The organism is Massilia scottii (assembly GCF_030846495.1).
GTDB classification, from domain to species: Bacteria; Pseudomonadota; Gammaproteobacteria; order Burkholderiales; family Burkholderiaceae_D; genus Telluria_A; species Telluria_A violaceinigra.
In genome coordinates this window covers 173015-287986 of sequence record NZ_JAVCWM010000005.1, presented here as the reverse complement: position 1 = coordinate 287986, position 114972 = coordinate 173015, and the positions used below count along the sequence as shown (strand labels likewise).

Genomic DNA, 114972 nt, shown 5'->3' with positions numbered 1-114972 from the left:
CGGCAAGGAACAGTCCGGTCCCACCGAACAGCTGCGCCAGCGTCAGGTGCTGCAGCAGCCAGCCCGTCTGCGCCGCAGACAGCGGGGCCACGCCCATGAAGATGAACATGACTTGCGCCGATGATTTGAATGCAGTTTGCTATAAGTCAAACTTCGCTGATATTTTCACCCGCGAAATATGCCTTCGATCAAGTTGTCTATTCAGCTATGGATTAGCGTAATGCGCTACGCCAATGAAGGCCGGCGATGGTGTCGCCGCGCGGATGATACTCGCAGCCGACCCAGCCGTCGTACCCGAGTTCGTCGAGCAGGGCGAACAGGTAGCGGTAATTGATTTCGCCCGTGCCCGGTTCGTGGCGGCCGGGATTGTCGGCTACCTGCATGTGGCGGATCAGCGGCAGGTGGGCGCGGATGGTATTGGCCAGCTCGCCTTCCATGCGCTGCATGTGATAAATGTCGTACTGCATGAACAGATTCGGCGCGCCGCATTCGGCGATCACGGCGGCGGCCTGGGCGCTGCCGGTGAGGAAGTAGCCGGGGATATCGTAGCTGTTGATCGGCTCGATCAACAGCTCGATGCCGTGCTTCGCCGCTGCTGCGGCGGCGAAGCGCAGGTTGGCGACGTAGGTCTTGTGGGCGTGTTCGGGCGCGACGCCGGGCGGCAGCTTGCCGGCCAGGCAGTGCAGGCGGCCCACGCCGAGCGCGACGGCGTAGTCGAGGGCCAGCGCCACGCTGTCCTGGAACTGGGTGACGCGCTGCGGATCGCACGCGAAGCCGCGCTCGCCCGCGCTCCAGTCGCCCGCGGGCAGGTTGTGCAGCACCAGCTGCAGGTCATGGCGTGCCAGCCGCTCGCCGATCTGGTCGGCCTCGAACGCGTACGGAAACAGGAATTCGACAGCGTCGAAGCCATTGGCGCGGGCGGCGGCGAAACGGTCGAGGAAGCTCACTTCAGTGAACATCAGGCTGAGGTTGGCGCAGAATCTGGGCATTGCGGGACCGGCGAGTTAGCAAGGCCTTATGCTAACCCGCTTTGCCCGGCTGCGCCCTCAGAATACCTGTTCATGCAAGACGTGCAACAAATAGCGGCCGTAGGCATTGTCCTTGATCGGCCGGGCCAGCGCCGCGAGCGCATCGGCATCGATATATCCCTTGCGATAGGCCACTTCTTCCGGCACGGCGACCTTCAGGCCCTGGCGTTTTTCGATGGTGGCGATGAATTGCGACGCTTCCAGCAAGGATTCATGGGTACCCGTGTCGAGCCATGCCATGCCGCGCCCCATCACTTCCACGCGCAACTGGCCCGCCGCCAGGTAGGCGCGGTTGACGTCGGTGATTTCCAGCTCGCCGCGCGCCGATGGCGTGATCGCGGCGGCAATGTCGCACACCTGCTTGTCGTAAAAATACAGGCCGGTGACGGCGTAATGCGATTTCGGCCGCGCTGGCTTTTCCTCGATCGACAGCGCGTTCTGGTCCGGGCCGAATTCGACCACGCCATAGCGTTCCGGGTCGAGCACGTGATACGCGAACACGGTGGCGCCGTCGCCGTGGGCATGCGCCTTGCCCAGTTTGGCATCGAGTTCGTGGCCATAATAGATATTGTCGCCCAGGATCAGCGCCGACGGGTGTTGCCCGACAAACGCGCGCCCGATGAGGAAGGCTTGCGCCAGGCCATCCGGCGACGGCTGCACCGCGTAGCGCAGATTGATGCCCCATTTACTGCCATCGCCCAGCAGGTCGTGAAAACGCGGCGTGTCCTGCGGGGTCGAGATCAACAGGATATCGCGGATCCCCGCCAGCATCAGGGTGGTGAGCGGATAATAGATCATCGGCTTGTCGTACACCGGCAGCAGCTGCTTGGAGGTGCTGGTGGTGACCGGATACAGGCGCGAGCCGGAGCCGCCCGCCAGGATGATTCCCTTGCGCGCCGGCGCGGCCATCATGCGGCACCGCCGCTGGGCCAGCGGGCCTCGCGGTAGGCGCCCGAGGCGATCTCGTCGGCCCAGGCGCCCTGCGCCAGATACCAGTGCACGGTGCGCGCGATGCCGCTGGCGAAATGCTCGGCCGGCGTCCAGCCCAGTTCGCGCCGCAGCTTGCCGGCGTCGACCGCGTAGCGGCGGTCGTGGCCGGCGCGGTCGGCCACATGGGTGATCTGCTGGCGATAGCTGGCGCGCGCCGGCGCCGCCGCGTCGAGCAAGTCGCACAGGGTGCGCACCACGTCGATATTGGTCATTTCGTTTTCTCCTCCCACGTTATACACCTCTCCAGGATGGCCTGCCGCCAGTATGCACCGCAGCGCCGCGCAATGGTCGCCCACGTACAGCCAGTCGCGCACCTGCATGCCGTCGCCGTACACCGGCAGCGCGCGCCCCGCCAGCGCCGTGGCGATCATCAGCGGGATGAGCTTTTCGGGGAATTGGTAGGGGCCGTAATTGTTCGAGCAATTGCTGGTCAGGGTCGGCAAGCCATAGGTGTGAAAGCTGGCCCGCACCAGATGGTCGGAAGCGGCCTTGGAGGCGGCATACGGGCTGTTCGGCGCATACGCCGAACGCTCGGTGAATGCCGGTTCGTCCGCGCCGAGCGAGCCATACACTTCATCGGTGGACACATGCAGGAAGCGGAAAGCGGCGCGCTCCGGCTCCGGCAGGCACTGCCACCAGGCGCGCGCCGCTTCCAGCAGAGCGAAGGTGCCGCCGATATTGGTGGCGATGAACTGGCCCGGCGCCGCGATCGAGCGGTCGACATGGCTTTCGGCGGCAAAATGGACCAGCGCGCGCGGGCGGTGCCGGGCCAGCAAGGCCGCCACCAGGGACTGGTCGCCGATATCGCCGCGCACGAACAGGTGGCGCGCATCGCCCCTGAGCGCGGCCAGGTTGTTCAGGTTGCCCGCATACGTGAGCTGGTCGAGATTGACGATGCCCTCGTCGCTGTGCGCCAGCCAGTCGAGAATGAAATTCGATCCGATGAATCCGGCCCCACCGGTGACTAGAATCATTGCGTGTCCGTTGCGCGTGGAAGTGGCATCACGATGTGATGGGAGAGCCGCCCGTACCGCAAGCCGGTGTTCAGAGATGCTCCAGGAAGCACAGCTCGCAGCCGATCGAGGTGATCGACAGATCGGTCGGCGAGACTTGCTGGCGCGCCTGGATCTGCGCCATCAGCGGCGCCAGCTTGGGCAGATACGGATCGCTGCGCACATGAAATTGCAGCACCAGGGCGCCGACATCGCGCAGCGCCTGCAGGAAATCGACCGCCGTCATGCGGTTCAGGTTATTCATGTAGGCGTGCCAGCGCTCGGGGAACCGTTCCTTGATGGCCTGGGGCGTCATCCACAAATGCTCCCAGTTGTATTTGCCCAGATGCCCGCCGATCGCCGAGAACCACAGCCCGTCGGCATAGATGGCGATCCGCCCGCCCGGGCGCAGCAGGGCGCGCATGGCGTTGAGCACGCCCTTGAGGTCCGATACATGTTCGAACACGCCGTTCGAGACGATCAGGTCGTAGCGGCCCGGATGGTCGAGCGCCAGGTCGTGCACATTGCACTCATGGACGGCGTAAGGAAATTCGGCGTACCCCTCGTCGGCCATGACGGCGTTGAGCGCTTCCTGCCGGGGAGTGCCGAGATCGATGCCCAGCGCCGAGCGCGCCTGGCGCCGCGCGCACCACAGGATTTCGTTGCCCAGGCCGCAGCCGAATACCAGCACGTCCTTGCCGGCCGGGTCGCCCAGCGGCAGCAGGGCCTGGTCCAGGCCCTTGGTCCGCCGCAGGATGTAGTCTTTGGTGGTGGCCAGTTGTTCCGGTGTCAGCATGGGGGTGGCGCTTTCGGGGACGTGGCGGCGGCAAACAGGTGTACCGGCAGCACCGCGCCGGTGCCGGGATCGGCGACTTCGTGCATGGTCACGCCGAGTTTTTCCGGCTCGCAGCGAAAGTGCTGGGCCAGATCGCGCCCGTACCAGCGGCGCGCGCTGCCGGCTGGGCCCACATGCAGGCTGGTCCACGGGCGCACGCGCGGATCGACGAAGCACACCAGCAGCAGGCCGCTGGGCGAGAGCAGGCGCCGCAGCTGGTCGAAGCCGGCGCGGTCGTCGTCGAGGTATTCCAGCACATGCACCAGCACGATCAGGTCGTAGCTGGCGTCGGCATGATCGGCCAGGGCCGCCGGCAGCACCCCGGGCGCGCTCGCCTGCACCGCATCGCAGTGGCGGAACCAGCGCGCGTCGGCGCCCCGTTCCGCCCCCACCAGCAGGGCGCGGCGTCCGGCCAGCTGCTCGCGGCCCAGTTCCAGCAGCACCTGCGCGGCGACCCGCTGCCGCTCCAGCGAACCGCAGGCCAGGCAGTGCGGGCCAAGCTGGTCCTTGCCGAGCCGCCCGCCCGGCCCCGGCCCGAACGCCTCGCCGCCGCACAGATTGCATAGCGGCGCGAGCAAGGGCGCCGCGGGCGCCAGCTTGAGCGCATCTTCGTCGCAATCGACCGCCACCAGCTGCGCCATCTGTTCCAGGTCGCCGGCCGCGGCCGCCACGCCCGGGGCCACGGCGGTGCCGGCGCTGCCGATGAAATGGCGGAAAAACACCCGCATGACATGGCTGACCCCGGCTTCAGTCACGCTGCGCAGATCGTCCGCGAAATAGGCGCCGCGCGCATGCGCACCGGTGATCAGTTCGTACGACGGCATGTAGGCGACCTGCTCGCGCAGGGCCACGATGTCGGCGCACGCGAGCCGCAAGACCGATTTCGACCAGGTGTTGGCAGTTAGCACGTGCTCGCCCGCGGCGGCGCCGGCCGCCAGCGGCACCGGCGACACCGTCAGGATCAGGCGCGCGGCGGGATTGACGGCGCGCAGCAGGTCGATCAAGGCCAGCATGTCGTCGGTCACCTCGGCCACGCTGAAATTGCGGGCCCGGTGGCGCAGCGCATCGAAGCTGCCGCCCGCCACGCCGGGGCAGAGCGGGAACACGGCGCCGTCGTCGAGCGCTTCCCACGCCTGGGTCAGGCCGAGGGTGAAAATGAGCACGTCGAGCTGCGCGAAGGCGCTGCGCACGGCGCCAAAGTGCTGGCGCTGGTCCGCCTCGAATTCCTCGCGCGTGGCGAAGCCGTCGGGCTGGATGCGCGGGCGGAACGGATCGATGCAGCGCGCGCCTTGCTCCCACAGCCGCTCGGCGGGCTGGAACTGTCCATGGGCGCGCTGGAATAGTTGCAGCAACTGGCGCGCGGTGTAGATATTGCCGTAGCGCGCGCTGTAGATGCCGTAGCCATAGCTGGCCGCCTCGCTGTCGTGCAGCCAGTCGTGGGCCGGTTCGGTTTGCAGGACCGACAGGCCGGCGGCGCGCAGGTGGCGTCCGATGTGTTGCGCGAAACAGCTGCCGGCGGTGACGATGCGCTCGCCCGGCGCGATCATGAACGGCGCCGTCACCAGCGCATCGACCTGCTCGCGCGCCACGCCGGCCACGGCGCGTTGCCAGAAGCAGTGTTCGGGCAGTGCCTGGTAGGGCGTGTTTTTCATGGGGATGGCGCGCCTTGGCGCAGGCTGAGGATTTGATCGAGCAGCAGGGCGCCATACGCGCTGTTCGCATGGGTGGGGTCTTGGCGCAGGTAAGGCGCGGCCAGGCAGCCGTCGGCGTCCTGGGTGCCCGCTGGCCGCGCGACGAAAGCGATCCCCAGCGCGGCGCAATGGTCGCGCAGGATGGCCGAATGCAGGAGCCAGAACTTGTGGCGAAAGGCGACCGGGGCCACGCCGCGTTCGCGCACCCGCTCGGCGAATCCGGACGGATGCCGCGCGATATACGCGCTTGGCAGCGGCGGCGGCGACTCGATGTGCAGCTGGCGGCGGCCCTTGAACACGGCGCCCAGCTGGCTCAGATAGTCGAGGTCGTGCTTGAGGTGGCGCGTCAGGAGGAGGCGTACCAGGTCCACCGGCAGCAGGCGCGCCGCCGGGTTCATCGGCAGATCGGTGTGTTCGGGAAGATAGAAATCGAAGGGTTCGGACGGATTGAGCATGCCCAGGGTGATATGAACCTTGCCACCCATCATGAACACAAGCGTGTCGGCCGGGCCCGCCGCCAGGGCCGCGAACTCGGCCGGATCGCGCTGCTGGTAGGCGCCCCCGGCTTCGGTGAAGGGCATGAAGTCGCAGGCCTGCTGCGCCTCCGGCACGGCGCGCAGGGCATTCATGTGGCTGTGGCCGATCACGAGGATGGCTTTCATGCGCAGGCCTGCGTTGAATCGTGCTGGCGCGGCGGCGCGCCGGCCAGCGCCGCCAGCAGCGAACTGACCAGGGGCGCTTGCGCGGCCATCACCACCAGCACTTGCCAGCCGGGCCCGAGCTGGCTCAGGATGGTCGCCGGCAGGGCCGGATAAAACTGCGGATCGGCACTGGTGGCGAGCTGGAACAGGCCCTCGGCGCCGGCGTCGTGGAAGCGCACGTTGCGCCAGTCCTGGCCCGCGTGCGCGGCCGCGTCCCAGGTCCACATCAGCGCATCGGCCGGATTGCGCAGCTCGATGGCTTCGATCCGCACCGCCACGACGGCGTCGGCCATGTCGAAGCGCAGGCGCTCGATGGGCCCGGCGCCGGGCGGCAAGGTGAAGTGCAGCGCCTGCACGCTGCCGTCGGCGGGCAGGGGCAGGGTGAGCGCGTCGGCCTCCGCGAAATCGGCACCCGGCTTGCGCCAGAACAACTGGCATTCCAGGCCGGCCGGCGGCGCCGGCCTGGGCTGGAAGCGCAGCGGCGCCGGCGCCGGCGGCTGGGCGAACAGGGTGGCGATATCGCCGCGCTCGCTTCGTTCCAGGAATTGCTGGTAACTGATCAAGCCGTTGTAGGCTTCGCGCCGCGCCGCGAACTGGGCGTAGGTGATATCGGCGCCGATCGGATAATCGAGCACCAGGTCCTTGTTCCACACCAGGCCGACGCCGTAATCCTCGGACACGGTCACCGTGCTGGCGCGGTTGTACTGGCGCAGCAGGGCGAAGGCCTTGTAGGTTTCGCCGACCCAGGCGCCGGGGCGGCGCTTGACCACGGTCAGTTCCTCGCGTTCCGGATTGCAGTCGTGCACCACCAGCACGCCGCCGGGATTGAGCAGCGCCGCCAGCGCGCGCAGCGCCAGGTCGACGTCGGGCCGTTCGTGGGTCGGATCGAGGAAGATGATGTCGAAGCGCTGGCCGGCATGGCGCTCCAGCAGCGCTGGCAGTGGCAGCAGCTGGCCCAGGTCGACCCCGGCCGTAACCCGCAGCAAATGGCGCGCGCGCGCCGCATCGACGTGCAGGTTTTCCGGCTGGTACGCGATGCTCTTGCTGTCGCACACGATGTCGCCGTAAAAGCTGCTGCCGTCGAACTTGTTGTACTCCAAAAAGGTCTTGAAGCCGAACTGGCGGATCAGGCGGTTGATGATGTCGGCCTTGGACAGGCGCACCACGGCGCCGCTCTGGTACGGCTCCGGCCCGGGCAGGGCCAGCGGCGCCAGGCCGAAGTGCTGGCGCCGTTCGCGCACCAGGCGCTCGAAATAGAGCCAGCTGTGCTCGGGCGTGATGTGCTGCTCGGGTGCGAGCTGCCAGTCGTCGGCGTAGCCCAGCGCCGCCATCATCGGCGCCAGCAGCGGCCTGAGCAGCACCACGTCGGCGCCGCTGAACCAGTGGCGCCAGTCGCCCGCGCCCTTGGTGCGCGCCACCCGCTGGTACTGCGGGTCGACCTCGGCGCCGGCCTGCACGGCCAGCCCCAGGTAGGCCGCGAGGGCGTCGAGGCGGCCCGCCACCAGGTCTTCGTAGCGCAGGATATGCCAGCCGGGGCCGGCGTCGGCGGCGAACGCGGCCAGGGCCTGGATGTGGGCGCAGGACGAGGCCAGGAAGTCCGAGGGCTTGCCCATGGGGGGCAATTGCTGCAGCGATACCGAGCCCGGCACCTGCTGCTTGCGCTGCAAGAGCTTGTGGAACACGCGCAGGCAGGCGGGGTCGCCCAGCATGGCCGGATTGTTGGCCACCATGTACAGCAGCCGGCTGACCAGGTTGTCGCGCGGATCGCGCACCAGCAGGATGCGCTTGTCGAAGCCGGCGCCGAAGGCGGCGATGGCGGCGCCGCTTTCGTGCTCGAAGATCAGTTTGACGGCCGTGTGTTCGGGCAAGACCTGCAGCTCGCCGATGCGGTCTTCCATGTGCACCACGGGGTCGCCGCCCATCGCCTGGGCCACCGCGTACAGCAGCGCCGTGGTGCCGGTCTTGGCCGTGCCGACGATCAGGCAGCGCATGGCGCTCCTTCTTTGGCCGGCGCGGCGGCGAACACGGCGCGCGGGTGCAGCCAGCGCACGCAGGGAAATTCGGCCGTCAGCGCGAGCAGCTGCTCCAGGAAGCGCCAGGTGCCGCCGGCCATCACGCGGTGGTGGGTGAGGATGCCGAGCGGCTCGTCGAGCTGGCCGGCGCGGCGCAATCGCAGGATCGATACCAGGCGCTCGACCAGCATCCCGGGGTCGCGCACGCCGGCGCCGGCGCTCCAGTCGACGATGTCGAGATGGGTGTCGACCCGCACCAGGCCGTCGAGCGCGGCGCCGCGCGGCTGGAACAGATACTGCGACAAGCCATGCAGGCCGAGCGCCGGCAGGCGCGCCGCCAGCGCCGGCGCCAGCGTGTTCCAGGGCGGCACCATGACCGGCAGGAAGCGCTCGCCGAACAGGGCGCGCAGGCGCTGCGCTCCCCGCTCCAGGTCGGCCTCGGCCGCCTGCGGATCGCGCCCGGGGCCAAATTCGCTGCTGGGCTGGCCGGGCGCTTCATGGTTGACATGGTCCCAGCCGTGCTGGCAATAGGCCAGGGTCGGCATGCCATCGGCCGTCGCCTGCGCCAGCGCGGCATCGGCCTGCGCCGGGATCACCGCCATCAGCACTGGCGCCTGGTGGCGCTGCGACAGCGCGGCCAGGCGGCGCAGCGCGGCGCTGTCTTCGACCAGGTCGTCGTCGCGCCACCAGAAGGCACACTCGGAGCGCGCGGCCTGCCAGTATGCGAGCTCTTCCCGCAGCGGTGCGAAGCGGTCCGGCACCGGCCCGGCCGCCGTCGGCGCGGCCCCGGGCCAGGCCGCCAGGTGGTGGCGCCAGCGTTCGGCCTGCGCCGCGTCGCGCAGCAGCAGCCAGGCGGGCAGGCGCGCGCCGCTGCCGGGGTCGGCGGCGTCGATGGCGATCACCGCGCACGGCAAGCCCTGGTTGGCCAGCAGCGCCGTCATCGATGCCAGCATGTCCTGGGCGCTGCCGCTCGCGCCCTGCGCGGCGCCGCTCACATACAGCACGCCGCGCGCCGTCAGGCGCCCCAGCGCCGCGGCGATGGACTCGCCCTGCGCGTCGAGCTCGACGGCCATGAAGTCGGCCATGGCATCGTCCGCCGCCGGCGCGCCGAACCAGGCCGGATCGACCCCGTGCCGGCCCGCTTCCAGCGCGTGCCTGCGCCACGCCAGCAAGCCGGCCGGCAGCGCCTGGAACACCTGCCGCATCACGCGCTGGGGCGCGCTGCTGGCGCAGGCGGGGCAGGCCGGCGGCGCCACGCCGGCGCCGGCGTCGGCCGGCTCGGGCATGGCGGCGCCGCACAGATTGCACTGCGCGCCGTGCTCGCGGCACACCGGCGTGGCGTCGCGGTTCATGGCAGGGCCTGCTCCAGGATGGTCAGCGCGGGATCCCAGGCCAGCAGGAAGCCGCGCAGCAAGGCCACGTCGGGCGCATGGTTGACGAACAGCCAGGCCACGTCGTGCACGCCGGTGGCCGGATCGGTCCCTTGCACCGCCAGCATGCCCATGCCCTTGGCGGCGCAGCCGAAGCGCTGGTACACATCGCGCCCGTAGCGGTGCCGGTTGCCGTACTGGTCGATGTCGGCCTCGAAGTCCTCGCTCAGCGCCCGTCCCTGGGCGCCGCCGAAGCCGATATGCAGCAGGCCGCGCGGGGCCAGCACGCGCTGCAGCTCGTCGAACGCGGTCAGGTCGTCCGGAATGCATTCGAGCACGTGACTGAGCGTGATGAAGTCGTAGCTGTCGTCGGGCCGGTCGATGGCCTGGATGTCGAGGCTGCCGGAGCCGCCATACACCGACACTTCGTAGCTGCGGTACCAGGCCGTGTGCTGGGCCGGGTCGGGGCTGAACTGCAGGCCGCGGCGCCAGTCGAGATAGCCGATCGGCATGCCCAAAAAGATCTGGCGCACCACGCGATGGCGTTCCAGCGCCCCGCAGCGCGCGCAGCACGGGGCGGCGCCGCTGCCGGCCATGCGGCCGGACGGGCCGGGCACGAAGGCCTGGTTGCCGCAGATATTGCAGCTCGGTGGCGCCGCTGCGGGTTCCGGCCGCGGCGCCGCCACCGCCAGCGCCACCGGCGCGGCACGCTTGCGCAGCGCGAAGCGGTCCTGGAACTCGCCCTTGGCCGGGTCGCCCAGCCAGCTGCCGCCCTTGTGCGCCTCCAGCTCCCAGCCTTCCTGCGCGAACAGGGTGCGCAGGAACGCTTCCCGGTAGGCGATCACGTGCAGCGGTTCGGCCGGATCGTGGACGAAGGCGTGCTCGGACACCTGCTCCCTGAGGCGGTAGCGCATCTGCGGGTTTTGCGTGGCCAGCGAAAAGCCGTCGGGCAGCGAGAAAAAGGTGGCGATCCAGATCCCGTTCTCGCGCACCAGCGGACGAATGCGGCGCAGGTAGGTGCGCACGTCATCCTCGTCCATGTGGGTGAACACGGAAAACGCGGTCACGCAATCGAAGCTGTTCTCGGCGTAGGGCAGCGCGACGTCGGCCAGGGGCAGGCCGCCCGGATTGTAGCGGGCATTGTGGACGTTGATAAAGTCGAAGCCGAAGCGCGCGCCATCATCGGGCGCGGCGAAGTGTTCCTTGAGCCAGGCGATATGCTCGCGCAGGATGTCCAGGCCGCGGTAGCTGCCGCCAAAACCGGCCTGGCGCAGCCCGTATGCCAGGCGCCCGTAGCCGCAGCCGATGTCGAGCAGGTCGACATCGCGCCCGCCCACCTGTTCCAGCACGGTGGTGCTCAATTGCTCGGCCACCGGCATGAAGCTGGTGTCGCTCTCGCCCATGAAGCGCAAGCGGGGTGGGGGGATCTGGGAAAGGACTGCGCTCATGCCTGGACTCCGGTGGATGGATGGACCGCCGCGGCGGCGCCCGCCTGCGCGCCGGCCGCCATCTGTGGCGACAGGCGCGCGAGCACTTGCAGGATGGCGTCGACCCGGTGCTGGAAGGTATGATGGTTCACGATCAGTTCGCGCAAGCGCTGGTCCGGCCTGGACCTGGCGCGCCGCACTTTGGCTACTTCGCTGGCCAGGTTGTGCGGCGTGCTGTAGTAATGTAGCGCATCGCCGAACAGGGCGCGGCACGCTTGCATCTCGTCGGTGACGATGGTGGCGCCGCAGGCGCCGGCATCGAACAGGCGGTTCGATAAAAAGCCCTGGCTGCGCATGTCGCCCCAGTGGTCGTTGAGCACCACCCTGGCCGCCGAATAATAATGCCGCAGGTGCGCGTTGGCGATATAGGTCCGGGGCACCTGGTGCGGCGGCAGGATGCCTTCCCACATGCCGCCATAGACCTTGAAGTCGACCCCGCCGGCCAGCGCGTACTGCACCACTTCACGCAACTGCCCGCGCGAATTGCCGACGAAAATCACTTCCGGCACGTCCAGTTCGGCATCGCGCTCCGGGTAGAACAGGGCCGGATCGGTGCACTGCAGCAGCGGGCTGACCTGGTCGCCCATGCGCTCGCCCAGCCAGGCCGCGAAGCTGTCCGAGGCCACGAACACGTGGTGATACTGCTGCAGCTCGGTCACCGTCACCTCGTCCGGATGGCTGATCAGCCAGGCCAGGTTGATCGTGGTCGGCTGCGGCTGGTACTGGGACAGGCCGCGCAGCACGATCACCACATCGTCGGACGCGCACAGGCCGCCGTACCAGTCGGGCAGGATATCGATGCGCGCCACGTGGCCGCGCCGTTCCAGGGCGCGCTTGATGCCGAGCGCGAAATGGTAGTCGCCCCATTGTTCGCGCTCCTGCATGGACGGCACCCCGATCTTGATGGCAAAGCGCAGCGACTGCTCGAGCAAGCCGCGCAGGCGCTGGCGGAAGGTGGCGGCGCGCTGGTCGTAGGTATGCTTGTCGAGCACTTCGCGCTGCAGCCTGGCGGCCAGCGCTTCGCGCTCGTCGTCGTGGTGCAGGAAGTGGCGCAGCAAGGCTTGCAATTGCTGGTCGGTCTCGAAACTGGGCAGCAGGTCCGGAAACAGTTCGGCCGCGCCGCCGCTGCAATTGGTCAGCACCAGCTTGCCGCTGGCGATGGCGTCGAACACGCGCGAATTGAGCGAGTTCCAGTCGCGCGTGACCGGATGCGAATCGTCGAGCACGATCTTGGCCGAGTTGTAGATCTGCGGCAGGGCGGCGTAGGGTACGGCGCCGCGCCAGTTCGCTTTCCAGTCGGGCCGGTCTTGCCAGCCGTGGCCGTAGATGGCGAAGCGGTAGGGCTCGCGCGCCAGGTCCTGCAAGCCGATCGCTTCGCGCTCGGCGCCCCAGTAGCTGCCGGTGAAGGTGACGTCGCTGGCGTGTTCGGCGGCGGGGGGCATGGGCCGGAAGCGCGCCGCGTTGGCGGCGATCGGCAGCAGGGTGGCGTCGATGCCGGTGGCGGCCTTGATGTGCTCGATCGCCTTGTGCGAGGAGGCGAAAATCAGCTGGTAAGCCTGCAATTGCGGCGCGTCCAGCCATTGGTCGACCCGGTTGCGCACCCAGGCCACCGTCACCAGGCCGGGATTGGCTTCGCTGATCCTGTCGATGGCGTAATCGTGGCGCATGGCGACGACCACGTCGGTGCCGGGCAGCTGGTGCACCTGGTTGTTGACGAACATCACCTCCCAGCCGTACAGGCGGTGCAGGGCTTCGCCCAATTCGAGCGCGGTGAAAAAGTCGCCGGCCGCGGTGCCGATGTCGGTGGCGGTGACGGCGATGGTCACGCGCAGCGGCGCCGGCCGCCACATGCTGTCGCCCTCGACCAGCGCGCGCAGGATGGTGCGCGTCAGGTCGCGCCCGTAGCGCTCGATATACAGCTTGCGGTTGTTGGCGTGCACCTTGGCCGAGTACACTTTCTGCTGGCTGCCGGCCAGGATCTTGGCGTCGCGCGTGGCGCTGCGGTTGTGCAGCGCCACCGCGGCGGTATCGCACAGGATCGTCTTGCCCAGCTTGAGGCGCAGCGCCAGGCACAGGTCCACGTCTTCCATGCCGTACACATAGCCTTCGTGGAAACCGCCGACGGCGCGGAAATCCTCGCTGCGGCACATCAGCAGTGCGCCGGTGGCCACCGGCAGGTCGTAGCAGCCGGCCAGGTCGGCGTGCGGCTGCTCGCCCACTTCCATCGGTGCGTAGTAGCGCCCGCCCTTGCCGGGCAGCTGGTCGGTCTTGAACTGCACGCCCTGGTGATGGGTGATGAAGCGCCACGCGTCGGCGCCGTTGGGGAGCGGTTCGAGCAGTTTCAGGCCGACCGCGCCGACCCGCTCGTCGTCGAGGTGGGCGCGCATGGGCGCGAAGCAGTCGTGCAGCATGACCAGGTCGTTGTTGGCGAACACCAGGTAGCGTCCGCGCGCCTGCGCCGCGGCATGGTTGTTGGATGCCGAAAATGAAAAATTCACGCCGCGCGCCAGCACCCGCAAGGGCAGGCGCGCGGCGTATTCGGCCGCCACCTCCAGGCTGGCGTCGCTCGAGCCATGGTCGACCAGCAGCAGTTCGTAGGAATGCAACCAGTCGATGCGCAGCATCGAGTCGAGGTAGTCGCGCAGGATGGTGGCGCCGTTCCAGTTCAGCACGATGATGGAGATCAGCGGCGTGGCCGATTCGGCGCCGACGGCCGGGGCGCGCGGGCGCCCGCCTTGCCACAGCCGGGGCGGCACGCTGTGGGTATAGTGGCCGTCCGGCAGGGGCCGGATCTGGCGTGCGCCATGGTCGACCAGGGGGAACAGCAAGGTGTCGTCCTTCTGCTTGATCTCGAGATTGCCTTCGACGATCACGGCGCGGATGCGGCGCTTGCTGCCATTCATCAGGCGCGTGGGGAACTTGAGCAGGAACACATGATGGCCGTGGCGGTTGTCGCCGCGCAGGCGGGCGTTGAAGCGGTTGGCCTGTACCACGTCCAGCAATTGGTCGTCCACATGGATCGCCACGTGCACCGGCAGCGCGGGGTTCTTGCGGTCCCAGGCCCAGCCCATGATGGCGCCGGTGGTGAGCTGCTCGACATAGCCCTGGTAGCGCTCGGCGGGCGCGATCTGGGCCAGTTCCTGCTCGCTGAGCAGCAGCGGCACGTCGTGTTCGATGCGGAAATTGAGCGGCACGCCGTTCACGCGCACCGCGATCCGGCGCGCCTGGCGGTCGTACAGGGCGGCCGGGAACAGCAGCTCGAAGCCATGCCGGCCTTCGCTCCTGAACAGCTCGTTGACATCGCTGCGTGGCATCTGGGTCGTGGCCTGGGCCAGTAATTGCTCGTCCTGGTACAGGCCGACTGTCAGGACCGCGCCGCTGTCGGCGGTGTCGAGCGCCCAGCCGCAGATGCCGTTGGCGTCGATCAGGTCGACCCGGCCGATCACGCTGTTGCACCAGGCCAGCGAGAGCGCGCCGCCCTGGGCGCACAGGCGGTAGCGCGTGCCTTGCAGGTTGATGGCGATTGCGTGGCGGGCGTCATTGTAGACGCTGAACGGCATCTCGAACTTGAAGCTGAAGGCGCCGTTGACCAGTGTCGCGGCGTCGACCGGCATCTTGCCCAGGCTGCGGGCGCCGTCGTCGACCCGCAGTTCGGCCGCGCCGCCGGGCAAGCGCTGCGGATCGATCCAGCCGTACAGGATGCCGTTGCGGATGTGCCAGCTGCCGCCCTGGTAGGCCTGGAACAGGCTTTGCGCCGGCGTCAGGGCCAGTTCGGCATCGAGCTCGGGCGCGCGCACCAGCAGCCGGTGCGGCTGGCCGTCGAACAGGATATCCGGCAGCGCCAGCACGAAGGCATGGGTGGGCGCGCTGGCCGTGCAGGTGGCCTCCAGCACCCCGTCGGCATGCAGTTCGAGCGTCAGCGCGCGCGCCGGATCGGCCCCGCGCAGCATCCCTGCGATGCCGCAGGACTCGACCCGTTCGATGACGATGGCGCCCGCCTGGCGCGCGCCGCGCGCCAGGCGGGCGCCGTGCGCTGGCGCGCGCTCGAGCCGCACCGGGGTTTCGAAGACCCAGGCTTCGAGCGTGTCGAGCGCCAGTTGCGGCAGGTGGCGCGGCAGCGGCCAGTGAAAGCCGATGCACCCCGGGTCGATACCCTCGGCGCCCAGGTCGTCGCGCCACGCGCCGCAGGTGGTAAACCCGACCGGCCTGCCGCCGGCGCGAAACTCGAGCGCCAGCTGCTCTTGCGGGCAATGGAGGTCCACGCACCAGCCGCTCACGCCGGAGGCGTCGACGCGCTCGATGCGCCCGCGAATCAGGCGCTCAGGAGCGTCGTCCTGTGCCTCGTCCGCGGCGTCGGCGTGGCCCTCAGGGGCATTGTCATGCAGGTCCATGCGTTCTCCAGGTGCGGTAAGAAAAACGGGGTTTCATGTCGCCAGCGCCGTTGCCAGCCACTGGCGCTGGCGCGCCAGGCAGGTCTCCAGCACCAGTTGCGGCAAGGGCGGCGGCGCCTGGCGCGGCTGCGCGCCGCCCGCGCAGCGCTCGGCGATGGCATCGGCCCAGGCGGCGGCATCGAAAAACGGCACGCAGCGCACGCCCAGGGCGGCGGCGAATTCGAGCACCGGCGCGGTGGCCGAGGCCAGCACCGGCACGCCGCTCAGGGCCGCCTCCAGGAACGACCAGGACAGCACGAAGGGCGCGCTCCAGTAGGCGTGCACGCGGCTGATGCTGAGCAGGTCGAGGTATTCGCGCGGGCTCAGCTGGCCGGCGAAATGCACGCGCGACAGGTCCAGCCGCGCGCCGACCTCGGCGAGCATGTGCTGTTTCCAGCTGCGCCCGCCCGGAGCGGGATAGCCGTAGCCGACCTCGTCCCCGCCGACCACGATCGCGTGCGCGTGCGGGCGGCGGCGCAGCACGTCCGGCAGCGCGCGCATGAACACATCGAAGCCGCGCATCGGTTCCAGGTTGCGCGCCACAAAGCTGATCACTTCATCGCCCGGCGCGAACGGTGCGGCCAGGCCCGGCAAGGCCAGGCGTGCCTGCGGGTTAAAGCGCAGCCGCTCGCTGTCGATGCCGTCATGGATGACGCTGATCTTGTCGCGCGCCCAGGCCGGATAGGTGTCGCGCTGCCAGCGGGTGGGCGCGATGGCGGCGTCGGCCAGTTGCATGCTCAGCAGATTGGTGCTGTTGCGCAGGCGCAGGCGCCAGCGTTCGGGCATGCTGAGCGGAGGCAGCCCGGGATCGAAGCCGACATCCTGGCCTTCGAGCGCGTAATAGTATTCGCAATAGAGCAGCAGTCTGGCGTCCGGGAACACATCCTTGATGAACAGCGCCTCGCCCCAGCCCGGATGGGCCAGCACGATGTCGGGCGCGAAGCCTTCGCGCTGCAGCTGCATGGCGGCGGCGGCGCAGGCTTCGGCGTGGCGCACCTGGCTTTCCTGCTCGGCCAGCAGCGGATGGATCTCGGGCATCGCCGGGCGCAGCAACTGGTAAGGGCGCAGCGCGACCCCGGGCGGCGCCGCACGCGCGTTGCGGCACAGCGCAACGACCTGATGCCCGCGCTGCGCCAGGTCGCCCGCCAGGTGCAGGAACTGGGCCGGGAAATTCTGATGGATGAACAGGATCTTCATTGCATCACCCGCGCCAGCTCGTCCCACACGGCGGCGCCGGTGGCGGGCATGCTGGCCACGGCCCACAGGTCCCAGTGCCGGCCTTCGTGCACGCGCACTTCGTGAAAGCCCGCCGCCAGCAGGCTGCGCCCCAGGGTCGTGGCGGTAAAGCCGCTGCGGTGCGCCATGTGCCGGTGGCCGGCGGCCAGCGCGGCCTGGTGGCCGAACAGCATGTCCAACGGCCTGATCGGACCGGCGGGCGACTGGTACAGCGGCGCGTCGAGCTGGTCGGCGGCAATGTGCAGGGCGATGGCGCGCAGGTCGGGCAGGGTGATCAGGGCGTAGCCGTCGGCGCGCAGCACGCGGTGGAATTCGGCCAGGGCGCGCGGCACCGCGAAGGCATCGAGGTGCTCCAGGTTGTGCGAGGAGAAAATGGCATCGATGCTGGCGTCGGCCACCATGTGCAGGTCGCCGATGCTGGCCACGATGTCCGGTTCGACGGCGGGGTCGATATCGAGCCGTATTTCGCGCCATGCGGGGCCGCGCAGGCAAGCCGGCAAGTCGCGCGTGCCGCGCGCGCCGCAGCCGACGTGCAGCAGCTGGCGCGGGCGCGCGGCGGCGCAGTCGTCGGACAGGGGGCGCGCTACTACGCCGCTGTCGCCCGGCTGCGCTATGATCGCGCCCCCGTGCTGCCCGGGTTGGCAAAATGAAGAGGCGCCAGGGCCGGGCGCGGGGCCACGTGGGCCCTGGCCAGCAAGGCCGAAAACCAGCTGCCGGCATCGAAGCCGGGGTCCAGGCGCACCGTGTCGATGGCGACGCGGGCCTGCGCCGGGTCGGCCGCGAGCAGCACGATGCAGCCGCTCAGGCCGATCAGGTCGCTGTCGCTGAGCAAGCTTGCCCCGCTGGCGGGCGCGACCACGTCGACCACGCCGGTGCGCCACAGCGTTTCGCTGACCTCGCCGATCACCAGCAGGCGCAGGGCCAGGTCGGTGCGCGCGGCGACCAGGCGCGCCAGCGCCAGCACGGCGGCCGCCAGCGCCCCCGCGGCGCAATGGGCGAGGACCGCGATCCGGGTGCACGAGGACGCCAGCGGCGCCGGCAGCGGCGCGGGCGGCGCAGCGCTGGCGGGCGCCGCGGGCGCCAGCGATGCGGCCAGGCAGGCACGCGCGGCGGCCAGCGGATCGTCTTGCAGGAAGCGCTGGTAGGCGCTGTAGTAGTGCGGATAGCGCGCCATCAGCACGGCGCGGTTCTGGCGTACCCGCAGGTGTTTTTCGTCGCCGAACGAGACCCCGCCGGCATGGGCCACATACACGCCGGTGGCGATCCGGTGGCGGTAGCCGGCGGCGGCCGCGCGCAGGCACCAGTCGACTTCCTCGCCATAGCCGCGCTCGATGGCGTTGCCGTCGAGCCCGCCGATCGCGGCGAGCGCGCCGGCGCGCATCAGCATGGCGAAGCCGCAGCAGGCCGGCACATCGACGTCGGCGCAGGCGCCGGCGCGGTGCAGGGCGCTGGCCTGCCCGTCGAGGCGGGCCAGGCCGGCCGCGTCCGGTGCCGGGGCGGCCCTGGCGATGCTGGGGAAACTGCTGATTTCGCCATTGTTCGACCACGGGGCCACGGCCGCGATATCGTCGGCCCGGTAGAGGGCGGCGCGCAGGCGGTCCAGCCAGTCGCCGTGGACCAGGGTGTCGGCATTGAGCAGGAGCACGTCGTGGCCCGGCAACTGGCGCAGGCCGCGGTTGACGCTTTCGACGAAGCCCAGGTTGTAGCGGTTGCGCAGCAGGCCGATCCGGCCGGCGCCGTGTTCGGCGTCAAGCCAGGCCGCCAGCGCCGGCTCGGGACTGGCGTCATCGATCACCAGTACGCCGCCGACCCCGTGGTTGGCGGGCAGGCTGGCCAGGACGCTGGCGATGCAGGCCTGCACGTGCGCCAGGCCGCTGTGGACCGGGATGAGTACGCTCAGCGGCGCGGGCGCGGGCGTGGGCGCGGGCGCGGTGCTGGACTGCGCGGCGGACAAGGCGCGCGGGACGGCAAAGACCAGGGGCGAGCCGGGCAGGGCGGCGGTGGCGCCGGCCAGGGCCAGCGACCAGACCCCGTCCGGATGCGGCGGCACGAAGGAAAAGCGCGCCCCGGCCGCGCCGGGCGGCAGGCGCACGTCATGGTTTTCCTGGGTCAGTTCGTCGCGCAGGCACAGCTGGACCGAGGCGCCCGCGTGGGCCTCGAACAGCATGCCTTCGATGGCGGCGCCGGCGCGCCAGCAAGCCCCGGCCGGCAGGCAGGCGGCTTTGCGCAAGCTGGGCAGCAAGCCGGCGTGGCTGGCGGCGCGGCAGCGGGCCGGCAACAGCGCCGGCGCCAGTGCGGCGATGCGGGCGCGCTCGCCGTGGGCGAGCCAATCGTTGATCAGCAAATCCTGGAGCCGTGCATCTTGCGGATCGCGGCGCCAGGCGTGGCACCACGCCGCACTACTGAAGTCGGAACGGGACGCTTGCAGGATGGTGGCGCGCAGCAGCGCCGGAATGGCGGCCTCCGCATGGCGGCGGCACGCCGCTTCGGCGGCCAGCAGGGCGTCGGCCGGCCAGCCTTCCTGGAGAGCGTCGACCGCCTGCGCGAGCAGGAAATCCTCGCGCAGGCGCGACGCGCTCCAGGCTGGCGCAGCTGGCGTGCCCTGGACGGCAGCGGTCGCGTTCAAACAATATTATGAACGATGGTCACCGAACCGACCACGACCGGCTCGATATAGTTGCCGGTGCCATCGAGGCTGTTACCGGCCACGGAAATGAAGCCGGCCAGCACCGAGGCGCGCGAGACGCCGCTGTCGAGCACATTGTTCCAGTAGGCCAGGCCCTCGGCATCGGGCGCGCGGTTGAAGGTGCGCAGGTACAGGCCGTCGAGGAATTGCTGATCGCTGAGCTGCGGCTTGGCCTTGTACTCGCTCGAATCGAGGAAGCCTTGCGCGATGCTTTCCAGGGAAACGCCGGAGCGCACCGCATCCATCCAGAATTCGAGGCCCTTGGCGTCGGGCGTGCGGCCCAGCGCGGCCGAGTACAGGGTACTCACGCTGGCTTCCTTGGCGTCGCTGGCGAATACCAGCGCCTGGCCGCCGTCGAGCTGGACGAACTGGAGCTTGCTGATGTCGGTGGTCTTGAGCGTGCCCAGGTTGGTGACGATGGCATGGCCATCCTGGACCGTGACCTTGTAGTCGGACGCATTGCCCTTCAGTTGCACGATCGCATTGCCGGAATTGCCGCCGACGATGGTGCTGTTGCCCAGACCGGCGACGATGGTATCGTAGCTGGTGCCGATGCTCGACACGACGCTGTTACCGCTGCCCAGGCTCAGCTGGGTGTTGCGGTCATCGGCGATGACGAACTTGTCGGTGCCGTTGGTGCCGACCACGATCCGTTCGGGAACCGTGTAGGGCAGGTCGGTCGGACGCGCATCTTCGAAGCGCGCATTGACCCCGCCCTTGCCCTGGAAAATCGTGACCGGCGCGCTGTCGCCGCCGACAATGGTGGTCTGGGCGGTGTCGGAAGTGGCCACCAGCAGCACCTCGCTGGTCGCGCTAACGGGAAGCTTGCCGCCCGCATTGGGCGTCACCGTATCGAAGGACACCAATTTGTCGACCGAGGCCGTCAATGCCAGGATGCGATCGATCGTTCCCTGCGTAAAGAGCGTCGAATTCAGATTCATCAGGGTCGTGGTGGTTGCACTGCTTGATAGTTGATACATCGATTATTCTCCTCTGGTCGTTAAGACGTGCCGCCGCGATCGTAAGTGGCTACGAGACGTGGTTCATGAAGCAAGCTCTTCAGCTCTGTCAGCCGATTGGACCTGCCCGGCTTGCGCGGCTGTTGCCTTGAATACTTTGGTGGTAGCCGATTCCAGCCATGGGTTGCGTTCGCTGGCGGCGGCCTGGCCGGGGCGCGCGTGCAGGGTGATCGCGGTCAGATGTTCGAGCCCCGAGGGGCCGCTGAGCGGCACGGCCGAGTGCACCGGCGCCTGGTAGCCACCGCTGAAGTACGCCGTTCCTTCCAGGTGCCACTGGCTGGCGGCCGGTCCGATCAGGGCGAAGCTCACTTCGATGATGCGTCTGGCCTCGTTGCGGGTGCCGCAGAATTTGCCGCTCTTGACCATTGGCAGCACGCCGCCGCCTTCCACCGCGATGCTGTACGCGAGGTCGACGCCGTGCGGACGGTCGGGCCACATGACCTGGAAGCCTTCCAGTCGCAGCAGGCTGTCCGGGTCGCCGAGCACGGCGCCGGGGGCGGCCATGACGTCGCCGTCGCGCTCGATGTGACCGATGAGGGTCATGCCCTGGGGGCTGATGGCGATCGCGGCGGCGCCCGGGTCGGCCGGCGTGGACAGGACGGCGCCGGGTGCCCGCCTGAGTGGCGGCACGCTCGCACGCTCGAGCGCGATCTGGTCGACACGCAGTGCCGGAACGGGGGAGTCTTTGTTTTCCAGAAAGGCGCTGACCAGCAAGGTGACGGGCGCTTCGCTGATGTGCAGCACGATGCAGTCGGCGCCGTCGCGCAGCACGCTGCCGTGGGTGCCCGCTGTGCTGAGTAATTCCATCTTCCCCTGCGTGGCGCCGTCGCCGGGGGCGCGCGCGATGCTCAGCGCGGCCTTGTTCCCGGTCGGATGGCGCAGGATATACATGCCAGGCTGGAGTGTGACGGTGGAGCCGGTAATTTCCATTGAGCAGGTACCAGACACAAAAATAATAAGACGGTTAAGTTTCGTGTCTGAAAACTATAACGCAAAGGCATGTATGCGCGATTGAGTCTGCCTCTTTTAATTCAGAGTGTTGTAAAAATGGAGGTCATGCTAAGGTCGCTTGCTTCAGGCTTGTGCCGGCGGTGACGGTTTGTCGGACACCGTGCTCATCGGTGTGAGCAGCCAGGCCAGCAGCGCCGTTCCCATCAGGAAGAGTCCCGCTCCACCAAACAATTGCGCCAGCGACATGTGTTGCAGCAGCCACCCCGTCAGCGCCGCCGACAGTGGCGCCACCCCCATGAAGATGAACATGAAGATGCTCATCGCCCGCCCCAGCATGGCGCGCGGCACGCGCTGCTGCAGCCAGCTGAACACGGCCACCTGCATGTAGCCCCCCAGCACGCCGATCACCAGCATCAGCCCGGCGGCCTGCCAGCTCGCCGCCACCAGACCCAGCGGAACAAGCAGCAGCCCGACCAGCACGTCGACCAGCAGCACGGTGGTGCCGAAATTGCGCACCCGGAACTTGCCCAGCACGCCGCTGAGCGCCATCCCGGCCAGGCTGCCGGCCCCGTGCACGCCCATGATCAGCCCCAGCGCCGAGGCCCCGTGCAGCACGTTGCCGGCCAGCACCGGCAGCGCCACCTGCATGGTGCCGCCCACCACGAAGGCACACAGGCCCCAGTACAGCATGCAGGTGCGCAGCGCCGTGTCGCTCCAGACCATGGCAATGCCGGCGCCGACCGCGCGCAGCACCGGTTCGGGCGACCCTGGCGGCGCGACATGCAAGGCGCGCACCTTCGACAAAGTCCAGGTCGCCACGAGGAAGCTGAGCGCATCCAGGGCGAACGCGGCCCCGATGCCGCCGGCCGCGCCCGGGGCGCGGGTGTTGGCGCTGCCATCGCCGAACAGCGCGAACAGCAGGCCCGCCAGCAGCGGCCCGGCCAGCATGGTCAGCTGGCGCACGCCCATCATGATGGCGTTGGCCATCGGCAGCTGGGCCGGCGCCACCACGGTGGGCAGCATCGAAGTGCCGGCCGGAATGCTGAAGGCCGAGGCGAAGCCGATCAGCACCCCCAGGGTGCACACCACCGGCAAGCTGATCCGGTTGGCGAAGACCATCGTTGCCAGCAGGGCCAGCAGGGCGGCGTTGACGAACCTGGTGATCATCAGCACCGACCTGGGTGAGTAGCGGTCCACCAGCGCGCCGCCCAGCAGGATGAAAATGGCGCGCGGTATGCTCATCATCGCGATCACCAGGCCCATCTTGAGCGGATCGCCGGTGCTCACCAGCACCAGCCAGGGCAGGGCGATCAGGGTGAACTGGTCGCCCAGCGAGGTGATGATGGCGCCGCCGATGGTCCAGCGGAAGTTCGGTTCGCGCAGCAGGGCGGCGCGGGCGCTTCGTTGATCGTTCATACAGGCTAGCTGTTGCTCAGGTTAATGCCGGCGATCTGGCCCAGGATGGCCGACATCGCTTCGAGCTGGTCCGGCGCGAACGGGCGCAGCGCTTCCCGGCTGATCAGGTCGACGACATCGCTGGCATGGAGCGCCAGTTCCTTGCCGCTGGCGGTGATGACGGCAAAGCCGACGCGGGCGTCGCGCGGATCGGCTTCGCGCGTGACCAGGCCGATTTTCTCCAGCGGCAGCAAGCTGCGCGTGATGCCGGATGCGGTCAGCCCGAGGCGCTCGGCCAGGTCGACCCGGCGCAGGCGTCCGCCCGGCGCCCGGCTCAGGTGGTTCAGAATCTGGAAATCGGAAAAGCTGATGCCGTGATGCCCGCCCAGCGAGTTGTCGAAACGGCGCAGCAGGGCCGCGTTGGCGCGTGCCATGCGCAGGCAGAGTTCGGCGTGGGAATTCAATTCGTTCATTGCGTCATCCTTTATGAATACGGTATAGATGTTTGAGTACGCAAGTATATCTGCTTTTAAAACGCGTGGCCACTTATTTCGCCCATCGTTGCGGATGGGCGAATCGGTGGCCACGCGCGCCGGCGCGCGCCGGGGGATTGCTTAGCGGCCGCGGCCGCCCGAGCGGTGCGGCGCGGCAGGACGCGGACCGCGCGCGCCGGCAGTGCCGCCGCCGCCGCCGCCGGCGCTGCGTGGCTTGGCCGGAGCACGGCCACCGCCGCCGCCGACCTTGACCACCTGGCCGCCGCCGGAGCGGCCACCGCGGCCGCCATGGCCTGGCGCACCGCTACGCAATTGCACAGGCTGTGCGCGTGCGGTCGGGTCCGGCTCGAAACCGGCGATGATCTGACGCGGCAGGGTCTGCTTGATCAGCTTCTCGATATCCTTGAGCATGTCGTGCTCGTCCACGCAGACCAGCGACACGGCTTCGCCGGTGGCGCCGGCGCGGCCGGTACGGCCGATGCGGTGCACATAGTCTTCAGGAATGTTCGGCAGGTCGTAATTGACCACGTGCGGCAACTGGTCGATATCGATACCGCGCGCGGCGATGTCGGTGGCAACGAGCACCTGCAGGGCGCCATCCTTGAATTCCGACAGCGCCTTGGTGCGCGCCGACTGGCTCTTGTTGCCGTGGATCGCCATCGCGCCGATGCCGTCGGCGCCGAGCTGTTCGACCAGCTTGTTGGCGCCGTGCTTGGTGCGGGTAAATACCAGCACCTGGGTCCATTTGTTCGACTTGATCAGGTGCGAGAGCATCGGATGCTTCTTGTCGCGGTCGACCGGGTGGATCTTCTGGGCGATCACTTCCACCGTCGAATTGCGGCGCGCCACTTCGATCATGGCCGGCTTGTTCAGCAAGCCATCGGCCAGGGCCTTGATCTCTTCCGAGAAGGTGGCCGAGAACAGCAGGTTCTGGCGCTTGGCCGGCAGGGCCGCCAGCACTTTCTTGATGTCGCGGATGAAACCCATGTCGAGCATGCGGTCGGCTTCGTCCAGGATCAGGATTTCGACCTTCGACAGGTCGACCGTGCGCTGTTCCATGTGGTCCAGCAGGCGGCCCGGGGTGGCCACCAGGATGTCGACGCCATGCTTGAGCTGCTTGATCTGCGGATTGATGCCGACGCCACCGAAGATGACGGCCGAATTGAGCTGGGTGTACTTGCCGTACACGCGCACGCTTTCCTCGACCTGGGCCGCCAGTTCGCGGGTCGGGGTCAGGATCAGCGCGCGCACCGAGCGGGTCGAGGTTTTGCTGCTCAAGGCCGCGCCGATGGCGTCGGTCGAGAGGCGGTTCAAAATCGGCAGGGTAAAACCGGCGGTCTTGCCGGTGCCCGTCTGTGCGCCCGCCAGCAGGTCGCCGCCGTTCAGCACGGCGGGAATCGCCTGGGTCTGGATCGGGGTCGGGACGGTGTAACCGTGTTCGGTTACGGCGCGAACGATAGCATCGGACAGGCCGAGTTTAGAAAATGACATGATAACTTTATGGTGGAGATCGGCCCGTCGCTCATTGCAGAAAGCGCCAGTCGCAGGCAATCAATATTAGAAAATCGTGGTGGCAAAGGCACTGGAAACGGAGCCACCCGACATTGCAGCATACACAGCGATGCTAAATTTAACAGAAATCAGTTTCGCTGTGGAAATTTCACGTGCGGCTTGTTAAGCCTGGCGGAGGGAAAGCGGAGGCCGGACAAGGCCTCCAGTACAGCGTACTACAGTATTTTACGCGAAAGGCGCCAACAGCGTGACCATCTGGCCGAACACCTTGGGGCTGGCGGCGATGATGTCGCCCTTGTGCAGGTAGGCCGATTCGCCGTTGAACTCGCCGACGATGCCGCCCGCTTCCGTCACCAGCAGCGAGCCGGCGGCGATATCCCAGGCTTTCAAGCCCTTTTCGTAGAAGCCGTCGCTGCGCCCGGCGGCCACGTTGGCCAGTTCCAGCGCGGCCGAACCGGCGCTGCGCACGGCCTGGCAGCGTTCGGCGACGACGCCGTACATCTTCATGTATTCAGCCAGGGCGCGCGGGCCGGCGCCGTGACCGGAGCACAGCAGGGTGTTGGCCAGGCGGTCGTGCTTGGTGACGCGGATACGCTTGTCGTTCAGGTAGGCGCCGGCGCCCTTGCTGGCGGTGTACAGGTCATTGCGGACCGGATCGTAGATGACGGCTTGCGTGACGATGCCGCGCTGGGCCAGCGCGATCGAGACGCAATAGTTGGGGTAGCCGTGCATGAAATTGGTGGTGCCATCGATCGGGTCGATGATCCAGGCGAATTCGCTCTCGTCGTTCAGGTTGGCGGATGCACCCGATTCCTCGGCCAGGATCGCATGGTCGGGATAGGCTTTGAGCAAGGTTTCGATGATCGCCTGTTCGGCCGCCTGGTCGACATCGGTGACGAAATCGTTGTGTTGTTTTTCAGTAACACTGATCCGGTCGATGTCGAACGACGCGCGCTGGATCACGGTGGCGGCGCGGCGAGCTGCCTTGATCGCCGTATTGAGCATTGGGTGCATGTAGAGCTTCCGTTAAAAGAACGCTAACGCCCACGGCGCCCCCTTGGGCGCAGCGAACGGTAGTGAACAAGAATGAATTAAAGAGCGGTGCGGCGGCGAACTGGTTAAAATCGCGGGCTGGTCAGCCCTGTTTTTAACGATCCGCTACTGCGCGATAGCGCTATTTTAAATGAACACGCCCGAAATCAACACGTCTGTTTTCAAACGCCTCCGATTTGTCCTGGTCGAGACCAGCCGCGCCGGCAATATCGGCGCGGTCGCGCGCGCCATCAAAACGATGGGCTTCGGCGACCTGGTACTGGTCAATCCGCGCTTTCCCGACGCCCTGCGGGACCCGGAAGCGGTGGCCTTTGCCAGCGGCGCCCAGGATGTCTTGGCCGGCGCGCGCATCGTCGGCAGCATCGGCGAGGCCCTGGAAGGCTGCAACTTTGCCGCCGCCGTCTCGGCCCGGCTGCGCGAATTTTCGCCGCCGGTGTGGACTCCGCGCGATGTTGCCGGCCATGTGGCGGGGCAGGGCGAGCTGTCGGCCGCGCTCATTTTCGGTAACGAGCGCTTCGGTTTGCCCAACCAGATCGTCGAGCAGTGCAATGTGCTGATCAATATCCCGGCCAATCCCGATTATTCCTCGCTCAACCTGGCCCAGGCGGCCCAGGTGCTGGCCTACGAATGCCGGGTGGCCGGCATGGCCAGCGAGAACGGGGAAGCGGCGCCGAGCGCGATCGGCTTTCATGGCGACGCGGCCAGCCTGGAACAGATCGAGGGCATGTATGCGCACCTGGAGCAGGCCCTGGTGGCGATCGAGTTTCTCGATGCAGACAATCCCAAAAAGCTCATGCCGCGCCTGAAACGCCTGTTTTCGCGCACCCAGCTGGAAACCGAGGAAGTGAACATCCTGCGCGGGATCGCGCGCCATATCCTCAAGGCGCGCACGTAAAGTGACACAGCACTAAGCTGCGCTGACGTACCGAAGGTTAGAATATTCGGGATACTTTACATCGAGGAGGATGTATGTCGCAGGCGTTGATGCCGGTCCCGATTTCCTTCACAGGTCAGGTCAAATTGATTGACTCGACGGGCATTTTTCCTATTGGAATGGACGGCATCGATGTCACGGAACGGCTATGGGAATTGGCAGGCGCTTTCGACGGCTCGACGATCGATGTAAAAATCAAGCCCCGCAACACAGCATGGGGGCAGATTGACGCGATTTTGCTTGTCGTGAAACATGACGTTCTGGAACGCCCAATGCGCAGAGAAATCTTGCTTGTGCCGGAAGGAAATGTCGTCATTCGCGTTATGCACAATGTAGAATTTTATTTAAGGAAAGCCTATCGCCAGCAGGGGATTGGAACGTTCGCGCTGGCAACGGAGGCGAGGGCGGCTTTCGAACTAGGTTTCACGAAAATTATCGCCAACGCCGCAAATCCTCCCGATGTCGGATGGCGGGTATGGCCGAAATTAGGGTACGACGCGCTTGTCGACGTGGATGTTTTGCAAAGAATGCAAAAGGACTTGGACGACATCGACTTTGATTATGTGCAAGGATGTCTTCGCATCTCTCATTTGTGGGATCATGGGCTTTATTCTCTATGGGAGCAACACGGCGCCGGGTGTATCATGGAGTTCGATGTGTCGAGTGTTGACAGTTGGTCGATGAGGCGCATTGCGGAAATCATTCAGGATATGGGTTCGTGATGGCAACGATAACTTATGGCAAGGGAAAAACCTTGCGGCCGACCCCGCTGGCGGCACTAAGAGAGACAATTAAACAGAATGCCCGCAACGGCAAGGTCGAGATGCCCGACGTCGCGACGAGCCGTGCAGAGGCGAAGCCGGACGCGGGGGATCGATTAGCGGGGCGCCATGCGCAAGCGCGGGCGCCTGAACCCGTGTCCGCGCACATACCGGAAGGAAGCGAGTCACCCCGCTTCAACAGCCAGGGCCAAACAAAGCGTATGGATCAGGCGGTTCAGAAAAACAAGGCGGTGCGGGTCCGCATTCACGCTCCCGATGTAGCCCGCTTCTTCGCGTCGAAAACGCACGACGACCTGACCGTCCTGACCGGCGAAGACTTGGGCGAATAGCGCATACCCGGGGCCCGGCAGTTTTTATTTACTTGGCGAGCGGCCCGAGTGCTTGGCTGCCCGCAAATGGTTGACGCCCGCCGGATTCATCGTCATCGTTCGCACTCGCGCCCCCGTAACGCTAGAACACATCGAACGGTTCCCTGCGCCCGCTGTAAATATGCCCCATGGCGCGCCGCTCGCGCCCGACGATGGTGTCGACGAACTGGGCCGGCTTTTTCATTTTCTTGAAGGTGCTGAAACCGCGTTCGAGGAACTGGTGCAGGTCGGTCACGCCGGCCAGCCTGGCCGGCCCGCGCATCACCGACAAGGTCAGCGAGAGCAGGGGAATGCGCACCAGCGCGCACAGCGAGTCGCCCAGCTGCTGCACCAGGTCGAGCTGGCGCGCGCGCTCCTCGGGCGCGGTGGCGCTGCGGTAGGTAAGCAGGTACGCGCCTTGGTCGAAGTCGGCCCCCAGCACCCGCGCCATGGCCGTATCGAGCTGTTCGGTCAGGGCGTCGAGCGCGATCGCGCCCGTGATCGTGTGCAGCGATTCGTACGGCAACAGCCGCTGCAGGCTGGGGACGATGCGTTCGAGGTCGGCCTCGCGCCGCTCCAGGTCGTGCGCGCCATAGATATCGTTGAGGAAAAAAGCGGCAGCCTCGCGCGTGTCGGGCGCGGCCAGCAGGTCGGGGTGGGTGGCGGCCAGGCGGGCTGACTGGTAGCGCTTGACGGCCGTGCGCGCCGCCTGCAGGGCCGGATCGCGCCGTGCCAGCGCGCGCCCGGCCGCCAGCTGGCGCAGGTGCTGTTCGAGTTCGGCGGCCAGTTTGTCTTTATTCATTCGCTTTGTACCAGAAACGTCTAGACGGTTCACTCTAGTTTGTTGGATTTTATGCCATGCCCTTTGGCGTACACTACCCCAAAAATAGCATGGAAAACAACGACATGGAGACCAAACGCAGAACCTTTCTCAAGGTTGGCGCGCTGGCCGCGCTGACCCTGGCGGCAGGCGGCGGCATTTATCGCTACACCCATCCCTCGCCGCTGGGCCGCTTTGCCCTCGACGGCGAAGCGAAGGCGGCCATCGACGCCATCGTGCCGGCCATGCTGGCCGGGGCCCTGCCGGCCGACCCGCTCGCGCGCCTGGCCGCCGTGACGGCTACCACCGCGCGCGTGCACCAGGCCATCCTGGGCCTGCCGCTGGCCGCGCAAAAGGAAGTCCAGGACCTGTTCGGACTGCTCTCGCTGGCGCCCGCGCGGCGCCTGCTGGCGGGCGTGTCGGGCGGCTGGGCCGGCGCCAGCGTCGAGCAGGTCGGCGTGTTCCTGCACGACTGGCGCTTTCACCGCCTCGGCATGCTGCAAAGCGCCTACCACGCGCTGCATGACCTGATCATCGGTTCCTGGTATGCCGATCCGTCCAGCTGGGCCGGCATCGGCTATCCCGGCCCGATGAAGGAACTGGCATGAGCAGCCCCATCCCCGATCCGATCGCGGCCGGCATCGCGGCCGGCTGGAACGTCATCGACGGCGCCAGCCTGGCCGCCGACCGCACCATCCTTGCCGACGTGGTCATCATCGGCAGCGGCGCCGGGGGCGGCGTGAGCGCCGAGATCCTGGCGCTGGCCGGGCTCAAGGTCGTCATCGTCGAGGAGGGCGCGCTCAAGTCCTCGAAGGACTTCAAGATGCGCGAAGCGGACGCCTATCCGGCGCTGTACCAGGAATCGGCCGCGCGCAAGACGCGCGACAAGGCCATCAACATCCTGCAGGGCCGTACCGTGGGCGGCTCGACCACCGTGAACTGGACGTCGAGCTTTCGCACCCCGAAGCCGACCCTGGACTACTGGCAGAAGAATTTCGGCCTGGCCAGCTACACGCCGGAGCTGCTGGCGCCCTGGTTCGACATGATGGAAGCGCGCCTCTCGGTGGGCGAGTGGCAGGCCCCGCCCAACGAAAACAACGACCTGCTCAAGCGCGGCGCCGCCCGCCTGGGCATCGCGACCGGCGCCATCCGGCGCAACGTCAAGGGTTGCTGGAACCTGGGCTACTGCGGCATGGGCTGCCCGACCAACGCCAAGCAGTCGATGCTGGTCACCACCATCCCGTCGGCGCTCAGCCACGGCGCCACCCTGGTCACCCATGCGCGCGCCCAGCGCCTGGTGTTCAAGGGCGACGCCGTCGACAGCCTGCTGTGCGAAGCGATGGACGCGAGCGGGCTGGCCGCGACCGGGCGCGTGCTCACGCTGCGGGCCAGGCACTTCATCGTGGCCGGCGGGGCGATCAATTCGCCAGCCTTGCTGCTGCGCTCGCGCGCGCCCAATCCCCACGGGCTGCTCGGCAGGCGCACCTTTTTGCATCCGACCGTGATCTCGGCCGGCATCTTCGCGCAGCGCGTGGACGGCTATGCCGGCGCGCCGCAGACCATCTATTCCGACCACTTCCTCGAGACCGGCCCGGTCGACGGGCCGATCGGCTACAAGCTCGAAGCGCCGCCCCTGCATCCGCTGCTGCTCTCGACCACCATGGCCGGCTACGGCCAGGCGCATACCGACACCATGCGCCAGTTCCCGCACGTGCATGGCTTGCTGGCGCTGCTGCGCGACGGTTTCCATGCCGACGCGCCGGGCGGCAGCGTGGGCCTGACGCGCGACGGCGCGGCGCTGCTCGACTATCCGATCAGCGATTTCCTGTGGGACGGCGTGCGGCGCGCCATGCTGTCGATGGCGGAAATCCAGTTCGCGGCCGGCGCCGCCAGCGTGCAGCCGGTGCACGAACTGGCCGCACGCTATACCAGCTGGGACGCCGCCAAAAAAGGCATCGCCGCGCTGCCGATGCGGGAGCACATCACGCGCATCGTCTCGGCCCACGTGATGGGCGGCTGCACCATGTCCGACGACGAACGGCGCGGGGTGGTGGGCGCGAATGGCCGCTACCACGGCGTGCGCAACCTGTCGGTGCACGACGGCTCGCTGTTCCCGACCGCGATCGGCGCCAATCCCCAATTATCGATCTATGCCGTCACGGCGCGCCTGGCGAGCGAGCTGGCGCGCGAACTGACCGGCAAGCCGGCCCCGCGGGTGGCATGAATGTGACGCTGAGCACGCGCGCCATGCTGCGCTGGCTGCTGCTGGCGCAGGCCGCGGCGGCGTGCGCCATCGCGCTGGCGGCGATGCGCTTCGGCGGCGTGGCCTCGCCCTGGCTGGCGCTGGCCTGCGGGCTGGGCGCCGTGCTGCTGGTGCGCCTGCTGATCACGGCCAACAATTTCGTGCTGACGGCGCGCTTTGCCAGCGCCACGCCGGCGCCGTTCCGGATCGGTCCCGGTGCCATGCTGCGCCTGTTCGCCGAAGAATTCATGGCGACCATGCTGCAATCGTCGTGGTTCATGGCGCATGCGGTGGCGCGCCAGCGCATTCATGCCGGCAGTACGGCGCCGCCGGTGCTGCTGCTGCACGGTTACGGCTGCAACAGCGGCTACTGGGCGCACCTGACCAGGCAGCTCGACGCGGCGCGCATCAGCCACGCCTCGCTCGACCTGGAGCCGGTCCTGGCCGGCATAGACGACTTCGTGCCGCTGGTCCATCGCGCCGCCGACGCGCTATGCGAAGCGAGCGGCGCGCCGCGCGTCATCATCGTGGCGCACAGCATGGGCGGGCTGGTGGCGCGCGCCTATCTGCGCGCCCACGGCAGCGCGCGCGTGGCCCATGTCTTCACGCTCGGCACGCCGCACCACGGCACCAGCCTGGCCAGCAAGGGCGTGGGCCTGAACGCCAGCCAGATGCGGCGCCAGGCCGGCGCCGAGGCGCCCGAAAGCGCCTGGCTGCGCGCGCTGGGCGCGAGCGAAAGCGCGGCCACGCGCGCCCTCATCACCTCCTTCTACACCCACCACGACAATATCGTGGCCCCGCAAACCTCCAGCGTGCTCGAAGGCGCGCGCAACATCGCCTTCGGCGGCGTCGGCCACGTGGCGCTGTGCCGCAACCGGCGCGTGCTGGCCCGCCTCATGGATGAAATTAGCAAGCTATCAACACCCTAGATAATCTTTAGCAACATCGGCAAAAGGCGTGATAGAGTCATTGTGAAATTGATTGTCATGGACAATCCGATTTCATGCTCGATAGTATTGGTGAGATTCTTGTTTTCATTGCATTACTGAACCGGATTTTGTCGCCGAATAGCGACTGCTTGCGTCGCTGTCCCGGTGATAAGCTTGCGCACAATTGCCTATCGGCGTGCGGATGTGTCAGGATGCAACAGACGAGCTCAAAATGCGATTCCACCAGTTGCACGAGTACCGGTTTTAACCCAGGAGCGCAACAGTGTCCGCACGCATCCTTATCATCGAAGACAATCCCACCAATATGGAATTGATGGTGTATTTGCTGAAGGCATTCGGCTATACCCCATTGACGGCGTACGACGGCGTGAGCGGCGTCGATACCGCGCGCGAGGCGATTCCCGATCTGATCATCTGCGATGTGCACCTGCCGCGTCTGGACGGCTACGGCGTGGTCGCCGCGCTCAAGGGCGACCCGGCGCTGGCCGCCATTCCCGTGCTGGCGGTCACCGCGCTGGCCATGGTGGGCGACCGCGAACGCTTGCTCGACGCCGGCTTCGACGGCTACATCGGCAAGCCGATCGAGCCGGACACTTTTGTCGCCCAGCTGGAAAGCTTTCTGCCGCTGCTGGCGCCGTCCGAACTGGTGAGCGCGCCCGAGGCCGCCCCCGCCGAGCCGGCCGGCGCGCCGGCCAGCAAGCCGCACGGCGCCGGGCAGGCCACGATCCTGATCGTCGACGACCATGTGCTCAACCGCGAATTCCTGATGACCCTGCTCGGCTACGGCGGCTACCGCCTGATCGAGGCCGCCGACGGGGTCGAGGGACTCAAGATGGTGTACGCCGAGCGCCCCGACCTGATCATCTCCGACATCCTCATGCCGAACATGGATGGCTACGAGTTTGTCATGCACCTGCGCAAAGACCCTGCCGTGGCCGGCCTGCCGGTGATCTTTTACACGGCCACCTACCGCGAGCGCGAAGCGAACAAGATGGCGCAAGCCTGCGGCGTGCGCTGGGTGCTGCCCAAGCCGTCGGACCCGGACGTGATCCTGCGCACCGTGCACGAGGCGCTCGGCATCACCGATCCGGTCCTGCTGCCCGCGTTTTCCGCGCCGGCCGCCGAGCCGAACCGCATGCTGCTGATCGATAACACGATGGCCGAGTATCTGGTCGAAGTCGAGTCGAGCAGCAGCCAGGTATTGTCGCGCATCGCCAGCCACGGCATGCCCGAGCCCTCGTACGACCTGTCGCAGATGACCGACCGGCTCTCCAGTTCCCTGTCGAGCCTGCAGGCGGTGAGCCTGCGCCTGACCGCCCTGATCGAGCTGGGGATCGAACTCGGGGCCGAGCGCGACCCGACCGCGCTGCTCGGCATCGGCTGCCGCGTGGCGCAAAACATCTGCGTGTCCAAATATGCCTGCATCGGGGTGCTCGACGAAGGCGCCGACGAACTGAGTTACTTTTCCTCGTGCGGCGAGAACCGCCTGGCGCGGGTGGTGGCGGCCACCCCGCGCGCCGGGGTGCTGGCCACCTTGCTCGACGAGTGCGTGCCGGTGCGGATGGAGGGCGTCGACGGCGATCCGCGCTCGATCGGCCTGCCGCAGGGACACCCGCCGGTGCACTCCTTCCTGGGCGTGCCGATCGCCGCGCGCGAGCGCGTGCACGGCTGGCTGTACCTGGTCGACAAACTCGGCGCCGACGGCTTTTCGGAAGTCGACGAACGCGTGGCGGTGACGGTCAGCGCGCAGATCGCGGTGGCTTACGAAAACCTGCTGCTGTACGAAGAAATCAAGCGCCACCATGCCCAGCTGACCGCCGACATGACGGCGCGCATCCGCCTCGATGAAGACTTGCGGCGCTTTCGCACCGCGATGGACGCCACCGCCGACGCGATTTTCCTGATCGACCGCTCCGGCATGGCTTTTGTGGACGTCAACGCCACCGCCTGCCGCATGCTCGGCTTCGAGCGTGAAGATTTCCTGGCGCTGTCGGCGCCGGCCCTGCCGGGCGAGGACGCGAACAACAAGCTGCGCCTGAAAGACCTGTACGAGCGCATGCTGTCGGGCGACCAGTCGGGCGCCATGACCGAAATGCTGGTGCAGCGCAAGGATGGCTCGACCCTGTCGGTCGAAGTGCAGCGCCGCACGCTGCGTTCCGGGTCGAGCTGGATCCTGGTGGCGGTGGCGCGCGACATCACCGAGCGCAAGGAATCCGAACTGCGCCTGCTGAAACTGGCCCACTTCGACACCCTGACCGGACTGCCGAACCGCAGCCAGTTCTACGCCTCGCTCACGCGCGCGCTGGAGCAGGCCGCGGAACACCGCTGGGCGGTGGGGGTGCTGTTTCTCGACATCGACCGCTTCAAGACCATCAACGACACGCTCGGCCACCCGATCGGAGACGAGCTGCTGCGCCAATTCGCCAGCCGCCTGGTCGATTCGCTGCGCGTGCGCGACACCATCGGGCGCTTCGGCGGCGACGAATTCGCCGCCATCCTGATGCTGCCCGAAGGCCCGCAGACCGCCATCGCGGTGGTCGACAAGATCCGCGAGAGCCTGCGCCGCCCGTTCGACCTGGAAGGACATGAAGCGACGGTCACGGCCAGCATCGGCATCACCGTGTATCCGGACGACGGCCTGGACGCCGACACCCTGATCAAATACGCCGACACGGCCATGTACCGCGCCAAGGAAGCCGGGCGCGATGCGTTCCGCTTCTTCACGGCGGAAATGAACGCGCAGTCGCTGGCGCGCCTGGACCTGGAAAACGCGCTGCGGCGCGCCATCGACAATGGCGAATTCGTGCTGTACTACCAGCCCAAGGTGCACATCGGGTCGGGCCGCATCAGCGGGGCCGAGGCGCTGATCCGCTGGAAGCGGCCGGGCCACGGCATGATTTCGCCCGCGCTGTTCATCCCGATCCTGGAAGAGACGGGCCTGATCGTGCGGGTCGGCACCTGGGTGCTCAACGAAGCGTGCCGCAAGATCAGCGAATGGGGCAAGACCAAGACCGGGCCGGTGCACCTGTCGGTGAACGTGTCGGGCATCCAGTTCTTCGTCGGCGGCCTGGAACAGGAAGTGCTCAATGCGATCAAGGTGCACGACATCGCACCCGAACTGCTCGAACTCGAGCTGACCGAAAGCTCGCTGATGTCGAACGCGGAAGACACCATCACGGTGCTGCGCAACCTCAAGGCGCTGGGGATCCAGATTTCGATCGACGATTTCGGCACCGGCTATTCGAGCCTGGCGTACCTGAAGCGCTTCCCGATCGACAAACTGAAGATCGATATCGCCTTCGTGCGCGAAGTGACCAGCAACCCGGACGACGCGGCCATCGTGCTGGCCATCATCAACATGGCGCACAGCCTGAAACTGCAGGTGATCGCCGAGGGCGTGGAAAAGGATGCGCAGCTGGCGTACCTGCGCCGCCACGGCTGCGACGAGATGCAGGGCTACTACTTCAGCCGTCCGCTGCCGGAAGACGAGTTCGAGCAGATGCTCAGCGACGGCAAGTACCTGATGCCGCCGCTCGACGAATCCCTGCTCAACCAGCAGACCCTGCTCATCGTCGACGACGACGCCTTCATGCTCGACGTGCTGTCGGACTTCCTGGCGCAGGACGGCTACCGCATCCTGACGGCGCAAACGGCGGCCGAAGGCTTCGACATCCTGGCGCGCCACAAGGTGCAGGTGATCCTGTGCGACCAGTGCATGCCGCTCATGAGCGGGACCGAATTCATGGAACGGGTCAAGAACCTGTGCCCGGATACCTTCCGCATCATGCTGTCGGCGTATTCGGACCTGACCCCGATCATGGCGGCGATCAACCATGGCGCGATCGACCGCTTCTACACCAAGCCGTGGAAGGGCGCGGTGCTGCGCGAGAATATCCGCGAAGGCTTCCGCCTGCACCACCAGATGCACGGGCGCCAGGCCGCGTGACAGGAGGCGGCACGCCAGCCTGCCTGAAAATCTCCCGCACCCGGAACGCATGATACGATTGCGGTCCGTTCAACGCGGTTTTCGCGCAAGAGAGATTGATGCAAACAGAGCTAGCTGCCGATATCGCCGCCATTGAGGCGATTTCATCAGTTCCCACGATCCTCGAAGCGGTCGCCGCGATCACGGGACTGCGCTTTGTCTGCATCGCGCGCGTGAGCGGGGATTCGTGGACCACCTGCGCCGTACTCGACCGGCTCGGCTTCGGCCTCAAGGTCGGCGACGGCCTCGACGTGGCCACCACCCTGTGCGAAGAGGTGCGCGACAGCGGCCGGCCCGTCATCATCGACAATGTCAGCCAGGATGCGCGCTACCGCAACCACCATACGCCGCGCATCTACGGCTTCCAGAGCTATATCTCGCTGCCGATCCAGCGTCCGGACGGCAGCTATTTCGGCACCTTGTGCGGGCTCGATCCGCTGCCGGCGAACCTGTCGAACACGGCCACCGTGTCGAGCATGAGCCTGTTCGCCCAGCTCATTTCCAAGCACCTCGAAACCGAACTGAAACTGACCGAATCGCAGTCCGCGCTGCTGAGCGAACGCGATACCTCGGAGCTGCGCGAGCAGTTCATTGCCGTGCTGGGACACGACCTGCGCACGCCGCTGTCGTCGATCCTGCTCGGCGTCGAACTGCTCAAGCGCGAGCCGCTCAGCGCGCAGGCAACGGGCGTGCTCGAACGCATGCGGCGCAGCGCGCAGCGCATCTCGACCCTGGTCAACGATGTCATGGATTTCACGCGCGGGCGCATGGGCGGCGGCATTGCGCTCAGTCTGCAAAACGAGGCCGGCCTGCAGCAGTCGCTCGAACAGGTGGTGGCCGAGCTGCGGGGCGCGTATCCGGAACACCGCATCCTGGCCGAGGTCGACCTGCCGGACGGCGTGGTGTGCGACGGTGGGCGCATCCAGCAATTGCTGTCGAACCTGCTCAAGAACGCGCTGGTGCACGGCGCGCGCGAGGAACCGGTGCTGGTGCGGGCCGGTGTGCATGCCGGCGAGCTGGAAATCTCCGTGCTCAACGGCGGGCCGGCCATCGCGCCGGCCACCATCGACCAGTTGTTCAAGCCGTTCTGGCGCGCCTCCGGCCACGCCGCCAGCGAGGGCCTGGGACTGGGCTTGTTCATCGTCGCCGAAATCGCCCGTTCGCACGGCGGCACGCTGGAAGTGAAGTCCGATCACGGCGCCACGCGCTTTACGTTCCGCATGCGCGCCGGCGAGCCGGCCGAGCGGCGCAGGGTCGCGCGCGCATGAGGGCGGCGCTGCTGACGATGCTGCTGGCCGCGGCAGGCGCCCAGGCGGCCACGGAGACGCGCGCGCTGGCCGAGGCCGAGCTCAAGTCCTTCCATGCCTACTACCAGAAGCGTTTTCCCGATAATCACAGTGCGCCGCCGGCGTTCGCGGTCACGCGCGCGAGCGTCACTGCGCCGTGGCAGGTGGCGGCCACGGTGCGCACGGCGCCCCGGCGCGGGCTCAAGCTGCTGTGCCGGATGCAGCGCATCGACTTTGCCTACGCGCCCGAGAAAGGCGAGTGGAGCGGCGGCGAACGCGCGCGCCAGTTCGTCTGGCTCGACCGCGCCAGCGGCTGCGCGGTGCCGGCCAGGCCGGTGGAGCTGTTGCAGCGCATGCCGGACACGGAACTGGTCGGCGTGCTGGCGCAGCAGGGCAAGCTGCTGGACAAGGCCCGCCTTCTGCTGGCCGGCAACACCGGCTGCGCGCGCCAGCGCTCGGCGCCGTTCGAGCTGCATGCGATCGATGTCGGCGCCACCGGCGAGGGCAGCGAAGACATGGTGGCGCTGGTGTACCGCAGCGCGCGCGACGGCGACGCCACCATCTGGGCGCGCCGCACCGGCGCCGATTACGACGCGTGGAACGCGAGCTGCCGCTGACAGGTCGGAGCAGCATCAGGTCTTGCCCGGCATCCGGCCAGCGCGGAGGCGAGCATGCACCATCCATCAAGTTCCTGTTCAATCGATCGTTTTTATGGCGGTCAACGCCTGTGAGGGCCGCGTTTCAAGGCCGGCTCACGGAAGGCAGGATACAATTAATGCAGATTGGAAATCTTGCCCGTGAGTCGAGCCGGTGCGGCCGGTCGTCTTATTCACAACAGGAAGTGTCGGAAATGACATTCACGCAGGCAATACGCAGTACGGCACTGATGGTGATGCTCGCCGTGTTTCCTCGCGCTGCAGCGGGGGGGCAAACCGCCGCGCAAGAGCCGTGCGCGAACGCCTTTACGAATATCACGCCGCAAGGTCTGGAGCAGCGTCTTCAAGGGGTGGCGACCGAACGTTCACATTGTTATGTAGATAAACTGGTGGAATGGGGTGAGAACGCAGTACCCTTGCTGATTCGCCTTCTGAATGACGAACGTCACTTTTCACGCTGTCTGGCCAGGACGGCGATTGCACGGCGCGAAGCGGCGCGAGATCGCAGCCATGCCGATGACCCGGACCCGGAAGTCTTTTTGGTCGGCGTTGGGTGCTATATGGCGGATCCGGACGATCCGGCGGAACTTGGGGCGCGCTATCTGTTGACAAGTTATCCCGATCCGGGCGCAAGGGGCGCGGTCAATCGCAAGAATTTCGATCTGTTCTGGAAATTCACTGAAGGACACGACAGCCAACGGATCGACGCGCTTCACGTGCTGCTGGCGCAGGAGAACCTGAGCCGGCATACGGTATCGGTCCTGGCGCCGTTCGTGGCCGCCATGGGCAGGCGGGCCGGCATTGCGCTGCCGCAGTTGCGGGCGGGCTTGCGCGTGCCGCATCTCGGCGCCGATCTGGTTGACCCGTTTCTCGCGGTACAAGGCAACGAGATCGGCATTGCCCACCTGTTGAAGGTGTATGGGGCCAGCAGCGATGCCGCCATGCACACGGCAATTGAGCTTGCCTTGAAAAAGCGGGCCTCGCCAGTGGAACTGGACCAGCATCTTTTCAATGCCGTGAACCTCCCGGTGCTGTTGCCTGCGGCATTGGACCTGATGCGAAAAGGCATCGCCTCGCCGCGCACCGCCGACTATCTTGCCGCCCGCCCGAACAATCCCCTTGCCATCGATGCCGCCGGGTCTGCGCCCGGCTGTACGGCGGACGTCTGTCCTGAAGTGGCATGCAGGTCGGCGAGCCTGGCGCCATTGGCGCCGTCCGACTTGCCCATGCTGAAGGTCGTGTATCGGGATGCCGCCCGTGCCGGTGCCACGGATTGCCTTGCGGCGGTGGCAGGAATGATCGCCGAGATCCGCAGCGGCCCTGCGCTTGACTTTCTTTACGAGCGTTTTTTAGACGGCGGCAACGAGGAACACACATACTTGCTGAGCCAGATCCTGATGCGCAACGTGGAGCAGCTTTTGCCGCGGATCGAAGCGGAGATAGGCGGCCTGCGCGATGGACCGCTTGCCGCCGTCGAGTCCCTGCTACTCGCGCCCGCCGCCAGGGATGCCCTGCAAAGGCAGCGCGCGCGCGTGCTGCCGGGCTTGCTGGCGCTGCCACTGCGCAAGGATGCCGACGACTTGCTGCCCGAGCCGATTTCCGGCTACGGCCTGGTGATCCGCAGCGGCCCCGGTATCCTGATCGGGCGCTATCCCGCGACCCGTGGCGCCCTGGCGGTGCGGCGCATCGGACAACTGGCGCCGATGACGCCCGAGGTAGTGAGCGCGCTGCTGCGCGTGGCGGCCGGCCCTTACGACGAGACGGGCTACCAGGCCGTTGCCGTGCTCGACAAGATCAAGAATGACGACCGCAGCCTGGGCGGCGCGCGTTTGAAGGAAATCCGGAAACTGCTCGCGAAGACGCCGCCCGGCTTTGCGCATACGCGCCTGGGAATGCTGGAGATGTATTACCGGTCTGTATTCGGCGACGATGCCAGCCCGGGGACCGAGATGGATTGACGCCCCGCGCTTTAGACAGCATGCTCTAACATAGCTCACTAGAATGGGCCGCAGCGAGCCCGATCCCCACCTCATCTACGGAGTTTCTAAATGGAAAAAAAGCTCAAGCCGCAAACGATTGACGATGACACCCAGCTGGCCGACACGGTGCGCGCCTCGGCGCACCAGGTCTGGCAGGCTGGCCTGGGCGCGTTTGCCAAGGCGCAGCAGGAGGGCAGCCGGGTCTTCAGCAAACTGGTCGAGGAAGGTAACGACCTGCAAAAACGCACCCGCTCGATGGCCGGGGAAAAGGCGGGCACCGTGGCGGAGGCCGCCGCCGGCGTGGCCGATGCCGCTGTCGGCATGGCCGACCTTGTGGGCCGCCAAGCGTCCGGCTCGTGGGACAAGATGGAGCAGGTGTTTGAAGACCGCGTCATGCGCGCACTGGTCACCATGGGCGTGCCGACCCAGAAGGAAGTCCAGGCGCTTGCCTTGAAGGTCGAGGAACTGAGCAAGCTGGTGGAAGAACTGCGCGCCAAAGGCGCCACGACGGCGCCCAAGAAGGCGGCCAAGCCAGCTGCCAAGGCGGCGGCGGCGCGGGCGCGCAAGCGCGCGGTCAAAAAAACGCCGGCGCCGGAGGGCGGGAAGGGCGCGTGACCGTACGCCGGGGTATCGTCATTGCCCCTGTGAATACATGCATGTTCGGTGTTATGCTTGCGTGAGAAAAAACACCGACCGCCCCCGCCATGCTACAGAAAGCTCCACGCCGCACCCGAGAACGCATCCTGGAATTGTCGTTGCGGCTGTTTAACGAGTTCGGCGAGCCGAATATCACGACCACGGTGATTGCCGAGGAGATGAATATCTCCCCGGGCAATCTCTACTACCACTTCCGCAACAAGGACGACATCGTCAACTCGATCTTCGTGCAGTTCGAAGCCGAGATCGAGCGCATCCTGACGGTGCCGGACGGGCGCCGCTCGAACATCGAGGACGTATGGATTTACCTGCACCTGATGTTCGAGCTGATCTGGCGCTACCGCTTCTTCTACCGCGACCTGAACGACCTGCTCTCGCGTAACCGCAAGCTCGAACTGCATTTCAAGCTGATCCTGGCGCACAAGATCAAGGTGGCCAAGGAATTGTGCGAAGACCTGCGCAGCGAAAAGTCGCTCGAAGCGTCGGACGCCGACATCAATGCCATGGCCACCAACATGGTGGTGGTGGCCACCTACTGGCTGTCGTACGAATACGTGCTCAATCCGCGCAAGTACTCGGAGCAGCAGGCCATGTCCGATGCGCTGGCGCGCGGCTGCTACCAGGTGCTCTCGCAAATCGGCCCTTACCTGCGCGGCGACACGCACCTGCTGTTCCAGAAGCTGTCCGAGGAATACCTCAAAAAACTCAAATAAGAAGCAGGAATCGATGAAGTCAATCGCAGTCTATTGCGGCGCCTCGTACGGCGCCTTGCCGCTGTACGCGGAAGCCGCGCGCGCCATGGGACGCGCGCTGGTGGGGCAGGGCATCGGCCTCGTTTACGGCGGCGGCAAGGTGGGCCTGATGGGCGTCATCGCCGACGAAGTGCTGCGCCTGGGCGGCGAGGCGGTCGGCGTGATTCCGCAGGCGCTGGTCGAACGCGAACTGGCCCATGGCGGCCTGACCAAGCTGTTCATCGTGCGCGACATGCATGAACGCAAAGCCATGATGGCCGAGCTGTCGGACGGCTTCATCGCCATGCCGGGCGGGATGGGCACGCTCGAAGAACTGTTCGAAATGCTGACCTGGTCGCAGCTCGGCATCCACCGCAAGCCGGTCGGCGTGCTCAATGCCGGCGGCTTTTACGACCTGCTGGCGGCCTTTGTCGCGCACCAGAATCGCGAAGCCTTCGTGCGCGACGAGCATGCGCGCCTGATGATGGTGGAATCCGAGCCCGAGGCGCTGCTGGCGCGCTTGCTGGCCCGCTAGCGGCCATCCCCGATCATGTCCGGCGCGACCGTGCTGGTGGTGCTGCTCGCGGCCGTGCTGCACGCGAGCTGGAATGCGCTGGTCAAGGCGGGCCCCGATAAACTTCTGAGCACGGTGCTGGTCGCCGCCGGCGCGGGCGCACTTGCCACGCTGGTGCTGCCGTTCGTGGCGCTGCCGGCGGCGGCCAGCTGGCCGTGGCTGGCCGGGTCGGTGTGCTGCCACGTGGCGTCCTATCGGCTCGTTGCCGCCGCTTATGCGCATGGCGACATGGGGCACGCCTATCCCCTGATGCGCGGCAGCGCGCCCCTGCTGGTGGCGCTGGCGGGCGTGACGCTGCACGGCGAGTCGCTCAGATGGCTGCAGTACGGCGCGATTGCGCTCATCTGCGGCGGCGTACTGGCGATGAGCCTTCAAGGGCGCGCCGCCGCCACCCCGGCCGCGCGCCGCGCCACCTCGTTCGCCTTGCTCAATGCCGTGCTGATCGCGTGTTACACCCTGATCGACGGCGCCGGCGTGCGCCTGTCCGGCGCTCCGGTCGCCTACACCTTGTGGCTGTTCGCGCTGACGGCAGGCCTGCTTTTGCTGGCGCTGGCGGGCAAGCGCCATGCGCTGCTTGCGTATGGGCGGCAGTATTGGAACACCGGCCTGCTGGGCGGCTTCGGCACCATGGCGTCGTATGGACTGGCCTTGTGGGCGATGACCATGGCACCGGTGGCCGTGGTGGCGGCGCTGCGCGAAACGTCGATCCTGTTCGCTGCGATCATCGCGCGCGTGTTCCTGCGCGAGCAGCTTGGCCCGCATCGCCTGTGCGCCGTCGGTTTGATTGCGGCAGGCGCGGTGACCATGCGCTTTGCGTGATGGCGCTGCGCCCGACCTCTGCCCAGTTGTCGCGCATCATCTCAGCAGCGCTATCAGGGACGTGAAACCCGCTGTAATTGTTGTAATCGCTGTAATCGCTGTTGTGGCGTAACGAAAAGAGGGCCGGAAATGCCTTGAGTATTTTCGATAGCATCAAGAACCTCCAACCAGGGAATGAACACGACGACGTTGATCGCTTCTGATTCGACCTGCGCGCATCGCATTTAGTTCAACCGGATGGCATCAGGCGGCATCGGCTTGCGGTGGGTACAGACTGCGCGCGGGGAGGGCACAACCGGCCTGCATGCGCGCCTGTTCGGCCAGCAGTGCGGCGATCTGGGCCGCCGGCACCGGGCGGCTGAACAGGTAACCCTGCATTTCGTCGCAGTCGTTATCGCGCAAAAAAGTGCACTGCTGCTCGGTTTCGACGCCTTCGGCGATCACGCGCAGCTTGAGCATGTGCCCGAGCGAGATCACCGCTTTGGCAATGGCCTGGTCGTCGGTATTGTCAGCCAGCTCGCGCACGAAGGATTTGTCGATTTTCAGGCTGCTGATGGGGAAGGACTTGAGCGCCGACAGGCTCGAATAACCGGTGCCGAAGTCGTCGATCGACAGCGACAGGCCCATTGCCTCCAGCTCGCGCATCTTGCCGACCGACTGCGCCAGGTCGCGCATGATCAGGCTTTCGGTCACTTCCAGTTCCAGCGCACCCGGTGCCAGGGCGCTCTCGCGCAGGGCCGCGGCGACCCGTTCGACCAGGCGCTTTTCCTCGAACTGGCGCGGCGAGACGTTGACCGACATCGTGATCGGCGCCAGGCCCGCATCCTGCCAGGCCTTGTTCTGGCGGCAGGCCGTGTGCAGCACCCAGTCGCCGATGGCGACAATCAGGCCGCTTTCCTCGGCCAGGCCGATGAAGCGCAGCGGCGACACCACCCCGTGCTCCGGATGCTCCCAGCGGATCAGCGCCTCGACGCCGAAAATGAGGCCGCTGCGCAGGTCCACCTTGGGCTGGTACAGCAGGTGGAACTGGCCGTCGTCGAGGGCGCCGCGCAAGCCTTCGAGCAGCACCAGTTTTTCTTCCACGCTGGCGTTCATCTCGCGCGCGTAGAACTGGAAGTTGTTGTTGCCCATCTCCTTGGCGCGGTACATGGCGGCGTCGGCGTTCATCATCAGCGTGTTCGGATCGGCGCCGTCGCGCGGGTACATCACCACGCCCATGCTGCAGCTGACCTGCACTTCCTGGCCCTCCAGCAGCACCGGCTCGGTGACCGCCTGGCGGATCTTTTCGAGGATGGGGGCGACCGCCATCGGATTGTCGGCCTGGTCGGGCAGGATGATGATGAATTCGTCGCCGCCGAAGCGGCCCAGGGTATCCTCGCGCCGCACGCAGGCGCTCATGCGCGCGCCGACCACCTTGAGCAGTTCGTCGCCGGCGTTGTGACCGAGCCCATCGTTGACCAGCTTGAAGCCATCGAGATCGATGAAGGCCACCGCCACGCAGCGCCCGCGCCGCTGCGCCTGCAGGATGGCCTGGTCGAGGCGGTCGCGGATCAGGCTGCGGTTGGGCAGGCCGGTCAGTTCGTCGTGGTGCGCCATGTGGCGGATGCGTTCCTCGGCCACCTTGCGCTCGGTGATGTCGCGCACGATCGCCACCACGCCGTCTTCGACCGCCACCACCTGGCGGTGCAGCCAGCAGGTGCGCCCGCCGCTCAATTCGGCCAGCCATTCGGCTTCGTGCACGCCGCCCACCAGGGTGACCTTGATCAGGTCCTCGAAGATGCCGTTGTCGCGGAAGGCCGGCAGCATGGCCGACAGGCGCAGGCCGCGCAGGCTCGGTTTGTCCATGCCGGCCAGCTTTTCGGCGCGCGTGTTGGTGGCCTCGATGACGAAGTCGGCGATCGTGCCGTCGTCGGCACTGATGCTGCGCATGACGAAAAAGGCGTCCAGGCTCGCTTCCGAGGCGGCGGCATAGGTCTCCTGGGCGCGGCGGATGCGGCGCCGCGTGCGCGTGAGCTGCCACGACCACCCGCACACCAGCGTGACGATGATGACCAGCAGCGCGCTGCCGCTGCCGGCCACCCACAGGTAGTTGCGGCGCTGCTGCTCGAAGGCGGCCATCGATTCTTGTTCCGACAGGCCGACCAGCGCGGTCAGCGAAAAGCCGTGCAGGCGGCGCACGCTGGTGTAGCGGCGCACGCCGTCCCAGTCGCTGGCGACGACCTGGCCGGCGCCGGCTTCGCGCGGCACTGGCGGCGCGCGCTGGCCCCATACCACCTTGTCGCCGATGCGCAGGGCGCGGAACACGCCGTCGGCGCCGTACAGCCCGAGCGCGCCCGACTCGCCCAGGCGCGAACGCTCGTAGCCGCTGGTGAAGTAGGCCGGGTCGACTTCGACGATGGCCACGCCGGCGAAGCGGCCATTCTTGTCGTTCAGGCGCCGCGTGAAATGCAGGTGCCAGTCGGGATTGGCGCTGTCGCGCAGGGTCTGGCTCACAAAAGGGGTGCCGGTGTCGCTGTCGCTGTCGCGGTGAAACCCGAAGTAGCTCTGGGACGAAACGTTGATCTCGCGCGCAGGCGGATTGCTGGCCACGACCATGCCGCCGCGGTCGGCGATGCTGACCACGAACACCAGGCCCGAAGGCAGCAAGCCTTGCTGGTTCAGGGCGGGCAGGGCGCCGGCCGTGCCTTTCAGCTCGACCGCGTACTTGAGCACCTTGAGGGTCTGGTCAATGCTGCCCAGGTTGCGCTGCATCTGCGCTTCGTAGGTGGCGATCAGTTCCTGGCTCGAATCGCGCGCGGCGCCGCGCGCGGCGTTGCGTTCGATGCCGATGAAGTGGTCGGTCGCCATCCAGATGATCACCAGCAGCAGCATGGCGAACAGCGGCAGCGAGATGTGGGTCTCCTGTCCCAGTCCGAGCAGGCGCGTGAAGCGGGCGCGCGGTCCGTTCATGCTCAGCGCACCACCAGCACGGCCTTGACGCTGTGATCGAGCGCCGCCTTGTCGATGTAGCCGATCAGCGCCGGGTTATCGGCCACCATGCGGCGCACGGTGGCGCTGTCGCCGGCTTCCTGCGGCGGCTGGCCGCGCCCCGTGAAGATCATCTTGGTCCAGTAAGCCTTCAGTAGTGCCGGGGTCTTGGCCGTGACGCGCGCATAGAACTCGTCGCGCAGGCCGGTGCCGATACGCTGGTCGAGCGCCACCGCTTCGGCGCCGTCGGGGAAGGTGCCGACCTGGCCGAGAAAGATGTCGGCCACCTGGTCGGCGCGCATGCTGGCGACCTGGCTTTTGGCCGAGACGATCACCACCAGGTCGGCGCCGGCCGCGTGCAGCGGCTGGAGCGCCAGGAGCGAGAGCGCGCAGGCGGCCAGCAGGCGGCGAAGAAAAGGGTTGTTCATGCCGGCGCCCTCAGAACACGAAGTCGAGCACCGCGCTCGCCAGGTTGACGCGCGGGCGCGCGCTAAAGCCCGGCTGCACGTTGAACAGGGTCCCGCGCGAGTGCTCGCCTGGCCGCACCCGGTCGTACTGGAGCTTGAGGGCGATATTGCGGCGCACGTCCCAGCGCACGCCGGCGCTGGCGGTGGTCTGGGCCGGCACGCTCATCAACAGGTAGTTCAACCCTTCATTGAGCTGCGCAGCCGACGCGGCCAGCGCGGGCGGCAAGCCGTCGAGCGGCAGGCCGGGGTCGCGCGTCGGGCTCCTGGCCTTGGCGCCGGCGAAGGCGATGTAGGGCGTGAACGCGCCGAAGCGGTAGCCGGCGCTGGAATACACGGTAATCGACTTGCCGAAAAAGGAGTGCGTGGTAAAGCGCCCGATTTCGGCCATCGCGAACCAGTTGCCCGGATCGTAGGTGGCGCCAAGGGTCAGGGCGTTGAAGCGCTTGCGTTCGACTTCATACCGATCCGCCAGCGACTCGCCGCGCGGGCCGAACTGGCGCAGGCCGTCGAACAGGTATTCGGCCAGGTCGATCGTCACCTCGCTGCTGAAGGCGCTGATACGCCCGCTCAGGGCGCCGCGTTCGGCGGTGGTCGATACGCCGGTCAGCTTGCGTGCCTTGACCTCGTTGTCATCCAGCAGATCGAGGGTGGTGCCGCCGGCGAATGCCTGGCTGACGAACTTGATGCCATTGGCGCGCCAGCGGTAGCTGACATCGATGCCGTCGCTGTTACTGATCGGGATGGCGCCATACACCTCGACCGGCGTGCGCGCCCATGGGTAGGCGTAGCCGATCTTGCGGTAGTCGGCCGCCAGGAACACCGGCAGCGCGATGCGCCCGAGGCGCACCGACAGGTCGGGCGTGGCCTGGTATTTCACGTTGGCCCATTCGACGATGGGGCGGTAGCTGCGGTCGAGCTGCTGTTCGGCAATCACCTGCACCACGCCCGACCACTGCTTGTTGACGGTGACGCCGAGCTGCGCGCCGAGACGGCTGTCCACATGCGGGCTCCAGGCATCGGTATGGCCGGCGCCGGTGGCCTTGAGCACGCTGGAGCTGAAGTCGGCCTGGCGGTTGTCGGAATGGCTCACCGCGGCCGTGCCGAAGCCGCCGAACGTCCACTTCACGGCATCGGTATCGGCCGCGCGCGCCTCGACGCTGGCCAGCAGCACGACGCCCAGGGCGCAGGCGCGGGTAGCGGCAACATGGGCAGGGCGTGGGTAAAGCTTGTGCATGAATAAAGTCCGGTGGTGCATGCCTTACGGCGGCGCAGCACGGTGGTGCGCGCGCAAGCGAGGAGGCCAGGTGCGGGAGTGGTCGGTTCGTCAGGCTGGCGGGAGCGGGGCCAGCGCGGAGTTCAGACTCGACTTTATAGAGCAGGGTGGCGCTTGTCGATGATTATCCTGCCGGACGTAATCGTCCTGATAACTTGTGGTGCGGAAATGCAACATTCGGTGAGAATTGACTTTGGCCGGGCTTGGGGGCGATACCGAAACGGTGATCGCACGCTGCTAAAAAGTCATTGGCCGGCGCGCGCCGCACGGCCTACCCTGCGTTGGCAGGACAACCACATAACAAGATCGGAGACCCATGTTAAAACCACTACTGACGGCGCTGTGCCTCGCCCTTGCCGCCGCCCCGGCGCTGGCCATCGAACTGGCTGGCGCCAAGGGCGCCCACGACCCTGGCACCATCACCAGGGACGGCGACACCTACTTCAACTTCACCACGAGCGACGAGGGCATCTGGCACTCGACCTCGAAGGACCTGGTGACCTGGTCGCCGCAGAGCAAACCGGTGTTTGCCACCTACCCGGCCTGGATCGCCAACAAGATCCCGGGTTTCAAGGGCTCGATCTGGGCGCCCGACGTGATCCACATGAACGGCTACTACTACCTGTATTACTCGGTGTCGCAATGGGGCTCGACCACGTCGGCGATCGGCGTGGCGCGTTCGGCGTCGCTGAAAAATCCGTCGTGGACCGACCTTGGCATCGTGGTCGAATCGTTCGGCGGGTTCACCGAAATCAACGCGATCGACCCGGCCCTGTTCCGCGACCATGACGGCAAGGTGTATATGTCGTACGGTTCGTTCTTCGGCGGGATCGGGGTGGCGCAGATCAACCAGGCCACCGGCAAGCTGGCCGGCAGCGTGACCAAGGTGCACGGCGGCGGGCATCAGGACATCGAGGCGCCGTACATCACGCGCAATGGCGGCTACTATTACCTGTTCGTCAACCGCGGCGTCTGCTGCAGGCTGGCCGACAGCACCTATTATGTGGAGGTACTGCGCGCGACCAGCATCACAGGGCCGTATTCGGGCGCGCGTACCATTCTTCCCGTCAGCGACGGCAAGTACCGGGGGCCGGGCCACGTGGCGGTGCTCAAGCAGGATGGCTGCAATTTCGTCTCCACGCATTATTACGACCTGACCGACGGAGGAAAAGCCAAGCTGGATATCCTCAAGATGACGTACAGCGGCGGCTGGCCGGGCATGACGCGCAATTTCAGCAGCTTTGCCGGCTGCGGCGGCATCAGCGACGGTGCCTATGCGATCAAGTCGCGCGCCAGCGGCAAGGTGCTGACGGTGGCCGGCGCCGCCACAGCCAACGGCGCGATGGTGCAGCAGGCTGCCGACAGCGGCGCGAAGCACCAGTCGTGGTATGTGATCGGGCAGGGCGATGGGCATTACAGCATCATCAACGCGGGCAGCCTGCGCAGCCTGGATAACTATGGCAACTCCACCACGGCCGGCACGCCTATCGCGCAGTGGGATTACTGGGCCGGCGGCGGGCAGAAATGGCGTTTCGCCAGTCCGGCGGCGGGCTGGCACACGGTGAGCAACCAGTTGAGCGGCATGGCGCTCGATGTCAAGGGCGGCAGCACGCAGGATAATGCGGCCATCATCCAGAACCCGCTCAACAACGCCGCCAGCGAGCAGTGGGCGCTGCAGCGGCGTTAGCGCGCTACCGGAGGCTGCGCGGACGGCGACGTCCGGCAGTCGTCCGGCATGGAACCGGGCCGTATATCGGGCAAGCACTCAGATAGCGCGCTTTTTTTGATATCCGAGTAACCATCTCAGGAAAATCCAGCCACCGAACAGCCCTGACTGGACCAGTACTTTGTCTCCAACATCACTGGGCGTTGAATTTCCCGCCGCCCAGATATACCCAAGATACGCGATGATCAACGTCGCAGTGACGGTTTTTCCGAGTTTATTGCATATCGGCGTGCCGCATAACGGACAGGAACGTTGCGCCCGCAGCGACAACTCCACCCTTGAAAATATTGCACCTCTGCATGAGGGACACTTTCCACATAGAGGCATGCGCATATCTCCCGATTAAGCGGCGCACCGGCTGCAGCTATTGGCCATGGTTTCTCCGGCTCTTCGGTTCATCGGCACCAACATCAATGGAGAAGGGCAGCTCTCAAGTAACCAAACCGTTGGCATTGGCATTGGCATTGGACAGCATCGCCGATTTCGGGTTTAGTTCAAATCCCAGTGCTGTGGCGCGCCGTTTCAGGGCGGCGATGCTGCGCTGGAGTTGTTGTTCTTCGTAGTTCTGCTGTCCTCGGTCCACAAATTCCTCGCCGCGCGTAAGCATGAAGTAGAACATGCGGGCGAGTTTGTGCGCGACGGCCGTGTTGGCGCGTGGCTTGTCCATGCGCGAACACAGCCGACGGTAATAGCCGCCCAGCGCCGAATCCGAATGCGACAGCGCCATGGCGGCCATCTTGAACGTTTGTCGCGCTCGATTGGCCGATCGTTTGGTGGCGCACGCCAGGACTTTGCCGCCGCTGATCTTGGTGCCCGGACTCAATCCGAGCCAGGAACAGAAATGCTTGACCGTTTCGAACCGGCGCAGGTCGGGCCCAATCTCGGACAGCAGTTTCATCACGGAAGTTACGCCCAGACCATTGATGCGCGTCAGGTCGACACCGGCCCAGTTGGCCATAGCCTGACGCACGCCGAACTCGGTGCGGGCCAGGGAGCCGGCGCGCGGTGGCTTGCCGATATCAATTTTTGCGCGGCCACGCTCGTCGAGAAGCGCGTCAAGTTTTGCGTCGCACTGGGCCAAGTGGCGCGCCAGATCGTCGTACATCGAAAGCGCCTGGCCCAGCACAAACAGATGCTCGTCGCGCCAGTTGCCGGTCAGCGCCTTAAGCACGTCTTCCTCGCTCGCCTTGACCCTGCGGTGACGCAGCTTGGCCAGCGCCTTGGGGGCACGTTCGCCGGCGACGATGGCCCGGATGATCGCTTGACCGGTCATGCCCATAATGTCGCTGAGTACTTCTGTGAGCTGGATATTCATCTCGATCAGTGTTTTTTGCATGCGCTGGACCCAGCTTGCCTGTTCAGCCAACAATACTTCGCGTTGTCGAGCGATGGCCCGTACCACACACACCTCGCCGGCGGGGCGCCAGGCGGCGCGCAACAAGCCAAAGCTCATCAACGTTTGCAACCACTGGCAGTCCTGCACGTCGCTTTTGCGCCCGGGCACATATTTCAATTGCCGCGCATCGACCAGCCATACCGTCAACCCGCGTTGTTCCAACACCTCGAATACCGGAATCCAGTACACGCCGGTCGATTCCAGCGCGACGACGTCGACGCCACACGACAACAGCCAGTCGGCCATCGCCTGCAGGTCGCCGGTCATGGCGCCGAACTCACGCACGGAATCGGTCGCCGCGTCCGCCGGCACCGCCACAAAATGACTGGAACCGCCGACATCGATGCCGGCGGCGTTGGGAAATACCACCTCGTTCCGTTTGCGCTTAACCATGATCTGCTCCACAATCGTTAATGAACGACAGCGCCGTGGGAAGCGTCGAATTCGACTCAATCTCTCAAACGGGATGCGGCTCGCGCCGCTCACCAATGTCACCGACGACTCCCGGACCATGCTCAGAACCGGGCTCGCTTTGCGGCGCTGCAGAACGCCGCGAGCTCGCACCAATGGCGGGTCGGTCATCTTGGCGCTGTCGTTCTCGTTGTAGTCCATTTCCGTTACTTTGGGAACACCGGGCATATGCATGGGCTTGGGATACTCAGAAGAATTGAAACACCCCCCAGCCAACGGCGACAATGTTGGTCACCCAAAAAAGGAGTTTTTCGTCATGGGCCAACCGGTGATAAATCGGCTTGCCGGACGATTCGTTGGCTCTGAGATCAGCAATTATCCCGGCCCAGACGACTGCGAGCAAGAGATTTCCGATCGGATTTTTAAGCCCGATCATCCATGGCGCCAGAAGCAGGATCAGCCCAAGCACCGGGGCGAACAGCCCCCGAAACCAGTTGCCGCCAGCTGTACTTTGCTTTAACAAGCGGTAGCCCCAGAAAATGCTGTAACAATAGACCAGCGGCGTCATATAGTGCATGGATAGAAACCGTATACAACCGACGACGTATTAATAACCCAGGTAATAATATCCACGATTAATATTCCCGATGCTTTTGCCATATGCGCAAGGGGACCGCCAACCATCCCGAAGACTGCGACGCCCACACAGGCATTCACTGCAAGTTCGAGCACCACGATGAGGAAAATGAGGTGGATAATCACAAACAAACCAACGGCGATTGCAATCCCGCCGCCAAAAGCAAAGAAAGCATACAGGGCAGCTGAGAGCCCGATCAGCCCGAAGCCGGCAAAGAGCAGTTCGCCGCCATTGGCGCCGCCGGCGATCTTGTACGCGCCCGCGCCAGTCAAGGGGTCGAGCACGACGTAGCCGCTACCGGTCCAGCCACCCACGCTCACGTCCGCCGCATGGACGGTGACTTCCTTCCCCGCAGAGAGCGCATCGCTGATTTCATGCTTCACATCCTGAGCGATCGCCAGACTCTGTAAAATCGACGCATGCAGCGTTCGATTGCCTTGGGTGAGCGTATAGATTTTTTGCCCTTGGGATGCAGCAAGCACTAACGCCTTGATGGCAGACACCCCCTGTGGCTGACGGCTATCGTTGCGTGGCAAATTCTGACTGGCGAACATCATTTCGGGTATGGAATGCTCCGCCGAGGATGCGAGCGAGCCGGCTTGCCGCATGAACCGCACCACCGACGCATTGTCGTCGTCGTTGGCCGCCACGTGATAGCGCAAATAGTCCACGTCCATGGTCACGCCAGGAAAACCAACGCTACGTACCATACCAAAGAAATAGTGGGGCTGGGCCGTTGTAAAGAAGCGGCCATAGCTTGGCAAGCGATAGGACTTGACCTCGCCAGCGCCCAGTGCGGCGAGCCGGTCGTTGCTGTCGACCAGGGCAAAATAGGCCAAAATGCCACTGTGCTGGATATCTCCCGCCAGGTCTTCCTTGGTTAAACCGCTGATTGGCGTCTTGTCGCCTGGGTTGAGCTGGTACTTGGCGCCGAGCGCCTTGGTTGCATCGAGTCTGGCCTGATGACTTTTCAACTGCGATTCACCGATCCCCTGTAAATCGAGACCAATGGCGTTGAATTCGCCGACCGTAATATCATTGTCGTCGCCGCCATCCCAGGAAGCGTTCGCCGGGTTGAAGTACTGATTCGACTGTCTTACCATGCTGCCCATGGTGAAGTTGCCGGCCGTTTGCGCCACAAGCTGGCCATCGATGCGGAATTCCGCTTTTAATTTAATCAGATAGGCAGGCAAAGTCGACGGCAGTTCGCTCATCTGAATGGGCGTGCCATCGGCGTGGGGTTTCGGCATGTAGCTGTTGATCAGCTCCTGATCCGCAGGGCTTGCGGGTGCAAAGCTCAGGGTGATCTTCTTCCCGGCAAGTCGAGCAGTGGTTTGATCGATTTCAATGATCGGGCTGCTGCTGTCGCTCAAATTATCGGCGGCATAGATGTTTGTCTTGAAGCGCCATCTCAGGTTGTCCGGCAAAGTCTGAAAGGTATTGGCGGTCAAGGTGGTTTTGTAGGCAAGCGTGCCCAGCAAGACGGTATTGTTTTCCGCCTTGATGGTTTGCATTCCCACGACATCGCCAACGGTGGCGCCGGACTTCTGGCTGCTGATATACGTCTTCAGCCGGGTCTGGTATGCGGCATACTGTGCCTGCGCGGCGCCCTGGTTCAGATTCTGAACGTATCCTTGCGCCTCGTCGACGGTCGCGCCTTGCAGGATTTGGGCGGTAAACTCCTCGCCGTTAACAGGCACATTGGCCTTGATATCCATACCTTTGGTAAACGTATACTGCTTGAAACTGGCGTCGACCGGGACCCACGTGTCGGGCGTCTTGTTGACCGCGCCGCGGCTGGGAATATAGTCGACATAGGCTTGCACCCAGACGTGCTCCATCCGGATCGCCTTGACCGTCCCGCCCGACACCAGGGCGACATTCGGGATGCCGCCCTGTCCCAACAGATTCTGCGCCGCTGCGGGCTTGCCGACGCCGCCAACCCAGTTCATGACCTGTGCTGCCGGAACCTCGATGGTGCCATAAGCATAGCGGGCCGGAATCCCGCTGGCCCGATACAGCGCGATCAGCAGCGACGCCGTATCGAACGCGTTGCCGCGTTTGTTCGCCAGGGTCATGTCACTACCCTGGATGCTTCCATACGATGGGATGAACGCGATATTGTTGCGCACCCAGTTGTAGATCGCGACGGGATTTTTGTTCAGCGCTGCCGCCTTATCGCGGATTGCCTGCGTCATCTGGATATCGTCCGTCTCGGCCAGATCGGCCGCATTCGGGAGCGCCGGGAGAACGGTCTGGACGAACTGCAAGTTGGCTGGAATAGCGCCGGCCAGCATCACATCGTCATGTTTGGGTGGAAACAGGCTGGCCTGGAATTGTTCCGTCGTCGTATGCGGGGCGCGTACCGTGTTGCCGGGCATTCCAAATGGCAGTTTTTTCGGATTCGTGTATTGGTGCGGCTGCTTGTTCGTTTGCCTGGACAGGTAGGCGCCGAGGTCGGCCATGGCCGTCAGTTGCTTGCTGCTATTGTCCGATTCCTTCTCCAGCGCCGTCATCAAGCGACTGAACTCCGCCTTGCGGCTTTGGTACTGTCCGAAGGCCGCAGCCTGGCGGTTCTGGATTTCCGCCGGCAGCTTCAGGGTCTTGAGACGCTGCGCGGTACTTGCGAAGCCATCGTCGATGCTCGCGTACAAGGTCTTCAATTGCGCATGCTTTGCGCGGATATTTGTCGCTTTCGCCGCAATGTCCCTGCCTGCGCCGGCTTGCATGGCGTGCTGCGCATTCGTGCCGAACGCCGTCTGCGGCGCTGCCGCTTTCAGGTCGTCGTGGATGTCCGACAGTAACTGGGCGAAACGTTCGTCAGGACCGCCCCCATCACGCTTCGGTTGCTGGCTCACTGCCGCCATGCCGGCAGCGGGCGCGAGCAGCCCTGCTTTTTCAGCGGCATCGTATGCATTTTGCGCCCGTGCCAGGGGAGCAAGCGTCAGGTTCGTCAGCGCGACCATGACGAACGTGGACGTGGCACGCTGAAAATTCAAGTTGCGGAACATCGGGACTTCCTTATTGATTAACGTAATTTGATTCTTTAACCGGTATAACGCGAAAGAGTGCGCGTCAAACCGGGGAGGCGCAGGGCTTCCCCGGTTCGACTTTGTCCACCGGGCACTCAGTTCTTTGCCGCCTGGCTCCAGCGCCACTGCGCTTCCCGCACAATCCGATGGAGACTGTCTTGTACCGGACGGGTGTTCACGGTGGGCAATCCGGACAGTTGATCGATAACGTCGAGCAACTGGGCAATGGCGTCGTCGTATCCTGCCGCCGTGTTCAGGTTGAAAGCGCTCATGGCAACAGTGACGTCGGCCGCCAGCTTGTCGCGCAGATTGCTGTCCTTGCGGGCCAGCGGCGCGTAGGCCATCAGGGCAGCCCTGGCCTGGGCCGCGCTCTTGGTGGCGTCGACCACGTTGAGCGTCAATACCAGCGGGTCGCCAAACGGCGCCGCGCTGCCCGAGGCAGGATCGACCAGGCTCACCACCGTGCGCAGCACGGCGGGACCAGCCGCCGGAGGCGCCCGGAAGCTCAGCAGGCCGTCCCAGCTTTGCTGCGCGTCCAGACTGACAAGCCAGGACAGGGCACCGGTGCCGGCATCGACGCTGGCGTCAGGGCTCGACCCCAGATACGCCGAGTTGAGCGGCAAGACACTGTTGATCGAGAACGCGGCGGCCGGCCCCCGATTGTTGAGCGCAAGCTTGACCGGCACCACGGCACCCGGGATGACGATGTCCGCCGGCGCCGTCTGCACGTGCTTCAGGCTCGTTTCGAGCACTGCCTGCCACTGCGCATATGCCCGCAGGCTGAACGGCAAGTCGAAGGTGTATTGCACGACCCGGCCGGCGCCGAACTGGTTGCCGATGATGGCGGCGCCATCGGCTCCGCGTCCCGCGTTGAAGGCGGCGTGCTGGGTCCCGCCGGCGAGCAGCACGCGGCCGCTGCGGCCAACCGTTGCCAGCTGTTGTACGCTGAAGACCGGCCCGGCGATATCGACATTCAAGTCTGGCGTGCCGTATTTGCCATTCCAGCGTATCCCCGCCATCGCATCGAGCCCGTTGCGCTGATCGTGCTCGCTATCGATCAGCGCGCTATCACCGCCGAACACCGCTTGCTTGAGTTCGTTGGCGAGCTGGCCATGCAATTTGCCTTGCTTACCCGACAGCCAGTACGTGTTGTACAGGCCGCTACGCAGTGCTTTCTTGAATGCCAGCTCGTCGCTGACGATGGTATGCGTGACCCTGGCCGCCTCCAGCGCCTGGGCGATGGTCTGGGCACGCGCGCTCAGGCAGGCAGCACCCGGCTTGGTATCGTCCTCGCCCTCGCGGCAGGAAACCAGGGCCAGCACCCGGTTGACCGGCTGGCGCGTCTGGGTGCTGTCGAGCGTGATGACGCGCAACGCCACCTGGGCCAGCGTAAGATCCTTGGCGCCGACGCGCGCGCTCAGTACCGCAACATAGTTGCCGCCGGTGCCGGCCAGCGCCACCCATTCAGACGTGCCTTCGTAGACACCACCGATCGCCAGGGTGCCCGCATACGGATAGCTTGCAACGACCTGCTGCAGGTCCGGATCGATAATGCTGACCGTCATCGGCAGGCCGACCAGGGCGGCATTGCCGTTATTGGTCGCGTTAAAGGCAAGCTTGATCGTTTGCCCGCTGGCGGCGGAGGCGGGAGCGGCAGTGATCGATCCGGTCAGTCCGGCACCGCTGTCGGCGCTGGAAGCTACCGAGAACGTCGTGAGCGCCTGTGCCAGCACGCTTCCATCGGCCCTGGTCACCGTGACCGTCGCCGTATAGCGGCCGATGGCAGCCCAACCGAGCGCAACGCTGTACGCATAGTCCTTGACCCCGCTTGGCGGCAATTGCGCCAGCACTTCGGTGCGCGTCATGCGCACGCTGTTGTCCGGATTGCGCACGACGGTCTGGATCCGCAGATCGTCGATACTGGCATTGACCAGCTGGTTGACCAACAGGTCGGACAGGCGCACCGTCTCGAACGGCTGGTAGACCTGTTTGTCGCTGACAATGGCCACCTTGGCATTCTGGCCGGCGGCGGCGCCGATGGCGAACGAACTGGTCCCGCTGGCGACGACCTTGCCGGCCGGGTCGAGCAGTTCCGCCAGAATCTTGTAATTGCCCACGTACGTCGTTCCGCTCGGGAACGATAGCGCGCCGAAGAGCTTGACGGCGCCAGCCTCCACGGTCTGCGCGGGCAGGGTGCCGACCATGGCGACGAAGGCGTTGCTGCTGTCTAAAATGGACAAGCGCACGGCGGTACTGCCGCTCGCGGCGCTCAGATTTTTTACCGCGCTGCTGATCAGCACCGGCTCGTTCGGCCCATACAGCGCTTTATCGCTGCTCGGCGTGACCTGGTAGACCGATGGATGGACGTTGACGAATTGCGCACCGAGTTCGGTGCGCACCGGATTGCCGTTGACATCCTTGTAGAGCAGTTCGAGTTTGGACACCACCTCGCGGCGCTCGCCGCCGACCGGGTTCTTGAAGACGATGTCGAAACTCAGGTCTTTCGTGATATCGGCTGGAAAGGCGGCAAAGCCCCACTCGATCACCGTGCGCCCATTGGCCGTGGTGACGCTTTGCGGCGGCGTGACGAACGAGGCGGGATCGACGGCAATATCGCTGGCATTGAGCGTCTGGATCAGGCGGACATCGACCAGGATCGGCGTGCGCACGGGAGTCGCATTGCCGCCCCTGACCTCGAAACGCCACACGCCCGGCACGCCCACATTGCTCGTTTCGACGAGCGTCAGGATGGCTGCCGTGCCGGAATCGGCATGGCGGAAAAAATTCTTGCCGTCACCGGCGTCATAGCCCATCTGGGCCGGGGTACCGCCCAAGCCGTCCGTGCCCCCGCTGGCGCCGCCCGTGGTCCATTCCAGCCGGCTGTAGCGGTATTCGATGTCGAAATCGCCCTCAGCAACGTCTTTCCGGTCGGTAAGGACCATCTGGAATGCATTGAGCTTGTTGACGCCATTGCTGTAGTAACCGACGTCATGCCAGGTGACGATGAATTTGCCGGCAAGCGCGGTGCTGTAATAGACATTGTTTCGCAATGGATCGCTTAGCGTGCCGCGCGTGTCGACATCGCCCCAATACGCAGCCAGCATTGGCAGATTGGTGACCGGAAACGGTACCGGGGTATACGGACCATGCCCGGCACTGAAGGTGATGTTGCCGTTGTTGTTGATATAGCCGGTCTTGTAGGTTCCGGAAAACAGCTTGAGACCGTGCGGGAAGCCGGCGCCAAATGCGATGCTGGCCGACGAGCCGTCGTCGTTGCGCCCCATGGCCAGGTTACCGAAACCGGAGTCGCCGCCCAGGCCTGTGATCAGCTCGGCCGCGCCGGCGTGACAGGGCGCGAGCATGCACGCCAGGCCGACGACCGCGAGCAGGGTGGCGCGGGTGACGGCCGCGCCCAGGCGGGCGATCAAGCCGAGGGCCGCGGCGCAGCGGAAGAAACCGGTGCGCGCCGATACAGTGTTGAAACGTTGTGCGGTCATCATTTTTGCTCCACTCCCTTCAATTCCAGGTGAATCCGTATCCGCTTGTCGCCATCCGGGGTCACGCTGGTCGGCGTGATCTTCTGGGTGACGCCGACCCGGATGCCGGGAGCGACCTGTACTTCACCATTGGCAAGCACCTGGGGCACCGGATCTCCCGTGGCCGACAGCACCACCGGGTACACCCCGGCCGCCGTGAAGCGGTGGGCGAAGGGACCGAGGGTGACCGATCCCAGCATGTCGTTGGGCTGCAGGGTGATGCTGCCTTCCTCTTCTTTCAGCACGGCGCCGCCCGGCGCCATGAAGGCATAGCGGAACGGGATGGTGACCGGCTGGTTCGACTGATGGATCGCCTCGACCTTGAATTGCATCTGCTCGGTGGCCTCGAAAACGCTGTACGCCGGCACCGGAACTATGCTCAAGCGCAAAACCTTGCGGCTTGCCGCGATCGTGAAGGAGGACGTGCGCTCGGCCAGTACGGTCTTGCCGCCGGTGCTGGCGTTGCTGGTGAAGATGCGTGCCTTGAATTGATACACGCCGGGCGCATGCGCCAGGGTCGACCATTTGACATCGACCGCGGTCGTGCTGTTGGGGGCGAGCATGAAATTTTCCTGCGCAACGCCGTCGGCGTCGATCCGGACCGCTTGCTGCATGCCGATAACCTGGCCTTGCGGATCGAAGATCGTGATGTCGATCACCGCATTCTCCACCGGTGTCGCGGCCGTATTGGCGATCTCCATTTTCAGGACGGCCGGCGCATGCGCTGGATAGGCAGGCTGGTCGCTGACAAGCATGCTGAAGCTTGGATTGCCGGCGCCGTCGAGCGCCAGCGTTTTATCGAAGCGGTATTCGCCGGCTGCCGGAAAACTGGCGGCCACGGTTTCGCTGGCATAGCCGGACGCGCTAAAGCGCAAGGTCGTGCCGCCAGGGGCCAGGCCGTCGATGCGATAGTCGCCATTGCTGTCGGTCTGGGTGGTGAGCGCGGCGCCGACCACCGTGACGGTGGCCTGCGCGATGGCCTTGCCGGACTGGATGTCGCTCAGACGGCCGGCCAGGGCGACCGTGGTCAGCGTCTTGCTAAAGCCAAGCACCTGGAAATCATTCGTGCTGCCGGGGGCGACCAGCACCGTGGCAAACAGTTTGCTCGTGTATCCCGGCTTGGAAAAACTGACGGCATAGGTTCCGGCGGCAACATTCACCATGCTGAATCTGCCGTCCTGGCCGCTCACTGCGGTTTTGCCGGTTGCGCCGACGCTGATCGTCACCCCCGGCAGTGGCGCCAGGGAAGTCTGATCGACCGCCTGCCCGATCAGGGTGCCTGCCGTGTCCGCCGGATCGCCGGGCAGGGACAGGGTCGGGCTGAACATCAGTGTCTCGCCGGCAACCACGGTGCCGCTGGCACTGACGCTCGCGAAACCGGGCTTGGCGGCGACAATCGTCACCGGGCCGGGGGCCAGGCCGGTGAGCGCATAGGAGCCGTCGGCCAGGGTATGGGTACTGGCATTCGCACTGCCCGCCACGCTGATCACGACGTCACGCAGCAAGCTGTTGCCCGCCTTGTCCCGGACGACGCCTTTGAGCACGCCGCTGGTCTGCGCCACGGTCAGGGCGATCGCGCCCAGGTCGGTCGTGGTTCCTGCGCGCAGGGCGAACGGCACGCTACGGGGCGCATAGCCGGCGCCGGTCAGGACACCGATATAATTTCCGGCGGGAACTTCAGAAAAGCTGAGCTGGCCGGTGGCGTCGCTGAGCGAGGGGGCGATTGCCGTCCCTTGCAACTGCGCCATGGCGCCTGCAACGGCCTGCCCGGTCGCGCCGTCAACGACACGCATGGCAACGCGTCCGGTGGTCACGACCGGCTGCGCCTTGGCCGCCAGGGCGCGCAGGGCCAGTGCCGTCGCGTACGGATCGGCGCCCCAGTCGCCATCGAGCGCTTGCTGTGATAACAGATAGGATTTCACGGTGGTTTGCAGCGCCGCGTCGCTGACGCTGCCGATCAAGGCCAGGTAGACGGCGGACGTTTCAGCAACGCTGCCCCAGCTTCCATCGGCACCCTGACGCGCCAGCAGCCATGCATTTACCCGGTTCAAGGCATTCAAGGCGGCGGTATGATTGCCGTTCGCTTGCAATGCCAGCGCCACGGTCGAGGTGATGTACGCATTCGGCGCGTCCGGCGCCATGCCGAATGCGCCGTCGGCTTGTTGTGTCGCGAGCAAGTAATTCACCGCGGCGCCAGGCATGGAAGGCGGGGTGTTCTTCGACTGGTTCAACGCCAGCAAGACCCAGGCGGTATCGAGAGGATTGCTGGCAAATCCGCGCGCGCCGCCGAACCCGCCGTCGGCATTTTGACGCGTCGTCAGTTCGATCAGCGATGCGGAAGCCGGCACCAGCGCCGTTGGGAGGCTGAGGACTTTTCGGGCCAGGTATTCGGTAACCTCGTCGGGCTCGCCGGCAATGATGCCGGCCAGCGCGGGCGACGCGAACGAACGCAATGTCAGGGTGGTATTGGCTTCACTACGGGCTTGCATCGGAGTGGCAACGGAGCTCGCTTCGCTCAGCAAGGCGCCGTTGGCACTGATTTGCGCCTGCAGCCAGGCCGCGCCGCGCGCGACAGCCGGATTTTCCTGCGCCGCTGCCGGGATAACGGCCATTGCCGCAAGCATGGCAAGGGGCCCGGCGATCCATGCGAGCGCGCGCGCAAGACTGCCTGCACGAGGGCGCGGCGGCGACGATTGCCGACCGGCGCGGCGGGACGATTGCGGTGTAACGCAGCCCCGTATTCTTGTAAGCATATCCATCGCTATCATCCCCATTTTTTGAGGGGGCAAGGTTAGCACATAAGCATCAAAATAATTGACAAACAACAATCTTTATTTCGTATTTGACATCCGCATGTCTTTACTGTTAGCAAATCTGCTTGATAATCCATAAACCAGGCTGGGGTAGGGAAACCAGCGGACGAACGCGGCAGGTTCAGGCGGGGTGCCGCGCACCGGCACGGCCATCAACAGCGCGTGCGGCTGTTTGCCACGGCGGCAGGTGACAGGCGTGCATTCGCAAGATGGCAGAAAGGATGCGGGCGCCGCTGTCCGGGCGGCGGGCAAGGCCGGGGCTAGCGCAGCAATGATGCAAGCGGGCAGCTGTTAGTGCTATTTATTCAATTCGTGGGAGGCAGGTCGACGACCCGTGCCATCCGATCGGGCACCCGATGATCGTCGGTGTGCAGGCAGGACGTTGGATCAAGTGGCGTTCCAGAGGCGCTTTCCCGAAATGTCGAGTTCGGTCAGATAGAGGCGCAAGTCGAACTCGTACTGGTGATAGTTCGGTTCCATGTAGCAGCACAGCTTGTAGAACGCCTTGTCGTGCTGCTTTTCCTTGACGTGCGCCAGTTCGTGCACGGCGATCATGCGCAGGAATTCGATGGGGGCATCCTTGAACACGGTGGCCACGCGGATTTCGTGCTTGGACTTGAGCTTGTTGCCCTGGACCCGCGAAATGGTGGTGTGCAGGCCGAGCGCGTGCTGGATCACGTGAAGCTTGCCGTCGAAGGCGACCTTGTTGATCGGGTCGGCATTGCGCAGGAATTCGGACTTGAGCTCTTGCACGTAGTCGTACAGGGCGCGGTCGGTGCGCACGTCGTGGGCGGCGGGGTAGCGCTGTTTGAGTACATCGCCGAGCTTGTTCTGTTCGATCAGCTGGGTCACTTGCGCCAGCGTCTGGTCGGAATAGGCGCCTAGGTATTTGAGGGGTTGCATGAGAGCACTTTACCATACCGGCTCGCCGCGTTGCCTGTGGAAATTCGGTATCGGGCCATCCGGGCGGTATGCAAAGCGGTCCGGCATGGGCGTTGCCGCCGATGCGTGTATTTGGGCTTGGGAAAGCCTGAGGACCGGTCCGGAGGCGGGCGCCCGGACCGAAATTGATGCGCATGCGGCCCGCTTATGGCATCATCAAACCATGAAAGCCCTGAAAAGTCCCCTTGCCACCGAGCTGCTAGCCGACCCGATCGCGCGCGAGCAGCTGCGCCGTTTCCTCGTGACCCGGCGAGCAGGTGCGGGTACCACCGGGCAAGGCGCCGATGCCCAGGTCGAGATTCGCCGTAGTAAGACGGGTGGCACGGTGAAAGCCGTGTTCGTGCCCAAGGCCAAAGACGCCTGACATCCGGGATGAATATTGCGCTCCCGGCGGTCATCATTTTCCTGTTTCTTCTACCCGGTTTCATCTTCCGCACCCGGTTGAAACGGGCCGAGCGGACTTCCCTCGATTTTTCACCGTTCGGGCAAGTGGTCGCCGAAGCCGTGCTGTGGTCTGTGCTTGCGCATTATCTTGCATTGTGGGCGGCCGAGAGCTGGTTCAGCCTGCGGATTGATCCCCTTGTGCTGATGAAACTGCTGTCAGCCGCGCCGCAGAGCCAGGCCGAGGCGACGGCCGCGGTGGCGGCCGATTTCCCGTGGCTTGCCCGCTACTTCGTCACCTTGTTCGTGGCATCGTTCGTGGTGCCGACATTGATACGCTTTGCCATTTCGCGCTATCGGCTCGACCGTTCAAGCGCGCCGTGGGGGACCTTGTTCCGGTTTCATGAAGCGCCATGGTATTACCTGCTGACGGGCGCGGATTTTTCAGAGCGTGAAGCGCCGGACTTCATCATCGTTTCCGCGATTGTCGAGGTGGCAAAAGAAGCGGTGCTGTATGTGGGCATGTTGAACGAATTTTATGTCAATGCCGAGGGGCAGCTCGATCGCCTTGTGCTCCAAAACGTTTCGCGCCGTCCCATCTCGAGGGATAAGGACGGCGCGCATGCCGACGGCAGCGACGGCGAACGTTTCTACCAGGTCGACGGCGATACGTTCGTTTTGCGCTACAGCGAAATCATCACGCTCAATATCGAGTACGTGAAGCTCACGCCCAGTTAATTCACGGCTTCTTGCGCGGCGCCCCGGCGGCCCCTTACAGCAGCAGGTTATCCTTGCTGGCCTGTTCAAAACTGGCGCGGGTGGCGTCTTCGTCGCGCAGGCCGAACGCGTAGTTCGCTTCCAGCCACATGACGTTGATGATGGCGGCCGACAGGGCGAGGCCGATCCCTAATATCCAGGCAAAATACCACATGGTCTGCTCCTAATAAGATTCGTGTTCGTTTTCGCGGATGTGCGCCGCGGTGACCTTGCCGCGCATGATCGAATACACCCAGCTGGTGTAGACCACCACGATCGGCAGCATCACCACAATCACCCAGAACATCACGCCCAGGCTCTTGTGGCTGGCCACCGCATCCCACGCGGTCAGGCCGCTGCCGGGCGCGAGCGACGACGGCATGATGAAGGGGAACATGGCCGCGCCAGCCGTCAGCAGGATCGACGCGACCGACACGCCGCTGGCCAGGAAGGCCAGCAGGCTGCGGCGCGCCGCGCACAAGCCCAGCGCCAGCGCCGCGCCGAGCAGGCCCAGTACCGGCAAGGCGATCGTGAGCGGCCAGCGCGTGTAGTTGTCCATCCACGCGCCGACGCCGCGTTCGACCACTTTGGCGGTCGGCATGAAGGCGCTGTCGACCGGCGGCATCGAGACGATGCGAAAGCCGTCCAGGCCTGTTGCGACCCACACGCCGCCCAGCGCGAACGCGGCGATGGTGACCGCGCCGGCGGCCATGGCGGCCTTGCGCGCGCGCTCGGCGATGACGTCATCGGTCTTTTGATACAGGTAGGTGGCGCCGTGCATGGCCAGCATCGATACCCCCAGCACCCCGGCCAGCAGGCCGAAAGGATTGAACAGGCCGAAGAAGCTGCCGGTGTACTCCATGCGCATGGTGTCGTCGTAGTGGAAGGGCACACCCTGCAGCAGGTTGCCGAAGGCGATGCCGAAGATCAGCGGCGGCACGAAGCCACCGGTGAACAGGCCCCAGTCCCAGGCATTGCGCCAGCGCGTATCGGCCAGTTTGCTGCGGTAGTCGAAGCCGACCGGCCGGAAAAACAGCGCAAAGAGCAGCAGCATCAGCGCCACATAGAAGCCCGAGAAGGCGGCCGCGTACACCAGCGGCCAGGCCGCGAACATGACGCCGCCGGCGGCGATGAACCAGGTCTGGTTGCCTTCCCAGGTCGGGCCGATCACGTTGATGATGACGCGCCGTTCCATGTCGTCCTTGCCCAGGAAGGGCAGCCACATGCCGACCCCGAAGTCGAAGCCGTTGGTCAGCGCGAAGCCGATCAGCAGGATGCCGACGAAGCCCCACCAGATGACTTTGAGCGTGTCGTAGTCGAAGATCATGCGGCCTCCAGCTTTTCCCAGTGATATTTACCCGTGTGCAGGGCGCTCGGCCCCAGGCGCGTGAACTTGATCATCAGCCCCATTTCGATCACCAGCAGCAGCGTGTAGAAGCCGATGAAGCCGGCCAGGCTGAAATACAGGTTCGATACCTGCAGGGTCGACGCCGACAGGTGGGTCGGCAGGATGCCGGCGATGGTCCACGGCTGGCGCCCGTATTCGGCCACCACCCAGCCCAGTTCCGCCGCCACCCATGGCAGCGGGATCGAGATCACGGCCAGTTTCAGCAGCCAGCGCTGCTGCGCCAGGCGCTTGCGGATCAGGAAGTAGAACGAGGCGCTGAAGATAAACAGGAACAGCAGCCCCAGGCCCACCATGATGCGGAAGGACCAGAACAGCGGCGCGACCTTCGGAACGGTGTCGTTCACGGCCATCCTGATCTGCGCTTCGGTGGCGTCGATCACGCGCGGCGTGTACTTTTTCAGCAGCAGGCCGTAGCCCAGGTCGTCCTTCAGGCGCAGGAACTCGGCGCGTGCTTCGGGCGACTTGTCGCCGCTTTTCAGGCGCGTGAGGGCGGCGTACGACAGCATGCCGTTGCGGATGCGCGTCTCGTGCAGCTTTTTCAGGTCCTTGATTCCGGTCACCTGCTTGTCGACGGAACGGGTGGCGATCAGGCCCAGGACATAGGGGATCTTGACCGCGTAATCGGTGCGTTCCTCGGCGTCGTTGGGCAGGCCGATGAGCGTGATGCCAGCGGGGGCGGGCTCGGTTTCCCATTCGGCTTCGATGGCGGCCAGCTTGACCTTGTTGACCTCACCGGCGGTGTAGCCCGATTCGTCGCCCAGCACGATGACGGACAGGGTCGAGGCCAGGCCGAAGCCGGCCGCAATCGCGAACGAGCGCAGTGCGAACGGCACGTCGCGTGCCTTGAGCAGGTAAAAGGCGGACACGCCCAGCACGAACATCGAGGCGGTCACGTAGCCGGCGGCGACGGTGTGCACGAACTTGACCTGGGCGACCGGATTGAAGATCACGTCCGTCATGCTGACCAGTTCCATGCGCATGGTCTCGAAATTGAACTCGGCGCCGACCGGGTTGTTCATCCAGCCGTTGGCGATCAGGATCCACAGGGCCGACAGGCTCGATCCGAGGGCGACCAGGAAGGTGACGCCGAGGTGCTGCACTTTCGACAAGCGCGACCAGCCGAAGAAGAACAGGCCCACGAAGGTCGATTCGAGGAAGAAGGCCATCATGCCTTCGATCGCCAGCGGGGTGCCGAAGATGTCGCCCACGTAGTGCGAGTAGTAAGCCCAGTTGGTCCCGAACTGGAATTCGAGGGTGATGCCGGTGGTGACGCCCATGGCGAAGTTAATGCCGAACAGCTTGCCCCAGAATTTGGTCATGTCGCGGTAGATTTCGCGGCCGGTCATCACGTAGACCGACTCCATGATCACCAGGATCCACGACAGGCCGAGCGTGAGCGGGACAAACAGGAAGTGATACATGGCGGTCGCGGCGAACTGCAGCCGCGACAGGCTGACAACATCATCGATGGGAATCATGGCGTGGCCTTGGCAGGAAGAGGTGGTTTTGGTTGGGGCGTATCGAGCAGGTGCTGTTCCACCTGCGCGGTCGGCATGCGCATTTTTTTCACTTGGGGCGTGGAGAAGAATGCCTTGTAGAGCATGAACAGGATGACGACCTTCAAAACCAGCACCAGCGTGATCGCCAGTGCGAACGGGAGGCGGTGGAGAAGGGCGCGCATCTTATTCGCCTTTGTCGCCGCTGTCGGCGGGTTCGGCGCCGGCCGGCTCGGGGGCGCGCTTTTTGCGGAAGGTGCCGCGCACGGTGTCGCCGACGTTGAGCAGGGTCTTTACCGTGGAGCCCATCTTCATCAGCGAGGTGAGGGTTTCGGGCGAGAGGCGCTGCACATCGTCGAACCAGGAACTCGACAGCTCGATCAGGTTGTACATCTCGCGCATGCGCTCCTGGGCGACGCGGTCGGCGTCGGTGGCGGGCGTTTCGAGCAGGGCGTCGCGCAGCATCGACAGGGTCGGCTCGACTTCGCGGCGGCGGCGCTCCTCGAGCAGGGCCTTGAAGATGTCCCAGATATCCTTGGGCGGCTCGAAGTACTCGCGGCGGTCGCCCGGCTGGTGCAGCAGCTTGACGAGGCGCCAGGACTGCAGTTCCTTCAGTCCCATCGACACGTTCGAGCGCGAAAACTGCAGATGTTCGGCGATTTCGTCGGCATTGAGCGGCTTGGCCAGCACGTACAGCAGGGCGTAAATCTGGCCCACAGTCCGGTTGATGCCCCATCGGCTGCCCATTTCGCCGAAGTGGAGGATGAATTTCTGGGCAAGTGGGCTGAGATTTGTCATGTCTATAGGTCTTTGGAAGTATTGCATTTTCAGGAATTACTGAAATTATAGAAGGTTTACGAATTACGTGCAGGCCATGCCCAAAAACGCCGCCAGCAGGTTTGTTGCCGCTCGCCAAGTGCCGGCACCGGCCTTCGTGCATGACGAACAGGCAAGCGCCGGCCGGCCCGCCCGGCCGGGGGCGTGCGCTGTGGAGGCAATAGCTGATGAGAACGTGTCCGGATGTCGAAGCCGACATCCGGCAGGAAGGCGAATGCGCGACGGTGTCGCGCGCGGCGGATTTATCCCTGCTGCTCGCGCAGCACGGCGTGGAACAGGGCGTTCAAGCCGGGCAGGGGCTGGACGCGTGGCGCCGGCAGCGGCTGGACCGACTCCAGGCGTGCCAGTTCCTGTTCGATGAAGTCATTCAGACTGGCAATCGGCTCGGACAGCCCCAGTTCGGGTGCGGCGCGTTTCTTTTCCAGCAGCGCGTCGATCTCGGCCAGCAAATCCGGACGGTGATCGAGCAAGTGCAGCAGTTTGTGGAATTCGATCGGCGCGGCCGTGCCGTAGCGCTCTATCCAGTGCACCGACAGCAGCGCGCGCAGCACATAAAAGTACTTTTTGAGCGGCACCTGGTCGCCGCTCAGATGATTGGCGTAATTCGTCTTCGCCATGCTGCGATAGTGGTAAATCCCGCGCTCGGCCGAATACAGGGCGGGCAGCAGATCGCGCGCGCCGGCGCCGAAGCCGCCGGTCTCGATATACGAAATCGGCGACTGAATCCACTCCACCATCGCCGGATTGGTTTTCCACAGCAGGCGCAGCGCCTTGCGCAGGTCCCAGCCATTGAGGTCGATATCGTCGACGATCGGGTACTCGATCACGTCGCGCCGCTCTTCCAGATCCACGGCCAGATACCAGTCCGCCTCGCGGGCGTAGATAAAGCGCACGTCGTAATCGCTGTTGGGCGAGGCAAAGCCCCAGGCGCGGCTGCCCGATTCGATCGCGAGCAGAATGCGCACGCCTTCTTCCTGCCCGGTACGCGCCAGCCGGCGCATTATCTCGGCCCTTACTTCAACTGGGATCATGCTCATTCCTTGTATGTCGCAGGCGGATCGGTCCGCCTGCCTGATGCCGCATTATGGCGTGATTTGCGCCAGCAGGTCGGTCACCGCCTTGGTGACCGCCTGCGGCTTGTCGGCCTGGATGACATGGCCCGCGCCCGGCACCACCCGGTGCGTGCTGCGCGTGGAAAGGGCTGCCATCTCCTGATGGATGGCCAGGTTTTCTTTCTCGGCCGCCTTGTTCAGCTCGCTTTGGGGTTTGCCCGGAATGGCATACGGCGACACGCCGCGTGTGAGCACCATCAGCGGCAGGTCGCCGAACGGACGGCGCGCGGCGCGCAACTGGGCATTGCTGGTCTCGAAAGCCTCTTCCTCGGCATTGCGCGCACGCCAGTAGGCTGGCGAGGTGAGCGAGGCGAGGTAGGCGGCGTTCAGGGCGCGGCCGAATTGCGGCTGAAAGCCGCCAGTGCAGTTGGTGAACAGCTCGCTGCCGGGAACGAAGCCTATCTTGGACTGCGCCTCGCAGGCTTTTCCGTACTCCGTCAGCATCGCACTCATTTCCTTTAGCTTGCCCTTGGAGACGACATTCATGCGGTCTGTTTCATCTTCATGCTGGGCTTCCACCAGCACCAGGCCCTTGACCTCGCTGGGGTAGCGGTAGGCGAACAACTGGATATTGCCGCCGCCAAAGGAATTGCCGACCAGGACATAAGGCGGCGCAATGCCGGCCTTGCCCAGCGCGGCATGCAAGTCCTCGACCACGTTTTGCGAGGTGTTCGGGCGTTCAGCCGGATCGCTGAAACCCAAGCCGGCACGGTCGAAGACGCAGGCGCGCGCGTGCTTTGCGACTTCCGGTTGCACCGCGTGCCAGACCCAGCCCCCCATGCCCGACGGCGAGTCGAAGATGACCGTGTTCGTTCCGGAGCCGCTGCAATACAGGTTCAGGCGCCGCCCGCCAATGTCGACCATCTGGTTGGCGTGGGAAAAAGCGAGCTGGGTATCGGGCGCGGCGGGCGCCTGGGCAAAACTGGAAGCGCTGCAAGCTGCGGCGATGGCGATGGCGAACACGGACATACGCAAGGCGAAACGTGGCATGGCAAACGTCTTTCTTGTTGGATTGGGGATGCCGCCAGCTGCGACTTCCGGAGTTGCATAATAGATCAAATTTTCTTGCGTGAGGAGGTATTGGAAGGGCTGTCTGTGACAGCGTGCCATACTGGCGTTGGCGCCGTTGCATATGCATGCCGTCGCGGCGCGCCGTGGCTTCGGCGCGGCCGGATGCATATATGCATGCAAATACAACGAGTGATGCGGAATGCGCCCCCTGCGGCTCGGAGGCGCAGCGGCCACGCACATGGAAGTGGCGCACCTGCGCCAATCTGCATATGCATGCGAACGCACGCACATGGTACGGACGGCGGACGATGGCGACGCCCGGTTTGGCGTGCGCCTGCATTGCGCCGCCCGACGCGGTGTCATCCGCGCAAACGGGGACATGATGCCTTCTCAAGGATGGAAATGAGTGCGCGGGCAACCCGACCCCGGATCACCAACAGCCAGGACGCCCGCTGGCACTGGCTGGCCCGTCACTCCGTCTTGTCCCTGTCCTTTTCCTTGGTCCCCTGGCGCGATCCCTTTGCGGCGGCGCCGGTGCCATTGCCGCCGGCAGCGGCTGCCGCCGCCGCCGCATTGCGGGCCGCCGATTGCCGGCTCTCGCCGCCCTTGCGCCCGATGTCGGCCATGTGCTCGCGGTTGCGACTGACCGCCTCGCCGCCTTTTTGCCCGGCCCGGCGCGCTTCTTCGGAATCGAATTCGTGCGCCGTTCCTTTCTGGTGGGCAGCCTGGCCCCCCTTGCTGGCAATTTCGCGCTGCTGATGCTGATCCATGGCTGCGAAGCCGCGCTTGGCGGGACCCTGGCTGCTGCCACTGCCGCTTTTTTGCGCGTTGCCGCTGGATGTGCTGTTCTTGTTGCCTCCACTTTCTTTACTTGTCGCCATGTCGTTCTCCTTGTTTGCTTCGGTATCGGAACCCCGTTCTCATGCGCTACTGACGCGTTATCGGGCTTGTGGGTTAGAGACGTGCTCACTTCAATAGTTCCGTCACCCGTCACTAGTCAGGTGGACGTGGGGTGCGGCGCGTGCCGCTGGGCGGCTCCATCGCATCGACCGGCGATGGCGGCGACGACAGGTCGTCGTCCAGTTCATCCTTGCGGGCCGACAGCCGTTCGCCCAGGTCGTCGAGGTCGATGCCGGAGCGGCGCGCGGCGACGAACAGGTCGCTCTCTTCCTTGTCGATGTGGTGCGCCATTTCCTCGCCCAGCACCGTCACCATGGCGTCGAAATGGTCATCGCCCGGATACATCACTTCGAGCTGGCTGATCAGGTCGCGCGCGCCGGCGTGCTCGACTTCGGCCTCGTCCAGCAACTGGTCGTCCTCGATCAGCGAGCGCAGTACCGGATAGAAAATTTCTTCCTCGATCATCGAGTGCACGGTCAGTTCGTAGCAAATGTCGTCGACCAGTTCGAACTTGCGTACGTCATCGTCTTCGTCGTTGTCACACAGACTTTCAAACTCGCGAAAAAGGCTTTTGACCTTTTCATGGTCGGCTTTCAGCAATTCGAGCGCGTCGATCGCCGCGCCGCTTTTTGGCTTACCGTGGGTAGACATAGGTGAACTCCGTGGTGGGCTGTTTGCCGGTTTTTACTCCGGCGTGTGGTTGGTTTCGTGCGGGATGTGGGCCGCGCTGGCCGCGCTGTCGCCGGCCGGGCGGGCAAGGCGTTGCGGCGCGCCGTTGCCGCCCCGGGCCATGCCGTCGAGTGTGGCCGCCGCGGCGCGGCTGATGTCGGGCAGGTGCGATCCGGCGCGGCGCGCCAGTTCGATTTGCGCGCCGGACAGCACCCCGGCGAGCTGCTGCTGGTAACTGCGCAGGTGCTCGATGAACGGCGCCGACTCGCCTGCGGCGGCCACGGGCAGCTGGAACGGGTAGCTGCAAGCGACCATGGCGCGCGCGGCATGCACGGCATCGTCATTGAGTTGCCGCGCCAGCAGCACATTGAGCTCGCTCAGCCTGCGCAGCGCGTCGATCCCGGTGCGGGCCAGTTCGCTGAAAAAATCGACCTGCGCGTCGAAGTGCGAGCGCATCGGTAGTCTGCTTGAGTAGGATGGCATGGCTGTCCTCGTCATAAAACATGGAAGGACGCTGTCGCTGTCGGGCGAACGCGCGTCGCATGGGCATGTGATAGACGTGAGGGGGCGCGTCAAAGTTCCACGAACTTCGTGCGCACGCGCGTTCGGTCAAGCGGGGAGGGAGGAAAAGGGCCGCCGCGAACGGGCGGCCCGGGTCATTCTGGTCAGTTCACCGGCGCGGTGGCGCGCCGGCGGGGGGCGGCGAGAGCCTTACGCATCCGCTACCTTGAGTACGAGCTTGCCGAAATTTTTGCCTTCGAACAGCATCAGCAGCGCTTCGGGGAAGTTTTCCAGGCCGTCGACCACATCTTCGCGGCTTTTGAAGGTGCCTTCCTGCATCCATTTGGCCATGGCGGCCACGCCCACGTGGTAGCGGTCGGCATAGTCGAACACGACGATCCCTTCCATGCGCGCGCGGTTCACCAGCAGCGACAGGTAGTTGGCCGGGCCTTTGACAGGCGTGGTGTTGTTGTACTGCGAGATGGCGCCGCAGATGACGATGCGGGCGCGCAGATTGATGCGGGTAAGCACGGTATCGAGGATCTCGCCGCCCACATTGTCGAAGAAGACGTCCACGCCGCCCGGGCAATGCTCTTTCAGGCCATCCTTGACCGAGCTGTTCTTGTAGTCGATGCAGGCGTCGAAGCCCAGTTCATTGACCACGAAATCGCATTTTTCCTTGCCGCCGGCGATGCCGACCACGCGGCAGCCGAGCTGCCTGGCGACCTGGCCGACGGTCATGCCGACCGCGCCCGCCGCGCCCGACACCACCACGGTCTCGCCGGCCTTGGGCTGGCCCGATTCGATCAGGCCGAAGTAACCGGTCATGCCGGGCATGCCCAGGGTATTGAGCCAGGTGGTCAGCGGCGCCATGGCCGGGGAAATCTTGTAGAAGTTGCTCGACTTGTCATCGGCCGCGCCGACCCAGTACTGCTGCACGCCGATGCCGCCGGAGACGGTATCGCCCACGGCGAACTTGTCGGACTTCGATGCCACGATCACGCCCACGCCGCCGGCGCGCATGGTTTCGCCGATGGCCACCGGGCGGATGTAGGACTTGCCTTCGTTCATCCAGCCGCGCATGGCGGGGTCGAGCGAGAGGTACAAGGCCTTGACCACGATTTCGCCATCGTTGATGTCGCGCACCGGCTCGGTGGTTTGCTCCCAGTCGCTGCGTTTCGGCATCCCGACAGGGCGGGCGGCGAGGCGGAACTGCTGGTTCATCAGTGCGGTAGTCGTCATGGCGAATCCTTGTATGAAGTAGTGATTTGTCTACTATACCGCAATTCTGCACGGGCGTGCTTTTTTGTAATGGGACGATTTTCCCTGACGCATGCGACAATACAAGGTTCGCAGTTTCCACGCCATCCACTACAAGACCATGACGCATCCAGAATACATCCTGACCCTGTCCTGCCTCGACCAGCGCGGCATTGTGCATCGTGTTTCGGGCTTCCTCGCCGAGCATGGTTGCAACATCATCGATTCGGCCCAGTTCGGCGATGCCGAATCGAAGCTGTTTTTCATGCGCGTCCATTTTGCGCTGGAAGAAGGCGCGGTCGGCGATGCGCCGCTGCGCGCCGACTTCGCCGCCCTGTGCACGCAGATGGGCATGAACGGCCAGCTGCACGACGCCGGCGCCAAGCCGCGCGTGATGCTGATGGTCTCGAAGATCGGGCATTGCCTGAACGATTTGCTGTTCCGCTACAAGAGCGGCCTGCTGCCGGTGGAAATTCCGGCCATCGTCTCGAATCACATGGATTTCTACCAGCTGGCGGCCAGCTACAACATTCCTTTCCACCACCTGCCGCTGGCCACCGGCGCGGATGCGGCGGCCAAGCAGGCGCAGGAAGCGCGCGTGCTGGACCTGATGCACACCCACAAGATCGACCTGGTGGTGCTGGCGCGCTACATGCAGATTTTGTCGCCGGGCTTGTGCGAAGCGATGCGCGGCAAGGCGATCAATATCCACCATTCCTTCTTGCCGAGTTTCAAGGGCGCCAAGCCGTACGCGCAGGCGCACCACCGCGGCGTGAAACTGATCGGCGCCACCGCGCACTTCGTCACGGGCGACCTGGATGAAGGCCCGATCATCGAGCAGGATGTCGAGCGGGTCGACCACGCGATGGATGCCGACACGCTCAGCGCCATCGGGCGCGATGTGGAGTGCGTGGTGCTGGCGCGCGCGGTGAAATGGTTTGTCGAGCACCGCATTTTGCAAAATGGCGACAAGACTGTCGTCTTCAAATAATTCAGAGAAGTTAAAGGCAGGCGTATCAATGGCACTTAAAGCGACGATTTACAAGGCAGAACTGCAGATTGCGGACATGGACCGCAATTACTACCAGGAGCACATCCTGACGCTGGCGCGGCATCCATCCGAGACCGACGAGCGGATGATGATCCGTTTGCTCGCCTTTGCGATTCACGCGAGCGAATCGCTGACCTTCACCAAGGGTTTGTTCGACACCGACGAACCGGATCTGTGGCAGAAAGATCTGACCGGCGCGATCGAGTTGTGGATCGAAGTCGGGCAGCCGGACGAAAAGCGTTTGATGAAAGCGTGCGGCCGCAGCGAGCGCGTGATCGTGTACAGCTACAGCGCGACCAGCCATATCTGGTACAAGCAGATCGCCAACAAGCTCGACCGGGCCAAGAACCTGACCGTGATTAACATCCCGGCCGACGCCAGCGCCCAGCTCGAAGCGCTGGCGCAGCGCAATATGCAGCTGCAGTGCACCATCCAGGATGGCCAGATCTACCTGACCGACAGCGTGAACACGGTGCTGATCGAGCGCGAGGATTTCAAGGCGCTGCGTTAAACCGCTCCCTTAATTCGTCGCCCGCGCGCAGGAAGGAACGCATGCGCTCCCTCCTGCGCGCTTCATCTCATCGATGTCATGGCATCACGCCGGCCCGCGCGGCCCGTTTGCGCCTGCGCGCCACCCCCGCCAGCAGCGCCAGTCCCGCCAGCGTCATCGCATAGGTGTGCGGTTCCGGAACCGCCTGGGTCCCGTTGGGCGATTGCCCCACGTGGATATCGCCGCGAAAGCCGCCGGACAGGGAGTAACCGGTCACCTTGTAGCCGCTGCGCGCGGTCAACTGGAACTGCCCTTCGTAGTCGTTGAAGTAATTGAACTGATTCGGAAAGCGCAGGTAGTCGACCGCGTTGACCAGGGAAAAAGTGGCAGCCCCGTTCACGTCGGACACCAGGGTCTCTGCCCGCTGAGACCAGGCGGTGTCGAACATGATGCCGCTGCTCTCGAGATGGATCCCGCCGGCGAATGCGAACTGGGGAGCGAGCAGGGCGGCAAACGCGATGGCGCTGGCGGCGAGGTGCCGGACGGGCGAGGGCATGGTCATTCCTTTTTCGTGGGTGTTTCAGATATTACGTCAAGCCGCATGAAAAGATTAACCATTTTGTAACTGTTGTTTTGATGGCGGAAGGCGATATCGCCGCGCGGCACCTAGTCCTTTTGCCGACCGCGGTAGTCCCCCCGGCGCCCGCATCCCTGCGATATAATTCTCCCCATGAAAATGAAGTCGACCAAGTGGCGCCTGCAAATCTGGATCGCGTGTCTCGCGATCCTGATGAACGTGCTCGCCCCATCGATTTCGCACGCGCTCGCCGCCGTCCGCGGTGATGCGCTCAGCGCCGACATCTGCTTTACCGACCCGAGCGCGCGCGCCACCCCCGGCGTCCAGGCCATCAGCCTGCTCGCCGGCCAGCTTGACCACAGCGGCGCCGGCATGATGGAAGACTGCGGCTACTGCCTTCCGCACGCCGGCAGCTATTCGCTGATGCCGAACGCAATCACGGGCCTGGCCATCCTCGGCGGCCACGAGCTGCGTCCCTTCCTGTTCTACCGCGCGCCGCAGCCCCTGCTCGCGCTCACCGCCGCCCCTCCGCGCGGCCCGCCCGCGATTCTCTGATAGCTCTCGCGGCGCATTGCGCGCCGCACCGTTGCGACGTTGCGCGCCTGTTCGGCAGGCCCACGTCACCAGACCCTATTACAGAGAATCACCATGAAAAAACATACTTATGCGTTGATCGCGTTGTACGCGCTCGCCTCGTCCGCCTTCGCCCAAGTCAAGGTCGACGCCCCGTGGGCGCGTGCCACCGTGCCGGTCCAGAAAACCAGCGGCGCCTTCATGCAGCTGCAGTCGGCGAAGGACGCGCGTCTCGTCGGCGCCAGTTCGCCGGTTGCCGGCACCGTCGAAATGCACAAGATGGAGATGCAGGGCGACCAGATGAAGATGCAGCAGGTCGACGCCATCGATCTGCCCGCCGGCAAGGCTGTCAAGCTGGCCTCGGGCGGCTACCACCTGATGCTGATCGACCTGAAACGCCAGCTCAAGGCGGGCGATTCGGTGCCGCTGACACTGACCGTCGAACACCCGAACAAGAAACGCGAATCGATGACCATCGAGGTTCCCGTCAAGCCGCTGAACTTTGTCAGCCCGCACGGTGCGCACGCCGCTGCCCACTGAACCTGACGCCGCAACCAACCCGGACATCATCATGAACATTCGCATTCTCTTCGCTTGCGTGGCCCTGGCCGCGCCGCTCGCGCACGCCCACGTGACGCTCGAACAAACCAGCGCCAACGCCGGCACCTACCAAAAGCTGACCTTCCGCGTCGGCCACGGTTGCAAGGGCAGCCCGACCCACACCCTGACCGTGACCCTGCCGCAAGGGATCGGCGGCGCCAAGCCGATGCCCAAGGCCGGCTGGACCAACTCCGGCACGGCCAGCCAGGTGACCTGGAAAGGCGGCCCGCTGCAGGACGCCCACTTCGACGAATTCGCCATGCAGGTCAAGCTGCCCGCCACCGTGGGCAAGCACTACTTCAAGGTCACGCAATTGTGCGATGAAGGCCGCCTGGACTGGGATGCCATTCCCGACGCCAGCGGCGCCAGGCTGGCGTCGCCCGCACCCGTGCTCGAGATTCTCCCCGCCGCCGCCGGCGCACCACACCACTAAGGCTCGCCATGAAAACATTGTTGACCAGCGCACCGGCGCTGGGGATCCTGCTCGCCTGTACATCCAACATGGCGCTGGCCACCCACACGCCAGTCAAGCTGCCTGCGGTAACCATCAACGGCGGGCGTCCCAGTTCGCTGCCGACCCAGATTCCGACCACCATCGAGTCGATCAGCGGCGCCCAGGTGGAGCAGCGCATCAACGCCACCGACAGCGAAGACGCGCTCAAATACTTCCCGAGCCTGAATGTGCGCAAGCGCTACATCGGCGACTACGACCACGCGGTGCTGGCCAGCCGCGCGTCCGGCACCGGCAACAGCGCGCGTTCGCTGGTGTACGCCGACGGCATCCTGCTCTCCAACCTGCTCGGCAACGGCGCCACCTTCACCCCGCGCTGGGGCATGGTCTCGCCCGAGGAAATCGAGCGCGTGGACGTGCTGTACGGCCCATTCTCGGCCGCCTATCCGGGCAATTCGGCTGGCGCCGTGGTCGATTTCCAGACCCGCATGCCGACCCGCCTGGAAGCGCACGTGAAGCTGTCGGCCTTCAGCCAGCGCTATCGCCAGTACGCGACCGACGACCGCTTCGGCGGCGGCCAGGGCAGCGCCTCGGTCGGCAACCGCCAGGGCGCTTGGTCGTGGTGGGTCGATGTGTCGCGTCTCGACAGCCGCGGCCAGCCGATCGGGTTCGCCAACAAGCTGGTATCGACGGGCGTGAACAGCGCGGCCGGCCTGCCGGTGACGGGCGCCGTGGCCGATAAAAATTCAGCCAACAAGGACTGGCTGATCATCGGCACCACCGGCCAGTCGCACACGGTGCAGGACCACGCCAAGATCAAGCTCGCCTACGATGTGACGCCGGTGCTGCGCGCCAGCTACACCCTGGGCTGGTGGGGCAACGACGCCCACCGCGCCGCCGAAACTTATCTGGTTGATGCCGCCGGCGCGCCGGTGTACCGGGGCGACGCGAATGGCTTCATCAACATGGGCGGCAAGCGCTATGAACTCAAGCCGTCGGACCTGGCGCCCGCCATCGGCAAGCTCGAACACCTGATGCACGGCTTCTCGCTCAAGCAGCACAGCAAGGGCGTGTGGGACTGGGAAATCGCGGCCAGCAAATACGACTATGCCAGGGACCAGGTGCGCACGCCGGTGGTGTCGGTGGCCAGCATCGGCCAGGCGGGCCGCGGCAACGTGACCGACATGGAAGGCAGCGGCTGGATCACGCTGGCGCTCAAGGGCATCTGGCGTCCGACGCCGGCACACATCGTCGACATGGGCGTGCAGAGCGACAGCGCGGCCCTGCGCACGCGCGTGTTCTCCGGTAGCGACTGGATTCGTGCGGGCGACGGCGCCACCGTCTCCACCTTCAACGGCAACACGCGCCTGCAAAGCGTGTACGCGCAAGACACGTGGCGCTTTGCGCCGCAGTGGAAGACCACGCTCGGCATGCGCCTGGAGCGCTGGAGCGCGTACGGCGGCGAAGTATCGAACGCCGCATCGGTGGCGCCGCTGCCGTTCGGCGAGCGCGTCGACACCAGCTGGTCGCCCAAAGCGGCGCTGGCCTGGCAGGCCACGCACGACTGGGCATTGAAGGGATCGGCCGGACGCGCGGTGCGCAACCCGACCGCGGCGGAACTGTTCCAGGGCTCCATCGTCGACCAGCAGATCGTCAACCGCGACCCGAACCTGCGCGCCGAGCGTTCATGGACAGGCGAACTGACCGCCGAACGCATGACCTCCGACAGCTCGCTGCGCGCCACCCTGTTCCATGAAACCACGCGCGACGCGCTGTATTCGCAGCCGCTGACCGGCCTTGTGAACACCGTGCAGAATGTCGACAAGATCCGCACCAACGGGCTCGAAATGGCATGGCAGGGTGACGACGTGATGGTGCACGGGCTGACCATCAACAGCAGCCTGGCCTACGCCGATTCGACCATCGTGCGAAACCGCGCCTTTGCCGCCAGCGTGGGCAAACGCCAGCCGCGCGTGCCGCAGTGGCGCGCCAACCTGCTGACGACCTACCATCTGGGTCAGGACTGGGTGGGCAGCGTGGGGGTGCGCTACAGCGGCAAGCAGTACGGCACGCTGGACAACACCGACCCGAACGGCGCCACCTACATGGGCGTGTCCGACTATCTGGTGGCGGACCTGCGCGTGCGCTACAAGATCAGCAAGCAGTGGAGCGCGGCGCTCGGGATCGATAACGTGAACAATGCGCGCTACTGGGCCTTCCACCCGTACACCCAGCGCACCGCGGTCGCGGAACTGCGCTTCGACCTGTAAGGGGTCAGCGCTGCGGCGCGTCGCCGAGGCGGCGCGTGGTGCCGGAGCCGGCCGTCGACTTGCTCACTGTCGGGTTGCCGTAGTATTTCACGTCGCCCGAACCGGCAATCGACGTGTTCAAGCTGTCGCTGGCCCACACAATGGCTTCGCCGGAGCCGGCCACGCTGATCTTGGCATTGCGCGCCTTGACCTTGCCGATGTTGACGTCGCCCGAGCCGCCGATCGCGATCGACACGTTATTCAGCGATCCGGGGCCGCTGGTCAGGCTGCCGCTGCCGCCGACGGCCATGATGACGTTGTCCGCTTCGATGCCCTTGAGGACGATGGAGCCCGATCCGCCGACGTTGATGCTGACCTTGTCGCCGCGCAGGGTGTCGGCATCGATGCTGCCCGAGCCGCCAATGGATATGTGTTCGAGGCTTTTGGCCTGCACCACGATCGTCATGTGGCGGGTCTTGAAGCTCAGGTTGCGCTTGTTGGGGCGCAGCCGGAGCGTGCCATCTTCGATCACGGTCTCGATCAGCGGCAGCAGGTTGTCGTCGGTTTCGATGCTGACGCTTTCGGTGTTGCCGATGCGCACTTCCACCTTGGCCGGAAGGCTCAGCGCAACGCCGGTAAAGTGGCCCAGCGCGCGCGTCTCGCGTTTGATGATGGTGCTGCCCTGGACCTTGTCGCCGCCGAACCAGTCGCCGCCGGCAGCGTGGCTGGCTGGCAGCGCGCAGGCAAGGGCGGCGGCCAGAACGAGGTGGTGCAGGGCGAAACGGGTAGTCGGTGCTCGGGTCATGACGGCGTCCTTTGAACGATGCGGTGGGATTGGATTCCTGACCAGCATACTAGGCAAGCGGCCATGGTGCGGCGCGCGGTTTGCGACAAACTGCAGCGCGCGCCGGACAGACTGCAGTTTAGCGCGATGGGCTGGCCAGCCGTGGCCGGCATATCAAGGAATCCGGCGCGCGCAGCTCACCACCACGAGACCATGGGCACATTGGCCGTTCTTGCTAATTCTTCTAATTATTGATTGGCCCGCTGACGCCCGATGTTACTGTCGCTGTACTCACTCATGTCCAGCAAGAGATGGTTGCTTGTTTCAAGAACCAGAACTGAAAGGCATAGCAGTTTATTGATGCGAGTATCGTCGGTAATTCCACATGCATTCTAATTTACGTCACGGTGAAAATATGCCTCTACCTACTGCTGCCCGAGTAATGTTCCAATATAAAGGGATTATTGGTTCGTCCATCATGATGGCGGCGGGGATTGCCTACCCGGAGAAGCTGGCAGCCCGGGACGTCGTCCTGGGAGTATTGAAATGCAACTCTGTTCCGCGCGAAAAACCTATATCAGGCGGACGTGGGCTTCTGGAAGCGCATCTGTCAGCCGCCGCTTCAACGCGTGAACTATCTCTCTATGAGAAAATGACCCGTAGTGTGAATGCGTACTTATATTCAAGCAAGTATCCTTTGGCCAACGATACGGCGAAGTCTCTGATCGATAACCTGGTCAAAAACGGGTCGAATGAGAACTATGCCAAAAGTCCCAGCATAACGCATGCTGGAGAGCTCCATACTTTTTTTGCGGATGGCGTTGAAAAAGGATTCAGAGAAGATAATTTGACCGGGGTGATTGCTCATCTGGCCATGACACTTGTCACCGCACCTCTGGATTCGGATCGGACCGCGCCGGATAATCCGTTTTTATAGGCCGCGAAAAGCATCAGAGGACTCACGCTCCTGGCGATTCCCCTGCTGTCACGGCCCGGCGCATGGATGGCGCTGCGGTCGTGCAGCGCCACGAACCGGATAGCGGCGCTCATATCGCCTGACGTCGAAGCGGCACATCAAGTCCGACCGGCTGCTGGCGCGATGAACCGGCCGGGGGAATCCGCCCATGCTGCTCAAGCCAGCTTAGCGCTCCTTCCCACAGCGGCTTGCAGTGCGCCTTGAAGTAGCCCATGTGGCCGATCGGTCCCAGGCCGGCCTGGCGCGGGTCGATGTCGGTCGCCTGCCAGCCGGCGTTGCGGTATGCCGACATGAAGGCGTTGCGCGACGGCGGGCGCGCCCACAGGTCGTCGAGCGCGTTGCAGGCCATGATCGGGCTGCGTACGCTCTCGTACGACGCGGCGATGTGCTTCATGTTCGGGTCCTGGAAAAAATAGCGCGGAAAGGTACACCAGCGTTTCCACTGGCGATACACATCGACAGGGAGGTCCTCGCCCATGCCCATCCAGTTCCACGCCAGGTAACCCTTCACGCGCACGATCAGGGGGCCGAGCACGCGCCACATCAGCAGCACGCGCAGGCGCTCCATCGGCGGCATCCAGCCGTGCCAGCCGGCGCCGGTGGCGAAGGTGTACAGGCCGTCGACCTTGTGGTGGTTGGGCAGCAGGCCGAAGGCATGGCCGCCGTACGAGTGGCCCACCATATACAAAGGCAGTCCGGGTTCGCTCATGGCCTCGACGGCGGCGGCCAGGTCCTGGCGGCCCCAGTCCAGGTAATCCATGCGGAAGCCCTTGAGCGTGGCCGGCTTGGACAAGCCGATGCCGCGGTAATCGAGCGTCATCACGTTGTAGCCGCAGCTGCTGGCGTACTGCGCGAAGCGCCGGTAGAAGCCCTGCGGCACGCCGGTGGCTCCGGCCACCACCAGGTGGCCGCGCGTGGGTCCGGTGGCCGGGTAGCGCAGTGCCGCGATCGGGTAGCCGTCGGCGGTTCTCAAGGTCAGGGATTGGGCATCGACGCTCTTACTCATGATCGGGCTCCTTGGGGCGCTGCAGCTTCAGATAGGTGAGCAGGGCGCTGCTGACGAGCGCCATCGGTTCGGGCGTGCCGGCCACGCGCGCCTGCAGCAAGCCACCCTCGTAGGCGGCCAGCAGCAGGGCCGCCGTGGCATGTGCGCTGGCCGCTTCGTAGCCGGCGTTGACCAGGCCCGTGGCGATGCGGTCGCGCACCGCGGCGAAGCCCTTGGCCAGCGCCGCGCGAATCTCCACGTCGTCGGCGGTCGTCTCCAGGGCGATGGTGGCCAGCGGGCAGCCGCGTTCATAGTGGCTGGCGTCGAGCCGTTTCTGGGCGCCGTTAATCCAGATCATCAGCGCGGCGCCCGGATCGCCGCTGGCGGCCATGCTCGCTTCCATGCTGTCGCACAGGCGCGCAATGGTCACCTCGATGGCAGCCACGGCCAGTTCGGTCTTGCCTCCTGGAAAATGATGGTAGAGCACGCCCTTGGGGGCGTCGGCGGCGGCCAGCAATTCGGTCAGGCCGCTGCCATGCAGGCCGCGGCGTTGCAGGGCTTCGATCATGGCGCCGATCAGGCGTTGTTTGGCATCGCTTGGTTTCATGTAATTCATCCTATAGACTGATCGGTCTAGGTGCAAGAAAAATCTTTGCGGGGTAGAGGATGGGTTCTAAATGGGTCGGCAGGCGGTATCATTCGGTATTGCAATGCATTTTCACTGGAACCACATGCTGATCATCACCATCAAACAGGGCAAGGAAAAAAGCCTGCTCGCCGGCGAGCCCTGGATTTACGCGTCCGCGATTGAAAAAGTCGACGGCAAGCCGAACGAAAAAATGAAGGCGGGAGGCACGGCGATCGTGCAGTCGTCGTCGACCAAATTCCTGGCGCGCGCCGCCTACAATTCCAAGTCGCAGATCCGCGCGCGGGTGTGGACCTTCGACGAAGGCGAGCCGGTCGACCATGCGCTGATCAAGCGCCGCGTCAAGGCGGCGCTGGCCAAGAGCGCGGCAGCGGCAAAAAAAGCCCGCCCCGATCAGGTGGTCAAGCTGGTCAACGCCGAAGCGGATAATTTGCCGGGTTTGCTGGTGGAGCAGTACGGCGGCAAAGAGGGGTATCTGATCTGCGAATTCCAGGCTGCCGGCGTGGACGCGTGGAAGGTGCCGATCGTGCAGACCCTGATCGCGGAAACGGGCTGCCGCAATGTGTACGAGCGCGCCGATGAGCTGGTGCGCAAGGGTGAAGGTCTGCCGTTCGTCGAAGGCGCGCTGGCCGGCGACGAGCCGCCGGATGAAGTGCCGGTCACCGAGAACGGTGTCAAGTTCGCGCTGGACTTGAAGACGGGCGAGCGGTACAAGTTTCGCTGAGGTATAGGGGCGCGCAGTTGACCGGCCAACAGTTCAATCGCGGCAGTTGCGTTTTGCATGCAGTATTTTGGCTTGACTTATCAGGCGCCGATGCAAGCGGACGTTGTCAATGGTGCCAAGGCCTCGGTCAAGGCAGTCGTTATCGGATAGGTTGTCAACGCGCGGAGCCGTGTCGGTCGGCGCCGCAGGTTTTGGAAACTAACTAACCTCGCAATTTTTTTAGGACACATTTGTGAAATATGTACGCTACACCTTCGCCGGACTTGGACTACTGTTTGTTCTGGTGTGGGCTGGACAATGGGTGTTTGCAAAAGAAAACCTTGGAAGTCCCCTTGCCATCGGGCTAGGGCCAATAATATGGGAGGCATTGGCAGCGGGCTTGCTCGCCACTACCTGGAAAATGCGGTTTGCTCTTGGTGCTGCAGGTGGACTCGGCGCATGGGCTTTATTGTACGGTGTTTATATTTACAATCTGAGAATGTTTCCGACACCGTGACATGACCTGTGTGACGCTCAGGTTCTGGATTTGATCGACGCCTCAGCACCAAACCGCAGGCGCGTAAAGTTAGCTGGGAAAATTTTGCTTGTGCTCGGACTGTTGATGCCTGTGGGGGAAGTTATCTTCGGAAGGCTGCCAATGTCCCTGCTGGCATTCCAAACAGGACGGGCCCTGTACGTATTGCCGAGCCTGACGGTGATAGCTACCTTCCTTCTGATAGTTTCTCAGCCGGAATCTGACATTGATTCAGACTCGAACACATGCTTCCAAAACGCACGAAATCTCAACTAGCGGGCGAACTTGGCCGATTTATTCAACAGTATGCTCGCAAGGCACACAAGCAGCGGGATCCGAACGACCGAAGGTATGACCGAAAGCTTGAGGAAAAAATGAAGCGACTTTCATCAGAGGATCTGTCGGAAATGTTGTCCGGGGAGGACGTTGAGCCAGTCGCGCCGCATTCGAAACCGCCAAAAGAAGACTGAAATGTTTCAGATCAGGTCGCGACCACTCCGGGTAAAGGTTGCCGTTCGCTTTAGCCGCCCAGCGTCGCTCCACCATCAATCCGCAAATCATGCATGGTGATGTGGCGCGCACTGTCCGACGCCAGATACAGCACCGCATCGGCAATATCGTCCGGTGTTGCGATTCGTTTTAACGGAATCCCCAGCCGGAACGTCTCCAGCGATCCACCGATGACGCCCTGCGATCCATCGGCGCCGTTCCACAACTGGCGCTGCATCTCGGTGTCGGTCGACCCAGGCGACACCACATTGCAGCGGATCCCGTACTGAGCCAATTCCAGCCCGAGGCAGCGCATGAACTGCGTGGACGCCGCCTTCGACGCCGCATACGCCCCCATCTGCATGCGCGGCACGGTCGACGCATTCGACGCCACCGTCACGATGGCGCCCCGCTTGCGCTCCACCATGCCGGTCGCCACCGCGCGGCACAGGCGGAAAACGCCGCCGGCATTCACCGCAAACGTCTGCTCCCAGTCCGCATCGCTATAGTTCAGAATGGACCCCATGCGCAGGATGCCCGCCACGTTCACCAGCACATCGATCTCGCCCAGCTCGTGCCGTACACGCGCCACGGCCTCGTTCACGGCTGCGCTGTCGGTCACATCGACCGCGATACCGATTGCCGAGACGCCGCCGGCGCGCAGCATTGCTGCCATGTCCTCGACCGCACCGGCTTTTACATCGAACACCGCCACCGCCGCACCTTCGCGCGCCAGCTTGCGCGCCACTGCCGCGCCAATGCCCTGCGCCGCGCCGGTGACCAGCGCGACCTTGCCTTCAAATTGATTTGTCATCTTGTTCCTTGTTCGATGAATGAAAACTAGTGAAAACGCCTGACCGGCACCACCACCGGCGCACCGTCGCCGGGCGCGGACAGCACGTCGACGTCAAGCTCATACAACTGGCGCACCAGTGCCGGCGTGACCACATCGCGCGGTGCGCCGGCGGCAACGATGCGGCCGTCGCGCATGGCCACCAGCGTGTCGGCATAACGCGCCGCCGCAGCCAGGTCGTGCAGCACGATGACAACCGAACGCCCGCCGTTCGCCAACGCGCGCACCCGGTCCAGTACATCGACCTGATGGCCCAGATCGAGCATGCTGGTAGGTTCGTCAAGCAGCAAGATTGGCGTCTCTTGCGCCAGGGTCATCGCCAGCCAGCAGCGCTGGCGCTGCCCGCCGGACAATTGATCGAGCCGGCGCTGGGCCAGCGCGCTCACGTCCGTGGACGACATGGCCGCATTCACCGCCAGTTCGTCCTCGCGCGACCACTGGCGGAACAAGCCCTGATGCGGATGACGGCCGAAGCGAACCAGCCCGCTGACCGTGATGCCTTCCGGCGCCTGCGGCGACTGCGGCAGCATCGCCAGGCTGCGCGAGGCTTGCTGCTGGCGCATCTGCCACAGGTCGTCCCCTCCGAGCTTTATGCTGCCTTGCTGCGGCCGGTGCAGCCGCGCCATGCAGCGCAGCAGCGTCGATTTGCCGCAGCCGTTCGGGCCGACGATGGCCGTGACCTTGCCGGGTTCGATCGCCAGGTCGATCCCGTGCAGCACGGGGCGGCCCGGATGGCCGGCGTGCAGGTCTTGCACAAGGAGTTGTGTCACTTGTTTATCCATTACTGCGTTTCTCCATTGCGCTCGTGAAGGAGCAGGTATAGCAAAAATGGTCCGCCGAGCAGGTTGCAGATCACGCCGACCGGCAGTTCGGCATCGCCCAGGACGACGCGCCCGAGCGTGTCGGCGGCGGCCACCAGCAAGGCGCCGGACAAGGCCGATGCCAGCAGCGCGCCACGCCCGTAGCCGACCAGGCGTTCGCCGATGAAGGGCGCGGCCAGCGCCACGAAGGCGATCGGCCCGCATACGCCGACCGCCATCCCGGCCAGCAGCACGGCGCACAGCAGCACCTGCCATTGAGTCGCGCGCACGGGCAGGCCAAGGCCGGTGGCGATGTCGGGATCGAAGCGCAGCAGCGCAAGGCGGCGGCTGGCCAGCAGCGCCGGCGGCAGCAGCAAAAGAAGAGCGCCGGCCAGCGGCAATGCGGAACCGTAGGTACGCCCGCTCAGGCTTCCGATGCTCCACGCGTACAGCGCGCTGGCGTGCATCAGCTCTTGCTGCGATAGCACCAGTTCGGCCGCAGCGCGCAGCAGGCTGGCAATCGCAATGCCGACCACCAGCAGACGGTGCCCACGGCTGTCGAGCGGGCCGCTGGCCAACAGCAGCAGCGCGACCGCGCCCAAGGCGCCCAAGGGCCCGACCCACCACGGTCCGAGCATGCCGGTGGTGCCGGCGATGAGCGCCATGAAGACGCCGAGCATGGCGCCGTCGGCCACGCCAAGCATGTCGGGCGAGGCGAGGCGGTTGCGCGTGAGGGTCTGGATCAGGCTTCCGGCGAGACCGAGCGAGGCGCCGGCCAGCACGCCGGTGAGTATGCGCGGCAGGCGAAACTCCAGCACCATCAGGCGCGTGCCGCCAGGGGCATCGCCCTTGATGACATCGAGAAGCTGGGATGGCGACAGCCATGCCGGACCGGCCGACAGGGCCACGGCGACAGCCAGTGCAAGGGCAAGCAGCAGGGCGAGTATTGTGTACAGCGAGCGTTTGGCGACCAGCACCGACAGCGCGCCGCCGCGCAGGACGACCAGGCCGGGTTCGGGCGCCATCATCGAACGCTCCCGCGCGCCAGCCATACCAGCAGCGGCGCGCCGAGTAGGGCGGTGAGGACGCTGATGGGCGTTTCGAACGGTTGCGCCACGAGGCGCGCGCCAAGGTCGGCGAACAGCAGCACGATGGCGCCCACCCAGGCCGATGCCGCCAGTTGGGCCGCCAGTCCTTGTGCCAGCGCGCGCGCGAGGAAGGGCGCCAGCAAGCCGAGAAAGGCGATCGGCCCGGTCAGGGCAACCGCGCTGCCGGTCAGCAGCGTGGCGGTGAAGGCGACGGCAGAGCGCAGCAGACGTGGCGAATGCCCCAGCGAGCGGGCGATGTCGTCGCCCAGCAGCATGGCCGACAGCGGCCGCGCCAGGAACAGCGCGGCCAGTAGTCCGAAGATAATGAAGGGCGCGGCCAGCATGATCATGCTGCCGCTGGAACCGGCCAGCGAGCCGAGAACCCAGAAGCGGTACTGGTCGTAACCGGATGGCTGGCTAAGCAGCATCGCTGAACTCAAGCCGTGAAAGGTCGCACCCAGCGCCACGCCAGCCAGCACGAGGCGCAGCGGGCTGCCCGATTGACGACCCGCGTTGGCCACACCGAGCACGCAGGCGTTGCCCAGCAGGGCGCCGGCGCCGGCCCACAGCAAATAAGCAAGGCCCGATTCGGCGCCGGCCAGGGTGATGCCAGTGACCACGCCGAGCGCCGCGCCGGCATTCACGCCGAGCAGGCCCGGTTCGGCCAGACGGTTGCGGGTCACGGTTTGCATCAGCATGCCGGCCACGCCGAGCGCGGCGCCGACCAGCAGCGCCGCCAAGGTACGCGGCGCGCGCACGTCGCGCACGATCATCTGCAGCGGCGAGTTGTCGCCACCGGCCAGCACGGCGCGCAGGTCGGCCATGCCGGCGTCGCCGGCCCCGGTCAGCATCGATGCCAGCAGCAGCGCGGGCAGGATGGGGACAAGCAGCGCAATGCGGCTGGAAGGACTCAAGGCGCGGCCAGTGCTTTGTCGATGTCGGCCAGGACCGCCAGCGCGGCCAGCGGACCACCGGGACTGGTCCAGAGCGAGCCATCCACCGCGCGCACCTGATTACGCTGGGACGCGCCGAGCTGGCGGAATGGCGGCGATTGGCGCGCCGCGGCCAGCGCGTCGTTGGCAGGGCCGCTGGCGCTCAGCGTGCCGACAAAGATCCAGTCGGCGTCGATGGCGGCCAGCGCCTCCAGGCTCAGTGGCCGCGAATGCGCCGCGCCGGGTTGCATCTGCGCGGCGGGACGGCGCATCTTGAGGTCGGCCAGCACCAGGCTGGCGAACGAGTCGCGCAGCATGTACGACGGGCCTTGCGGATTCCAGCGCACTACGCTCACCGTGGTGTTGGCGCGCTCGCCCAGGCGCTGGCGCAATGCGCCGGCCTTGGCGATGTAGTCTGCCAGGAAGGCGTCGGCATCGGGCGATTTGCCCATCATGGCGCCGATGCGGCGGAACGTGGCCTGCCAGTTCTCGCCGGGCTGGTAGGTGACGACGGTGGGGGCGATCTTGGCGAGCTGGGACAGCAGCTCCGGGTCGCTCATGCCGCCGGCAAGAATCAGGTCGGGCTGCATGCCGACCACCAGGTCGAGCACGGGCGCGGCGAAATTGCCGGCGCTGGGAATCGTGGCGGCAGTGGCGCCGAGGTAGCGTGGCATGGCCGTTTGCCCACGGCCCTTGGTGGCGCCGGCGGGCTTGATTTTCAGGGCCAGCAGCGCATCCAGATCGAGTTCGGACAGCGCCACCACGCGCTGGGCGCGTTCGGGCACGGTGACGGCGCGGTTGGCGGCGTCGACGATTTTGCGCTGGGCCAGCGCCGGCATGGCGCACAGCGCCATGAGCGCGAACAGCGCAACGCGGCGCAGGGGTGAGAATGTGTTCATGATGCGGCTTCTTCCAGTTCATCCATGATGCGGTGGCGTTCGGCGTGGTACGCCTCTTCGGTGTGTTCGTCTTTCCAGTACGGGACCGCGTACATGTCGGCGCGGGCCACGCCACGCTCCGACAGCAAAAAGTCGCGCACGGCCAGCAGCTGGTTGCTTTCGCCCGCCAGCGTGACCGACACGCGGCCCGGCGGCCACGCCATCGCTTTTACGGCGTCGAGCAGCAAGGTGCTGGCGCCGGGACGGGCGCCACGGCGCGACAGCCAGTGCACTGAAAAGCCGACGGGGTAGGGCAGCGCCTGGACTTCGGAGTGGTCGGGAACTTCGATCAGCACAGTGCCGCGCGCCTTGCGGGGCACGCCGCGCAGTGCGGCGGCAATCGCTGCCAGTGCGCTCGGGTCGCCGATCATCAGGTGGTAGTCGGCTGATGGCACGAAACGCGGCGGCCCGCCCGGACCGGCCACGCCGATGGCGTCCCCCGGCTGGGCGTGCACGGCCCAGCGCGAGGCCGGGCCGTCGTCGCCGTGCAGGACCAGGTCCACATCAAGCTCGCCCGCTTCGGCGTCATAGCGGGCTACCGTGTAGGTGCGGGCGATGGGGCGGATGTCGGCCGGCGGCCACACCGGACCGTCCGGGCCGAGCGTCGGCAGCACCGGTTCGCGCTGGCCTTCGCGCGCCAGCAGCAGCTTGATGTGGGCGCCGTCGCTATCGAGCGGAAAGCCGGCCAGCGCTTCGCCGGCCAGGGTGATGCGGCGCATTAATGGGGTCAGTTGCAGCGTGCGGCGCACGCGCAGCATGCGCGGCGGACTGCGTTTGGGCGTGGGAGTGGTCATCGTGGTTTGCCTTCCGGGTGAATACGTTGCGCCAGCACGCGGCCGATGTGCCCCAGGGGCGCCGGCTGGCTCATGGACGAATGGGTGCAATCGACGTCGATGCGTTCGAGCTGGCCGTCGACGTACGGCGTCCAGCCTTTCCAGTCCGGGGCGTCGGGGCCGCGCCGGCTGGCATGGAAGAACAGCACGTCGCCTTCAAAGCGCGGATGGCGCAGCTGGCGGTACAGGCGCATCGACAGCAGCGCGGTGGTGGTGATGCGTTCGAGGTGGGCGTCGTCGGCCGTGGCCAGCGAGCTGCCCGGCTGGCGGAACTGGGCCAGCAGCGCCTCGCGCGGGAGCGGCTGGCCGTCGGCGTCGACCGAGGGCGCGCCGATCACGTCGAGCATGGCGATCAGGGCGTCGCGTTCTTCGGCTTCCGGTTTGCCTTCCCAGATATCGCTCGGGTAGGAATCCATCATCGCCAGCAGCGACACCGTTTCGCCGGCGGCTTGCAGGCGCGCGGCCAGGGCGTGGGCAAGACCGCCGCCGGAGGACCAGCCGATCAGGCGGTACGGGCCATGCGGCTGGGCGCCGCGCACAAGGCCAAGGTAATCGTCGAGCTGCATGTCGATGTCGGCCGGCGGCGTGCCGCTCATGCCGCGCGCCTGCAGGCCGTAGATCGGCGTGTGCGGCAGGTAGGCGGCCAGGCCCAGATAGCACCACGACAAGCCTTCGGCCGGATGCACGCAGAACAGGGCAGGGCCGCTGCCACGCTGGATGGTCAGCAGCGGTGCGAATTCGCCACCTGCGGCGGCGCTTGGTGGCGCGTGGCCGACGGTGCCGAGCGAATGCGCCAGCGCGGCCACGGTACGGTGGCGGAACAGGGCCGATACCGCCACTTCGCGCTTGAGCGCCGCGCCGAGGCGGTTGGCGACCTGGATCGCTTGCAGCGATTTGCCGCCGAGTGCAAAGAAGTCATCCATTGGCGTCAGCGCCTCCACGCCGAGCACTTCGCGCCAGACGGACATCACCGACTGTTCGAGCGGAGTGGCGCCGAGCGCGGTTGGCGCGGCCTCCATCTCGCGCGCGCGCAGGGCGGAACGATCGATCTTGCCGTTGGCGTTGCGCGGCAGGCGCGCAAGGCTGGCGTAATTGGCCGGCACGGCCGTTGCGGGCAGGCGCTCGGCCAGGAAGGCGCGCAAGGCCGGGGCATTCAGTTTGCCGGCGGTGGCGACGAACGCGCGCAGGTGCTTGCCGCCGTCGGACTGGGACTGGCACACCACGGCCGCTTCGCGCACGCCGGGATACTGCAGCAGTGCGGCTTCGATCTCGGTCGGGTCGATCCGGTGGCCGCTGATCTTGACTTCGTCGTCCAGCCGGCCCAGGTAGCGCAGTTCTCCATCTTCGCCCAGCACGACGCGGTCGCCGGTGCGGTAGGCGCGGCGACCATCCGGCAAGGTGACAAAGCGCTGCGCGGTCAGCGCTTCGCGGTCGAAGTAGCCGCGCGCGAGGCCGCCACCGATCAGGAAAAGTTCTCCTTCCTCTCCGATGCCAACAGGGTGCGGGGCGCCGACGGCGATATCGACACCAGGCAGCGGGCGGCCGATCGGCACGGCGTCGCCGCTCCAGGCGATGGCGTCCGGGCCAGCCAGCTGCGCGGTGGTGCAGATGACGGTGGCTTCGGTCGGTCCATAGGTGTTGAGCAGCACCAGATGGGCTGGCGCGGCTGTGCGCCAGCGCGCCACGCGTTCGGCCAGCGCGGCTTCGCCGCCGATGATGACCAGGCGCAGGCAATCGGGCAGTGGGGCGCCGTGCTGGCCCACGTGGAAGGCGAGTTCGTGCCAGAACGCGGTCGGCAGATCGAGCACGCTGATGCGCAGGCGCGCGCAGGCATCGATGAAGCGCTCCAGCGATTCGAGCATGGCGTCGTCGCGCAGGATCAGGGTTGCACCGGCTCGCAGGGTGAGGAAAATCTCTTCGACACTGGCGTCGAAATGCAGCGGGGCGAATTGCAGTACGCGGTCGCTTGCGGTGACCTGGTAGCGCGCGGTGGCGCCGGCGCCGAAGTGGGCCAGCGCCGCGCGCTCGATCATGACGCCATTTGGCCGGCCGGTGGAACCGGAGGTGTAGATGATGTACGCCAGCGCGCTGTCGGCCACCGGCAGCGGGGCTGGCATCGGATCGGCCGGCGCGGGCTCGTCGATGCACAGCAGCGGCAGGGAGGCTGGCAGCAGCGGCGCATATTTGCGCAGGCTGAGGACCAGCGTCGGCTTCACGTCTTCCAGCACGGCGGCCACGCGCAGGGCAGGGCCGTCCGGGTCTAGCGGCACGTAGCCGCCGCCGGCCCACATGATGGCCAGCATCGCGATGATGGTATCAAGGCTGCGCGGCAGCAGCAGCACGACCCGGCTGTCTTCGGTAACGCCGGCGTCGCGCAGTCGCCCGGCCATGTTTTGGACGGCAGTTACCAGCTCCGCATAACTGAGTTCGGCGTCGCCGTGAATCAGCGCGGTCTTGTGCGCGTCGTGCGTGAGCAGGGCAGCGAGCACCGATGCCGGCGCGGTGGGCAGTTCGCCGCCGCTCAGCAGGGCTGGCGTGGCGTGCGGCGCTTGTCCGAGCACGTCGGAAAGCAGCGCGTCGGGCTGCTCAAGCAGGGCCGCCAGCGCGTTCAACAGCGACTGGTGCAGCGCATGCAGGGTGGCTTCGTCGTAGGCGTCCGGATTTGCTTCGATGTCGATGCGGCTGTTCGTGCCCGGGGCGATGGTGATCGACAGGTCTTCAACCGGACCGGCCGATACCGGGTGCGAGACCGCGTGCAGCGCACCGAATACCGGCGGGCGGTCGAACGGCATCAGGTTGACGACCGCGCCGAACAGGCGGCGCGTGCCGCCGCTCATGCCCAGGTCGTGTTTCAGGTGTTCGTAGCGATAGCGCTGGTGCGGACGGATTGCCTTCATCTCGGCGGCGACCGCGCGCGCCAGGTCGGCCAGCGACTGTCCGGACGCTGGCGCGAGGCGCAGGGGGACGATGTTCATCGCCATGCACGGAATGGTCAGCGCCACCGAGCCAAGGCGGCCCATGACGGGCAGGCCCAGGGTCAGGTCGCCCGCGCTGCTGTGGCGGCGCAGCCAGGCGCCGGTGGCAGCGACCAGCACGGCGGCCCAGTCCACACCGGCGGCGCTGGCCACCGTCTGGCAGCGTTCGATGGTGCTGTTGGCGATGCCGCCACGCACTCGGCGCACGCCGCGCGCGACGGTGGCCGGTGGCGCCAGCATCGCCGGCGCACCGGCACCGGCCATGCGCGCCATCCAGAAGTCGCGGTCGCGCGCATAGGCGGACGAGGCGAGGTAGGCGGCATCTTCGGCCACCACCGGATCGAGCTTGCCGGCGCGGGCGGGCGGCGCTTCGGTATTGCCGGTGCGGGCCGAATACAGGGCCGCCACGCGCTGCGCCAGCATGGCGTAGGCAAAGCCGTCGAGGGCGATGTGGTGGGCACGCAGGTACCACAGCGCCTTGTCCGGGCCCAGTTGCAGCAGCGCGCTGGCGAACAGCGGGCCGCGCGCCAGGTCGGCGCTCTGTTGCAGGTCGGCCTGCATCCACAGCCGGGCCTCGGCGTCGCTCATGTCGTGGCGCGCGAACGGCCAGTCCTCCTGCCGATCAAGCGTTTGCCAGACCGCTTCGCCGTCGCTGGCAAAGCGCATGTGCAGGGCATCGCATTCGTGCACGGCCTGGCGCAGCGCGGCTTCGAAGTGGGCGTGCTCCAGCGGGCCGCTTAGTTCGACCGCTTCCGCCGTCCAGTAGGCGGGGCTGGCGGCATCGAGCTGCTGCCCGAGCCAGATGCCGTATTGCGCGCTTGTCAGCGCCAGCCGTGCGCCGCTCACTTGCTCACCCGGCGCGCGTCGAGCAGTTCCCACCAGTCGGCCAGGGTAGGGCGCTCGGCCAGTTCGACGAAGGTGGTTTCGATGCCGGCGCGGCGCCAGCGTTCGATCAGGCTCATAAGACGGATCGAATCGAGACCGGCGAACAGCAGGTTGTCATCGGGGAGCAGGTCCGACGCCGGAACGGCCAGCAGTTCCGCCACTTCGGCCTGCAGGGCGGTGCGCGTGGCGTGCCAGGCGATTGCCGGCTTGAGCGCGCCGGCCACGGTCGCCGTGCTGGCGACCACGCCGCAACGCTGCGATACGTAGTCGAGGCCCATCTGATGCTGTTCGGCCGAGAAATCGGCCAGCGCGTCGCCCACCAGGAAGGGCTGGATGTCGCTCATGAAGGCGTCGGCTGCCGTCATCAGGCAACCGATGTGGGCGTACACGCCGCACACGATCAGCTGGTCGCGGCCCTGTTCGCGCATGCGCGCCAGCAGGTCGCTGCGCACGAAGGCGCTGTAGCGCCATTTGGTCAGCACGGTGTCCTGCGTGCGCGGCGCCAGGCTTGCCACGACCGGTGCGCGTTCGGGCCTGGCGGTCAGGCCGGGACCCCACCAGTCGGTGAGCAGGCCACGGTCCTGGGCCGATTGCTCGGCCGGCTGCGCGGTGTAGACCACCGGTACGCCGGCGGCGTCGGCTGCGTCGCGCAGCTGCCTGATGTGGGCGATCAGCTCGGGAATCGGCGCGGCGGCGGTGTCGTAGAAGTCGAGGAAGTATTCCTGCATGTCGTGAATCAGCAGCACGGCGCGCTTCGGTTCAGGCATCCAGGTGACGCGGTTGTCCGGCATGGCCGTGGGCATGGGGTAGGAAGCGATTTTCGGGATGGTCATGGTGCTTGCCGATCTTGTGATTGAGTGCCGATCAACTGGGCGATCTGTTCGCGCAGCTGGCGTTTGTTAACTTTGCCGACGCCCGTGGTGGGGAAACGTTCGACGAATTCGATGCGGTCGGGGATCTTGTACTGGGCCACGCCGCGTTCGCGCAGGAAGCGCGTCAGTTCAATCGCCCGTACCGGCGCGCCGCGCGTGACGATGAAGGCGCAACTGCGCTCTCCCAGGTAGGCGTCCGGCATCGACACCAGTGCGGCGTCGTGCACGCCGGGGTGGGCCAGCAGGTGGTTCTCGACTTCCTCGGCCGCGACCTTGTCGCCGCCGCGGTTGATCTGGTCCTTGGCGCGGCCTTCGACGACCAGGTGGCCGGACGGCAGGCGCATTACCAGGTCCCCGGTGCGATAGAAACCGTCGCTGGTGAAGGCGCGTGCGTTGTGTTCCTCGGCGCGGTAGTAGCCGCGGATGGTGTACGGGCCGCGCGTGAGCAGGTGGCCGATTTCGCCGTCCGGCAGGTCGCGGTCTTCATCGTCGACGATGCGGACTTCGTCGGCTGGCGAGATCGGGCGGCCCTGGGTATTGGCGGTCAGTTCGGGCGAGTCGTCGGGACGGGTGTAGTTGACCAGGCCTTCGGCCATGCCGAATACCTGCTGCAGGGCGCACCCGAGCACCGGCCCGACGCGGCATGCCGCTTCGGCGGAGAGGCGCGCACCGCCGACTTGCAGCAGTTTCAGGCTACCCAGCTTGTGGCGGGTGGCGCCAGCGGCGTCCAGCCACACCATGGCCAGCGGCGGCACCAGCGCGGTGATGGTCACGCCTTCGGCTTCGATCAGCGGGAAGGCGTCGTCTGGCGTCGGCCGGCGCGCCAGTACCACGCAGCCGCCCGCGTGGAATACGCCGAAGCTGCCCGGGGAACTCATTGGGAAGTTGTGCGCGACCGGCAGCGCGCATAAATACACGCTACTACGGTCAAGTTCGCAGATGTCGGCGCTGGCGCGCACGCTGTACAGATAATCGTCGTGGGTGCGCGGGATCAGCTTGGGCAGGCCGGTGGTGCCGCCGGAGAGCTGCAGGAAGGCCACGTCGCCCGGCTGCGGGCCGGCCATCGGCGTTGCGTCTTCATACAGCGAGTCGAAAGAGATGAATTCGGCGGCGTCGCCCAGCACGATCACACGCGTCAGCGCTGGCACTTCGGCCATCACTTCGCGCGCCAGGGTGCGGTAGTCGAAGCCGGCGTCGCTGTCGGCGATGAGGTAGGCGGCGGCGTCGGTAAACGCGCACAGATGACCGATTTCATGGCGGCGGTGCGCGGGCAGGGCAAACACGGGCAGTGCGCCGATGCGGAACAGGGCGAAGCAGGCGACAAAGAATTCGGCCACGTTGGGCAGTTGCACGACCACGCGGTCGCGCGGGGCGATGCCCAGGCGGATCAAGCCAGCGGCAAAGCGGTCGGCGCGCCGATCGAGTTCGGCATAGCTCCAGCGGCGCGTGCCGCAGACCAGGGCGATGCTGTCGGGATGAACAAGCGCGCGGGTGCGCAGGAGAGAGCCAAAGGTTTCACCGGTCCAGTAGCCGGCTTCGCGATAGCGCGCCGCAAAGTCGTCGGGATACGGGGTGAAACCGGGCAGATAGTCACTGGTCATGCTGCTTCCTCCAGCACCGCTTCGAGGCCCATCGCGCGCAGCATGGTGCGCAGCTTGCCGGACGTTTCGAGGAATTCGAGTTCGGGGTCCGATCCGGCCACGATGCCGGCGCCGGCGTACAGGGTGGCGCTGTGGGCGCCCACTTCGGCGCAGCGCAGGGTGACTGCCCATTCGCCGTCGCCGTTGGCGTCCATCCAGCCCACCAGACCGGCGAAGAAACCACGGTCGAAGCCTTCCGCCTCGTTGATGAACGTGCGCGCCAAGGCGGCGGGGTGGCCGCAAACGGCTGGCGTTGGGTGCAGCGCCATTGCCAGTGCGAGCGAACTCATACCGGGCTCGTTCAGTTGCGCCGTCACTTCGCTGCCCAGGTGCCACATGGTGGGCGTGGCGATCAGCGACGGCACGGCCGGCACGCTCACCGAGTGGCAGTACGGACGCAGCGAATCGGCCACCATGTCGGCCACCAGCGCGTGTTCGTGCAGGTCCTTCTGCGACGCCAGCAAGCCTTGCGCGCGGCGCTGGTCTTCATGCGGGTCGGCGCTGCGCGGGATCGAGCCGGCCAGCGGATGGCAGCGCACACGGGTGCCATGGCGCGAGAGCAGCAGCTCGGGACTGGCGCCGATCAGGGTGCGGCGCCCGTCCGCATCTGGCGCGAGGTCGATGGCGAAGGTGTAGCCGTGCGCGTTGCGCGCGTCAAGGCGTGCCAGCAGGCCGGCCACGTCGATTTCGGTTTCGAGGGTCAGTGAGCGCGACAACACCACCTTTTCAAGCTGGCCGGCGCGGATGCGTTCGACCGCCCGGGCCACGGCGCGCTGGTACTGGACTTGCGTGGGAATGGATTCGATGGTGCGCGGGAAGCGGGCGCGCGCCGGTGGTGCTTGCGGGGTTGCGGCAGGCAGATTGGCCGGGCCGGTCGCCATGATCACGTGCTCGGGAATGAACAGGTGCGCCGGGGCGTCGGCCAGGAATGGCACGGCGCCGATCATCACCGGGGTCGCGCTACCGTCGCGGCGCGCGGAGCGCAGCAGGGCCGCAGCGGCGCCGGCCAGCGTGGATCCGGACTGCGGCGGCAGGATGCTGCGCTTGCCGCTGGCCAGCAGCGTGTGGCCGGGCGACGAGAACAGGGTGGCGCCGGCTTCGTAATGCGCGCATAGATCGGCCGCGCTGGTACGGCTCAGATAGTGGCCGTGCAGTCTGTCATTCATAGTGAATATTCCTTGCGTTAGGAGAGCAGTCGGAGCGATTCGCCGGGTAGGCGGGGCCGAACTATAGATCATAATGATTATCATTTACAATCTAAATATTAATGCAAATGAGATTGATTCGCATTTATCTAGTATGGTATGCTCAAGTTTCACGCCTGTCAACGATGACGAATGTTCATCACACCTGAGAAGACCTATCATGCTCGTACCGCACCTCGTCGCCCGCCAACCGGGCTTGCCACCGCATGTCGCGGCGGCCCTTGCCGTTCACGCCAATACCCTTGGCGAGCACGCATGAAGCGCGACCTGTCTCCGCTGTCGCACGACACGCCCGGCCCCTTGCCGTCGCCCGCCGAATTGCGCGCGCAGTTGCCGCTGCCGGATAGCACCGCGCTGCTGATCGGCGCTGCGCGCCAGAGCGTGCGCGATGTTCTCGACCGGCGCGACCCGCGCCTGATGGTGGTGGTCGGCCCCTGTTCGATCCACGACCTGCATGCGGGGCTCGATTACGCGCGCCGGCTCAAGGCGCTGGCCGATGAAGTGGCCGACACGCTGTTCGTCGTCATGCGCGTGTACTTCGAAAAGCCGCGCACGCGCATCGGCTGGAAAGGGCTGATCAACGATCCGCGCATGGATGGATCGTTCCGCATCGCCGAGGGCCTGGCACTGGCGCGGCGCTTCCTGATCGATGTGGCCCAACTGGGTTTGCCGGCGGCGACCGAGACGCTCGACCCGGTGTCGCCGCAGTACGTGGGTGAGCTGATCAGCTGGGCGGCGATTGGCGCGCGCACCACGGAATCGCAGACGCACCGCGAAATGGCGTCCGGCCTGGGCGTGCCGGTCGGCTTCAAGAACGGCACCGACGGCAAGGTCGACACCGCGGTGAACGCGATCGCATCGAGCTCGCATCCGCATGCTTTTCTGGGCATCGATGCCGATGGCCGCGCGGCGGTGATCCGCACGCCGGGCAATCCGTATGGCCACCTGGTGCTGCGCGGCGGCGGCGGGCGTCCGAATTACGATGCGGCCAGCGTGGCGCTGGCCGGGCAGGCGCTGGAGAAGGGCGGCCTGCCGCCGAATATCGTGATCGACTGCGCGCACGATAACTCGAACAAGAACCACACCTTGCAGGCGCGCGTGCTGGACGATGTGGTGCGCCAGCGCCTGGCCGGCAACCGCAGCGTGGCCGGCGTGATGATCGAAAGTTTCATCGAGGCCGGCAACCAGGCCATCCCGGCCGAACTGTCCACCCTGCGCTATGGCTGCTCGGTGACCGACCCGTGCGTCGACTGGGCCGAGACGGCCGCCATGCTGCGCGCCGCGCGCGAGGCCCTGCGCCAGAGCGTGGCGGCGCTGCGGGAGGGCCGCGATGTCTAAGCCGTCCCGCGCGATTTTGCTGGTGGCGGCGCTGCAGTTCGTGTACCTGGTCGACTTCATGATGGTGCTGCCGCTCGGGCCGGACCTGGCGCGCGAACATGGCTTTGCGCTCGACCGACTGGGCTGGCTGGCGGCGGCCTACACGCTGGCGTCGGCGGTGTCCGGGCTGGTCACGTTCCGCCTGCTCGACCGCTTCGACCGCAAGCCCGCGCTGCTGCTCACCTTCGGCCTGCTGGCGCTGGCGACGCTGGCGACCACCTTTTGCCACGGCTTGCCGGCGCTGATGGTGGCGCGCGCGCTGACCGGCGCCTTTGGCGGGCCGGCGGTGGCAATCGGCATGGCCATCGTGATCGACCTGACCCCGCCCGAACAGCGCGGCAAGGCCATGGCCAAGGTGATGCTGGGCTTTTCGCTGGCGGCGATTGCCGGCGTGCCGCTCGGGCTGGAAGTGGCGCGCGCCGGTGGCTGGCAGGCGCCGTTCTATATGGTGGCGGCGCTGGCGGCGCTGGTGCTGGTGGCGATGGCCTGCCTGCTGCCGGCGTTGGAAGGGCACCTGAACGCGCGCGAGAAGGTCTCGGCGCGCATCCTGCTGGCGCGGCCGGCGGTGCGCCTGGCGATCCTGCTGCAGGCCGGCAGCGCGTTCTCGGCGTTCCTGGTGATCCCGCATTTTTCGGCCTACTTTTTGCTCAACATGGGCTTTCCGCGCGCGCAGCTGGGCATGCTGTACTTTGCCGGCGGCGTGGTCGCGCTCTTGACGGTGCAGCTGCTCGGCCGCCTGGCCGACCGCACCGGCCCGGTGCTGGCGGCGGGGCTGGCCACCACCGCCTTCTGCGTGGGCCTGGCGCCGTTTTTCGGGCTGGGCGCGGCGCTGCCGATCCTGTTCTTCGTGCTGTTCATGGCCGGGAACGCGGGGCGCAACGTGACCATGGCGGCCACCGTCAGCCAGGTGCCGTCGCCGCACGAACGGGCCGGCTTCATGTCGCTGCAAAGCCTGGTGCAGGATGTGGCCATCGGCGCGGCCGCGCTGGTGACCAGCTGGCAGCTGGGCGAGGCGGCCGACGGCAGGCTCACCGGCATGGCGCCGGTGGCGGCGCTGGCGGCTGTTGTCGCCGTGGCGGTGGCTTGCGGGCTGGCGCGGCTGGCCTGGGCGCGCCGCGCTGTTGCGCTGGAGTGACACCGAACGGGGCGCAATGGCATCGTCCTGAAAAATTATCTTTCAATGATGCAATTTTTTGCGGGGACTGGTCTTATAATTATCGGCACTATTGACCACGCCAAGAGCCAGATGGAAAACCACCAGTCCTCGCAAATCCGTACCCTGACCTATGTGGAGAATGAAGACCATCCGGTGTTCGGCACCCTGGTCGAGCAGATTCTCCACCTGCTCAATTCCAAGCTGATTTTCAGCGACATCATCATTCATCAGAATAGTCCGCTGATGCTGCGCCAGCCGAAAGGGCTGGTGGCGGTGACCGATTCGCCGATCACCAAGGAAGAGCTGGAAGAGTTCTTCGAAGTGATCGAGCCCGATTGGGCCGAGCGCATTTCCGACCGCGCCTTCGACCGCTCGATCGACCTGCACACGGCGCGCATCCGCGCCAACTGCTTCACGTTCCAGGGCAAGAAGCGGCTCGGCTGCGTGGTGCGGCGCTTTCCGCGCGAACCGCTGCCGCTCAATCAACTGGGCCTGCGCGCGGCCGAGCAGGATTTCGCGCTGCTCACCAGCGGGCTGGTACTGATCATCGGCGACACCTGCCAGGGCAAGTCGACCACGATCGCCTCGATGATCGACCAGATCAACAAGACGCGCTCGGGCCACATCATCACCATCGAAGACCCGGTCGAAACGCTGATCCCTCAGCGTAAGTGCATCATCACCCAGCGCGAAGTGGGCTTCGACGGCGACGTCGAGAGCTACTACCTGGGCGCGCTGGACGCGCTGCGCGAGCGGCCGGACGTGATTGTGATCGGCGAGATCCGCGATGCCCAGACCGCGCAGGAAGCGCTGGCGCTGGCCGAATCGGGTCCGCTGGTGCTGGCGACCCTGCACGCGCGCTCGACCGAGCTGGGTTTGCAGAAGATGCTGCGCCTGCTGGGTAATTCGGACGCGCAGGCGCAGGCCCTGGCCAGTGCCCTGCGCGGGGTGCTGTGCCAGGCCTTGCTGCCGTCGGTGGGGGGCGAGCGGTATTACCTGGCCACCGAGTGCCTCAGTTCGAATCCGGAAGTGGTGCGCATGATCGAGTCCGGCCGGGTGGCGGAAGTGCGCTCGCTGATGGATGGCGGCACCGGCAAGTTCAACGCGGGCTGCCATTCGATGAACACGGCGCTGGTGAACCTGCTGCGCGAGAAGAAGATCAGCGTCGAGGATGCGCGCAATGCGACCACCGACCGGATCGGGTTCGCCGACGCGTGTTATAGCGGGATGCTGGACGCGGCGTGACGGCTGGTTGCCCGAGTCGGGACAAGAAGGCGCGCGCGTTTTTCGCTTGCCGCCGCGCTTTGCCGTCAGTCACTCCAAGGTTCACGGCACTTCCAGCATCGGGCGGCGAAGCAAGCAAGGCCGATGGCAAAACCCTGCTCGCCTCACGGGACGCCGGCGAAGGGCGTCAGGTACAATATCTGCGGGCGGCATACCGCACGGGGGTGTTGAAATGTTGACTAACGAAAAGAAGCGGCAAGTCTTCCTCAAATTGCGTACCGAGAACTATCGGGCTAGCCTTCGCCTCGAAGGGCTGGTTCAGCGTCCGGTGAGCGCCGCTAAGCCTGTGGTTGAACCGCCGTTGGCCACGCTTGCACCGGCCGATCTCCTGGATCGTGCTCTCATTCCCATTTGAGCACTGCAAGTGCGAGGCCCTGCGCAAGGAACGCGTGTTCGATGCGCAAGGCGGCGAATGGCATGTTCCGCCGCAACTCAGTCCAGCGGCGCGCTGCGATACCTGTTGACCTCCGACGCCGTCACCGGCGGCGCCTTGTTGCCCCAGCTGCTGCGCAGATAGGTCACCACGGCCGCCACTTCATTGTCATTCATGCTGTGGCTGTAAGGCGGCATGCCGTACGGGCGCGGATTGCCGGCCGTGCCCGGCGCGAAGCCGCCGTTGAGCACGATGCGGATCGGATTGACGGCTTCCTTCATCGTCAGTGCGCGGTTGCCGGCCAGCGGCGGATAGTGCGGCGGCAAGCCCTTGCCGTCCGCGCCGTGGCATTCCACGCAGCTCGCCTCATACAGCTTCTTGCCCTCCGCAATCACCTGGCCCACGCGCGGATCGGTCGATATCTCCACCGCAGGCGCCGGCGTGGCCGGCAGCGACTTGAGATACACCGCCATCGCCGTCACATCCTCGGTGTCCAGATGCTGCAGGCTGCGCTGCACCACCTCGGCCATCGGTCCGAACATGGTCGCGCGCGGCGAGATGCCGGTCTTGAGCAGATCGACGATGTGCGGCACCTCCCAGCTGCCCAGGCCGGCTTCAGCGTCGGAAGTGAGCGATGGGGCGTACCAGCCGATCATCGGAATCAGGCCGCCCGACAAGCCGTCTTCGCTGGCGCCGAAGCTGTTGCGCGTGCTGTGGCAGGCGGCGCAGTGGCCCAGCCCCTCGACCAGATAGGCGCCGCGGTTCCACTGGGCGTTCTGGCTGCTGGCCGGCACGTATTCGCCCGGCTTGAAGTACAGCAGGCGCCAGCCGGCGAGCATGATCTGCTGGTTGTAAGGGAAGGCCAGATGATGCGGCTTGTTCGGCACCTTTTGCGCGGGGATGCTTTGCATGAAGGCGTACAGCGCGTCCGAGTCGGCACGGCTGACCTTGGTGTAGTTGGTGTACGGGAAGGCCGGATACAGCAGGCGGCCGTCGCGCGATTTGCCGTTGTGCAGCGCGTTCCAGAAATCGTCGGCGCTCCAGGCGCCGATGCCGGTCTCGCGGTCGGAGGTGATGTTGGGCGCGACCAGGCTGCCGAAGGGCGTTTCCAGCACGCGCCCGCCGGCGTATTCGGGGCCGCCACGCACGGTGTGGCACGCCATGCAGTCGCCCGCCTTGGCCAGGTAAGCGCCGCGGGCAATGTTGTCGGCGGTCGGCGCGAAGGCGGCCGGCGACGACGCGGCGATGAAGTCGTTGCGCGGCCAGGCGATGGCCACGGCAACGCCGATCACGGCGGTCAGTGCCGCCAGGCTGATGAGTAGTTTGTTTTTCATGAATCGGTTCCTGGCTAGTCCGGGGCGCTGCCGCACTTGATGGGCAAGGGGCGGGCGATGGCGGTGACGGGGCGGGCGTCGGGCGCTGCCTGCTGGGTGCCGAGCCAGGCGGTCACGGCGGTCACGTCTTGCATGCTCAGGCGCTCGGTGATCACGGCCATGCAGTCGGGCTCGTGGGCACGGCGCGTCTTGATGCGCCAGGCGCCGAACTGGGCGGTGAGATAATCGGGCGGCAAGCCGACCAGGCCGGGAATCGATGGCGTCACGCCGGTCAGTTTCTCGCCGTGGCAAGCGATGCAGGCGGGCACCTTGATGGCGGGGTCGCCCTGCATGGCAAGCTGGCGGCCGCGCGCGAGCACGGCAGGCGAGCTGGCGCTGGCGCGCGCCGGCACCGGCGGCAGGTGTTCGCTGGCGAAGTGGTCGGCGATCTCGCGCAGGTAAGCGTCGGGCAGGTAGTCGACCATGTAGGTCATCAGCGGAAACTGGCGCCGGCCTTCGCGGAAATTGACCAGCTGGTTGTACAGGTAGCCGGCCGGCTTGCCGGAAATGCGCGGGAAGAAGGCGTCGTTGACGTCCTTCTTGGTGTGGCAGGAGGCGCAGGCGAGCAGGCGCTGCTGCATGGTGTCCGGCAGGACGGCGGGGCGCTCGGCCGCGTGCAGCGGGGCCGCTGCCATTGCGACGAACGCAAGCGCGCCAAGCACGACTGTGCTGGTGAGGGTGTTTCGCATGGATGATTCTCTGATAAGGTAACCGGTGACAGCATCATAGCGCGTCGGGGCAGGGCACGACAGGTGCAGTGCGCGGCGAAAAAGCGGATCAGCGCCGGACGGCGCCATTGAAAAGAGGCGGGAATATCGTTCATGATCGACAAGCTGGAGATCACGCATTTAAGAATCCTGGATGCCTTGTACAAGCTCGGCAAACTGTCGGCGGCGGCCGAGCATTTGGGCGTGTCGCAGCAGGCGATCAGCCTGCAGTTGAAGAAACTGAGGCAGATCCTGGGCGACCCGCTGTTTGTCCGTACCGGACACGGCATGGCGCCGACGCCGTACGCCAAACTGATCGAACCGCATATTCATCAGGTGCTGGTGCGGATCAACGCCATTCCGCTGCCGGATTCGGTAACGCCCGACACGATCAGCAGGACGCTCTCGATCTGCGCGACCGATTACACGCAAAAAGTGATCGTGAACGGCTTGATCCGCGATTTGCGCGTGTCCGCACCCAGGGTGAAAATCATCGTGGTGGACATCGAGGTCAACCACCTGACCGCGAAGATGCATCAGGGCGACATCGACCTGACGTTCACCGTCGACGGCTACGTTCCGGTGGGCCTGATATCGGAGCCGCTGTTCATTGAACAATACCGCTGCGTGTCGGCCGACAGCGCCATGCTGACGGGGCAGGCCATGCCGCTGGCGACGCTGATCGAACGCGATTTCATTGTCACGTCGCCCGGCACCGGCAGTTTTAAAGGGTCGGCGGACGCGTGGTTCGAACGGCAGGGGCTGCGCCGCAACGTGGTGCTCTCCGCGCCGTCCTTCTTCATGGCGCAGGAGTTTCTGAAGCAATCGGACATGGTGGCTTTTCTGCCATCGCGCCTGCTGCCCGCCGACGGCTTGTTCGACATCCCGCTCGAAAAATACCCGCCGGGATACGAAGTGGTGGCGGCCTACCATCCGAGCGCAAAAAACGATGCCTTCATGCGCTGGCTGCTCGGGCGAGTGAGGCATTTGCTGGCCGCAGGCGCACCGGCTCACCGATGACCATGCTTGTGCTTGTATCGCTTACAAGCCTGGCGTGATTGATGAGCCCGGAGCGCGCCAGCATACTGCCACCTCATTCTTTCAGTGAGGTCGTTCATGCATATCAAACATATCAATCCCGCCGCCTTGTACGATGGCGCGCCGTTCGGCATGTCCCAGGCCACGGTCGATGCCGCCAGTGGCCTGGTCTTCGTCTCGGGACAGGTCGATTGGGATGCCAATTACCAGGTTAAACATGGCAGCATCGAAGCGCAGGCCGACAGTGCGGTGAAAAACCTGCTGACCGTGCTGGAAGCGGCCGGCTCGTCGGTCGACAATATCCTGCAGCTGCGCGTGTATGTCCGGGGGGAGCTGGGCGAACACATGGACAAACTGCTTCCCGTGATCGCCAGGTACTTCGGCGCATCGCGCCCGGCGCTGACCGGTATCGGCGTCGCTTCGCTGGCGTCGCCCGAGACCTTGATTGAGATCGAAGCGGTGGCGCGCGTGCGTGCGCGCTGAGGGAAGCCGGACATTTTTCTGGCCTTATGATTTTTGAATGATTTTGCGCTAAATTCGGGGCCCTTTCTTCCCGCTTGCTGCCTTCCGGTGGCACCGTCAACGGCGTCGAGCTGCGTTGCCTGCCGCCGGATTTCTGGACCATGAACACCAATAAGTACCTGGATTTGCGCGAGATGTGCGTCTACAAGACCGACAAGGTGCTGGTCGGCGAATCGGGCGATCCGCTCGTCTTGCTGTCGCACGCGTACGCCAACGTCGTCAATCCGACATATGCCTATACCGCGATCGTGGAGCCGCTCTCGCTGCGCCGCATTCCCAAGAGCGAGAAGGATCCTTGCCAGGTTGGTAACTGGGGCAAGTGATGCGCAAGCGATGGGAAAATACGGCCGAGGCCCGCGCGCGGCGGGCCGGCGGTCAGGGGGCGCTTTTGGCCGCCGCCTGATCCGAGCGCCAGCGCCGGTACACGCGCAGGGCCACATGGGCATCGTCGGCGGCGTACAGGATCTGCTTGTCGCTCAGGCGCGGCAGGGACCAGTTGGTGGTGGTGATCTTTTTGGATTTCTGCAGCTTCTGGCCGAAGAAGCGCGCCACCGCGGTCTTGGCGCCGAGGGTGTTGCGTTCGCCCTTGCGCAGCGCGTTCGACAGGTCGAGCACATTATGGGTGTCGATGCCGAGCTTGCTTTGCAGGCGCAGCAGGTCATCCTTCAGGCCGAAACCGACCTTGAGGATGGTCTTCGATTCGAGCACGGCCTTGAGCACCTCGACGGACGGTTTGGCGCCGATCTGGAACAGGTAAGCGACCTCGTCGGTTGCCAGCTGCACCAGGTGCGGGCCGGTCGACTGCTCTCCCTTGAGGAAGGTCGGCTTCGATTCGGTATCGAAGCCGAGCACGTCCGTGGAAGAGAGCGCCGCCAGCGCGTCGGCCGCATCCTGGTCGGACTTGACCATGCGCACGTCGGCCAGCTTGATGCCGTCGTAAGGCGGCAGCAGCGCGTCCGGATCGGTCGTCATAACGGCCGAAATCAACCGTTGCGCGAGAACTTGGAGGCGAGCTGGAGCAGCTTTTCCTGGCGCAGGCGGTTCGCTTCGTCCGCTTGCGCGGCGTCGCGTTCGGCCTTCTTGCGCTCGGCTTCTTTCTTGAAGCGCTGCTGCAGGGTTTCCTTGGCGTGGGTGCGGTGGATGTCGGTCACTTCCGCGCCGGCCACGCCGTCGAGGTCGTAGCGTACCGTGGCTTTTTCCATCGCGCGCAGGTAGCGCAGGGAACCCGTGTGGATGCCCAGCGCGGCGCGCATGGTCTTGCGGTCCAGGCCGGGAACGCGCGCCAGAAGCTGCTTGTCGATGCCGATGGCCAGGGGCAGGCAGTCGCGGAAAGCAGGGAACTGTTGTTGCAATTGCTTGAGCAGGGAGCGCGCGCTTTGCGCGGGTGCCGGAGCGGTGACCGCGGGTGCTGGAGCTGGCGCGGTGACGGGAACGTCCGCGGACTCGGCGGCAAGACTAGTTGTATTCATTGACTTCATTGTAAGAGCTGGAACCGGAAGGATAGCATGCGGCCATAGGCGCGTGCGGGGATTTTATTCGCTTTGGACCCATCCGCACATGTGCGGAAGAGCGGGAAATCGTGTATCATCCACCTCTTGCCCTGCGCGCGGGTTGACGAAGCGCAGAAGGTTCAGTCAGTAGGAAGAGGGCGTCACGGCACCGGCGGGGTGAGCCAGGATTATATCTTTGGCTTATATCTGGTATTCGATATATCAATTATCGCAATATCTTGCGTTGGTGCATAATAGTGACTGTCTCCTCTATTCTTCATCTGAAAAATAGATTCAAGCCCGTTTTGCCACGGGCTTTTTTTCGTTCCGCCATGCATAGCGCCATTTTGATCATAGCACACGCACCACTGCAACCCCGCACGGGGAACGCCCGCCTGGGCTACCGAAGCAGTCGGTCGTGCTTGCAATTCGGCTACATCGCCCTTAGCTAGGGCCATCCTGATACACGTTCCATCGAGCGCGGTACGCCGGGCTCGGGTGGATTATTGACTGGAGTTTTAATGAAGAACACCGCTAAGACCTTAACCCTGACCGCCACCAAAGCGCCGCGTAAAAGCAGCGCCCAGCTGGCTGTGCCGAAAACCGCGACCTCCTACTTCCTCGAAACGGAAGCGGCGGCCAAGGTGACGGTGGTCAAGAAGGGTTCGCGCCTGGCCGCGGTGATGGCTGCCGCCGATCCGGTCGAGCAGGTCGAAGTGGGCATGCCCGCCGAGGCCATGCAGGACGTAGCCCAGGACGCAGTATCGTACGCCGCCGAAGCGGCGCCCGAGGACGGCGCCGCCGTGCCGGTCGTGGTGCGCAAGCGCTCCAAGCTGGCCGCGCGTCCCGACCTGGCCGCCGAAGTCCACGCCGATCTGGTGCCGGGCATGAAAGTGGCGCCGAAAGCGCGCACCGCCGTCAAGAAAATGGATCCGGAACCGACCATGATCCAGACCGCCGGCCAGGCCGTCAGCCAGACCACCGACGCCGCCGCGCTGGCCGCGATCGACACGTCCGGCTACCTGCTGCCATCGGTCAAGGTACCGGGCCGCCGCGGCCGCAAGCCAAGCGAATTCACGCCCGAGAACGACGAAGTCGCCGCGCTCAACGCGGTCGAACGCGCCGAGCTGAAAGCGGTTTCGAAAGCCAAGGAACGCAAGGCCAAGGGCGGCGTGAACGGCATGCTGGCCGCCGACCCGAAAGCGTCGGAAGCGGACATGGAACGGCGCCGCCAGCAGATCAAGAACCTGATCAACATGGGCAAGGAGCGCGGCTACCTGACCTATGCGGAGATCAACGATCAACTGCCGGAAAACATCATCGATCCGGAAGCGGTCGAAGGCATCATCGCCACGTTCAACGACATGGGCATCGCCGTCTACGAGCGCGCTCCCGACGCCGAAATGATGCTGCTGACCGACACGGTCGCCACTGCCACCAGCGACGATGAAGTCGAAGCGGCTGCGGCGACGGCGCTGTCGACGGTCGATTCCGACTTCGGCCGCACCACCGACCCGGTCCGCATGTACATGCGCGAAATGGGCGCGGTGGCGCTGCTCACGCGCGAAGGCGAGATCGAAATCGCCAAGCGCATCGAAGGCGGCCTGAAAGACATGGTCCAGGCCATTTCGGCTTGCCCGACCACGATCGCCGAGATCATCGCGCTGTCGCACAAGATCGCCAACGACGACCTCAAGGTCGACGAAGTGGTGGATGGTTTCGTGGACCACAACGAGAGCTCGGCCCCGGCCGCGCCCGTGGTGCACGCGGCGCCGTCGGACGATGACGAAGAAGAGGAAGAAGAAGTCGAGGAAGAAGACGGCGACGCCAATGGCGGCGCGGCGGGCTTCTCGGCCGAACAGCTGGTCCAGCTGCGCAAGAACGCGCTCGACAAGTTCAAGATCATCGAAGTCGAATTCGACAAGATGGCCAAGGCTTTCGAGAAGGATGGCTACGGCACCAAGAACTACGTCAAGGCGCAGGAAGTCATTTCCAACGAGCTGCTGGGCATCCGCTTCACCGCCAAGGTCGTCGAGAAGCTGTGCGACACCCTGCGCGGCCAGATGGATGAAGTGCGCCATATCGAAAAAGCCGTGCTGGCGATCTGCGTGGACCGTTGCGGCATGCCGCGCGCCCACTTCATCAAGGTCTTCCCGGGCAACGAGACGGACCTGGCATGGGTCGACCGCGAAGTCGACTGCGCTTATCCGTACAGCGTGGTACTGAGCCGTAACGTACCGGCGATCAAGGAACTGCAACAGCGCATGATCGACCTGCAGGCACGCGTGGCGCTGCCGCTGGCTGACCTGCGCAAGATCAACAAGCAGATGGCCGCCGGCGAAAAGCGCGCGCGCCACGCCAAGCGCGAGATGACGGTTGCCAACTTGCGTCTGGTGATTTCGATCGCCAAGAAGTACATCAACCGCGGCCTGCAGTTCCTCGATCTGATCCAGGAAGGCAATATCGGTCTGTTGAAGGCGGTCGACAAGTTCGAGTACCGTCGCGGCTACAAGTTCTCCACGTATGCAACGTGGTGGATTCGCCAGGCCATCACGCGTTCGATCGCCGACATGGCGCGCACCATCCGCGTGCCGGTGCACATGATCGAGACGATCAACAAGATGAACCGCATTTCGCGTCAAATCATGCAGGAAACGGGCAGCGAGCCGGACCTGGCGACCCTGGCCTTGAAGATGGAAATGCCGGAGAACAAGGTTCGCGAGATCATGAAGATCGCGAAAGAGCCGATTTCGATGGAAACGCCGATGGGCGAGGATGGCGATTCGCAGCTGGGCGACTTCATCGAAGACAATGCGACCCTGGCGCCGCTCGATGCCGCGCTGCATGCATCGATGCGCAATGTGATCAAGGAAGTGCTCGATTCGCTGACCCCGCGCGAAGCCAAAGTGTTGCGTATGCGCTACGGTGTTGAAATGTCGAACGACCACACGCTGGAGGAAGTGGGCAAGCAGTTCGACGTGACGCGCGAGCGGATTCGCCAGATCGAAGCGAAGGCCATGAGCAAGCTGCGCCAGCCGTCGCGTTCGGACAAGCTCAAGAGCTTCCTGCACAACCATTAATTAAAATGCGCTTGTTGCGTCGGCCGTTGGCCGATGCGATGGGGAACAAGGCCGTGTCCACCCTTTGGGGTGTGCACGGTTTTTTTACGTTCTCGCCAAAGCTCCCCGCTCGCGCATCGAACCAAAACAGCGGCTTGCGCTACTAACCATGGCGAAGCTCGATCTCGTTATCTCGGTTGTGGCAGTTCCAGGTCCAATATTCCTTGGTCGCTGAGCTGATACGGAATACGCATTAATGGACTGGCATACCCCATCACATCACGCGTGACCATGTATCGCCCCTCCGATTCCGCAGTAGCGAGAATGAGGGCGTCAGGCAGTTTGATCCCCTTGTTTGGGCCGAGAATGCTGTTGGCCCTGATATCGATCGCCTTGTCAGTGATTTTCTGATTGATCTGGATGACCAGAAGGCCGGCGAGCTTCGCCATCGAATCAGCAAACTCCGCAGTCGTTATCGTTCCCTGACCAACGTCTCGTCGAAGCCCAATAGCGAATTCCATATATGTGATGTTGCTTACCGCGATGTCCGTGTAGTACAAGAGCTCTTTCCTTGCATTGGGCACCCCGTTGAAGAAGTCGATAACGATGTTTGTATCAATTAATGCTATCGCCATTCTTCGCGCATTTCTCGTTGGAACTCCACAGAGTCATCGCCGAATACGCCCTTTCCTTTGAGGCTGCCAAAAGCGCTCATGAACTTCGCCAAGTCTGGCGACTGAACGGGTTCAGCAACAGCGGGCGCCTGAGCTTCGAGCCTCACGTTATGCCTCTTTTTGATTGCGTCCTGGATTCGGTTGCGATAAATGTTGCCGATCAGTCCGCCCAAAATGACAGTTCGGCCGGTAGCTGCCTCCTTCATCTTGATGACGAGCCGTCCCTTGTCCGAAAGCACCGTAATGTCGTTCACTTCGACCGACGTATCACGAAGCATCTGGCGTGAGGGCGTTGTGGCCTCACCTCTCAGTCGCTTCCAACGAGATCGACCAAGCGGCTTCACCGGGTCTGTCATAGGGCACCTCATTTTGGTTGGATACTGAGACCAGTTTAGCGCACTTCTGGTGATTATCGCCTTGTTGAATAGGGTATGCGTGTATTGCCCCGAACCTTGGGCGTGGGATACGCCTGAGGCGCACTTCCTGACACTGTCGTGCGTAATGCCGATGACATTGGTGGTGTTTCCTGACGATCACTGCGAACGCAGCCACAGGCGACTCACTGAACTTGGGGGGGGCGCATGCGCTCCCGCCGAGTGCCGCCTTGGCGCGGGAGCGATGGTATGAGCGGTAGCAACGCCCAAAAAAATGCGCATCCGGAAGCCCGGACGCGCAAACAGGGGTAGTCAATAAACCAGGCCGAACCTGTCGCACCTGTTCTATCCGGGCTCATTGTACATACGTTTTTTACACTGCCGCGATCGATCCCTTATATTTTTTGAATCGTTGTATTTACGCCAATCCAGCTTCCGTCTCGTGGCTTTCCAGCGGGATCATCATGGCCAGGGTCGTGCCGCCGCCCGGCCGGCTGTCGATCACCATCTGCCCGCCGAACACATCGACCCGCTCGCGGATGCCGCGCAGCCCGAACGAGGCCACCTTGGCCGCATCTCCCGGCCCCATGCCCACGCCATTGTCGACGATGGTAATGGTCAGGTATTCCATGCCGATTTCCAGCCCCACGTCCACATGGGTCGCCTTGGCGTGCCGCAAGATATTGAGCAGGCACTCCTGGATGATGCGGAAAATGACTTCGGTGCGATGGCTGTCCGGCGGCGGTCCTTCGCCCTCGCTCACCGTCAGCGAGGTGGCAATGCCGCTGCGTTTTTCGAATTGCTGCACCAGCCACTCCGCCGCCGCGGGCAAACCCAGTTCCAGGGTGCTCGGATGCAGGTCGTTCATGATCGCGCGCACCGACCGGATGGTCAGGTCGATGGTGTCGAGCACGTCGCCGACCTTGCGCTTGAGCAGGGGATGGCGCAGGCCGGCGCGCGCGTGCAGCATCTCCACATCGATCTTGAGCGCCATCAGGTTCTGCCCCAGCTCGTCGTGGATGCCCTTGGCGATGCGCTTGCGCTCTTCTTCCTTGATCGTTTCAAGATGGGAACTGAGCTGGCGCAGCTCGCGGAAGGACTCGGCCAGCGCATTTTCGGCCATCTGGCGCTCGGCCACCTCGATACGCAACTGGGCGTTGCTGCGCTCCAGCTCGGCCGTGCGCATGCGGATGCGCACTTCCAGCCCGATCTGCACCGCCGCCAGTTCCAGCTCGGCCGCCTTGCGTTCGGTGATGTCGGTCAGCATCAGCAAGGTGCCCTCGGCCATGCCGTCGTCGCCCAGCATCGGCCGCCCGCTCACAATCGCCCAGCCGATGCTGCCGTCCACCCGCCGGTACGACAGGTCGTGGGTGAAGCCGACATGGGCGGCATCGCTGCTGATCATTTCGTCCAGGTCGCGCCGGGGATTGTCGCCCAGAAAGTCGCGCATCGACCGGCCCACCAGGGTGCCGGGGGTGGCGCCGAACATCTGGGCCAGGCGGGCATTGGCAAAGGTGGTGTTGGATTGACTATCGAGCGTCCAGACGCCTTCGTGGGCGGTGTCGATGAAGTGGCGGTAGCGGCTCTGCGCGCTGTTGCGCGCCATGGCCAACGCCCGTATGCGCAGGCTGACCACCAGGGCGGCGCCGGCCAGCGCAATGGTGAGCGAGAACAGCCATCGGGGCACGGCATGCGCATCGCTGAGGGCAATCAGCGCCACCACCGACGCCAGGATCAGGACGATGGCGGCTACGGTCAGGCAAAGCGACTCCACGCTCCACGTTTTCATGCGCACACCCCTCGTGGTTCAGTCAGGTTGTTGGTCAGTTCATTCTATGCCAGCTTTTGGGAAGCAGCATTATTTGTATTAGACAAGCGAATCGGGCGTATGCCCCGTGCATGCCGGGCGCGGCGTGTTGGTAAATTGCCTCATAGAAATTTGTCGATTGCCCAAAAGGTGGTTTGCTGCCAGACTTTACGGCACATTCCCCCTTCCACGCCTGCCTGAGCCAGATAGCCACCATGATTGAACGTCCGCTTTACGTCGCCCTGATCCTCTCCGCTGCGCACGGCATCGCTCAGGCACAGGTCATCAAGTGCACGGACGCCAGCGGCCGCACGACCTATCAAAGTACGCCTTGCGCCCCGGAGCAGGGGGCGCGCGAGCAGAAAATGGCGGCGCCCGTGCAGAAGGCCGCCAGCGCCGCCGTGCCGAAGAAAGATCCGGTGTCGCCCGAGCAGGCGGACATGGCGGCCTTCAACGAACGCATGCGCGTGCGCATGTGCGAGATCTATCGCAAGAATGTGAGCGTGCTGAAGGATTCTGAAAAAATGATTGTCCCCGATGGCAAGGGGGCCTTGCAGGTCGCCGATGCCAGGCGCCGGGCGGCGGAGATCGCGCAGGCCGAGCAACGCGTCGCCGAGAACTGCAAGTGACAAGCGGGCGGCGCGCCATGCCGGCGCGCCGCCCCGGGGCTTAACCCGTATTGCGCAGGCCGGCGGCCACGCCGTTGATCGACAGGTGGATGCCGCGGTGGACCCGCTCGTCGACCTTGTCCGGCTCGCCCGACAGCGCGCGGTGGCGGTGGATCAGCTCGACCTGCAAGTGATTGAGCGGATCGAGGTAGGCGAAGCGGTTCTGGATCGAGCGCGCCAGCAGCGGATTGCCGGCCAGGCGTTCGTGCGCGCCGGTGATCATCTCCAGGCAGCGCAGGGTGGTGCCGTGTTCGGCCGAAATGCGCTTGAAGATGCGCTCGCGCAGTTCCACGTCGGCCACCAGGCCCGCGTAGCGCGAGGCGATCGCCAGGTCGGTCTTGGCCAGCACCATGTCCATGTTCGACAGCAGCGTGGCAAAAAACGGCCACTCCTTGAACATGGCTTGCAGGGTCGCGATCTTCGCATCGCGGTCGCCTTCCTCGACCCATTGCGTGATGGCCGAACCGAAGCCGTACCAGCCCGGCAGCAGCAGGCGGCACTGGCCCCATGAGAACCCCCACGGAATGGCGCGCAAGTCTTCGATGCGCTTGGTCGACTTGCGCGAGGCCGGACGCGAACCGAGATTGAGTTCGGCGATTTCGGCGATCGGCGTGGCCGAGAAAAAGTAGTCGGTGAAGCCCGGCGTTTCGTAGACCAGGTTGCGGTAAGCCTTGTAGGCGCGCTCGGACAGGTCGGCCATGATGGCCTCGAAGCCGCCCAGCTGCCTGGCCTTGGCGCCTTCGGCGGCGTGCGGCATCAGGCTCGCTTCGAGCGTGGCGGCCACCAGCAGCTCCAGGTTGCGGCGGCCGATTTCGGCGTTCGAGAACTTGGAGGCGATGATTTCGCCCTGTTCGGTCAGGCGGATCTGGCCATTGACGGTGCCCGGCGGCTGCGCCAGGATCGCTTCGTAGCTCGGTCCGCCGCCGCGGCCGACCGTGCCGCCGCGGCCATGGAACAGGCGCAGCTTGACGCCGGCGTCGGCGAACACCTTGACCAGGTGGATTTCGGCCTTGTACAGCTCCCAGTTCGACGTCAGGAAGCCGCCATCCTTGTTCGAGTCCGAGTAGCCGAGCATGACTTCCTGCAGCTGGCCCTGGTGCGCGATCAGTTCTTTCACCAGCGGCAGCGCCATCCACTCGTTCATGATGCCGGCCGCGCGCTGCAGGTCGGGAATGGTTTCAAAGAGCGGGATGACCATGGCGTCGAGCTGCTTCTCGCGCGGGCGCAGCAGGCCCGTTTCCTTTTGCAGCAGCAGCACTTCGAGCAGGTCGGACACGGTCTCGGTGTGCGAAATGATGTAGTTGCGGATGGCGCGCTTGCCGTAGCGCTGGCGGATATCCTTGGCCGCGCGCAGGATCGCCAGTTCGGACGCGGTTTCCTCGCTCAATTCGGCGTACGGCGAATACAGCAGGCGCGGTTGCGCCAGTTCGGCCAGCAGCAGCTGCACCTTTTGCTCTTCGGTGAGCCTGGTGTAGTCGGCTTCGACGCCGGCGCCGGCGAACAGTTCGGCCAGCACGCGTTCATGCACGTCGGAGGTCTGGCGCATGTCGAGCGAAGCCAGATGGAAGCCGAAGATGGCGGCGGCGCGCTGCACCGTGGCCAGGCGCGGGCGCACCAGCAGCTGGCCGTGATGGGCGCGCAGCGAGTCGGCCAGCACCTGCAGGTCGGTACAGAATTCGGTGGCGTCCAGGTAAGGCGCGGCGTGGCCGACTTCCTTGCGCAGGATGTTGGTCGCGCCCAGCGAACGGGCGGTGGCGGCCAGGCGCGCGTAAATGCCGATCAGGGCGCGCCGGTATGGCTCGTCGCTGCGGTGCGGCGACTGGTCGGGCGAGGCGTCGGCCAGCGCTTGCAGGGCCGGACTGGCGCCCACCATCAGGGTCGAAATCGACAGCTCTGCGCCGAGCGCGTGCACTTCGTCGAGATAGAAATCGAGGATGGTGGTAGCCTGGCGCACCAGCGCGTGCTGCATGGTGCCGGCGTTGACGTTCGGGTTGCCATCGCGGTCGCCGCCGATCCAGCTGCCCATCTGCACATACGAGTTGTCGCTTTCAAGCGCGGCGCTGTCGGGATAATGCGCGGCGATTTCTTCCTCGATGTCGTCGTACAGGCCGGGCAATTCGCGCAGGAAGGTGATGCGGTAGTAGGACAGGGCGTTGTCGATTTCGTCGGCCACGGTCAGCTTGGAGTAGCGCAGCATGCGCGTTTGCCACAGGGTCGCGATGCGCGCGTGCAGCAGGGCCATGTTGGCCACGCGTTCGCGCGGGGTGAGCGGCAGGTCGCGTTCGGCCAGCAGGCGCGCGATGTCATGCTCGGCGTCGAGGATGCTCTTGCGCTGCACTTCGGTCGGGTGGGCCGTCAATACGGGCGCGATCAGGGCGTCGCCGAAAAAGGTGCGCACGGTGTCGCTGCCCACGCCGGCCGCTTTCAGCTTGGACAGCGCGAAGCTCACGCTGCCCTGTTGCGGGGCCGAGCCGGCCAGCAGGTGGGCGCGGCGGCGGCGGATGTGGTGCTGGTCCTCGGCGATGTTGGCCAGGTGCGAAAAATACGAAAACGCGCGCACCACCGAAATGGTTTGCTCGCGCGTGAGCTTGTGCAGCAGGGCGGTCAGGTCCTCGCCGGCCTGGGCGTCGTCCTCGCGCCGGAAACGCACCGCGGTCTGGCGGATGGTCTCGACGACATCGAAGACGGCTTCGCCTTCCTGGTCGCGCAGCACGTCGCCGAGCAGGCGGCCGAGCAGGCGGATATCTTCTTTCAGCGGAGCGTCC

98 protein-coding genes (2 of these 98 only partly in view) are annotated in these 114972 nt (G+C 65.3%); 35 read left to right on the top strand and 63 right to left on the bottom strand.

Annotated elements, in window-relative coordinates; genetic code table 11:
• From RBA41_RS08975 to RBA41_RS08880, 20 genes are all read right to left on the bottom strand, one after another.
• Window positions 1-109: the 5' portion of a hypothetical protein gene (locus RBA41_RS08975; protein WP_306623223.1), read on the bottom strand. 83 nt of this gene lie to the left of the window's left edge; the window shows 109 of its 192 coding nt (coding positions 1-109); it begins with the start codon at window positions 107-109; its stop codon lies off the left edge, out of view.
• A gap of 103 nt (window positions 110-212) precedes the next feature.
• Window positions 213-989 (bottom strand): hydroxypyruvate isomerase, encoded by a 777-nt coding sequence (gene hyi / locus RBA41_RS08970; RefSeq protein ID WP_306623221.1) that lies wholly within the window; start codon window positions 987-989, stop codon window positions 213-215.
• Between the two features lie 57 nt (window positions 990-1046).
• Window positions 1047-1940: a glucose-1-phosphate thymidylyltransferase RfbA gene (rfbA, locus tag RBA41_RS08965; protein WP_374709516.1), complete on the bottom strand. Its 894-nt coding sequence runs from the start codon at window positions 1938-1940 to the stop codon at window positions 1047-1049.
• A complete protein-coding gene (gene rfbB / locus RBA41_RS08960) occupies window positions 1937-2992 on the bottom strand; it encodes a dTDP-glucose 4,6-dehydratase (RefSeq protein WP_306623219.1) in 1056 nt (351 codons plus the stop codon). Before rfbB ends, rfbA begins: the two co-directional genes overlap by 4 nt.
• A gap of 70 nt (window positions 2993-3062) precedes the next feature.
• A complete protein-coding gene (locus RBA41_RS08955; RefSeq protein WP_306623217.1) occupies window positions 3063-3806 on the bottom strand; it encodes a class I SAM-dependent methyltransferase in 744 nt (247 codons plus the stop codon).
• Complete coding sequence (locus tag RBA41_RS08950; protein ID WP_306623214.1) at window positions 3800-5497, bottom strand: GSCFA domain-containing protein; 1698 nt, start codon at window positions 5495-5497, stop codon at window positions 3800-3802. The genes RBA41_RS08955 and RBA41_RS08950 overlap by 7 nt, the downstream gene beginning before the upstream one ends.
• Complete coding sequence (locus RBA41_RS08945) at window positions 5494-6198, bottom strand: hypothetical protein (protein ID WP_306623212.1); 705 nt, start codon at window positions 6196-6198, stop codon at window positions 5494-5496. The genes RBA41_RS08950 and RBA41_RS08945 overlap by 4 nt, the downstream gene beginning before the upstream one ends.
• Window positions 6195-8228 (bottom strand): hypothetical protein, encoded by a 2034-nt coding sequence (locus tag RBA41_RS08940; protein WP_306623208.1) that lies wholly within the window; start codon window positions 8226-8228, stop codon window positions 6195-6197. Before RBA41_RS08940 ends, RBA41_RS08945 begins: the two co-directional genes overlap by 4 nt.
• Window positions 8216-9601, bottom strand: a complete 1386-nt coding sequence (locus RBA41_RS08935) for a polysaccharide deacetylase family protein (RefSeq protein ID WP_306623206.1) — start codon at window positions 9599-9601, stop codon at window positions 8216-8218. The genes RBA41_RS08940 and RBA41_RS08935 overlap by 13 nt, the downstream gene beginning before the upstream one ends.
• Window positions 9598-11067: a class I SAM-dependent methyltransferase gene (locus RBA41_RS08930; protein ID WP_306623202.1), complete on the bottom strand. Its 1470-nt coding sequence runs from the start codon at window positions 11065-11067 to the stop codon at window positions 9598-9600. The genes RBA41_RS08935 and RBA41_RS08930 overlap by 4 nt, the downstream gene beginning before the upstream one ends.
• On the bottom strand, window positions 11064-15497 hold the full coding sequence (locus RBA41_RS08925; protein ID WP_306623199.1) for a glycosyltransferase family protein: 4434 nt from the start codon (window positions 15495-15497) through the stop codon (window positions 11064-11066). Before RBA41_RS08925 ends, RBA41_RS08930 begins: the two co-directional genes overlap by 4 nt.
• Before the next feature lie 33 nt (window positions 15498-15530).
• Window positions 15531-16733, bottom strand: coding sequence for a glycosyltransferase (locus tag RBA41_RS08920; protein ID WP_306623197.1), 1203 nt, complete (start codon window positions 16731-16733; stop codon window positions 15531-15533).
• Complete coding sequence (locus tag RBA41_RS08915; RefSeq protein WP_374709519.1) at window positions 16730-17308, bottom strand: class I SAM-dependent methyltransferase; 579 nt, start codon at window positions 17306-17308, stop codon at window positions 16730-16732. Before RBA41_RS08915 ends, RBA41_RS08920 begins: the two co-directional genes overlap by 4 nt.
• A gap of 74 nt (window positions 17309-17382) precedes the next feature.
• Entirely contained in the window at window positions 17383-19398 is a 2016-nt protein-coding gene (locus tag RBA41_RS08910) for a glycosyltransferase family 2 protein (RefSeq protein ID WP_306623192.1), read from the bottom strand.
• Window positions 19395-20438, bottom strand: a complete 1044-nt coding sequence (locus tag RBA41_RS08905) for a DUF4214 domain-containing protein (RefSeq protein ID WP_306623188.1) — start codon at window positions 20436-20438, stop codon at window positions 19395-19397. The genes RBA41_RS08910 and RBA41_RS08905 overlap by 4 nt, the downstream gene beginning before the upstream one ends.
• 63 nt (window positions 20439-20501) lie before the next feature.
• Complete coding sequence (locus RBA41_RS08900) at window positions 20502-21407, bottom strand: hypothetical protein (protein WP_306623185.1); 906 nt, start codon at window positions 21405-21407, stop codon at window positions 20502-20504.
• A gap of 144 nt (window positions 21408-21551) precedes the next feature.
• Window positions 21552-22844, bottom strand: a complete 1293-nt coding sequence (locus RBA41_RS08895; RefSeq protein ID WP_306623183.1) for an MFS transporter — start codon at window positions 22842-22844, stop codon at window positions 21552-21554.
• 5 nt (window positions 22845-22849) lie between these two features.
• Window positions 22850-23296 carry a MarR family winged helix-turn-helix transcriptional regulator gene (locus RBA41_RS08890; protein ID WP_306623181.1) on the bottom strand — a complete coding sequence of 149 codons (447 nt, stop codon included), beginning with the start codon at window positions 23294-23296 and terminating at the stop codon, window positions 22850-22852.
• Between the two features lie 141 nt (window positions 23297-23437).
• A complete protein-coding gene (locus tag RBA41_RS08885) occupies window positions 23438-24808 on the bottom strand; it encodes a DEAD/DEAH box helicase (protein WP_306623180.1) in 1371 nt (456 codons plus the stop codon).
• Between the two features lie 246 nt (window positions 24809-25054).
• A complete protein-coding gene (locus RBA41_RS08880) occupies window positions 25055-25834 on the bottom strand; it encodes an inositol monophosphatase family protein (RefSeq protein ID WP_306623352.1) in 780 nt (259 codons plus the stop codon).
• A 178-nt stretch (window positions 25835-26012) separates the two neighbouring features.
• Here RBA41_RS08880 and RBA41_RS08875 point away from each other — a divergent pair, with 178 nt between their 5' ends.
• From RBA41_RS08875 to RBA41_RS08865, 3 genes are all read left to right on the top strand, one after another.
• A complete protein-coding gene (locus RBA41_RS08875; RefSeq protein ID WP_306623178.1) occupies window positions 26013-26777 on the top strand; it encodes an RNA methyltransferase in 765 nt (254 codons plus the stop codon).
• 74 nt (window positions 26778-26851) lie between these two features.
• Window positions 26852-27538 carry a GNAT family protein gene (locus RBA41_RS08870; protein WP_306623176.1) on the top strand — a complete coding sequence of 229 codons (687 nt, stop codon included), beginning with the start codon at window positions 26852-26854 and terminating at the stop codon, window positions 27536-27538.
• Window positions 27535-27927: a hypothetical protein gene (locus RBA41_RS08865; protein WP_306623173.1), complete on the top strand. Its 393-nt coding sequence runs from the start codon at window positions 27535-27537 to the stop codon at window positions 27925-27927. Before RBA41_RS08870 ends, RBA41_RS08865 begins: the two co-directional genes overlap by 4 nt.
• Window positions 27928-28048: 121 nt before the next feature.
• Here the strand turns inward: RBA41_RS08865 and RBA41_RS08860 are convergent, their stop codons facing one another.
• Window positions 28049-28747 carry a DUF8198 family protein gene (locus RBA41_RS08860; RefSeq protein ID WP_306623170.1) on the bottom strand — a complete coding sequence of 233 codons (699 nt, stop codon included), beginning with the start codon at window positions 28745-28747 and terminating at the stop codon, window positions 28049-28051.
• 104 nt (window positions 28748-28851) lie between these two features.
• Here RBA41_RS08860 and RBA41_RS08855 point away from each other — a divergent pair, with 104 nt between their 5' ends.
• The 11 genes from RBA41_RS08855 (at window position 28852) to RBA41_RS08805 (ending at window position 42644) form a co-directional block, all read left to right on the top strand.
• On the top strand, window positions 28852-29373 hold the full coding sequence (locus RBA41_RS08855) for a hypothetical protein (RefSeq protein ID WP_306623167.1): 522 nt from the start codon (window positions 28852-28854) through the stop codon (window positions 29371-29373).
• Window positions 29370-30989: a GMC family oxidoreductase gene (locus RBA41_RS08850; protein ID WP_306623164.1), complete on the top strand. Its 1620-nt coding sequence runs from the start codon at window positions 29370-29372 to the stop codon at window positions 30987-30989. The genes RBA41_RS08855 and RBA41_RS08850 overlap by 4 nt, the downstream gene beginning before the upstream one ends.
• Complete coding sequence (locus RBA41_RS08845; RefSeq protein WP_306623161.1) at window positions 30986-31936, top strand: esterase/lipase family protein; 951 nt, start codon at window positions 30986-30988, stop codon at window positions 31934-31936. The genes RBA41_RS08850 and RBA41_RS08845 overlap by 4 nt, the downstream gene beginning before the upstream one ends.
• A 283-nt stretch (window positions 31937-32219) precedes the next feature.
• Entirely contained in the window at window positions 32220-35903 is a 3684-nt protein-coding gene (locus tag RBA41_RS08840) for an EAL domain-containing protein (protein WP_306623158.1), read from the top strand.
• Window positions 35904-36001: 98 nt separating this feature from the next.
• On the top strand, window positions 36002-37210 hold the full coding sequence (locus RBA41_RS08835; protein ID WP_306623155.1) for a GAF domain-containing sensor histidine kinase: 1209 nt from the start codon (window positions 36002-36004) through the stop codon (window positions 37208-37210).
• Window positions 37207-37845 (top strand): hypothetical protein, encoded by a 639-nt coding sequence (locus tag RBA41_RS08830; protein WP_306623153.1) that lies wholly within the window; start codon window positions 37207-37209, stop codon window positions 37843-37845. Before RBA41_RS08835 ends, RBA41_RS08830 begins: the two co-directional genes overlap by 4 nt.
• A gap of 158 nt (window positions 37846-38003) precedes the next feature.
• A complete protein-coding gene (locus RBA41_RS08825; RefSeq protein ID WP_306623151.1) occupies window positions 38004-39842 on the top strand; it encodes a hypothetical protein in 1839 nt (612 codons plus the stop codon).
• A gap of 90 nt (window positions 39843-39932) precedes the next feature.
• Window positions 39933-40478: a phasin family protein gene (locus RBA41_RS08820; RefSeq protein WP_306623149.1), complete on the top strand. Its 546-nt coding sequence runs from the start codon at window positions 39933-39935 to the stop codon at window positions 40476-40478.
• 89 nt (window positions 40479-40567) lie between these two features.
• Window positions 40568-41233 carry a TetR/AcrR family transcriptional regulator gene (locus RBA41_RS08815; RefSeq protein ID WP_054263370.1) on the top strand — a complete coding sequence of 222 codons (666 nt, stop codon included), beginning with the start codon at window positions 40568-40570 and terminating at the stop codon, window positions 41231-41233.
• 13 nt (window positions 41234-41246) lie between these two features.
• On the top strand, window positions 41247-41786 hold the full coding sequence (locus tag RBA41_RS08810) for an LOG family protein (protein WP_306623145.1): 540 nt from the start codon (window positions 41247-41249) through the stop codon (window positions 41784-41786).
• Window positions 41787-41801: 15 nt separating this feature from the next.
• Window positions 41802-42644, top strand: coding sequence for an EamA family transporter (locus RBA41_RS08805; RefSeq protein ID WP_306623143.1), 843 nt, complete (start codon window positions 41802-41804; stop codon window positions 42642-42644).
• Window positions 42645-42887: 243 nt separating this feature from the next.
• Here the strand turns inward: RBA41_RS08805 and RBA41_RS08800 are convergent, their stop codons facing one another.
• Genes RBA41_RS08800 through RBA41_RS08790 form a run of 3 tightly spaced genes read right to left on the bottom strand, consistent with a single transcriptional unit; the run spans window position 42888 to window position 47312 of the window.
• A complete protein-coding gene (locus RBA41_RS08800) occupies window positions 42888-45593 on the bottom strand; it encodes a bifunctional diguanylate cyclase/phosphodiesterase (protein WP_306623141.1) in 2706 nt (901 codons plus the stop codon).
• A 2-nt stretch (window positions 45594-45595) separates the two neighbouring features.
• Window positions 45596-46039: a type 2 periplasmic-binding domain-containing protein gene (locus RBA41_RS08795; protein ID WP_306623138.1), complete on the bottom strand. Its 444-nt coding sequence runs from the start codon at window positions 46037-46039 to the stop codon at window positions 45596-45598.
• A gap of 10 nt (window positions 46040-46049) precedes the next feature.
• Window positions 46050-47312: a hypothetical protein gene (locus tag RBA41_RS08790; protein WP_306623137.1), complete on the bottom strand. Its 1263-nt coding sequence runs from the start codon at window positions 47310-47312 to the stop codon at window positions 46050-46052.
• Window positions 47313-47667: 355 nt separating this feature from the next.
• Between RBA41_RS08790 and RBA41_RS08785 the strand changes: the two genes are divergently transcribed.
• On the top strand, window positions 47668-49038 hold the full coding sequence (locus tag RBA41_RS08785; protein WP_306623136.1) for a family 43 glycosylhydrolase: 1371 nt from the start codon (window positions 47668-47670) through the stop codon (window positions 49036-49038).
• A 469-nt stretch (window positions 49039-49507) separates the two neighbouring features.
• Here the strand turns inward: RBA41_RS08785 and RBA41_RS08780 are convergent, their stop codons facing one another.
• The 6 genes from RBA41_RS08780 to RBA41_RS08755 all read right to left on the bottom strand — a co-directional run bounded on the left by RBA41_RS08780 (window position 49508) and on the right by RBA41_RS08755 (window position 61805).
• Window positions 49508-50866: an IS110 family RNA-guided transposase gene (locus RBA41_RS08780; RefSeq protein ID WP_306623350.1), complete on the bottom strand. Its 1359-nt coding sequence runs from the start codon at window positions 50864-50866 to the stop codon at window positions 49508-49510.
• 265 nt (window positions 50867-51131) lie between these two features.
• Window positions 51132-51461, bottom strand: coding sequence for a hypothetical protein (locus RBA41_RS08775; protein ID WP_306623134.1), 330 nt, complete (start codon window positions 51459-51461; stop codon window positions 51132-51134).
• Window positions 51449-54532: a transglutaminase-like domain-containing protein gene (locus RBA41_RS08770; RefSeq protein ID WP_306623131.1), complete on the bottom strand. Its 3084-nt coding sequence runs from the start codon at window positions 54530-54532 to the stop codon at window positions 51449-51451. Before RBA41_RS08770 ends, RBA41_RS08775 begins: the two co-directional genes overlap by 13 nt.
• Window positions 54533-54648: 116 nt before the next feature.
• A complete protein-coding gene (locus RBA41_RS08765) occupies window positions 54649-58053 on the bottom strand; it encodes a nidogen-like domain-containing protein (RefSeq protein ID WP_306623128.1) in 3405 nt (1134 codons plus the stop codon).
• Window positions 58050-60713: an MSCRAMM family protein gene (locus tag RBA41_RS08760; RefSeq protein WP_306623126.1), complete on the bottom strand. Its 2664-nt coding sequence runs from the start codon at window positions 60711-60713 to the stop codon at window positions 58050-58052. The genes RBA41_RS08765 and RBA41_RS08760 overlap by 4 nt, the downstream gene beginning before the upstream one ends.
• A gap of 576 nt (window positions 60714-61289) precedes the next feature.
• Window positions 61290-61805, bottom strand: coding sequence for a YgjP-like metallopeptidase domain-containing protein (locus RBA41_RS08755; protein WP_306623123.1), 516 nt, complete (start codon window positions 61803-61805; stop codon window positions 61290-61292).
• On the opposite strand from RBA41_RS08755, the gene RBA41_RS08750 reads away from it, so the two are divergent.
• Window positions 61804-62208 carry a hypothetical protein gene (locus tag RBA41_RS08750; RefSeq protein ID WP_306623120.1) on the top strand — a complete coding sequence of 135 codons (405 nt, stop codon included), beginning with the start codon at window positions 61804-61806 and terminating at the stop codon, window positions 62206-62208. The two genes, RBA41_RS08755 and RBA41_RS08750, sit on opposite strands and share 2 nt — an antisense overlap.
• An 8-nt stretch (window positions 62209-62216) precedes the next feature.
• A complete protein-coding gene (locus RBA41_RS08745; RefSeq protein ID WP_306623118.1) occupies window positions 62217-62963 on the top strand; it encodes a hypothetical protein in 747 nt (248 codons plus the stop codon).
• Between the two features lie 34 nt (window positions 62964-62997).
• On the opposite strand, the gene cydX is transcribed toward RBA41_RS08745, so the two are convergent.
• The 11 genes from cydX to RBA41_RS08690 form a co-directional block, all read right to left on the bottom strand.
• Window positions 62998-63156, bottom strand: coding sequence for a cytochrome bd-I oxidase subunit CydX (gene cydX / locus RBA41_RS08740; protein ID WP_099880894.1), 159 nt, complete (start codon window positions 63154-63156; stop codon window positions 62998-63000).
• Between the two features lie 9 nt (window positions 63157-63165).
• A complete protein-coding gene (cydB, locus tag RBA41_RS08735; RefSeq protein ID WP_306623116.1) occupies window positions 63166-64308 on the bottom strand; it encodes a cytochrome d ubiquinol oxidase subunit II in 1143 nt (380 codons plus the stop codon).
• Window positions 64305-65867 (bottom strand): cytochrome ubiquinol oxidase subunit I, encoded by a 1563-nt coding sequence (locus RBA41_RS08730; RefSeq protein WP_306623114.1) that lies wholly within the window; start codon window positions 65865-65867, stop codon window positions 64305-64307. Before RBA41_RS08730 ends, cydB begins: the two co-directional genes overlap by 4 nt.
• A complete protein-coding gene (gene cydP / locus RBA41_RS08725; protein WP_306623113.1) occupies window positions 65864-66070 on the bottom strand; it encodes a cytochrome oxidase putative small subunit CydP in 207 nt (68 codons plus the stop codon). Before cydP ends, RBA41_RS08730 begins: the two co-directional genes overlap by 4 nt.
• A gap of 1 nt (window position 66071) precedes the next feature.
• Entirely contained in the window at window positions 66072-66683 is a 612-nt protein-coding gene (locus tag RBA41_RS08720) for a GbsR/MarR family transcriptional regulator (protein ID WP_306623111.1), read from the bottom strand.
• A 281-nt stretch (window positions 66684-66964) separates the two neighbouring features.
• Complete coding sequence (locus tag RBA41_RS08715; protein WP_306623109.1) at window positions 66965-67753, bottom strand: nucleotidyltransferase domain-containing protein; 789 nt, start codon at window positions 67751-67753, stop codon at window positions 66965-66967.
• Window positions 67754-67804: 51 nt separating this feature from the next.
• The gene (locus tag RBA41_RS08710; RefSeq protein ID WP_306623106.1) at window positions 67805-68824 is read right to left on the bottom strand and encodes an alpha/beta fold hydrolase; all 1020 of its coding nucleotides are present in this window, start codon (window positions 68822-68824) and stop codon (window positions 67805-67807) included.
• Window positions 68825-69315: 491 nt separating this feature from the next.
• A complete protein-coding gene (locus RBA41_RS08705) occupies window positions 69316-69726 on the bottom strand; it encodes a KGG domain-containing protein (protein ID WP_306623104.1) in 411 nt (136 codons plus the stop codon).
• A gap of 112 nt (window positions 69727-69838) precedes the next feature.
• Complete coding sequence (locus tag RBA41_RS08700; RefSeq protein ID WP_306623102.1) at window positions 69839-70396, bottom strand: hemerythrin domain-containing protein; 558 nt, start codon at window positions 70394-70396, stop codon at window positions 69839-69841.
• A 33-nt stretch (window positions 70397-70429) separates the two neighbouring features.
• A complete protein-coding gene (locus tag RBA41_RS08695) occupies window positions 70430-70897 on the bottom strand; it encodes a phasin family protein (protein ID WP_306623100.1) in 468 nt (155 codons plus the stop codon).
• A gap of 228 nt (window positions 70898-71125) precedes the next feature.
• Complete coding sequence (locus RBA41_RS08690) at window positions 71126-72157, bottom strand: NADP-dependent oxidoreductase (protein WP_306623098.1); 1032 nt, start codon at window positions 72155-72157, stop codon at window positions 71126-71128.
• A gap of 139 nt (window positions 72158-72296) precedes the next feature.
• On the opposite strand from RBA41_RS08690, the gene purU reads away from it, so the two are divergent.
• Together purU and RBA41_RS08680 are read left to right on the top strand one after the other, a co-directional pair.
• Window positions 72297-73166 (top strand): formyltetrahydrofolate deformylase, encoded by an 870-nt coding sequence (gene purU / locus RBA41_RS08685; protein WP_306623096.1) that lies wholly within the window; start codon window positions 72297-72299, stop codon window positions 73164-73166.
• 28 nt (window positions 73167-73194) lie between these two features.
• Entirely contained in the window at window positions 73195-73737 is a 543-nt protein-coding gene (locus tag RBA41_RS08680) for a YaeQ family protein (RefSeq protein ID WP_306623095.1), read from the top strand.
• A gap of 76 nt (window positions 73738-73813) precedes the next feature.
• On the opposite strand, the gene RBA41_RS08675 is transcribed toward RBA41_RS08680, so the two are convergent.
• Window positions 73814-74272 (bottom strand): PEP-CTERM sorting domain-containing protein, encoded by a 459-nt coding sequence (locus tag RBA41_RS08675; protein WP_306623093.1) that lies wholly within the window; start codon window positions 74270-74272, stop codon window positions 73814-73816.
• Window positions 74273-74446: 174 nt separating this feature from the next.
• On the opposite strand from RBA41_RS08675, the gene RBA41_RS08670 reads away from it, so the two are divergent.
• The 4 genes from RBA41_RS08670 (at window position 74447) to RBA41_RS08655 (ending at window position 78187) form a co-directional block, all read left to right on the top strand.
• A complete protein-coding gene (locus RBA41_RS08670; RefSeq protein ID WP_306623091.1) occupies window positions 74447-74848 on the top strand; it encodes a DUF2946 domain-containing protein in 402 nt (133 codons plus the stop codon).
• Between the two features lie 93 nt (window positions 74849-74941).
• Window positions 74942-75406 carry a copper chaperone PCu(A)C gene (locus RBA41_RS08665; RefSeq protein ID WP_306623089.1) on the top strand — a complete coding sequence of 155 codons (465 nt, stop codon included), beginning with the start codon at window positions 74942-74944 and terminating at the stop codon, window positions 75404-75406.
• Window positions 75407-75437: 31 nt separating this feature from the next.
• Window positions 75438-75899: a YcnI family copper-binding membrane protein gene (locus RBA41_RS08660; RefSeq protein ID WP_306623087.1), complete on the top strand. Its 462-nt coding sequence runs from the start codon at window positions 75438-75440 to the stop codon at window positions 75897-75899.
• A gap of 8 nt (window positions 75900-75907) precedes the next feature.
• Entirely contained in the window at window positions 75908-78187 is a 2280-nt protein-coding gene (locus RBA41_RS08655; protein WP_306623085.1) for a TonB-dependent receptor, read from the top strand.
• A 4-nt stretch (window positions 78188-78191) separates the two neighbouring features.
• Here the strand turns inward: RBA41_RS08655 and RBA41_RS08650 are convergent, their stop codons facing one another.
• Window positions 78192-78971 (bottom strand): head GIN domain-containing protein, encoded by a 780-nt coding sequence (locus tag RBA41_RS08650; RefSeq protein WP_306623083.1) that lies wholly within the window; start codon window positions 78969-78971, stop codon window positions 78192-78194.
• Window positions 78972-79335: 364 nt separating this feature from the next.
• On the opposite strand from RBA41_RS08650, the gene RBA41_RS08645 reads away from it, so the two are divergent.
• A complete protein-coding gene (locus tag RBA41_RS08645) occupies window positions 79336-79887 on the top strand; it encodes a hypothetical protein (RefSeq protein WP_306623081.1) in 552 nt (183 codons plus the stop codon).
• A 109-nt stretch (window positions 79888-79996) separates the two neighbouring features.
• Here the strand turns inward: RBA41_RS08645 and RBA41_RS08640 are convergent, their stop codons facing one another.
• A complete protein-coding gene (locus RBA41_RS08640) occupies window positions 79997-80932 on the bottom strand; it encodes an alpha/beta hydrolase family protein (RefSeq protein ID WP_306623079.1) in 936 nt (311 codons plus the stop codon).
• Window positions 80925-81518, bottom strand: a complete 594-nt coding sequence (locus RBA41_RS08635) for a TetR/AcrR family transcriptional regulator (protein WP_306623077.1) — start codon at window positions 81516-81518, stop codon at window positions 80925-80927. The genes RBA41_RS08640 and RBA41_RS08635 overlap by 8 nt, the downstream gene beginning before the upstream one ends.
• Before the next feature lie 124 nt (window positions 81519-81642).
• Between RBA41_RS08635 and RBA41_RS08630 the strand changes: the two genes are divergently transcribed.
• Both RBA41_RS08630 and RBA41_RS08625 read left to right on the top strand, forming a co-directional pair.
• Window positions 81643-82281, top strand: coding sequence for a class I SAM-dependent rRNA methyltransferase (locus RBA41_RS08630; protein ID WP_233291792.1), 639 nt, complete (start codon window positions 81643-81645; stop codon window positions 82279-82281).
• A gap of 232 nt (window positions 82282-82513) precedes the next feature.
• Complete coding sequence (locus RBA41_RS08625) at window positions 82514-82777, top strand: hypothetical protein (protein WP_306623073.1); 264 nt, start codon at window positions 82514-82516, stop codon at window positions 82775-82777.
• A gap of 538 nt (window positions 82778-83315) precedes the next feature.
• On the opposite strand, the gene RBA41_RS08620 is transcribed toward RBA41_RS08625, so the two are convergent.
• Genes RBA41_RS08620 through RBA41_RS08575 form a run of 10 tightly spaced genes read right to left on the bottom strand, consistent with a single transcriptional unit; the run spans window position 83316 to window position 96266 of the window.
• Complete coding sequence (locus tag RBA41_RS08620; RefSeq protein WP_306623072.1) at window positions 83316-84098, bottom strand: 2,3-dihydro-2,3-dihydroxybenzoate dehydrogenase; 783 nt, start codon at window positions 84096-84098, stop codon at window positions 83316-83318.
• Between the two features lie 26 nt (window positions 84099-84124).
• Entirely contained in the window at window positions 84125-84907 is a 783-nt protein-coding gene (locus RBA41_RS08615; RefSeq protein WP_306623070.1) for an ABC transporter ATP-binding protein, read from the bottom strand.
• A gap of 11 nt (window positions 84908-84918) precedes the next feature.
• Window positions 84919-85965: a FecCD family ABC transporter permease gene (locus RBA41_RS08610; RefSeq protein WP_306623068.1), complete on the bottom strand. Its 1047-nt coding sequence runs from the start codon at window positions 85963-85965 to the stop codon at window positions 84919-84921.
• Entirely contained in the window at window positions 85962-86939 is a 978-nt protein-coding gene (locus tag RBA41_RS08605; RefSeq protein WP_306623065.1) for a FecCD family ABC transporter permease, read from the bottom strand. The genes RBA41_RS08610 and RBA41_RS08605 overlap by 4 nt, the downstream gene beginning before the upstream one ends.
• Window positions 86936-87856 carry an ABC transporter substrate-binding protein gene (locus RBA41_RS08600; protein WP_306623063.1) on the bottom strand — a complete coding sequence of 307 codons (921 nt, stop codon included), beginning with the start codon at window positions 87854-87856 and terminating at the stop codon, window positions 86936-86938. The genes RBA41_RS08605 and RBA41_RS08600 overlap by 4 nt, the downstream gene beginning before the upstream one ends.
• Window positions 87853-88689: a siderophore-interacting protein gene (locus tag RBA41_RS08595; protein ID WP_306623061.1), complete on the bottom strand. Its 837-nt coding sequence runs from the start codon at window positions 88687-88689 to the stop codon at window positions 87853-87855. The genes RBA41_RS08600 and RBA41_RS08595 overlap by 4 nt, the downstream gene beginning before the upstream one ends.
• Entirely contained in the window at window positions 88686-92549 is a 3864-nt protein-coding gene (locus RBA41_RS08590; protein WP_306623059.1) for a non-ribosomal peptide synthetase, read from the bottom strand. Before RBA41_RS08590 ends, RBA41_RS08595 begins: the two co-directional genes overlap by 4 nt.
• Complete coding sequence (locus RBA41_RS08585; RefSeq protein WP_306623057.1) at window positions 92546-93421, bottom strand: isochorismatase; 876 nt, start codon at window positions 93419-93421, stop codon at window positions 92546-92548. The genes RBA41_RS08590 and RBA41_RS08585 overlap by 4 nt, the downstream gene beginning before the upstream one ends.
• Window positions 93418-95061, bottom strand: a complete 1644-nt coding sequence (locus RBA41_RS08580) for a (2,3-dihydroxybenzoyl)adenylate synthase (protein ID WP_306623056.1) — start codon at window positions 95059-95061, stop codon at window positions 93418-93420. The genes RBA41_RS08585 and RBA41_RS08580 overlap by 4 nt, the downstream gene beginning before the upstream one ends.
• A complete protein-coding gene (locus RBA41_RS08575; protein WP_306623054.1) occupies window positions 95058-96266 on the bottom strand; it encodes an isochorismate synthase in 1209 nt (402 codons plus the stop codon). The genes RBA41_RS08580 and RBA41_RS08575 overlap by 4 nt, the downstream gene beginning before the upstream one ends.
• 294 nt (window positions 96267-96560) lie before the next feature.
• Between RBA41_RS08575 and RBA41_RS08570 the strand changes: the two genes are divergently transcribed.
• The 4 genes from RBA41_RS08570 to RBA41_RS33460 all read left to right on the top strand — a co-directional run bounded on the left by RBA41_RS08570 (window position 96561) and on the right by RBA41_RS33460 (window position 100477).
• Window positions 96561-97643 carry a 3-deoxy-7-phosphoheptulonate synthase gene (locus RBA41_RS08570; RefSeq protein WP_306623052.1) on the top strand — a complete coding sequence of 361 codons (1083 nt, stop codon included), beginning with the start codon at window positions 96561-96563 and terminating at the stop codon, window positions 97641-97643.
• Window positions 97636-98817 (top strand): MFS transporter, encoded by a 1182-nt coding sequence (locus RBA41_RS08565; protein ID WP_306623050.1) that lies wholly within the window; start codon window positions 97636-97638, stop codon window positions 98815-98817. The genes RBA41_RS08570 and RBA41_RS08565 overlap by 8 nt, the downstream gene beginning before the upstream one ends.
• A gap of 111 nt (window positions 98818-98928) precedes the next feature.
• Window positions 98929-100083, top strand: coding sequence for a type IV pilus twitching motility protein PilT (locus RBA41_RS08560; protein WP_306623048.1), 1155 nt, complete (start codon window positions 98929-98931; stop codon window positions 100081-100083).
• Window positions 100010-100477 (top strand): YhfG family protein, encoded by a 468-nt coding sequence (locus RBA41_RS33460; protein ID WP_374709513.1) that lies wholly within the window; start codon window positions 100010-100012, stop codon window positions 100475-100477. The genes RBA41_RS08560 and RBA41_RS33460 overlap by 74 nt, the downstream gene beginning before the upstream one ends.
• Before the next feature lie 77 nt (window positions 100478-100554).
• On the opposite strand, the gene RBA41_RS08555 is transcribed toward RBA41_RS33460, so the two are convergent.
• Window positions 100555-101829, bottom strand: a complete 1275-nt coding sequence (locus RBA41_RS08555; protein WP_306623046.1) for a c-type cytochrome — start codon at window positions 101827-101829, stop codon at window positions 100555-100557.
• A gap of 14 nt (window positions 101830-101843) precedes the next feature.
• Window positions 101844-102557, bottom strand: a complete 714-nt coding sequence (locus RBA41_RS08550; RefSeq protein ID WP_374709512.1) for a c-type cytochrome — start codon at window positions 102555-102557, stop codon at window positions 101844-101846.
• 132 nt (window positions 102558-102689) lie between these two features.
• Here RBA41_RS08550 and RBA41_RS08545 point away from each other — a divergent pair, with 132 nt between their 5' ends.
• The 3 genes from RBA41_RS08545 (at window position 102690) to RBA41_RS08535 (ending at window position 104458) form a co-directional block, all read left to right on the top strand.
• The gene (locus tag RBA41_RS08545; RefSeq protein ID WP_306623044.1) at window positions 102690-103595 is read left to right on the top strand and encodes a LysR family transcriptional regulator; all 906 of its coding nucleotides are present in this window, start codon (window positions 102690-102692) and stop codon (window positions 103593-103595) included.
• A gap of 96 nt (window positions 103596-103691) precedes the next feature.
• A complete protein-coding gene (locus RBA41_RS08540; RefSeq protein ID WP_306623042.1) occupies window positions 103692-104096 on the top strand; it encodes a RidA family protein in 405 nt (134 codons plus the stop codon).
• A gap of 140 nt (window positions 104097-104236) precedes the next feature.
• Window positions 104237-104458 (top strand): hypothetical protein, encoded by a 222-nt coding sequence (locus RBA41_RS08535; protein ID WP_306623041.1) that lies wholly within the window; start codon window positions 104237-104239, stop codon window positions 104456-104458.
• 52 nt (window positions 104459-104510) lie between these two features.
• Here RBA41_RS08535 and RBA41_RS08530 read toward each other — a convergent pair whose 3' ends face one another.
• Together RBA41_RS08530 and RBA41_RS08525 are read right to left on the bottom strand one after the other, a co-directional pair.
• Entirely contained in the window at window positions 104511-105107 is a 597-nt protein-coding gene (locus RBA41_RS08530) for a 3'-5' exonuclease (RefSeq protein ID WP_306623039.1), read from the bottom strand.
• Window positions 105108-105118: 11 nt separating this feature from the next.
• Window positions 105119-105604 (bottom strand): ProQ/FINO family protein, encoded by a 486-nt coding sequence (locus tag RBA41_RS08525; RefSeq protein WP_306623037.1) that lies wholly within the window; start codon window positions 105602-105604, stop codon window positions 105119-105121.
• Between the two features lie 542 nt (window positions 105605-106146).
• On the opposite strand from RBA41_RS08525, the gene rpoD reads away from it, so the two are divergent.
• Complete coding sequence (gene rpoD / locus RBA41_RS08520; protein WP_306623034.1) at window positions 106147-108705, top strand: RNA polymerase sigma factor RpoD; 2559 nt, start codon at window positions 106147-106149, stop codon at window positions 108703-108705.
• A 167-nt stretch (window positions 108706-108872) separates the two neighbouring features.
• Here the strand turns inward: rpoD and RBA41_RS08515 are convergent, their stop codons facing one another.
• From RBA41_RS08515 to RBA41_RS08505, 3 genes are all read right to left on the bottom strand, one after another.
• Entirely contained in the window at window positions 108873-109319 is a 447-nt protein-coding gene (locus tag RBA41_RS08515; protein ID WP_306623032.1) for a PIN domain-containing protein, read from the bottom strand.
• Window positions 109310-109714, bottom strand: coding sequence for a hypothetical protein (locus RBA41_RS08510; protein WP_306623030.1), 405 nt, complete (start codon window positions 109712-109714; stop codon window positions 109310-109312). Before RBA41_RS08510 ends, RBA41_RS08515 begins: the two co-directional genes overlap by 10 nt.
• Before the next feature lie 436 nt (window positions 109715-110150).
• Window positions 110151-111521 (bottom strand): PAS domain-containing sensor histidine kinase, encoded by a 1371-nt coding sequence (locus RBA41_RS08505; protein ID WP_306623028.1) that lies wholly within the window; start codon window positions 111519-111521, stop codon window positions 110151-110153.
• A gap of 233 nt (window positions 111522-111754) precedes the next feature.
• On the opposite strand from RBA41_RS08505, the gene RBA41_RS08500 reads away from it, so the two are divergent.
• Entirely contained in the window at window positions 111755-112168 is a 414-nt protein-coding gene (locus RBA41_RS08500; protein WP_306623026.1) for a DUF4124 domain-containing protein, read from the top strand.
• Between the two features lie 40 nt (window positions 112169-112208).
• Here the strand turns inward: RBA41_RS08500 and ppc are convergent, their stop codons facing one another.
• On the bottom strand, window positions 112209-114972 hold the 3' portion of the coding sequence (ppc, locus tag RBA41_RS08495; protein WP_306623024.1) for a phosphoenolpyruvate carboxylase. It continues 47 nt past the right edge of the window; 2764 of the gene's 2811 nt are visible here — the last part of the coding sequence; its start codon lies beyond the right edge, outside the window — the gene reads right to left on this strand; the stop codon is at window positions 112209-112211.

What these genes read in the sequence shown, in the direction of transcription:
- hyi (WP_306623221.1), bottom strand. Translation starts at nt 989, where the DNA reads ATGCCCAGATTCTGCGCCAACCTCAGCCTGATGTTCACTGAAGTGAGC.
- rfbA (WP_374709516.1), bottom strand. Translation starts at nt 1,940, where the DNA reads ATGATGGCCGCGCCGGCGCGCAAGGGAATCATCCTGGCGGGCGGCTCC.
- rfbB (WP_306623219.1), bottom strand. Translation starts at nt 2,992, where the DNA reads ATGATTCTAGTCACCGGTGGGGCCGGATTCATCGGATCGAATTTCATT.
- RBA41_RS08955 (WP_306623217.1), bottom strand. Translation starts at nt 3,806, where the DNA reads ATGCTGACACCGGAACAACTGGCCACCACCAAAGACTACATCCTGCGG.
- RBA41_RS08950 (WP_306623214.1), bottom strand. Translation starts at nt 5,497, where the DNA reads ATGAAAAACACGCCCTACCAGGCACTGCCCGAACACTGCTTCTGGCAA.
- RBA41_RS08945 (WP_306623212.1), bottom strand. Translation starts at nt 6,198, where the DNA reads ATGAAAGCCATCCTCGTGATCGGCCACAGCCACATGAATGCCCTGCGC.
- RBA41_RS08940 (WP_306623208.1), bottom strand. Translation starts at nt 8,228, where the DNA reads ATGCGCTGCCTGATCGTCGGCACGGCCAAGACCGGCACCACGGCGCTG.
- RBA41_RS08935 (WP_306623206.1), bottom strand. Translation starts at nt 9,601, where the DNA reads ATGAACCGCGACGCCACGCCGGTGTGCCGCGAGCACGGCGCGCAGTGC.
- RBA41_RS08930 (WP_306623202.1), bottom strand. Translation starts at nt 11,067, where the DNA reads ATGAGCGCAGTCCTTTCCCAGATCCCCCCACCCCGCTTGCGCTTCATG.
- RBA41_RS08925 (WP_306623199.1), bottom strand. Translation starts at nt 15,497, where the DNA reads ATGGACCTGCATGACAATGCCCCTGAGGGCCACGCCGACGCCGCGGAC.
- RBA41_RS08920 (WP_306623197.1), bottom strand. Translation starts at nt 16,733, where the DNA reads ATGAAGATCCTGTTCATCCATCAGAATTTCCCGGCCCAGTTCCTGCAC.
- RBA41_RS08905 (WP_306623188.1), bottom strand. Translation starts at nt 20,438, where the DNA reads ATGTATCAACTATCAAGCAGTGCAACCACCACGACCCTGATGAATCTG.
- RBA41_RS08900 (WP_306623185.1), bottom strand. Translation starts at nt 21,407, where the DNA reads ATGGAAATTACCGGCTCCACCGTCACACTCCAGCCTGGCATGTATATC.
- RBA41_RS08895 (WP_306623183.1), bottom strand. Translation starts at nt 22,844, where the DNA reads ATGAACGATCAACGAAGCGCCCGCGCCGCCCTGCTGCGCGAACCGAAC.
- RBA41_RS08890 (WP_306623181.1), bottom strand. Translation starts at nt 23,296, where the DNA reads ATGAACGAATTGAATTCCCACGCCGAACTCTGCCTGCGCATGGCACGC.
- RBA41_RS08885 (WP_306623180.1), bottom strand. Translation starts at nt 24,808, where the DNA reads ATGTCATTTTCTAAACTCGGCCTGTCCGATGCTATCGTTCGCGCCGTA.
- RBA41_RS08880 (WP_306623352.1), bottom strand. Translation starts at nt 25,834, where the DNA reads ATGCTCAATACGGCGATCAAGGCAGCTCGCCGCGCCGCCACCGTGATC.
- RBA41_RS08875 (WP_306623178.1), top strand. Translation starts at nt 26,013, where the DNA reads ATGAACACGCCCGAAATCAACACGTCTGTTTTCAAACGCCTCCGATTT.
- RBA41_RS08870 (WP_306623176.1), top strand. Translation starts at nt 26,852, where the DNA reads ATGTCGCAGGCGTTGATGCCGGTCCCGATTTCCTTCACAGGTCAGGTC.
- RBA41_RS08860 (WP_306623170.1), bottom strand. Translation starts at nt 28,747, where the DNA reads ATGAATAAAGACAAACTGGCCGCCGAACTCGAACAGCACCTGCGCCAG.
- RBA41_RS08855 (WP_306623167.1), top strand. Translation starts at nt 28,852, where the DNA reads ATGGAGACCAAACGCAGAACCTTTCTCAAGGTTGGCGCGCTGGCCGCG.
- RBA41_RS08850 (WP_306623164.1), top strand. Translation starts at nt 29,370, where the DNA reads ATGAGCAGCCCCATCCCCGATCCGATCGCGGCCGGCATCGCGGCCGGC.
- RBA41_RS08845 (WP_306623161.1), top strand. Translation starts at nt 30,986, where the DNA reads ATGAATGTGACGCTGAGCACGCGCGCCATGCTGCGCTGGCTGCTGCTG.
- RBA41_RS08835 (WP_306623155.1), top strand. Translation starts at nt 36,002, where the DNA reads ATGCAAACAGAGCTAGCTGCCGATATCGCCGCCATTGAGGCGATTTCA.
- RBA41_RS08830 (WP_306623153.1), top strand. Translation starts at nt 37,207, where the DNA reads ATGAGGGCGGCGCTGCTGACGATGCTGCTGGCCGCGGCAGGCGCCCAG.
- RBA41_RS08825 (WP_306623151.1), top strand. Translation starts at nt 38,004, where the DNA reads ATGCAGATTGGAAATCTTGCCCGTGAGTCGAGCCGGTGCGGCCGGTCG.
- RBA41_RS08820 (WP_306623149.1), top strand. Translation starts at nt 39,933, where the DNA reads ATGGAAAAAAAGCTCAAGCCGCAAACGATTGACGATGACACCCAGCTG.
- RBA41_RS08815 (WP_054263370.1), top strand. Translation starts at nt 40,568, where the DNA reads ATGCTACAGAAAGCTCCACGCCGCACCCGAGAACGCATCCTGGAATTG.
- RBA41_RS08810 (WP_306623145.1), top strand. Translation starts at nt 41,247, where the DNA reads ATGAAGTCAATCGCAGTCTATTGCGGCGCCTCGTACGGCGCCTTGCCG.
- RBA41_RS08805 (WP_306623143.1), top strand. Translation starts at nt 41,802, where the DNA reads ATGTCCGGCGCGACCGTGCTGGTGGTGCTGCTCGCGGCCGTGCTGCAC.
- RBA41_RS08800 (WP_306623141.1), bottom strand. Translation starts at nt 45,593, where the DNA reads ATGAACGGACCGCGCGCCCGCTTCACGCGCCTGCTCGGACTGGGACAG.
- RBA41_RS08795 (WP_306623138.1), bottom strand. Translation starts at nt 46,039, where the DNA reads ATGAACAACCCTTTTCTTCGCCGCCTGCTGGCCGCCTGCGCGCTCTCG.
- RBA41_RS08790 (WP_306623137.1), bottom strand. Translation starts at nt 47,312, where the DNA reads ATGCACAAGCTTTACCCACGCCCTGCCCATGTTGCCGCTACCCGCGCC.
- RBA41_RS08785 (WP_306623136.1), top strand. Translation starts at nt 47,668, where the DNA reads ATGTTAAAACCACTACTGACGGCGCTGTGCCTCGCCCTTGCCGCCGCC.
- RBA41_RS08780 (WP_306623350.1), bottom strand. Translation starts at nt 50,866, where the DNA reads ATGGTTAAGCGCAAACGGAACGAGGTGGTATTTCCCAACGCCGCCGGC.
- RBA41_RS08775 (WP_306623134.1), bottom strand. Translation starts at nt 51,461, where the DNA reads ATGCACTATATGACGCCGCTGGTCTATTGTTACAGCATTTTCTGGGGC.
- RBA41_RS08770 (WP_306623131.1), bottom strand. Translation starts at nt 54,532, where the DNA reads ATGTTCCGCAACTTGAATTTTCAGCGTGCCACGTCCACGTTCGTCATG.
- RBA41_RS08765 (WP_306623128.1), bottom strand. Translation starts at nt 58,053, where the DNA reads ATGATGACCGCACAACGTTTCAACACTGTATCGGCGCGCACCGGTTTC.
- RBA41_RS08760 (WP_306623126.1), bottom strand. Translation starts at nt 60,713, where the DNA reads ATGCTTGCGGCAATGGCCGTTATCCCGGCAGCGGCGCAGGAAAATCCG.
- RBA41_RS08750 (WP_306623120.1), top strand. Translation starts at nt 61,804, where the DNA reads ATGAGAGCACTTTACCATACCGGCTCGCCGCGTTGCCTGTGGAAATTC.
- RBA41_RS08755 (WP_306623123.1), bottom strand. Translation starts at nt 61,805, where the DNA reads ATGCAACCCCTCAAATACCTAGGCGCCTATTCCGACCAGACGCTGGCG.
- RBA41_RS08745 (WP_306623118.1), top strand. Translation starts at nt 62,217, where the DNA reads ATGAATATTGCGCTCCCGGCGGTCATCATTTTCCTGTTTCTTCTACCC.
- cydX (WP_099880894.1), bottom strand. Translation starts at nt 63,156, where the DNA reads ATGTGGTATTTTGCCTGGATATTAGGGATCGGCCTCGCCCTGTCGGCC.
- cydB (WP_306623116.1), bottom strand. Translation starts at nt 64,308, where the DNA reads ATGATCTTCGACTACGACACGCTCAAAGTCATCTGGTGGGGCTTCGTC.
- RBA41_RS08730 (WP_306623114.1), bottom strand. Translation starts at nt 65,867, where the DNA reads ATGATTCCCATCGATGATGTTGTCAGCCTGTCGCGGCTGCAGTTCGCC.
- cydP (WP_306623113.1), bottom strand. Translation starts at nt 66,070, where the DNA reads ATGCGCGCCCTTCTCCACCGCCTCCCGTTCGCACTGGCGATCACGCTG.
- RBA41_RS08720 (WP_306623111.1), bottom strand. Translation starts at nt 66,683, where the DNA reads ATGACAAATCTCAGCCCACTTGCCCAGAAATTCATCCTCCACTTCGGC.
- RBA41_RS08715 (WP_306623109.1), bottom strand. Translation starts at nt 67,753, where the DNA reads ATGATCCCAGTTGAAGTAAGGGCCGAGATAATGCGCCGGCTGGCGCGT.
- RBA41_RS08710 (WP_306623106.1), bottom strand. Translation starts at nt 68,824, where the DNA reads ATGCCACGTTTCGCCTTGCGTATGTCCGTGTTCGCCATCGCCATCGCC.
- RBA41_RS08705 (WP_306623104.1), bottom strand. Translation starts at nt 69,726, where the DNA reads ATGGCGACAAGTAAAGAAAGTGGAGGCAACAAGAACAGCACATCCAGC.
- RBA41_RS08700 (WP_306623102.1), bottom strand. Translation starts at nt 70,396, where the DNA reads ATGTCTACCCACGGTAAGCCAAAAAGCGGCGCGGCGATCGACGCGCTC.
- RBA41_RS08695 (WP_306623100.1), bottom strand. Translation starts at nt 70,897, where the DNA reads ATGCCATCCTACTCAAGCAGACTACCGATGCGCTCGCACTTCGACGCG.
- RBA41_RS08690 (WP_306623098.1), bottom strand. Translation starts at nt 72,157, where the DNA reads ATGACGACTACCGCACTGATGAACCAGCAGTTCCGCCTCGCCGCCCGC.
- purU (WP_306623096.1), top strand. Translation starts at nt 72,297, where the DNA reads ATGACGCATCCAGAATACATCCTGACCCTGTCCTGCCTCGACCAGCGC.
- RBA41_RS08680 (WP_306623095.1), top strand. Translation starts at nt 73,195, where the DNA reads ATGGCACTTAAAGCGACGATTTACAAGGCAGAACTGCAGATTGCGGAC.
- RBA41_RS08675 (WP_306623093.1), bottom strand. Translation starts at nt 74,272, where the DNA reads ATGCCCTCGCCCGTCCGGCACCTCGCCGCCAGCGCCATCGCGTTTGCC.
- RBA41_RS08670 (WP_306623091.1), top strand. Translation starts at nt 74,447, where the DNA reads ATGAAAATGAAGTCGACCAAGTGGCGCCTGCAAATCTGGATCGCGTGT.
- RBA41_RS08665 (WP_306623089.1), top strand. Translation starts at nt 74,942, where the DNA reads ATGAAAAAACATACTTATGCGTTGATCGCGTTGTACGCGCTCGCCTCG.
- RBA41_RS08660 (WP_306623087.1), top strand. Translation starts at nt 75,438, where the DNA reads ATGAACATTCGCATTCTCTTCGCTTGCGTGGCCCTGGCCGCGCCGCTC.
- RBA41_RS08655 (WP_306623085.1), top strand. Translation starts at nt 75,908, where the DNA reads ATGAAAACATTGTTGACCAGCGCACCGGCGCTGGGGATCCTGCTCGCC.
- RBA41_RS08650 (WP_306623083.1), bottom strand. Translation starts at nt 78,971, where the DNA reads ATGACCCGAGCACCGACTACCCGTTTCGCCCTGCACCACCTCGTTCTG.
- RBA41_RS08645 (WP_306623081.1), top strand. Translation starts at nt 79,336, where the DNA reads ATGCATTCTAATTTACGTCACGGTGAAAATATGCCTCTACCTACTGCT.
- RBA41_RS08640 (WP_306623079.1), bottom strand. Translation starts at nt 80,932, where the DNA reads ATGAGTAAGAGCGTCGATGCCCAATCCCTGACCTTGAGAACCGCCGAC.
- RBA41_RS08635 (WP_306623077.1), bottom strand. Translation starts at nt 81,518, where the DNA reads ATGAAACCAAGCGATGCCAAACAACGCCTGATCGGCGCCATGATCGAA.
- RBA41_RS08630 (WP_233291792.1), top strand. Translation starts at nt 81,643, where the DNA reads ATGCTGATCATCACCATCAAACAGGGCAAGGAAAAAAGCCTGCTCGCC.
- RBA41_RS08620 (WP_306623072.1), bottom strand. Translation starts at nt 84,098, where the DNA reads ATGACAAATCAATTTGAAGGCAAGGTCGCGCTGGTCACCGGCGCGGCG.
- RBA41_RS08610 (WP_306623068.1), bottom strand. Translation starts at nt 85,965, where the DNA reads ATGATGGCGCCCGAACCCGGCCTGGTCGTCCTGCGCGGCGGCGCGCTG.
- RBA41_RS08600 (WP_306623063.1), bottom strand. Translation starts at nt 87,856, where the DNA reads ATGAACACATTCTCACCCCTGCGCCGCGTTGCGCTGTTCGCGCTCATG.
- RBA41_RS08595 (WP_306623061.1), bottom strand. Translation starts at nt 88,689, where the DNA reads ATGACCACTCCCACGCCCAAACGCAGTCCGCCGCGCATGCTGCGCGTG.
- RBA41_RS08585 (WP_306623057.1), bottom strand. Translation starts at nt 93,421, where the DNA reads ATGACCATCCCGAAAATCGCTTCCTACCCCATGCCCACGGCCATGCCG.
- RBA41_RS08580 (WP_306623056.1), bottom strand. Translation starts at nt 95,061, where the DNA reads ATGACCAGTGACTATCTGCCCGGTTTCACCCCGTATCCCGACGACTTT.
- RBA41_RS08575 (WP_306623054.1), bottom strand. Translation starts at nt 96,266, where the DNA reads ATGAATGACAGACTGCACGGCCACTATCTGAGCCGTACCAGCGCGGCC.
- RBA41_RS08570 (WP_306623052.1), top strand. Translation starts at nt 96,561, where the DNA reads ATGAAGCGCGACCTGTCTCCGCTGTCGCACGACACGCCCGGCCCCTTG.
- RBA41_RS08565 (WP_306623050.1), top strand. Translation starts at nt 97,636, where the DNA reads ATGTCTAAGCCGTCCCGCGCGATTTTGCTGGTGGCGGCGCTGCAGTTC.
- RBA41_RS08560 (WP_306623048.1), top strand. Translation starts at nt 98,929, where the DNA reads ATGGAAAACCACCAGTCCTCGCAAATCCGTACCCTGACCTATGTGGAG.
- RBA41_RS33460 (WP_374709513.1), top strand. Translation starts at nt 100,010, where the DNA reads ATGCGCGCAATGCGACCACCGACCGGATCGGGTTCGCCGACGCGTGTT.
- RBA41_RS08555 (WP_306623046.1), bottom strand. Translation starts at nt 101,829, where the DNA reads ATGAAAAACAAACTACTCATCAGCCTGGCGGCACTGACCGCCGTGATC.
- RBA41_RS08550 (WP_374709512.1), bottom strand. Translation starts at nt 102,557, where the DNA reads ATGCGAAACACCCTCACCAGCACAGTCGTGCTTGGCGCGCTTGCGTTC.
- RBA41_RS08545 (WP_306623044.1), top strand. Translation starts at nt 102,690, where the DNA reads ATGATCGACAAGCTGGAGATCACGCATTTAAGAATCCTGGATGCCTTG.
- RBA41_RS08540 (WP_306623042.1), top strand. Translation starts at nt 103,692, where the DNA reads ATGCATATCAAACATATCAATCCCGCCGCCTTGTACGATGGCGCGCCG.
- RBA41_RS08535 (WP_306623041.1), top strand. Translation starts at nt 104,237, where the DNA reads ATGAACACCAATAAGTACCTGGATTTGCGCGAGATGTGCGTCTACAAG.
- RBA41_RS08530 (WP_306623039.1), bottom strand. Translation starts at nt 105,107, where the DNA reads ATGACGACCGATCCGGACGCGCTGCTGCCGCCTTACGACGGCATCAAG.
- RBA41_RS08525 (WP_306623037.1), bottom strand. Translation starts at nt 105,604, where the DNA reads ATGAATACAACTAGTCTTGCCGCCGAGTCCGCGGACGTTCCCGTCACC.
- rpoD (WP_306623034.1), top strand. Translation starts at nt 106,147, where the DNA reads ATGAAGAACACCGCTAAGACCTTAACCCTGACCGCCACCAAAGCGCCG.
- RBA41_RS08515 (WP_306623032.1), bottom strand. Translation starts at nt 109,319, where the DNA reads ATGGCGATAGCATTAATTGATACAAACATCGTTATCGACTTCTTCAAC.
- RBA41_RS08510 (WP_306623030.1), bottom strand. Translation starts at nt 109,714, where the DNA reads ATGACAGACCCGGTGAAGCCGCTTGGTCGATCTCGTTGGAAGCGACTG.
- RBA41_RS08505 (WP_306623028.1), bottom strand. Translation starts at nt 111,521, where the DNA reads ATGAAAACGTGGAGCGTGGAGTCGCTTTGCCTGACCGTAGCCGCCATC.
- RBA41_RS08500 (WP_306623026.1), top strand. Translation starts at nt 111,755, where the DNA reads ATGATTGAACGTCCGCTTTACGTCGCCCTGATCCTCTCCGCTGCGCAC.